The organism is Pigmentiphaga sp. NML080357 (genome assembly GCF_002188465.1).
GTDB lineage: Bacteria > Pseudomonadota > Gammaproteobacteria > Burkholderiales > Burkholderiaceae_B > Pigmentiphaga.
The window spans coordinates 1-111163 of sequence record NZ_NINW01000049.1 but is presented as its reverse complement, the minus strand read 5'-3'; the positions used below and the strand labels follow the sequence as shown (position 1 = coordinate 111163).

Here is a 111163-nt window from a genome sequence, read left to right as displayed (position 1 = left end):
CTGGTATGCGAATCGCCGCATACCACGGTCATGCCGGGCAACGTCGCGCCTTGCTCCGGGCCCACCACATGTTCGATGCCCTGCCGCCGGTCCTGCATGCCGAAGAAGGTCACGCCGTAGGTCCGGGCGTTGTCTTCCAGCGCCGATACCTGGATGCGCGAGAAGGGATCGTCGATGCCGTGCCGCCTGTCGGTAGTGGGCACATTGTGGTCGGCGATCGCCAGACAGGAGTCGGCGCGCCACGGCGATCGGCCGGCCAGCCGCAAACCCTCGAAGGCCTGCGGGCTCGAGACTTCGTTGATCAGGTGGCGGTCGATATAGAGCAGGCTGGTGCCATCCGGTTCGGCGGCGAAGGCGTGCGTGTCCCAGAGCTTGTCGTAGAGTGTGCGTGGCATGCGGTGAACCATCCGTCGTGTCGATGGGCTTGCGCGCGGCAAGCCGTCCGGCCCGCTTCGGGCCGGTTTTTCATGATAGGAGCGGTCCGCCGCGCGTGGGATGACGATTCGAGATGGCTGCCCTCGCCGTTGGGGGCGCCGCTATTGCGTCGTGCGGATGGAATCGGTGCGCGCCATTCGCGGCGGATAGCCGTAGCGCGCCCGGAACTGGCGGCTGAAGTGCGGAATGTCGTTGAAGCCCTGGCGCAGCGCGATTTCGGTGATGGACAAATGATCGAAGCGCGGATCGAGCAACAGCCCGTGGGCGCGCGGGACGCCGACGGCTCCTTCCTGGTCCACCTGCCGGGCACGCTGATGGCGCCGGCGCCCGCCATCGTGGCCGCCACGTTCGGCGTGCGTGATCTCGCCGCCGCGAGAAAGCACGTCGCCGGCGCCGGTTTCACCGTCGTGGACGGACCCGGCCGCTTTATGGTGCCGGCCGAAGAAGCCCTGGGCGTGGTCCACCTGTTCCGGCAGGAATAGGCATCGGCGGAGCAAGGCAGGATTCGCCGACCGAGATGCCTGCCTTGCCCAAATGGCGCTTTATGCGACTACGGGTTCCTCCTAAAGTGCGGCAAAAGGAGCCTTTGCATGGAAGACGCCATTCGTTTCACCGGCCGCATCTTGTACTTGTCGCGCGATCCCGCGTGCATACGCCGCCAGCTTGCCGGCGAGGCAGTCCCGCTCGCCGATGCCGCACCGCTGCGCGACGACGTATCGACCGATGAAATCACGCCGGTCACGACCATGCTGGTCTACGACGAGCGGCTGGGCCGCTATCCCTACGTCGGGCTGAAGGCCGGCGACGAACTTCCCATAGGCGAGGATGCCGTGCGGCAGGGCGGGTTCGAAATCACCGTGGCCGGCAAGCGCTACGGCAAAGGATCCTCGCGCGAGCACAGCCCGCTGGCCGAGCTGTCGGCCGGCATCCGGCTGATCGTGGCCGAGAGCTTCGAGCGCATCTACCAACAGAACTGCGACAACATCGGGATCCTGACCACGACCGACTTCGACGTGCTGCGCCGGATCCAGGCGGGCGAGTCCATTCCCATCGAGCACTTCCTGAAGGGGCGCGATGCGCTGACGCAGGCCATCATCCGCAGCGGCGGGTTGATGGCATACAGCCGGCAGGTGCTGCGCGCCGATACCGAGCCGGCGGCCGTATCCGGCGGCAAGGGCCTGACGCTGGTGGAGAAGATCATCCGCCGCCATCTGCATCCGGACGCGGCGCAGGCCGAGCGCGGCAGCGGGGTCTTCGTCAAGGCCGACTGGCGCTTCAGCCACGATTACTTCACGGGCATGAGCGCCCACCTGATGCATCGCGCCTACGGCAAGCCGGCGCCGCTGCGCGACCCGGACCGCATCGTCGCATTCCACGACCACCTGGTGCTGGCGCCGCAGAGCGTGCCGCACGTGAAGGGCGGATTGCTGCCGCGCGTGGCGACGCTGGTCCAGGGCCATCACGATTTCGTGATGGATTACCCGGTCCGCCATCACGGCCAGTTGCCGGACGGCAGCGGATCGGAAGGCATATGCCACGCGCTCATGACCGAGCGCTATGCCCTGCCCGGCCACGTCGTGGCCGGGACCGATTCGCACACGCCGCATGCCGGGGCGCTCGGCTGTCTGGCGTTCGGCGTCGGCTCGACCGACATGGCCAATAGCTGGACCACCGGCTACGTGCGCTGCAAGATCCCCGAGACCCTGCGGGTGGAAGTCTCGGGCACGCTCGCGCCCGGCGTGACCGCCAAGGACATCGTGCTCGTGCTGTTGCGCTCGGAAGCGGTGCGCAATGGCGAGGCCATCGGCGCGGTGTTCGAGTACGGGGGCGAGGCGGTGCGCGCCATGTCGGTGGACGAGCGCGCCACCCTGACCAACATGGTGGCCGAACTCGGCGGGTTCACCGGCATCGTTGAGCCGGACGAGCAAACGGTCGCTTTCCTGCGGGAGCGTCGGGGCATCGCGTTCGAACTGCAAGACTGGATGAAGAGCGATCCGGATGCGGCGTACCGGCGCGTGATCCACATCGACGGCGCGAGCGTGCGGCCCATGGTGGCCAGGCCCGGCGATCCGGGCAACGGCATGGCGATCGACGAGCTGGCCGAAGCGGTCCAGGTGGACATCGCCTATGGCGGCTCCTGTACCGGCGGCAAGCAGGCCGATTTCGATAGCTACCATGAAGTGCTGAAGTGGGGCCTGGCGCAGGGCTTGCGCATCCCGCCGCATACCCGTTTCTTCCTGCAGTTCGGCACGATGGAGGTCAAGCGTTATTGCGAAGAGCGGGGATACCTTTCCGTTTTCGAGCAGGCCGGCGTGAGCCTGATCATGCCGGGCTGCGGATCGTGCGCCAATTGCGGGCCCGGACAGTCCACCTCCGCCTCGGAGGTGACCATCAGCGCGATCAACCGCAATTTCCCCGGGCGGTCGGGTCCGGGCAGCGTGTGGCTGGCAAGCCCGTATACCGTCGCCGCCAGCGCGCTGGCCGGCCGGATCGTCGATTTCGGGCAGTTGAAAGGCTAGTGCCTGCGGCGGCCCGATAGCCGGCCGCCGTCCTGCCAAGGGCTATTTCTTCATGGCATCCTTGGCCATGCCGTCCTTCGACATGGCGTCCTTGGTCATGCCATCCCCTTTCTTCATGGCATCGTGTTTCATGCCCTCTGCACCCATGGCGTCCTTCTTCATGCCGTCGTGCTTCATCGCGTCCTTGGGCGCCGAAGCCTTGGCCATGCCGTCTTTGGCCATGGCATCCTTGCCCATGGAGTCGGCGGCGTGAACGGCGGCCGCGCCGCAGGCCATGCCCAGGGAAAGAACGATTGCGGTCAGTTTCATCTTGAGTCGCTCCTTGAAGCGGTGGTGGAAAAGGTGCGGGACATCCCGCGCCGGAAAGCGGTTGGTCAGCTGCCGCCGAACCAGTTGTAGCCCTGGTCCTCCCAATACCCTCCGGGATAGGTATTGGTGATGAAGATTGCCCGGATGTGCTTGGGATTCTTGTAGCCAAGCTTGGTCGGCATGCGCAGCTTCATCGGGAAGCCATACTCGCGCGGCAGCGTGCGTCCGTCGTAGGTCAGCGCCAGCAGCGTCTGGGGATGCAAGGCCGTCCGCATGTCGATGCTGGTGTAGTAGTCGTCCGAGCACTTGAAGCCCACGAATCTGGCGGTCGTGTCTGCGCCGATGCGGGCCAGGAAATCGGAAAACCGCACGCCGCCCCAGCGTCCGATGGCGCTCCATCCTTCCACGCAGATGTGCCGCGTGATCTGTTCGGTCTGTGCCAGCGCCCGCAGCTCCGGCAAGCGCCACGGCCGCCTGTCCGCTGCCTGCCCGCCGATTTCCAACCGGTACCCCGACTCATCGATCGCAGGCGCCTCGGTGATGCCGTAGTAGGCATTGAAAGGAAAGGGCCGCGTGATCATGGAGGCCGGATAGGTCGGCGCCAAGGCGTGCGGGTCGAAGATCCGCGCCTGCACTTCGTCGTTGAAGCGGGAAATGGCCGACAGCGCCCGTTCGATTCCGGCGTTGTTCGTCACGTCGCAGCCGGAAAGCATGGCCACGCCGCCCAGGGTCAGCGTCCGCGTCAGGAAGGCGCGCCTCCCGGGGTGTTCGACACGAGCCGACAGCAGTTTGCGGGCTTCCTTCAGGACCAGGCCGGCGTCCTGCCGAGAAAGGCGAGAGCGGTTCTCCATGGAATTCTCCTAGCGGCCGCGGATCATGGCGCGCAGCGTGCCCGGGACCAGGGCGACCATGGCCAGGTGCACGGCCACGAATGCCAGCAGTGCCGCCATGGCCGCGAAATGCACCCGGCGTGCCGTCTCGTAGCCGCCCATCAGTTCGCGAAGCATGCCGAACTGCACCGGCTTCCACAGGGCCAGGCCCGATAGCACCAGCAGCGCGATGTCCAGCACTACGAACAGATAGGCCAGGCGCTGTACCTCGTTGTAGCGGTGCGGATCGTCATGGGTCAGCCGGCCGCGCAGGGCCGCCGCGGCGTCGCGCAGCACGCCGCCCGGGGAGAGCGGAAAGAAGCGGCGCCTCATTCGGCCGGTGGCGAGGTTCAGTACCAGGTAGACTGCGCCATTGAGCGCCAGGAGCCACATGCCGGCGAAATGCCATTGCAGCGCGCCGGCCAGCCAGCCACCCAGCGTAACGGCATCCGGGAACTCGAAATCGAACAAGGGCGAAGCGTTGTAGATGCGCCAGCCGCTCGTGGCCATGACCAGGACCGCGAGCGCGTTCAGCCAATGCGTGATGCGCAGCCAGGAAGGATGGACGGACGGTGCGCGCGCCGAGCGGGTTGCGGCAGTCATGGGGACTCCGTGGCAGGATTGGCGGTATTGTTGGCCGCGAGCCGTACCGGAGTCCTCACGCAAACTTAAAATAAATGTGATAACTGCCGGCGCCGCGTTTGGCGACAATCGCGTCACCGGTTTTTCAAGGCAGGCTCAATGGAACAGGCCAAGCGCGTCCTGATCGTCGAAGACGACGCCCACATCGCCGATCTGCTTCGCATGCATCTGCGCGACGAAGGCTACGCCGTGGAACACGCGGCGGATGGCGACCAGGGCATGCGCATGCTGGCGGAAGAATCCTGGGACGCCCTGGTGCTGGACCTGATGCTGCCGGGGGTGGACGGGCTGGAAATATGCCGGCGCGCGCGAGCCATGGCGCGATATACCCCCATCATCATCACCAGCGCGCGCTCCAGCGAAGTACATCGCATCGTCGGGTTGGAGCTGGGCGCCGACGACTATCTTGCCAAGCCATTTTCGATGCTGGAGCTGGTGGCGCGCGTCAAGGCGCTCTTGCGCCGCGTCGATGCACTGGCGCGCAACGCCCGCATCGAGGCCGGCGTGCTGTTGCTGCACGGGCTCTCGGTCGACCCGGTGGCGCGCGCGGCCACCCTTGGCGACAAGCCCCTCGACCTGACGCCCCGCGAGTTCGATCTGCTGGCCTTCTTCATCCGCCATCCCGACAAAGTCTTTTCCCGGATGGACCTGCTCAACGAAGTGTGGGGCTACCAGCATGACGGCTACGAGCATACCGTCAACACCCACATCAATCGGCTGCGCACGAAGATCGAGGAGAACCCCTCCGATCCCCGGCGCATCCTCACCGTGTGGGGGCGCGGCTACAAATTCGCGTCCGGTTCGCCCGCGGAGCCGGCGCAGCCATGAAGCGGCTGACGCTGACCCAGCGCCTGTCGGCGGTATTCGCCGTGTTGCTGCTTGCCTGCAGCGGCATTTCCCTGCTGGTCCAGATCCATGCCAGCGCCCGCCACGAGCAGGAGGTCGTGCAGCAGTTGTCGAACGGCCTGGCGAGCCATATCGCCGCCACGGCGCAACTCATGGATGCAAGCGGCTGGCGGCCCGATGCCGTGCACGATCTGTTTGACAAGCTCATGGCGGTGAACCCCTCGGTCGAGGTCTATCTCCTCGATACCGGCGGACGCATCGTCGGGCATGCCGCGCCGCCTGGCCGCCTGAAGCGCGATCGCGTCGATCTCGAGCCTGTCCGCCGGCTGGTTGCCGGCGGACGCCTGCCCATTCTTGGCGACGATCCGCGCAGCGCCGATATCCGGAAGGTCTTCAGCGCGGCGCCGGTGCATGTCGGCGGCAAGGAAGCGGGCTTCGTCTATGTCATCCTGCAAGGCGAAGCCCATGACGCGGTCGCCGCCGGCCTGGCTCGCCATTCCGCCTGGCGCATGACGGCGTGGATCGTTGGGCTGGTCGCTTTGCTCGGCCTGGTCATGGGGCTGATCGCCTTCCGGCTCATCACGCGGCCGCTGCGCGCGCTGGCCGGCGCTGTGCGCAACTTCGATGGAACGGGGGAAGTCCCCGCAACGCTGATGACCGCGTCCGCGGCGGACGACCGTGGCGACGAGATCGCCACCCTGCGCGCCGCATTCGTCCAGATGGGCCGCCGTATCGCCGAACAATGGCGGGAGTTGACCCGGCAGGACCAGCAGCGGCGCGACCTGATCGCCAACATATCGCACGACTTGCGTACGCCCCTGACTTCGCTGCACGGCTATCTCGAGACGCTGCGCATCAAGGACGACCTGCTGAGCCCGGCCGAGCGCCATCGCTACCTGGATATCGCGCTGGACCAGAGTCGAAAGGTCGGCGCGCTGGCGCAGGAATTGTTCGAGCTGGCCCGGCTGGAATCCGGCCTGGTGCAACCCGAGCGGGAAGCCTTTGCCCTGCCCGATCTGGTGCAGGATGTCGTGCAGAAATTCGAGCTCGCCGCGGAGGCGCGACGCCAGCAATTGCTTATCGAGATGCCGCCGGCATTGCCGCTGGTCCATGCCGATCTGGCCATGATCGATCGGGTGCTGACCAATCTGCTGGACAACGCGATCCGCCACAACCCGCCCGGCACGCGCATCACGGTACGCCTGGCGGGCGCGCCGGACGGGTTGCGCGTAGACGTCCATGACACCGGAACCGGCATCCCGGAAGCATTGCGGCCCCGGCTATTCAAGCGGATCCCGGCGTTGGGGCGCACCGCACAGGCGGGCGGCGGCCTTGGACTCATCATCGTGCAGCGCATTCTGAAGCTGCACGGAAGCGAGATCCGTCTGGTAGACGAGGGCGAACCTGGAACCGTGTTCCGCTTCTGCCTGGCCGCGGCCTCTTCCTCCGCGGTTTCCGCCTGAGCCGGGCGGCCTGCCCCAGGCGCTGTGAAACCGGCCGTGACGAAAGGCTGGACCCGCGTTCTGCGGAGCCTACAATCCCGGCATGTCCGTCGCCCGCTCTTCCAAGCCCTCCATGGCCACCTCGACCAAGCCCCGATTCCAGTTCCGGCTGCGCGTCTACCGCGATGCCGCCATTGCCATCGGCCCGGGAAAGATCGCGCTGCTGGAAGCCATCCTGCAGACCGGCTCGATTACGGCCGCCGCGCAGCAGATGGGCATGTCCTATCGGCGCGCCTGGCTGCTGGTGGACGAGCTGAACCGCTCGCTGCGCGAGCCCGCGGTCGAGAGCGCCGTGGGCGGCGCGCGCGGCGGCGGAACGATGGTGACCGAGGCGGGCAAGGAAATCATCCGGCGCTACCGCTCCATCGAGGCCACCGCGCAGGCGGCCGCCGCGGAAGATATCGAAGCCATGACCCGGATGCTGGCGCCCTGATACCGCGCCGCATCGAGCGAGCGCGCAATGGCGCTACCGCAGCTTCCGGTTTCGCTGTATTCTTCCGGATATGACGACATCGCTGTTCGAGACGTTCGACGCGTTTCCGCTGATCCTGTCCCTGAAGGTCGCGGCCCTGGCCACGCTGCTGGCCCTGGTTGCCGGCGTCGGGCTCGGATGGCTGTTCGCGCGCAGGCGGTTTCCCGGCAGCGCCGTTGCAGAAGCGCTGTTCATGCTGCCGCTGGTGCTGCCCCCCACCGTCATCGGCTACGCCATCCTGCTGGCCGCCGGGCGGCGCAGTCCGCTGGGCCGGTGGCTGTACGAGAACTTCGACTACACCATCATCTTCAGCTGGCACGGGGCCGTCGTCGCTTCGGCGGTGGTGGCCCTGCCGCTAGTCCTGAAATCGGCCAGCGCCGCGTTCGCCGGCATCGACCGCACGCTCGAAGCCGCCGCCAGCACACTCGGCCAGTCGCGCTGGTCGGTGTTCCTGCGCGTGACGCTGCCCCTGGCCTGGCCCGGCATCCTCGCCGGCACCTTGCTCGCCTTCGCGCGCGCCATGGGCGAATTCGGCGCCTCGCTCATGGTGGCGGGTTCCATCCCCCATCGCACGCAAACGCTTTCCATGGCCATCTACGATGCCACCCAGGCGGGGCAGGACGATCTCGCCCTGCTGCTGGTGCTCATCACTTCGGTGATTTCCATCGCCATCCTCGTGGCCTGCAACCGCTATCTCTCGCTACGCTGAAGGAGCCCCATGCGCCGCGCCCGTCTTGTCGCCCTGCTGCTGGCCCTGTCCTTGCCGCTGCCGGCCCTTGCCGAGGAACTCACCGTGTCGGCGGCGGCGAGCCTCACCAACGCGTTCAAGGACCTCGGCCGGTCGTTCGAGCAACGCCATCCCGGCACGACCGTGCGGCTCAACTTCGCCGCATCCGGCATCCTGCTCCAGCAGATGAGCCAGGGCGCGCCGGTGGACGTCTTCGCCAGCGCCGACCAGGCCACCATGGACCGCGCCGCGTCGCAGAAGCTGATCGACGCCGCGACGCGGCGCGACTTCGCCGCCAACAGCCTGGTCCTGGTCACGCCGCTCCAGGGCGGTCCCGCCATTGCCTCGCTCCAGGACCTGGCCACCGGCGTGGTCAGGCGTATCGCCATCGGCAAGCCGGCGACCGTGCCGGTGGGCAACTACACCCGGCAGGCGCTCGACGCCGCGCGGTTGTGGGCGCAGCTCGAACCCAAGCTCATCCAGGCGGACAGCGTGCGCCAGGTGCTGGACTACGTCAGCCGGGGCGAGGTCGATGCCGGCTTCGTCTACCGCACGGATGCGGCCATCATGCAGGACAAGGTGCGGATCGCGCTGACGGCGGGCGGCCACACGCCGGTGTCCTATCCGGTCGCCGTGCTGGCGGCGAGCAAGCACCAGGCGCTGGCGAAGTCGTTCGTCGAGTTCCTGTTGTCGGCGCCCGGCCAGGAAGTGCTGGGCCGCTACGGATTCGGCAAGCCGTGATCGACGTCGACATAACGCTGACGGTACGCGACGGCGCAAGGCGCTTCGACCTCGCCGCCCGCTTTGCCACCGACGCGCCTTTCGCCGCGCTGTACGGACCGTCGGGCTCGGGCAAGTCGCTCACGCTGCAAGCCATGGCCGGCCTGCTCGCGCCCGCGGCCGGGCACGTCAGGCTCGACGGACGCACCTTGTTCGATGCCGCGCGCGGTATCGACGTGCCGCCGCCGCGCCGCCATATCGGCTATCTGTTCCAGCACTATGCGCTATTCCCGCACTTGTCGGTGCGGCAGAACATCGGCTTTGGCCTGAGCTCATGGCGCCGGCGCCTCGCACCCGCCGACGAACAGCGCGTGCGGGACTTGATGGACCGCTTCGGCCTGGCGGCCCTGGCCGACAGCCGGCCCGCCGCGCTCTCCGGCGGGCAGCAGCAGCGCGTGGCCCTGGCCCGCGCCCTGGCCTGCGAACCACGCGCACTGTTGCTGGACGAACCCTTCGCCGCGTTGAATCCCATGCTGCGCGGCGCGCTGCGCAAGGAGCTGGCCGAGGTCGCGCGGCAATGGAAGATCCCGGTGTTGATGATCACCCACGACATCGACGACGTGATCGAGCTGGCCGAGGTCGCCTTCGTCTACCAGGATGGGCAGATCGTGCGGGAGGTGGACCTGCGCGACGGCAACAGCCGGGATTTCGCCCGCCGCGCCCTGGGCGACGAGACGCCCGCCGACACGCCGATGCGGCGCCAGCTTCGGCATCTCCTGAACGAACAGCTGCCTGCGCGCTGATCGGGCACGCGCGGGGCAAGAGGGCGATGAGGGGTAGAATCGATCGTCGACGAACCCGCGGCGGGTTCGTCCTGCGCCGCTTGCCTTCCACCCTTCATGCATAATTTCGATCGTTCCGCCGCCGTCGGCTTCGGCTTCAATCCGCTGGACCGCCTGTCCGAATCGCGCGGCGATCTCTTGTTCATCCAGGCCCGCCGGGACGATCCCGCCACCCGGTTCATGATCTTCCTCGGCGACGTGCCGCTGCTCGACGTCCGTGGCGCGCAGCCGTGTCCCCTGTTCCCGGCCGAGGCCTGGGACGGGCTGGGCCCCGCCCGGCACGAGATCTTCATGGGCCAGGACGAGAACGGCATGGCGCTGTTCGCCGTTTCGCTCGACGCCGCGCTGGCGGAAACGGCCGGCGCGCAGCCGGGACTCGAACTGGTGGACCTGCGCACCATTGCCACGCGCGGCCTGTTCCCGGCCGACGTGCTCGGCGAACTCGGGGCCGCCAAGGCCATCCTGAGCTGGCACGAGCGGCACCGGCATTGCGCCAATTGCGGCGCGCTCAGCCGGATGTCGTCTGCAGGGTGGCGCCGCGATTGCGATGCCTGCGGGGCGCAGCACTTCCCGCGCGTCGATCCCGTGGTGATCATGCTAGCGGTCGACGGCGACCGTTGCCTGCTGGGGCGGCAGGCCCGCTTCGCGCCCGGGATGTATTCGGCGCTGGCGGGATTCCTCGAACCCGGCGAGACCATCGAAGACGCCGTGCGGCGCGAGATCCGGGAAGAAGCCGGCGTGCCCTGCGCCGAGGTGACGTACTTCGCTTCGCAACCGTGGCCGTTCCCGGCGTCGCTGATGATCGGCTGCTTCGCCCGGGCTTGCGCCACCACGGTCGTGGTCGACCGGAACGAACTCGAGGATGCGCGCTGGTTCAGCCGCGAGGAAGTGCGGCTCATGCTCGACGGCACGCATCCCGACGGTCTTTCCACGCCCAAGCCTTTTGCCATTGCCTACCACCTGATCCGCGCCTTTGCCGACGACGAGTGCCGGCTGGACCGGCCGTAGGCGCCAGCCGTTGACAAGCCGGCGCAGCCGTCTTAAATTGTTTGTGAAATCGTTTTCACGATTTTGAGAAAACGATTTATCCCCTCTACCCCGCGGCAATTTCTTGTGGAGACGCCATGACTACGGTGCTGGACGTCGCCCGGCAGGCCGGCGTATCGCCGGCTACCGTGTCGCGGGTGCTGAACGGCAATACCGCGGTCTCCGTCGACATGCGGGAAAAGGTGCTCGAATGCGCGCGCCAGCTCGGCTATCGGCCCAATCCCATGGCCCAGGGCCTGCGCAAGGGCCAGAGCAATACGGTGGCGCTGCTGGTGGGCGATATCGCGCAGCGGCACTTCGCCGAACTGACCCTGCACGTGCAGTCCGCGCTGGAAGCGATCGACGTCGACCTGCAGTTGTTCAACCTCGGGCATAGCCCGGATCGCCTTACCGAGTTCGTCTGCCGCGCGCCCAGCATGAAACTGCGGGGCGTGGTGCTGGCCGTCTCCGACAAGATCCATCGCGATGTGCTGGGCGCATTGGCCGCCTTGCGCGAACTCGGCCTGACGGTCGTGTCGATCGGGCAGGACCTCACCCGGCACGGCATCGCATCCATCGCCCACGACGAACGCGCGGCCGCACAGCGTGCCGTGACCTATCTCATCGAACAAGGCCGCCGCCGTATCGCGTATATCGGCAACATCAGGAACTCGGCCATCGGCACCGAACGGTTCCGCGGCTACCAGGCGGCCTTGCGTGCGGCCGACGCCTACGACGAGACCCTCGTCTGGGACATGACCTACCGCTATGCCGCCGGCAGGGACGCGGTCCTGCGGGCGCTGGACCGTGGCATCTCGTTCACCGGCATCCAGGCGGGCAGCGACGAAATCGCCATGGGCGCGATGGCCGCGCTGCGCGACCGGGGCCTTGCCGTGCCGCAGGACGTGGCGGTGGTGGGTTTCGGCGACATCGAAATGGGCGCCTATCTGCGTCCGGCCTTGACCACCTTGAGCTCGCACCCCGACGTGGCTGCGCGCCATCTTTGCGAATTCTTCGCCGGCGACGACCCCCCGGTCGAACTGAGGTTGATGCAGCGCACGCTGGTGGAGCGCGACTCCGCCTAATCTCCGGCCATGAAAGGAGCCTTCCTATGCCGGGTCATGCCATCGCTCCTGCTTCACGAACGGCCCCGGCCGCGTTGTCCGGCCCGGCCGACGCGGTAGAACCGGCCGCGCTGCGTTCGCCCGATTTCGTCATGAGTCCGCGGCGGGCTGCCGCCAGCGTGCCGAACGCGCTCAGCTTTCCGCGCGCGACGATGCGCGACGTGGTGCGCGATCGCTATCGCATCGAAAAGCTGCGCTTCGAACTGGATGCCCAGGGGCGGGGCGAAGTGCTGTACCGCATCGCCGGCGCCGGATGGACATTCCACTTCTTCCTGATTTCCGATTTGCTGCCCGAGAAGGCCAAGACCGACCGCAATTTCGCCCAGAGCTGGGATGCGATGGGCGTGTTGTGCCAGGGCGAGTGGACCGCCGCGCGCGAGGCGTTGCTGCGGCGGGAAGTGCCGCGCCAGCGCGCGGGGTTCGCCGACTACGACACCTTGATGTATGCACGCGGCAACCGCAGCGGCCGGGTATTCGATCACGTGGTGGACAGCCTGGCGGCCGGGCGGCAGCCCGATCCCCGGATCCTGGCCCCGGTGGGCTACATCCTGCGGACCACCGCCTTCATCGGCAACGGCCAGCTCGGCACGCGGCCGCTGGCAGGATTCGAACCGGGCCATCCGCTGCGGCGCCCCTATCACGCCCAGTTCTTTTCGGCGTTCGTGCTGCGCGAGTATGTGTTCGACCTGGTCGATCACATGGCCCGCGCCCGGAATGCCGCCGCCGTCCGGCTGGCGCCGTCCATGCGCCGTTACATCGGCCTGGGCAACTCGGCGGCCACCGGCCTGGCTGCGTTCGCGGCCAATCATCCGCATTTCATGCACCAGTGGAACTGGGCGGTCGAACATGCCCTGGCCGTGGCCAAGGCAAGGCCCGTCCGCCCCGGCGATGCGGCCGTCGCCAACTTCGCCGGGCTGCTGGACAAGGCCCGGCGCTATTACCGGGAAGGAGAGAAAGACGGCGACGGCGTCTTTCCGCCTCCGCAGGATCTCGCGGCCGATCTCGCGCGCCTGGATGGCCCCTTGGAAGAATTCCGGTCGCGCGGAACGATAGCGGGCAGGGCCACGCGCACGCCTTGGCTGGCATTGTGCGACTGGTCCTCGCGCCACCTGGGCGCCGAAGCGTGCGAGGTGACGCACGCCCTGGTGCTCGAGCTGTATCCGGACATCATCGACGAACATGCCGGCTGCTTCGAGGCCGATGAACGCTTCGAGATCGACCCCGCGATGTCGGCCGCGCAGTTGCGCAGCCTGGTGGAGCGCGACGATGCCTGGGCGCTGGCCCTGCCGGCCGATGCCGCGGCGGCGCCGTATTTCTGGTATCGCTCGAGCGCCGCTGCGCGCGACGTGCGGCGCGGACTGCGCGGCCGCGCGCCGGAATACGAAGCCGAGACGGCCATGGATACCGTCCTGCTGGTGCGGCGCCTGCACGACCACTTGCGAACGTTGCCGCCCGAGCTGACGGTGGCGCGCATGCTGTGCGAGCGTCCCGACCTGCGCCACGTCGTCGCCCGCGTGCAATCGCTGGCGGGGCGCTGCTATGCCGAGATCCGGCACCAGTGGCTGGCCGAGGATTTCTCGCCCTTCGCGTCGATCCGGCTGCCGTTGACCTTCTATGGCATGGAGAAATTCGAGGCCGCCTACCCCAAGTCGGTGCGCGGCACCTTCATGCAGGGCGCACCCATTGCGGAAGACGTGGCGCGCGGCAGGGACGGCGACTGGCCTTTTCCGCTCATGCCGCGCGACGAAGCCGCCGGCATGGACGAGCTGGCCCCCTTGCCTGCCAGTACCGCTCCCGATCCGGGCAGGCTGGCGGCCCCGCCTGCTTCGCCGGACGATCTCTTGCGCATCGCCCCTGCCGAACTGGCGAGAATGGCGCAGGTGGCGCTGCAAGGACACGGCGTCCCGCTGGGCGTGGCCGAGGACGCGGCGGGGCTGGTGGCCTTTGCGCAAGCATGCGGCGAGCCGGCGGTCGACGCCTTGCTGGACGCCTTGGCGGGGGCAAGCATCGCGCCCGCCGCCGTACGCCGCATCCGGCTGGCGCAAATGCCTTCGGCCGAGCGTCCCTGGCACTGCATCGAGGCCGAAGGCGCGGCGGCCCTCGCCTGCGCGCCGCAGGCGCACGACCTGGCGCTGGCCCAGGCCCTCGCCTGTGGGGTAGGACTGGCCGCGGTGCGCGGGTCGCCCGGCGCCGAGCTGCTGAAGGAATTGGTGTTGCGCGCCGCCAGGCATGGCCTGGTCGGCCTCTTGTCATGGCACGGCGCCGGCACGTCCTGCGCCGCCGGGGGCGACGCGCTGGCGTGTCCCGACGCATCTTGCGCGCGCTTCGCATGGCGGCCGCGGCGCGCCGCGAGCCGCCTGTATCGGCAATTGCTGGGAGGCGCCGATGCGGTCGCCTTCCTGACCGACATGGCGGATCGTGGCCGGCAGGCCGAGGCAATCGCCGCCGCCCTGGCGCCCGCATCGGATCCGCCCGTCTCGGGGCCGGGTTTCGTGCTGGCCTATCTGCGGCCGGCCGATGCCGGCATTCCCGGCCTGGTGTTCGACGCCGCGGCCGGGGGCTGGGCCGTCGATCGGCGCGGCGAGGAGCTCCAGCGCCTGCGCGATCAATGGCCCAGGCGGGGCGTGGCGCTGACCCGCCGCGAATTCGACGCCCTTGCCCGCGCCGGCGGTGCGCTGCTAGTGCCGAAAGAGGAAGAGCATCGCCTTTTGCCCGAGGGCGCCGACCCTCTCAGGACATTCTAAGGAGAGACGTCATGACCGATTTCATCGTCCGGCCCGAAGGCGCGGAATGCCAAGGACGTTCCTACGCCATCGTGGATGGCTTGTCGATGCCGACGCCGGAGCGCAAGTGGTTCGAGGAATGGCGCGCGGGCGGCATAGGGTGCGTCAACACCACCATCGCGGTCTGGGAAAACGCCAGCGAAACCCTGGGCCTCCTGGGCAAGTGGCGCCAGGTGCTCGCCGACAACAGTGACCTGGTCGCGCAGGCGACGTGCGTCGAGGACATCGAAGCGATACGCAAGTCGGGGCGCACCGCCATCGTCTTCGGCTTCCAGAACACCGCGCCGGTGGAACACAACCTCGACCTGTTCGGCACGTTCCGGGATCTCGGTGTCTGCATCATGCAGCTCACCTACAACCTGCAGAACTACATCGGCTGCGGCTACTGGGAGGAAAAGGACACCGGCATCTCGTCGCGCTTCGGACGCCTGGCCATCGAGGAAATGAACAAGGTCGGCATACTCATCGACCTGTCCCATTGCGGCGAGCGGACCACGATCGAAGCCATCGAGCTGTCCGCCGCGCCGGTGGCCATCACCCATGCCAACCCGCGCGAGTACGTGGGCAAGCCGGTCTACGGCATCGGCCGCCTGAAGCAGACCGAGGCGCTGCGCACGCTGGCCCGGCGCGGCGGCGTGATCGGCCTGACGCCCAACCGCAACATGACCCGCCACGGCGCGGCCACGACGCTGGAGCAATTCGTCGACATGGTGGCCTGGACGGTCGACCTGATCGGCGTGGATGCCGTGGCCATCGGTACCGACTACTGCCCGGGTCATCCCCGCTCGGTCCGGACGTGGTGGCGCTACGCCCGGTGGTCGCGCCAGAGCGCGCCCGCCGAGGAGATGCAGATCGCGCCGCACGAGGGCTGGTCGGAATGGGTAAAGACGCCGGCCGGCCTGCCCAACCTCATACCCGGACTGTTGCGGCACGGTTTTTCTCCCGACGAGGTGGCCCGGATGATGGGCGGCAACTGGCTGCGCCTGTTCGGCCAGACCTTCCCGCCCCGTTCCGCCTCGTCGTAGCGTCCGGCGGGCCTCTCGCCGGGAATGTCCATCCTCACCGGAGGAAAGCATGATGAAAGCGTTCACGATGTTCGCGGCCCGCCTCGCGGCGGCAGGCGCCTTGCTGCTGGGCCCCGCGGCGCACGCCGCCGACTACCCGGCCAAGCCGATCACGCTGGTGGTGCCCTTCGCTTCCGGAGGGTTCGTCCACATGGTGGCCTTGATGCTCAGCGAGCACATGGGCCCGCTGCTGGGCCAGCCCGTGGTGGTGCTCAACCAGCCGGGCGCCAACGGCATGCTGGCCGCCGGCGCCGTGGCGCGCGCCGCGCCCGACGGCTACACCCTCCTCCTGCCCACGGCCAGCATCCTCACCATCAACCCCCACCTGTACAAGAACGTGCAATTCGACGCGCGCACGGACTTCGCGCCCATCGGCCAGGTGGTCAACACCTCCAACATCTTCGTGGTCAACCCCGCCAGCGGCATCCGCACGTTCAAGGAACTGGTGGACAAGGCCAGGTCGGCGCCCGATGCGGTGTCCTATGGGTCGTCGGGCACGGGCAGCATCCAGCACATCGCCGGCGAGGCCTTGCAGGAGCAGGCGAAGGTCAAGCTGCTGCACGTGCCCTATAAAGGCATCGGGCCGGCGATCACGGACGTGGCCAGCGGCAATCTCACCACCGTGCTGGCCGATGCGTCGTCCATTCCCTTCATCAAGTCCGGCCGGCTGCGCGCCATCGCGGTCTCGCCCCGGGCCATCGACGAACTGGCCGACGTGCCCGCGCTGGCCGACGCCGCGGCGGCGGCCGGCATTCCCGGCTATGCCGCGCCGGCGCTCTGGTACGGCGTGGTCGCGCCCAAGGGCACCCCGGCTGCAATCGTGGAAAAGCTCAACGCCGCGCTGGCCGCCACGCTGAAGAAGCCCGACGTCCGCGCCAAGCTCCTGGCCGCGGGCGCGATCCCGCCCGAAGACACCGGCAGCGCATTCCTGGCCCGGGCCATCCGTACCGACTACGCGCGCTACGGCGCCCAGATCAAGAGCCTGAACATCAGCATCGAGTGAACCCATGGATATGCATCTGCAAACGTTCTACATAGACGGGACCTGGCAGCCGCCGGCCAGCAAGCGCATCATCGACGTCGTGGACCCGGCCACCGAACAGGTCGTCGCCTCCATCGCCGCCGGCACCGCCGCGGACGTGGACCGGGCGGTGAAGGCCGCGCGCAAGGCGTTCGACGCCTGGTCCGCGTCCGCAGTGCGCGAGCGCATCGACTACCTGAAACGCATCGACGAGGGCTTCGCCCGCCGCAAGGAGGATCTGTGCAAGGCCATGTCGCGCGAAATGGGCGTCCCCATCGCGGCGGCCCGCAACATCCACTTTCCCAGCGGGCCCGCCCATCTTCGCGAAGCCATCAAGGTGCTCGAGCGTTTCGATTTCGACGAGCTGCGCGGTTCGACGCTGGTGGCGCGCGAGGCCATAGGCGTGTGCGGGCTGATCACCCCATGGAACTTTCCCATCAACCAGGTCGTGTGCAAGGTTGCCCCGGCCCTGGCCGCGGGCTGCACCATGGTGCTCAAGCCCAGCGAGATATCCCCGCTGAGCGCGCTGATCATCGCCGAGATCCTGCATGACGCCGGTCTGCCCGCCGGGGTATTCAACCTCGTCAACGGCGACGGGCCCACGGTGGGCCACGCCATTGCCGCCCATCCGGACGTCGACATGGTGTCCTTTACCGGGTCCACCCGCGCGGGCATCGCCGTGGCGCATGCCGCGGCCGATACCGTCAAGCGGGTGGGCCAGGAACTGGGGGGCAAATCCCCCAACCTGATATTGCCGGACGCCGATTTCGAGCGTGCCGTGACGCTCGGCGCGCAGCGCTGTTTCAACAACAGCGGGCAATCCTGCGTGGCGCCCACGCGCATGCTGGTGCCGCGCGAACGCGTGGAGCAAACCGCCGCCATCGCGGCGCGCGTGGCCGATGCGACGCGGGTGGGCGATCCCGGCGACGAAACCGTCGAGCTGGGGCCCGTCGCCAACCGGGTGCAATTCGAGCGCGTGCAGTCGTACATCGCGCGAGGCTTGGACGAAGGTGCGCGCGCCGCGGCGGGCGGGCCGGGGCGGCCGCCCGGCCTGGACCGCGGCTACTTCGTGCGGCCGACGGTATTCGTCGACGTCACGCCGGAGATGTCCATCGCCCGCGAGGAAATCTTCGGTCCCGTGTTGTGCATACTGGGCTACGAGGATGTGGACGACGCGGTCCGCATCGCCAACGATACGCCCTATGGCCTCGCGGCCTACGTGCAATCGACGGACCTCGAGGCCGCGCGCCGGGTCGCCCGGCGGCTGCGTGCCGGCAACGTCCAGATCAACTACCCGCGCGTGGATCGCGGCGCGCCGTTCGGCGGATACAAGCAATCCGGCAACGGGCGCGAATGGGGCGAGTTCGGCTTGCAGGAGTATCTGGAGATCAAGGGGATCCAGGGCTATCAATAGCGGGGCCCGCCGCGCCTTGCTGGCCGGACGGGCTCAGAGCCTTGCGGCCAGCACCAGCACCGCGGCGGCCAGGCCAAGACAGAGCAGTTTCCAGAAAACCAGCGGATTGCGCTCGGCCAGGGGAAGGTTGCGCCGGCCTTGCGCCGCCGGATCCGGATGGCGCAGCGCATAGGCGAATTCCGAGAGCTCCTGGTAGCGCCGCGCGGGGTCCGGGTGCACGGCCTTGGCCAGAACGTCGTCCATCCAGGCCGGGACCGTGCGCGTCTCGTCGAACACCGGGACATAGGCCAGCCGCCGCTGGGCCGCCTTTGTCCGGGTCTTGGCCACGTCCGCGCCGTACGGCAGCTTGCCGGCCAGCATCTGGTAGGCGATCACGCCCAGCGAAAAAATGTCGGACCGGGTCGATCCGCCTTCGCCCAGGAAATATTCGGGCGCGGCATACAGCGCGGCGCCGGGTATCTGCAGCGGGTCGCCGGCCTGGGCGATTTCCGCGATGCCGGCCACTTTGGTCGAGCCGAAATCAATGATCTTCACGGTGCCGTGCGCATCGATGAGGATGTTGTCGGGACGCAGGTCCTGATGGACGATCTCCAGCCGGTGGAAGGCCTGCAGGCCCTTGATCACCTGCTCGACGACGCCGCGCACCTGCTCCAGGTCAGGCCTGGGATGGCGGGCCATCCACTGTGTCAGCGTGATGCCGTCGACGTACTCGCTGGCGGTGTACAGGTAGCGCCGTTCGCGCCTGAGCGGCCACGCCTTGGCGACATGGCGGCTGTCTATGCGGCGCGCGATCCACTCCTCCATCAGCAGGCGTTCGAGATAGGCCGGGTCGTGCCGCAAGTCCAGCGAGGGAATCTTGATGACGAGCCGTCCGCCGGTTTCCGGGTCCTCGGCCAGATAGACGTGGCTGCGGCTGCTGGCATGCAGTTGCGCCGCGATGCGAAAGCCGTCGAACGCCATGCCGGCCTGCAGCAGCGGCGGGCAGGGAAGGCTGCGCGCATGCTGGCGGATCTCGCCGGCTTCAAGAGAGGGCAGCGACTCCACCCGCACGATCTGGACGGTGAGGTTGTCGGCGCTGCCGCGGTCGTAGGCCCGGCGGGCGAGCGCGGCGGCAGCCGCGTCGAGGCCGTCCGGATGGGCGGCGGCGGCCTCGGCGATCTCCCGCGCGCCGACGTGTTCGTAGACGCCGTCGGTCGCCAGCACGAATGTATCGCCCTGCTCGATCCGCTGGGTGTGGTAGTCGATCTCCAGGTGCGCGGAGATTCCCAGCGCCCGCCCCAGATAGCTCTTGTCGCGCGACACCCAGATGCGGTGATCGTCGGTCAGCTGTTCCACGGCGCCGCCGCGCACCCGGTAGATGCGGGTATCGCCCACGTGCAGGATGTGCGCGGTGGTCGATTTCAGGACCATCACGCTCATCGTGCACACGTACCCCTGATCGTTCTCGTGCCGATGCCGGCTCTGCCGCGTCTGGGCGTGCAGCCAGCCGTTCGTGGCGCCCAGCACGCGCTGCGCCGATTTCTTCACCGACCAGGTCTCGGGCGTAGCGTAGTAGTCCTCCAGGAAGCCCGCGACCGCCGTTTCGCTGGCAATGTGGCTGACCTGGCTGCTGCTGATGCCGTCGGCGATCGCGATGGCGACGCCCTTGGCGCCGAGCAGCGGCTCGCCAGGCATGCACAATCCATGGAAGTCCTGGTTGGCCTGCTTGCGTCCGCGGTCCGAGTACTGGCCCACGGCAACCCTGAGCACGCGGGCCGGCATGCCTTGCACGGACGCCTCCACCGCGGGGCGGATCAGTTGAAACTGCGCCTGGGCGCGGTCTTCACGTGGGTGGTGTAGAGCGTCAAGCCGGTCAGCGAGATGCCGCCCACCAGGTTGCCCAGCACCACGGGAATCTCGTTCCAGATGAGGTAGTCCATGATCGAGAAGTTGCCGCCCATGATGAGCGCCGACGGGAACAGGAACATGTTGACCACCGAGTGCTCGAAGCCCATGAAGAAGAACAGCATGATGGGCATCCACATGGCGATGACCTTGCCGCTGACCGAGGTGGAGATCATCGCGCCGACCACGCCCAGCGACACCATCCAGTTGCACAGCACGCCGCGGATGAAGATGGTCAGCATGCCGGCGGCGCCGTATTCCTTGTAGCCGAGCGTGCGGTTCTCGCCGATGTGCGAAATGACCTCGCCCACCTTGCCCGGCGGAACGGAAAAGCCGTAGGTGAAGACGATGGCCATGAGCAGCGCGACGGTGAGCGCGCCCAGGAAATTGCCGACGAACACGACGCCCCAGTGTTTCAGCACCGCGCCGAGCGTCACGCCCGGACGCCGCTCGATAAGGGCCAGCGGGGTCAGCACGAACACGCCGGTCAGCAGGTCGAAGCCCATGAGGTACAGGATGCAGAAGCCGACCGGAAAGAGCGCCGCGCCCAGGATGGCCGACCCCGTCTGGACGGTAATGGTGACCGCGAACACCGCGGCGATGGCCAGGATCGCACCGGCCATGTAGGCACGGATCAGGGCGTCGCGGGTGGCCATGTAGATCTTCGATTCGCCGGCGTCCACCATCTTGGTGACGAACTCGGAAGGGACGATGTAAGACATGATGGGTTCCAGTGGATTGCGGGCCGGCCCAAAACAAAAGGCGCCCTGGACCTCTGCGGTCCGGGCGCCATTGCCTGTGCCTTCGATTGCGCTGTCTGCCGGACTCGGGTCCGGAACCCTGGTCGATGCAATAGCCGTGCCAATGCGGGTGAATCGATGCGGCCCCGGCTGCATGCGAGCGCGCCCGGTCCGGTGCCGGCGACGCATGCCTGGCAAGCGGAAGGCGCACCATCGTGGTTCCTCATGGCGGTGCGCGAGCCGAAGCGGGCGCACCTTCCTAGGGCGCTAGGGTTTTCGGCGGCCGCCTGGTCGAACTCGCCGGCGGCACCATGCCGACCATGGCGGGCATGGCGGTGCGCATCAGCTCGACGAAGACGCGCAGCTTGGCCGGATAGAAGCGGGCGTACGGATAGATCAGGTATACCGGCAGCGGCGTGGCCTGCCATTGCGGCGCGAGATGGACGAGGCGCCCCGCCCGGATGTCGTCCGCGACCACCCAGGCCGACGAAATGCCCGCGCCTACGCCGGCCAGCACCGCGGTGCGCAAGGCGTAGAGGCTGTCGGTGCTGATCCGCGGCCGCACGGGAAAGCGGTGGACGTGGCCGTCCGACATGCGGGTCAGGCCGACCTCGTCGCGGTAATACATGTTCAGCGCCACCCAGGGCAGCGCGCCCAGGGCCTCGGCTTCCTGCGGCGGCGGGCCGTCCCCGAGCAGCGCCGGCGCCGCCACCACGATGCGCGGCACTTCCGCCAGCAGGATGGCGACCACGTCGGGGTCGTCCACCGCCCCGACCTGGATGGCGCAGTCCAGGCCTTCGGCGATGAAGTCGGCGCGCCGGTCCTGCAGCAGCCACTCCACCGAGACGCCCGGGTGGCGGCGCAAATAGTCGGCCAGGGGCGCCACCATCTGGTCCTGGCCGAACGCATGCGGCACCAGCACGCGCAGCGCGCCCCGCGGTTCGTCCTGCGCGCCGCGCAGGTCCGCCTCCATGGCGCGCCAGGTTTCCGTGAGCTCCTTGGCGTGGGCATAGCAACGTTCGCCATCGCCGGTCAGCTTCATGAGATGGGTGGAGCGCTGCAGCAGGCGCAGCCCCAGCATGCGTTCCAGCGCCTGCAGCCGCCGGCTGACAGTGGGCTGGGTGGTCCCCAGCTGAGCCGCCGCCGCCGACAGGCTGCCGGCTTCGACGATGCGCACGAAGGTCTGCATCAGCTCGATGCGATCAGTGGCCTGGGCGATTTCTTTCATACGTACAGCGTATAACAAATCTACGCTCTGGACGTCTACCCCTGGAGGGCTGGCGAATGCAGAATGCATCCCATACTCGAAACCTGGGGTTTTCACTGATGTCTTCCATTCAACTTACGCATGCAAACCAGCGCGAGAACGCCACGGGCCTATCCGGTTCGCTGGTGCTGCTGCTGGCGGCCGGAGCCGGCCTGAGCGTCGCATCCATCTATTACAGCCAGCCCATGCTCGGCCTGTTGGCGGCCGACATGAAAGCGGGCGAAAGCGCCGTGGGGTTCATACCGACGCTCACGCAACTCGGCTACGCGCTCGGCATCCTCCTGCTGGCTCCGCTGGGCGACCGCCACGATCGGCGCCGCATCATCCTGATCAAGTCGACGGTGCTGGCGGTGGCCCTGCTCCTATGCGGGCTGGCCCCGGGCATGGGGTGGCTGCTGGCCGGCAGCCTGGCGGTGGGATTGGCGGCCACCGTGGCGCAGGACATCGTTCCCGCCGCCGCCGCGCTGGCGCCCGACGCCCGGCGCGGCAAAGCCGTGGGCACGGTCATGACCGGCCTGCTGCTGGGCATCCTGCTGTCGCGCGTGGTGAGCGGTTTCGTGGCGGAATACGCGGGCTGGCGCGTCATGTACCTGGGCGCGGCCCTGTCCATCGTCGCCGTGGCCCTGGTCGCCGCGCGCGGCCTGCCCCGCTTCGCCGCGACCGCCCGGCTCGGCTATCGCGCGCTGCTGGCGTCCATGGCGCAGCTGTGGCGCCGCCACGCCTCGCTGCGGCGCGCCGTCTATGCGCAAGGCCTGCTGGCCATCGGTTTCAGCGCATTCTGGTCGACGCTGGCCGTCATGCTGCGCGACCACTTCCACCTGGGCAGCACGGCGGCCGGCGCCTTTGGCCTGGCCGGCGCCGCGGGCGCCCTGGCCGCGCCCTTCGCCGGCCACCTGGCCGACCGCCGCGGCCCCCAAGCCGTGGCTCGGCTGAGCACCGCCGTGGCCGCGCTCTCTTTCGCCAGTCTAGGCCTGCTTTTCGTGCTGCCGCCGCACGCGCAACTGGCGCTGCTCGTCGCCAGCGCCATCGGCTTCGACTTCGGCGTGCAGGCGTCGCTGGTGGCCAGCCAGACTTCCATCTACGGCCTGGAACCCGCGGCACGCAGCCGCCTGAATGCGCTGCTGGTCGCAGGCATGTTCGCCGGCATGGCGGCCGGCGCGGCGCTGGGCAGTTTCGCGTTCGCGCATTGGGGCTGGATGGGCGTGGTGGTGCTGGCGACGGCGGGGGCGCTGGGAGCGTTGGCGGTGCGCATGGGCAAGGACGCGTAGCGCCGCCGCCCGTCAGTTCTCCGGCACGATGTTCTCCTCCCGGATCACTTTGGTCCAGCGCTGTATGTCCTCCGCGACGAAGGCCTGGGCCTGGCCGGGGGTCGTATGCCATGGCGCGGCCGCCTGCTTGCGCAAGGTGCTTACCGCCTCAGGATCTCGCAGTACCGCCGCCACCGTCTCGTTCAGCCTGCGCACGACCGTCGGCGGCAGCCCCTTGGGACCCGCCAGCGCATACCAGGCGCTGACGTCGAACCCGGGCAGCACGGTCTCGGCCACGGTGGGCACGTCGGGCAGGCCCGGGTAGCGGTCGATCGACGTTACCGCGATGGGCTTGACCGAGCCCGCCTGGATCAGGTTCATCGCGTTGCCCGCGAGCGAGGTGAAGACGTAGGGCACTTCGCCACCCATCAGCGCCATGGTGGGCGCGTTGCCGCCCTTGTAGGGGATGTGGGTCAGCTGCAGGTCCAGGCTCGACTGGAACAGGACCGCGGCCAGGTGCATGCCGGTGCCCACCCCGCCGGTGCCGAAGTCGATGCTGCGCGGCCGGGCCTTGGCCTGGGCGACGAGTTCCTGCACGGTGGCCGCCTTGGCGCTGGGACCGGCCAGGATCACGAAGGGGCTGCGGGTGACCATGGATACCAGGGTGAAATCGCCGGCCGGATCGAAGGGCAGCGATTTGTACAGCCCCGGCGCGGCCGAGTGGCCCGAGGCCATGAAGAAGAGCGTGTAGCCGTCGGGCGCCGACTTGGCGACGAAGCTGGCGCCCAGGGTGCCGCCGGCGTTGGCCGGGAAGATGTTCATGCCGCGCGTGTCGACCATGACCAGGTCGGCCTGCTTGCCCGGGGTGATCGAGCCGGTCTTCTTGTCCAGCCCGAAGGCCTTGGCGCCGCCCAGGGTGGCCCAGTGGATGGCGTCGCGCGTCAGCGTGGAATGCTGGGTCTTGGCCGGCCACTTGCCTTCGGCGTAGAGGCTGCGGTTGTCCAGTTCGCGCTGGTGCAGGAAGGCGTGGCGCATGACCCACAGCATGGAGCTGTTGAAATACGGGTCGCAATCGGTGCCCAGGGACGGCGTGGCGCCATGCTTGACCAGCCGCCCGAGCATGGCGGGCTTTTCGTAGTTGAGCATCTCGGTCAGATTGGTCGCCGTGATGGTACAGCCGGCTTCCAGGACCAGCTTGAGCTCGTCGTCGTCGAAGCAGTTGCCGTGGCCGATGTTGTGGTCGGGGCCCAGCAGCCCTGCTTTGGCCAGCCTGGGATAGCCGTCCTCCACCACGCGCTTGCCCTTGCGGCCATAGGTATGCGCGGAGTTGATCAGGCCGTATTCGCGCGCCAGGCGGATGTCGTGCACGGCGACGTCGTATTCGCCCCAGTCCGGCCCGAGGATCGCCATCGCCAGTGTCACGAGCCCGTCGTCCGTGGCGAGCCGGCCGGTACGCAGGCGATGGATTTCCTCGCGCGGGAACGGCAGCTTGTAATAGGGGATCGCGCCTTCGCGCTCGGGGGGCTTGACCGTGCCGCGCGCGAAAACCGCGCGTATTCCCGAGGTTTCCAGGGCATCGATGGCGGCGTCGGTCATTTCGGCGTCGCGCAGGATGTGGCACCAGTCGACGATGGTCGTGGTGCCGTTGCGCAACTGGTTCAGGGCGCCGAGCAGGTTGCCCAGGTAGACGTCGCGCGCGGTGTAGTACGTGGCGAGCTTCTTGTGCAGGTTGGCGTGGTAATCGCGGCTGCCGACCCAGTCCGCGCCGATGCCGCGCAGCTGGTACTCCCAGGTATGGATGTGCGCGTTCACCATGCCCGGCATGACGATGCGGTCCGTCCCGTCCACGATGTCGTCGGCCTGGGCGGCCAGGCCGGGTGCCACGGCGGCGATCTTGTCGCCGTCGACGAGTATGTCGGCGCGGGAGAAGTCGCCCACGGCGGGATCCATGGAAAGAACGGCGGCGTTCCTGATCAGCGTACGGCTCATGTTTCCCCTCGAATGGGATGACAAGGTTCGTCCGGCGGCGGCATCGGGGTGATGGCCCGCCGGGCTGTGGCACAGGACGCGCGCGACTGCGTGAACGAATGTTGACATTTTCGAGATCGGCGATAAACATCGTCGGATCAAAAAATTGCTTTCCAATCCGGAAAAAATATGGACCGGTTCGTGGCGATGTCGGTGTTCCGCAAAGTCGTCGAACACGAGAGCTTCACGCTGGCCGCGCGCCAGCTGGGCATGTCCGTCGGCACGGTCAGCAAATATCTCTCGTGGCTGGAGGTCCACCTGGGCACGTCGCTGCTGGCGCGCACCACGCGCCGGCTGAACGTGACCGAAGCCGGGCGCAACTACTACGTCGAATGCGTGCGGTTGCTGGACGATCTGGATGAGGTGGAGCGTTCGGCCGCGCTGCTGCAGACGCTCCCGCGCGGGCTGTTGAAGGTGCGCGCCCCGGTCTCGCTCGACTACGCCGGCTTCGGCCACATGGTGGGGGAGTTCCTGCGGCAGTTTCCGGCGGTCAAGGTGGAAATGACGCTCAACGACCGCTTCGCCGACCTCGACGAGGAAGGGTTCGACGTGGCGCTGGCCTTGGGGAGCAACCAGAAATACACCCACCATCCCACCCATGCGACACGCGCCATCGCCCGCATGACGCGTACCCTCGCGGCCTCGCCCGCCTATCTGTCGGAGCATCGCGAGCCGTCATCGCCGCCGGAGCTCAAGCAGCACGACTGCCTGGTCTACGACCGCGGTCCCGCGCCGGACGAATGGCATTTCTCGGATGCGAAGACCGAACGCATGGTGCACGTCGGCGGAAGCTTCCGCAGCAACAACAGCCAAGTGCTCAAGGACGCCTTGCTCGAAGGCTGCGGCGTAGGCATGCTGCCCACCTTCATGATCGCCGACGAATTGCGCCGGGGGCGCCTGGTGCCGGTCATGCCCCGCTGGACGCCGGCCTCGCGCACGCTTTATGCGATCTATCCGCGTCCCCGGCATTCCTCGCCCAAGGTGCGCGAGTTCGTGGAGTTCGTAGCGGCGCGATTCGACGACGACGCACGCTGGCGCCTGGACCGTTGACCGGCCTCAGGCGCGCAGGCCGATGACGGCAACCACCCGGGTGAACGGAACCGTGCGGTCGATGGACAACGTCCCTCCGCTGTTGGCGCATACGCGCGAGACCAGCCGCAAGCCGAAGCCGGCGTCGCGCGGGATATCGAAGGGGACCGGAAAGCCGTCGCCGTCGTCCTCGATCGCCATGGTGATCGAGGCGGGACCCGGATGCAGCGAGATGCGCACGTCGCCCTTGCCGTACTTGATGGCATTGGTCACCAGCTCGATCAGCACCGATCCCAGCGAAACAAGCATGCCGGCTTCCAGCTGGAACTCAGCGTCGCAGGTAAACGCCAGAAGCCGCGCGGATCGCGGATCGACCAGGGCGGCTTGCAGCTGCCGCGCCAGTTTCTCGAAGTGCTCCGAGGCATTCGGCGCCCGGGCCGGTTCATGCTGGTAAGCGTGTTCGTGCAGGCGCACCAGGCTTTCTATGCGGCTGACCGCGATACCGAGTTCCCGCCGTACTTCGGCGTTGCCGGACCGACGTGCCTGCACTTGCAGGGCGCTGGAGATGAGGTTCAGGCCGTTGTGCACGCTGTGGTGGAGTTCCCGCAACCGCATCGAATGGAGAGCGGCGTCATCTTCGTCATGGGGGCTCGAGGTCGTGTCCTGGCTGGGTGATGAATCGTCTTTCGGCGGCACGCTCGTCTTCATAAGGTGGCAAAAAGGCCGGCTCGCGCCGGCTGCGGTTTGACACGCGGGCTCGCTGGGGCCGGTCTGTGGCGAACCGTCCTCATGCCCCCGCCTATTTCTTGTTCACTTCGTCGCGCAGCCTGTCCTTGGCCTGGCCGAAATTGCGTTGCACGGTACCCGTGGACTTCTCGATCTTGCCTTCCATCTCGCCGGACCGGTTGCCCGTCAGCTTGCCGGCCGTTTCCTTGACGGTGCCCTTTACTTCCTTGGCCGCGCCCTTGATGCGATCCTTGTCCATGACGGCTCCTCATCGATGTGGTGCCTGCGCTTCCCTTGCCGGAACCCGGAGGGTTAGACGGACTTTATCGCCGAGCACCGGCCCGGGCCAGATGATCGCGTACTAGCGCGCTAGTATTTTCATCCCGAGCCGTTGCCGTTCTGATGCCGCTTGGTGCCGTTGCCCGGTTTCTCGTAGCCCGTCACGCCGCGCTGCCGCGCCCAGACGATGGCATCGCTGCGGCGGTGTACGCCGATCTTGCTGTACAGCGTGGCGATGTGATTGCGTACCGTGTTGGGCGACAGCTGCAACGTCTTCGCGATCTGTTCGTTGTCTTCCCCCTGGCACATGAGTCCCAGCACCTCGTGTTCGCGCGGCGTGAGGTCCGACAGCTGGGGCGAGCCCGCCTGGGCGTCCTGCGGCCGCCGGATCTGCGCGAGCTTCTCGATGACGGTGCGGCTGAACCACGACGCATCCTGCATGACGGCGTCGATGGCGGCCACGAGCTCCTCCTCGCTGCGCTTGCGTTCGGTGATGTCCTGGATCGCCGTCAGGACGCAAGGCTGGCCGTGGATGGACACGGTCTCGGCCGACAGCAGGCAGTCCAGCACTTCGCCGCCGCGGGTGCGCAGGCGGACCTCCTCGTTGCGCAGGCTGCCGCTGACCTCCAGCTTGGCCCGCAGGCGCCTCTGGGTCGCCTCGTCCGCCCAGAGCTTCAGTCGCACCGCATCCTTGGCCAGGATCTCTTCCGCGTCGTAGCCCGTGGTCTCGACGAACGCCTCGTTCACGTCCATCAGCAGGAAGCCCTCCAGAGAGCTGACGGTCATCGGCACCGGCGCCAGCATGAATGCCTTCGAGAAGCGCTCTTCGGTCTGGCGCAGCGCGTCTTCGGCCCGCTTGCGCGGCTCCAGGTCCATGAAGGTGAAGAGCATGCAGGCTTCTTCGCCCACCTCGATCGGCTGGCCCGCGACGATCACGAGCTTGGTCTCGCCGCCGTGCAGTCGCAGCGTGGCCTCCATCTGCGGAATGGTCCTGCCTTCCTGCAGGTGGCGGATCGCCTCCTCGCGCTTGGCGGCTTCGTTCAGGACATCGAGCTCGTAGGCCGAGCGGCCGATGACCTCCTCGCGCGCAAAGCCGGTCATTTCCAGGAACCCCTGGTTGACCTTGACGTAGCGCAGGTCGGAGAGACGGCAGATGATGGCCGGCGCGGGATTGGTGTTGAACGTCCGCTCGAACCGCTCTTCGGCGCCGAAGCGCTCGGTGACGTCCTGGATCACCAATGCCAGGGATTCGGCTTCGTCCGAGGCGTTGGTCAGGATGAGGCCCCGCACCTGGTGCATGCGCCGGAAGGATTCGTCGCGCGGCTTGGTGACTTCGACGACCACGTCGCTGAAACACTCGCCCGCCAGCACGCGCATGATCGGGTACTGCTCGGGCGTGAGCACGTGGTTGTTGCGGTATTTAAGCGCGTACGCCGAAACGTAGTCGCGCGCCGTCTTGCCCAGGCTGGCCAGGTTGCGCGCGCCGTGAATGGCCAGCGCCGTCTCGTTGGCCCAGACGATGGAGGCGTCGGGGTCGATCAGCACGACCCCCTCGGACAGACCGGCGATGATCTGCTGCAACTGCCGGCGATCGACGCGCGGCTTCTCGATGGACTTCTTCATCCGGCGGTTCCGATGACGTGTTGATTCCTATCGCCGGATGATGCTTGCACGCCTCATCTGGGGAGCGGGTCCTTGGCGGGGCAAAGGTCGCGCTGAGTGTATCCCATCGTCATGGCATCCGGGATCGGACAGATGGGCGTAGCCGGGTGAGGCGGTTTTTCGGACGGGAAGGGGGAGCGGCGGGAGAAGCTTGCGGCGGGCACAGGTCTCCGCCCCACTCGTCGACGATATCCTGCAGCATGGCGGAGACCGCCTGGCAGGCGGGGGTGAGCATGCCCGATTTCGGCAGGGCGAGCGTGACATAGCGGCGCAGGTCCGGGTTGACGACGCGCGTGGCCTGCAGCGATCCCTGTTTGAGTTCATGCATGATCGAGTAAGGCCCCAGGATGGCGTACACCGATTGGGTCGCGGCGAGCTCCTTTTGCGCCGTGAGCGAATCGGCCTCGATCGCCGCGCTGAGCGCGAACCCCTTGCTGCGGGCGGTCTCGTCCAGGATGGAACGCCAGTGCGCCGGGCGCCGCGGCAAAACCAGGGGCAGGCCCTGGAGGCGGGCGAAATCGATGGTCGGCGCCTGGGTGAGCGGGTCCCCCGGCCGCGAGACCAGGTAGGTGTGCCCGGTGGCCAGCAGCCGTTCTTCCGAGCTTGCCGGCTTGTGGAAACGGAACAGGATGGCCATGTCGACCAGCCCGGCGTCGAGCAGGGCGTCGAGCTCGCCGCCCTGCCCTTCGCGCACGTTGAGTCGGATCAACGGGTACCGCGCGCGCAGGCGGCCGAACAGCGTGGTCAGGAGGGGATGGGCGGCGGAGGGGAGGATGCCCAGCCGGACCTCTCCCATGGGGACCGAAGAAGTGGAGCGGATCTCGCGGAACAACTGGTCGGTGTCGGCGAGCCAGCTCCGCACGCGCGTGATGATGTGCTCGCCCAACTCGGTGAGGACCACGCCGCGGCCGGTGCGGCGGAACAGCCTGCCGCCGCACTCGCGTTCGAGATTGCCGATCTGGCGGCTGATGTGCGATTGCACCGTCTGGCGCGCCGCCGCGACTTTGGTGAAGCTGCCGGTCTCGGCGACTTCGACGAACAGCTTCAGGTCGGCTTGGTTCATGGCAGCGGCGCGTCGGTAAAGACATCTCTATTTTGGCATGTCTGAAATCTCTGATTCAAGGCTAGGAAGATATCTGCGCCCTTCCTACACTGCGAATCGTCACGACGTCGCGCGATCCGTACGGACATCCGATCAACGGCGCCGGGCCCGCCCCGGCCGCCCGAACTGCGTCCACCACCATGACAGAACCCAACCTGGCGCCAGAGGCCGCGCCCCTGCGCATCGCCGTGGATATCGGCGGCACGTTTACCGACATGGCCGCGTTCGACGAAAGCGCCGGCACCCTGCATTTCGGCAAGGCCCTGTCCACGCACGGCCGCCTGGTCGAAGGCATCCAGCACACGCTGGACGGCGCCGGCATCGACCTGCGCAACGGCTATCTCTTCCTGCATGGCTCGACCATCGCGATCAACACGCTGCTCGAGCGCAACGGCGCCAAGACCGCGCTGCTCATCACCGAAGGGTTTCGCGACATCTACGAGATCGGCCGCGTGAATCGCCCCGATGCCTACAACCTCTTCTTCGCCAAGCACACGCCGCTGGTCAAGCGCTCGCTGCGCTACGAGGTGCAGGAACGGCTGCGCGCCGACGGCAGCATCCACAAGCCGTTGAACGAAGCCCTCGTGCGGGAGGTCGCCCGCGAACTCAAGGCGCAGGGCGTGGAGGCGGCCGCGGTGCTGCTGCTGCATTCCTATCGTCAGCCAGGCCACGAGAAGCGCGTGAAGGAGATCCTGCTGGAGGAATTGCCGCACGCCTTCGTCACCGCTTCGCACGAACTGTCGCAGGAATACCGCGAGTTCGAGCGGGTGTCGACCGCCGTCGCCAACGCCTATGTCGGACCGCGCGTGTCGGCCTACCTGGGACAGCTGGAAACCCACCTGGGCGAGCGCGGCTTCGGCGGCGATTTCTATGCGGTGCAATCCACCGGGGGACTGTTCCCGCTAGAACATGCGCGCCGCGAATGCGTGCGCATGCTGGAGTCCGGGCCTGCAGCGGGCGTCATCGGCGCCCAGGCGATATGCGCGCAGCTCGGGCTGCCCGACGCCATCGCGTTCGACATGGGAGGCACGACGGCCAAGGCCGGCGTGATCAGCGAAGGCCGGCCACTCACCACCGGCAGCGCGCTGATCGGCGGCTACGAAAAGGCCCTGCCCATCCAGATTCCGATGATGGATATTTTCGAAGTGGGCACGGGCGGAGGCAGCATCGCGCGCATCGAACTGGGCAACGCGCTGCGCGTCGGCCCTCAAAGCGCGGGCTCGATGCCCGGGCCGGTCTGCTACGGCCGCGGCGGCACCGAGCCCACCGTGACCGACGCGAATCTCATCCTGGGGCGCCTGGATGCGGAGCATTTCCTGGGCGGCGAGATGCCGCTGGACCTGGAGGGCGCGCGCACGGCCATGCGCGATCGCGTCGCCGCGCCGCTGGGGCTGGAGACGATCGAGGCCGCGGACGGCATCCTGCGCATCGCGGTGACCGCGATGTCCCATGCGGTCAAGGCCGTCACGACCGAACGCGGCCTGGACGCGGGCAGCTTCACCATGGTGGTCTATGGCGGGGCCGGTCCGCTGCATGCCTCGGCCATCGCGCGCGAGCTGGGCATACGGCGCGTGCTCATTCCCTATGCGCCGGGATATTTCTCGGCCTACGGCATGCTGTTCAGCGACCTGCGCTACGACTACGTCCGTTCGGTGTTCCGCCACCTGGAGGACTTGTCGTTCGACGAGATCGAGGCGCTGTACGCATCGATGGAGGAAGAGGGGCGGGCCGCGGTGGCCGCCTCGGCGGTGCGGCCGGACGATATCGTCATCGAGCGCTCGGCCGATATGCGCTACGTGGGCCAGGAACACGCCGTGACCGTGGATCTGCCGCGCGCGTACTTCGAGCGCCGCGACCGCGACGCCATCAAGCGCCACTTCGACGACGTCCATGCCATCCGCTACGGCACCAGCGCGCCGGCCGAGCCGGCCGACATCGTCAGCCTGCGCGTGACTGTGATGGGCGTGATGCGCAAGCCCCCTCGCCATGCCGTGCCGGCCGGCGGCGACGTCCCGCCCGAGGCCGCGCTGCGCACGACCAAGCCGGTGTATTTCCGCACCCACGGCCAGGTGCAGACGCCCGTCTACCGCCGGGACGCCCTGCTGGCGGGCAACCGCATCGCCGGTCCGGCATTGATCGAAGAGCATGCGTCCACGACCGTCGTGCAGCCGGGCGACGAACTGACCGTGGACGACTGCGGCAACCTGCATGTGGCCATCGGGAGCGAACGCTGATGAACGCGCGAGACATGAACCAAGACACGGTCGATCCGGTGACCGTGGAGATCATCCGCAACGGCCTCCTGGCCGTCACCGAAGAAATGAAGACCAACCTGATGAGGACCGCGTACAACCTCATCATCTACGAGGCGCTGGATTTCACCGTCGGCCTGTTCACGCCCGAGGGCGATACGGTATCGATCGGCCTGGGCCTGCCCATGTTCATCCGCGGGATGTCCGAGACCGTCAAGGCCAAGATCCGCCATTTCGGCCTGGAGAACATCCAGCCGGGCGACATCCTCGTCACCAACGACGCCTACGTCACCGGCAGCCACCTGAATCACTTCACCTTCACGATGCCGGTGTTCCACGAGGGCCGCATCGTCGCCTTCACCTGCTGCATGGCGCACTGGCTGGACGTGGGCGGCACGCTGGGCCAGGTCACGACCGACATATTCTCCGAAGGGATACAGATCCCGATCGTCAAGTACCGCCGCGCGGGCGTCGTCAACCAGGACCTGGTCGACATCATCGCGATGAACGTGCGCCTGCCCGAGCGCGCGCTGGGCGACCTGCGCGCCCAGATCACCGCCATCACCACCGGCGAGCGGCGGTTCCTGGAGCTGGTCCAGCGCTACGGCGTCGACGCGGTGCATGCGTCGATCGCGCGGATCATGGACCAGTCCGAGGCGGTCGCGCGCCAGAACACGCTCAGCATTCCGGACGGCACCTACGAGGCCGAGTCCTACATGGACGACGACGGCGTGGACGTGGGCCGGCGCATCCCGATCCGCGTCAAGGTGATCAAGCGGGGCGACGAGATGACCATCGACCTTTCGGACGTGAGCCGGCAGGTGCGCGGGTTCTACAACTCGGGCTTCACCACGGGCATCGCCTGCGCCCAGGTGGCCTTCAAGTGCCTGACCACGCCCACCGACTATCCCGTCAACGACGGGAGCTTCCGCCCATTGAAGGTCGTGATGCCCATGGGCACCGTGATCAGCGCCGAGCGCCCCTTTCCCATGCGGGTCTGGATGACCTTCCCGATGACCGTCATCGACACCATATTCAAGGCGCTTGCGCCCGCCATTCCGGACCGGGTCATCGCCGGCCATCACGCCGACCTGGTGTTCCCCAACATCCACGGCATATCGCCCGAGGACGGCCGCCTGTTCATCGTCGGCATCGGCCCGCTGGGCGGCGGCTGGGGCGCGAAGTCGCGCGAGGACGGCGTGTCGGTCACGGTGTGCATCAACGATGGCGACACGCACAACAGCCCCACCGAGCAACTGGAGGCGAAGTACCCGGTCCTGGTCGAACGCTACGCCATCCGCACCGACAGCGGCGGCGCGGGTACGTATCGCGGCGGACTGGGCGCCGAGATGGTGGTGCAGGCCCTCTCGCCCTTCGCCGTCACCACGCGCATCGATCGCATGCATTGCAAGCCATGGGGGCTGGAAGGCGGCCACGAGGCCGCCGGCAACGGCATCGCCATCCGCAAGCAGGGCGAATGGGACGACAGCATGCCCAACGCCAAGATCTTCAACGTGCGCCTGGAACGGGGCGATGCCTACAAGATGCTGTCGGGCGGCGGCGGCGGTTTCGGCGATCCGCTCGGGCGCGATCCCGAGGCCGTGGCCGATGACGTGCGCGAGGGCTATGTAAGCGTCGAGGCGGCGCGCGACAAGTATGGCGTGGCGCTGACCGCCGCCGGCACGGTGGACGCCGCGGCCACCGCGGCCCTGCGCGAGCGTGCCCGTGCCGGCTGAAGCGGCTGTCCGGCAGGCGGCCGACCTGGGACGCCTGTGGAACGAGCTGGCGCTGCAGCACGTCGCCATGGGCGGCGGCGCCTGCTCCTGCGGGATCGGCGGCGTTGTGGTCCGGCTGCAGGATTTCGAGCGCGACATCGTCGACTACCTGCGCGCCGAGGCCGCCCGGCTGCAGGAGAACGAGGCGCTGGCGCTGCTGGACCGGCACGCCGCGTCCGAGGCTGGCGGCGGGCTGGCGGGCGTGCTGGCGGTCCTGTCCGATCCGGCATCGGCGGTGCCGGACGCCGCCGCCGGATGGCTGCTGGCGCGGCTCTCGCGCACCCTGGCTTCCTTTGCGCGCCTGCACGGCGGCGCGCGGGCGACACAGACCGGAGCGATGCCATGACCACTTTGGACCAGGACGACGGCCGCGTGCCGGTGACGGTCCTGACAGGCTTCCTGGGCAGCGGCAAGACCACGCTGCTCAATCGACTGCTGGCGCTGCCCGCCTTGCGGGACACTGCCGTCATCGTCAACGAGTTCGGCGAGGTCGGGCTCGACCACCATTTGCTCGAGCAGAGCAGCGAAGACATGGTGCTGCTGGCCAACGGCTGCATCTGCTGCACCATCCGCGGCGACCTGGTGGAGGCATTCGGCCGCTTGGACGAGCGCCTTTCGCTCCACGGGCCGGCGCTGCGCCGCGTGGTGATCGAGACCACCGGACTCGCCGATCCCGCGCCCATCCTCCATACGCTGATGAGCGAGCCGGCGGTGACCGCGCGCTATCGCCTCGCGCAGGTGGTGACGACGGTCGATGCCTGCAACGGCGGCGGCACGCTCGATCGCCACGCCGAAGCGGTCAAGCAGGTGGCGGTCGCGGACCGGCTGGTGCTGACCAAGACCGACCTGGTGCCGTCCCGGGCAACGGAAACATTGCTTGCGCGCCTGCGGGGCCTGAATCCCGGCGCGGCCCTTGACCGCGCAAGCCAGGCGCTGGCCGATCCGGTCGCATGGGTGGACGGCACGCGAGGCGGCCCGGCCCGCGACCTGCGGCAATGGCTGCGTGCCGAGGCCTATGAATCGGGCGGGCAGGCGCACCACGCCCATGGGCATGATGATCACGGCGGGAGCGCCGCGTCGGCCCACGAGCACGACGGCCACGACCGCACGCGCCACGGCGAGCACATCCGCGCCTACGTCGTCACCCGCGACACGCCGGTCTCATGGGCCGGCGTGCAGCGCTGGCTGGCGATGCTGGCCAGCCTGTGCGGCCCCGACCTGCTGCGCGTCAAGGGCATTCTCGACGTGGCCGAGCATCCCGGCACGCCGGTCGTCATCCACGGCGTGCAGCACGTCTTCCACCCGCATGCCTTCCTGCCCGCATGGCCCGACGCCGACCGCCGCAGCCGCATCGTGTTCATCACGCGCGACATCGAACGCGACCTGGTCGAGGACACCCTGCGGATCTTCGAGCACCGGTAGTTCCGCTTCCCCCGCAATGACATGATAAGGAGACAGACTTGAAAGCCCTTCTTCGCTACCTTGCCGGCATGCTGGCGTGCGCCGCCGCCATGGCCGCCGGCGCGCAATCCTATCCGCATCGTCCGGTGCGCGTCATCGTTCCCTATCCGCCCGGCGGCACGGTGGACGCCGTCGCGCGTGTATTCGCGGACAGCCTCGGGCAGCAGCTCGGCCAGACCTTCGTGGTCGAGAACCGTGCCGGCGCCAGCGGCTCCATAGGCAGCGAAGCCGTCGCCCGCGCGCCGGCCGACGGCTACACGCTGCTGGTGAACGCGTCCACCTTCGCCGCCAGCCCCCTGCTCCTGAAGAGCCTGCCCTACGACATCAACAAGGACTTCACGCCGATCACCAACCTGGGCGAAGTGCCGCTGCTGGTGACCGCGAACCCCGCCGTGCCCGCCAGGAACCTGCGCGAGTTCATCGACCTCGCGCGCCAGCAGCCCGGCAAGCACTTCTTCGGCGCATCCGCCGCGGGCTCGGCCAGCCACCTGGCGGAGGCCGCCATCAGCTACGAGGCCAAGGCCGACGTTCCCATCGTGCTGTACAAGGGGACCGGGCCGGCGCTGACCGATCTGATGGGAGGCCACATCAGCGCCGTCATCGATGCCGTGCCGTCATCGTTGCCGCCGGTCAAGGCCGGCCGCACCAAGGCGCTGGCCGTCACCAGCGCGCAGCGCCTGCCCGCGCTGCCGGACGTGCCCACGGTGGCCGAGTCGGGACTGCCGGGATTCGAGATGGTGTCGTGGTACGGGCTCTGGGGTCCTGCGAAACTGCCGGCCGACGTGGTCGGCACGTTGCACGAGGCCGTGCGCAAGGCGATCGACTCGCCGCGGGTCAAACAGGTGCTGAGCGAACAATCGTTCGTGGGCAAGGCAACGGCGCCCGAGGCCTTCGCCGCCTACGTGCGCGCCGAGCACGCCAAGTACGCGAAACTGATCAAGGCGGCGAACATTACGATCGAATGAACGCGGAAGAAACTCAGGCGCGAACCACGTTGATCTCCTCCGCGGCCTGCACATTCTCTTCGAAGCTGCGGATCTTCGTCGCCTGGGTCTCGCGCCGCACGATGTCGCCATCGGCCGACAGGAATTCCACAGGGCCATCGACGATGAAGAAAATGACCAGTTCTTCATCGCCCTCGGCGACGAGCGTATCGACCGTGCCCGCCGGTTCGAAGGTGAAGGTTCCCGGCGTCGTGACCACGCCGTCCTCCACGAACCTGCCGCGTCCTTGCAGGTTGAAGCCCTGGACCGCGCCCACGTGGCGGTGGCGCGGAACCGAGGCGCCCGGGGCGAGCTTGACGAGGCTGACCCAGGCTTCGCCGTTGGCCGCGAAGCGCACGGGCTTATACCAGGCGCCCGGTGCCAGGGCGATCCAATCGACAGCGGCCGTGTCGAAGCCAAGAATGCGGGTGGGAAGGGTGGAAGACGTCATTTCATGCTCCTCTCGTTTGTGGTGGAGATCGTGGGTCGCCTGCGGCGACGGTCAGCTTGCGCGCGGCTCGATGCCGCTTCGCAGGTTTCGGAACTCGCGCGCATGCCCGAGCGCGGCGATGCCGACGAGGCGGCCGTCGCTGAAGAAGCCCTCGAGGAAGCCTTCCTCGTCGTCGCGGAGGAGCTTGGACTCCGTGGACGTAAGCGGGCTGCCCGCCAATCGCAGCGTCTTGCCGTACTGGTCGGACCAGAACCAGGGCACCTCGGGCGCGGATAGAGGCGAAAGATCGGCGCGGCCCAGGTCGTGCAGCATGCTTTCGGCGGCGGTGCGGGCCTGGGTGTTCGCGGCCGACCATGATTCGTAGCGGACGGGTCTGGCCTGCCAGCGGCAGGGGACTTCGGCGACGTCTCCCGCGGCGTAGACATGTGGGTCCGAAGTCCTGCCCAGGGCATCGATGACGATGCCCTGCCGGATATGAAGCCCGGCCTCCCGGGCAACGCCGAGGTTCGGCAGGACGCCTATGCCCACGACGACCGCCCCGACCTCGAGCGTCGTGCCGTCGGCCAACCGTGCATGGCTGACTCTCGCGGCCCCCTCGAACGCTGCCACCTGGGCCGCCATCCTGAGCCGCACGCCGTTCTTTTCGTGCATCGCATGAAGGCGCGCCGCCACCGATGCGGGTACCGTACGCTGGCACAGGCGCTCGCCTTGTTCCAGCAGCACGACATCCACGCCGCGCCGGCGCGCCGCCGCGGCCACCTCCAGCCCGATCCAGCTCCCTCCGACAATGAGCAAGGGCCGCCGTGTCGAGACGCAATGGGCGAGGCTATCGGCTATTCGCGCGGCGTCGGCGGAAGTGCGCAGCGTGTGGATGCCTGGAAGATGCGCGCCGGGAACGTTCAAGCGCCGTGCGTCGGCGCCGGTGGCGACGAGCAGCCGGTCGTAGCGAATGTCCTCTTTATCGGTGCGCACCACCCGGCCGGCAAGTTCGATGCCGAGCGCGCGTGTCGACACGAGCACGCGCTCGTTGGGCAGGGTATCCGCGAACAGCGGCCTGGGCGTCTCGACCTCGCCGAGCAGGTACTCCTTGGAAAGGCCGGGGCGGTCGTAGGGTGGAGCCCCTTCGTCCGAGACGAGCACGATCTTGCCGAGGTAGTTCAGTTGCCGCAGCCGAAGCATGGCGGCCGCCCCCGCGTGGCCGCCGCCGAGGATGGCTATCGTCGTGCGTGCCTCATCCACCGCTGCCTCCCTCGGCCCGCGGCAGCAGCACGCTGACCGTGTCCCCTTCGATCTTGACCGGATAGGTCTTCAGGTCGCTGGCCGCGACGGCAAGGCACTTGCCGTCGCGGATGTCGTAGATGGCGCCGTGCAGCGGACATTCGATCGTATGCCCCTCGATGTAGCCGTCCGAGAGATGCGCATAGGCGTGGGTGCAGACGTCGTGTGTCGCATATACCGCGCCTTCGATCTTGTAGAGCGCCACGGGAATCCCCTTGAGCTTCAGGCCCCTGGGCGTTCCCTCGCGCACCGCGTCGAGCGGGCAGGCGGTCTCCCACGTACTGGAATCGTCGACCGTGCTCATGGTTCACCGCGGCAGGACGCGCCAATCATCGTCGATCGACGCCATGCGGCCGCCGGTGGCCGTGATCTGCGAATAGTCGCGCGCCTCGGGCCGGGCGCTCCGCGGGATGTCGCCCGCCTCGAATGCGCGCACTGCCTGCAGGAGCTGGCGGCGGAACCGTACGATGGCCTGGTCGGCCGAGCACAGGTATTCTTCCGAGCGATCCACGATCGGCCCCATGCTGACCTGGGTGACGAAGTCCTCGACCACGATGTCGGTATAGCCGGTGTGATTGCCGTGCTTCATCAGGCGGCGGTTCTGGCCCCAGATCTGGTCGGCCGAATCGACGATGCCGCCGGCCATGGGCCAGGTGTCCGCGCGTTGCGTGCGCTTGATCGAGTCGAGAGGCCTTTCGGTGTTGTAGAAGATGTACCACTGGATGAGATGGGTATCGTCCACGGGCACCGCGATGATCACGGTCCGGTCCTGGCTCTTGCCGGTGTTGATGGGCGGGATCAGCCCGTAGTAGGGCATGATGAACTCCGTCACCCGCGCCACGCATTCGCCGGATGCGCCTTCGCGCAGGGCGGCGGCCCGGAAGCCGTAGGACGTATCCTCGAACTGGTAGCGCACCGCGGTGTTGATGCGCGTGGCCGCCATGTCGGATGCCGAGTTCGACAGGTGGCTCTGGTGCAGGATGGCGATGTGCGACGAGTCGATCGTCGCCTCGACACCCTGGACCCAGTTCGAATTGAGTTCCAGCCCGCATGCGTATGCCTGTTCCGGCGGCAGGTTCATCCATTCGAAATTGGGCGCCGGCGGCGCGTCCCCGGTTCCAAGCCAGACCCAGACCAGGCCCGCGCCTTCGACCGCGGGGTAGCGCTTGACGGGCACGGTTTTCCTGAAGCATTCGGGGTTCGAGACCTCGTTGGGAACCTCGAGCACTTCGCCTGTAATGGAGATCTTCCATCCGTGAAAGATGCAGCGCAGGGCATTGTCTTCGTTCCTGGCCAGGGCGAGCGACACACCGCGGTGCGGACAGCCTTCGTTGAGAAAGCCAACGCGGCCGTCGGTCGAGCGGTAGGCGACGAAGCGGTCGCCGAACAGCTTCACGCGCACGGGCGCGCCGTCCGCTTCCAGGCGCGACGAGAGCACCGCGGGAACCCAATAGAGCTGCCGAAGCATGCGGCCCATGGCGGCGCCGTTCTCGACGCGGGTCAGCAACTCGTTTTCTTCTCGAGTAGTCATACGTCTCCTCACGAATGAGTTGTAGTCGGTAGTTCGGAAATAATCTTCCAGAGAAGATAAAAAGTCAAGGAAGCACATGAATCAATGAAGTAGTGCATGAAATTTTTATTGGGTAAGTTAGGTAAAAATCGTGCTCGACAAACGCGTTGCGCGGCCATCGATGGAATTTGGAAAAGTTTGGTCTGTTTGGTAAGATTCGCCGCATGGAAACCTCGGAACAAATCCCTCCCCGGCTCGACTCGGCTTCCGCGAGGGCGGCGCTGCGAGCCAGCGCCAAGCCCTATTGGGAACTCGTGGAGCCCGGCGTCTACCTTGGCTACTACAAGGGGGCGCGAAGTTCGACGTGGTATGGGCGCAAGTTCGTCGGCAACGGCAAGTACAAGCAGACCCGGCTGGGACGCAGCCACGAATCGGGCAAGCCCTCGCCTCATTCCCTCACCTACGAGCAGGCGCTCAAGGCGCTGGCCGCCTGGCACCGGGGCGTCCTGCCCGCCTCGCAGCGGCCCGGCGCCGAGGGAGCGCTGCATTCGGCCAGCGAGCGGCGCATGGGAGAACTGCGGCCAAGCCGGCTGGATCGCATTTCCGAAAGCTGGGCGGTGGAGCGCCCCGACATCGATTTCTGGCTCGCGGGCTTCTTCCTCCGCATCGAGTATGCGCACGTCCTGCATGAGCAGCGCGTCGGCGCCATAGCAAAGGAGGCAGGAGTCAATGTCGGCGAGCTCCACGTATTGCTTGCCTTGCGGCGCAACGGGTCGGCCAGGGCCATGCGCCCGACCGACCTTTTCCGGCAATTGCTGATTACGTCCGGCGCCATTACGAAGCGGCTGGACAGGCTGAAGGGTGCCGGGCTTATCGAGCGGGTAGCGGCCGAGGACGACCGGCGCTCGGAACTCGTCCGCCTGACCGCGGCCGGGCGGCGCATCGCCGATGCGGCCATCACGCGCATAGGCGCCACGCTCGCCAAGATCGTCGCGGCAAGCGGCGTCTCCCGCGAGGAACTGGAGTCGGTCGATGCGTGCTTTCGCAAATTGATCGCGAAAATGTAGCCGTGTGGCGCCGGCGCTCGCCTTGTCTTGACTATATATCTTTCAAGGAAGATAATTATTTCGAAGAAAAAAGTTGGGCAACTTCGAGTGCCCGGGTATAGGAGACAAGCATGGGCAGCATCCTCGCGCCGGCGCCGAAGCGTCGCCGGCTGCTTCAACTCGCAATGGCGCCCCTGGTCTGTGCCGGGCCCGCATGGGGCCAGCAAGCCGTCCGGCAGTTCAAAGGCGAGATCAGGCTGGGGCAGACCATGCCCTATAGCGGACCGCTGTCCGCGCTCAGTCCCGTAGGCAAGGTGCAGTCCCGCTACTTCACGATGCTCAACGAGGCCGGCGGCGTCAATGGCCGCAGCGTCCGTCTCATTTCGCTGGACGATAATTACAATCCCGCCAAGGCTGTCGAGCAGACTCGCAACCTCGTCGAGCGGGAGCGGGTGCTGGCCATGTTTTCCAGCATGGGCACCGCCCAGAACGCGGCGGTTCAGAAGTACCTGAATAGCCGCAAGATCCCGCAGCTCTTCGTCTATGCGGGCAGCGATCGCTTCGCCGATCCGCAGAACTACCCCTATACCCTGCCTGGCCTGCCGACTTTCTCGCTGGAAGCCTCGGCCTATGCCGAGTACGTCCACCGGGTAAAGCCCGCGGCCAAGGTGGCCGTGCTCTACCAGAACGACGATTTCGGCAAGGAGTATCTTGCCGCCTTCAAAGAGCGTCTCCGGCAACTCGGCAGCAAGGTCGCGGTGGCTGCCGTCGCAGCCTATGAAGTCACCGCGCCGACGATCGAATCGCAGGTCATCAGCCTAGCGGCTTCGAAGGCGGACGTCTTCATGAACGTCACGACGCCGAAGTTCACCATCCAGGCCATACGGAAGGTAAGCGACCTGGGCTGGCAGCCGCTGCACATCCTGCCCATCGCGAGCAACTTCATACCGACGGTCCTGCGCGTGGCGGGGCTGGAGAAGTGCATCGGCCTCGTCTCCTCCACCCCGAGCAAGACGGCGGGCGATCCCGAGTGGGAGGACGACGCCGAATACAGGAAGTGGCTGGCCTTCATGAAGAAGTATTACCCCGAGGGCGACACGACGGAGCAGCTCAACTTCGCGGGCTACAGCATGGCGGTGCTGATGACCGAAGTGCTGCGCCGTTGCGGCGACGATCTGACATCGGCCCGCATCATGAAAGAGGCCACGTCACTGCAGGAGGTGGCGCTGCCTCACCTGATACCCGGCATCACGGTCAGCACGTCCGCCACCAACTACCAGACGATTCGCCAGTTGCGGCTGCAGCGCTTCGACGGCAAGCTCTGGGTACCGCTCGCCTGACTATGACTGCTCAGACTCCAACGCAGGCTGGCGCAAGCCAGCCTCTGCTGGCCGTACGCGACCTGAGCCTGCGCTTCGGCGGCGTGACGGCGCTCGATTCGGTCTCCTTCGACGTCGCCCCGGATTCCATCTGCGGGATCATCGGGCCCAACGGCGCCGGCAAGACCAGTCTCTTCAACTGTCTCAGCAGGATCTACGAGCCCAGCGAAGGCACCATCCGCTTCGCCGGCGCCGACATCACTCGCATGCCCGCGCATCGGGTAGGTTCGGCTGGCATCGCGCGCACGTTCCAGAACGTCGCCCTTTTCGACCGCCTGAGCGTCCGCAAGAACGTCGAGGCGGGCTGCTTCGGCGATTTCGGCGGCCGCTACCTCTCCTCGATCTTCATGACTCGCGCGGCGCGCGAGGACCGCCGCCGGGTAAGCCGGCGTGTCGACGAGCTGATGGCCCAGACCCGTCTCGCGGACCTTGCCGACGAGATCGTGGCCGACCTTCCCTTCGGAACGAGAAAGCGCGTCGAGCTGGCCCGGGCGCTGGCCATGTCGCCTCGGCTCCTCCTGCTCGACGAACCCGCTTGCGGGCTGAACCACGAGGAAGTCGTCGAGCTCGCGAGCTGGATCCGCGAGGTCCGCGACGCGATGCGCGTGTCGGTCCTGCTGATCGAGCATCACATGAACCTGGTGATGCGCGTCTCGGACCAGGTGGTGGTGCTGGAGTTCGGCAAGAAGATCGCGGATGGTACGCCCGAGCTCGTCGCCAGCGACGAGGCCGTCATCTGCGCTTACCTCGGGAGCGGCTCATGAGCGCGCTGCTCAGGGTGTCCGGCTTGCGGGCGGCCTATCGCTCGCATGCGGTGCTGCACGACGTCTCGCTCGAGATCCCGATGGGGGGCGTGACGACGCTGCTGGGGGCAAATGGCGCAGGCAAGACCACATTGCTGCGCGCGATCAGCGGGGCGATGGTGACCTTCAAGGGCAGCATCGAACTGGAGGGCCGCCGTATCGACGGCATGTCGACCGATGCCATCGCACGGCTCGGGGTCGCCCATGTGCCCGACGGCCGAGGCACTTTTCCGGCGCTGACCGTCGAGGAAAACCTGATGGTGGGCGCCATCTCGCGCCGCGACCGCACCGGAGTCCGCGAGGACATGGGCCGCATGTACGAGCTCTTTCCGAAACTGTCCGGATACAGGCGGTCGATGGCCGGCCTGCTCAGCGGAGGCGAGCAGCAAATGCTCGCCATCGCCCGCGCCCTGATGCTCAGGCCGCGGCTGCTCATGCTGGACGAGCCGTCGTTCGGGCTGGCGCCGCTGGTGGTGAAGCAGATTTTCGACATGCTGCGCGAAATCAAGCAGGAGGCCCGGCTCGGCATACTGCTTGTCGAGCAGAACGCCCGCCTCGCGCTCGAGATCGCCGATTCGGCCTGCGTTCTCGAGGTGGGACGCGTAGCGATCGCGGGCGACGCCAATTCATTGCGGGGCGACCCCCGGGTTCGCGCCGCCTACCTTGGACTTCAGCAGGAGTCGACATGAATGAGCTGACTCAGCAAGTGGCCGCGGGTCTGGTCAACGGCTGTCTTTATGCGATGCTGGCGCTGGCGCTCGTAATGATCTATCGCGCGACCAATCACGTGAACTTCGCCCAGGGCGAGATGGCGCTGCTTTCCACCTATGTTGCGGCTGCGCTGATCCACGCCGGACTGCCGTACTGGGTTGCCGCCTTCGCGGCGATCGCCTTCGGGTTCCTCTCGGGAGCGCTCGTGGAACGCGTACTGCTCAGGCCTCTGCACAATGCACCCATCCTGGCCGTAGTGACGGTCTTCATCGCGCTCATGATCACCATCTCGGCCGTCATCGGTCTTGTCTTCGGCCATCACAGCGAGACCTTCCCGAGCCCGTTCGCGGTGCTCGAGGGGCTCGGACAGGGATCCCTCTCGCCGCACGCCATCGGCACCATCGCCGTGACGGTGCTCGTGCTCGCGGGCATGACGGTGTTTTTCAAGACCACGAACCTGGGACTCGCCATGCGGGCTGTGGCCATGCAGCCGTTGTCTAGCGAGCTCTCCGGCATCAACGTGCGCCGCATCCTGATGATGGGTTGGGGGCTCGCGGGCGTCATCGGCGCCATCGCGGGCCTGCTTGCGGCGCCCATCGTCTTTCTGGAACCCCACATGATGAGCGGGATCATGATCTACGGCTTTGCCGCGGCGGTGCTCGGCGGGGTGGACAGTCCCGTCGGGGCCATCGTCGGGGGCCTGGCGATCGGCGTGGGCGAGAACCTGCTCGGCGCCTTCGTGACAGGCAACGAACTGAAGCTGACCATCGCACTGGTCGCCATGTTCTCCATCCTGGTTCTCCGGCCTCAAGGGCTCTTCGGCAGCCGCATCATCCGACGCGTATGAGCACGATCGACACACTTGCGAGACCGTCCGTGCATATCCGACGCCCTCTGGCGGACAGGGTCGACCGGCTGCTCGTTCCCCTGCTCGTGATTGCCGTTGTGATCACGGCCATGGGGCTGCACGGCTACTGGGCATTCAAGGTCTCGACGCTGCTCGTCTTCGCGATCGCGGTGCGCAGCATGCAGCTCCTGGTCGGGGCCAGCGGACAGGTTTCCCTCGGGCACGGCGCGTTCTTCGCCGTCGGCGCCTATACGGCAGGCGTCCTGAGCACCCATGGCTGGGCGCCGGGAGTGGCGACCGTGCCGGTCGCGGCGCTCGTTACCGGACTCGCCGGCTTCCTGTTCGGACTGCCCGCGGTGAGGCTTGCGGGGCCCTACCTGGCGCTGGCAACCTTTGCGCTGGCGCTCGCCTTGCCGCAGTTGCTCAAGCATTCCGCGTTCGAGGGATGGACCGGCGGCGTGAGCGGCCTGAGCCTGGATCCGGCGGAATCCCCGCTGATCTTCATGTCGGCGGATCAGTGGCTTCTTCTCCTGGCGGCCTTATGGTGCGGGCTCATCTTCGTGGCGGCCGACAGGCTGCTGAAAGGCCCATGCGGCCTGGCCTGGATGTCCTTGAGGGACCAGCCTACCGCAGCCACGGCGATGGGCGTCGACGTGCCGAAGTGGAAGGCTGTCGCGTTCGCCGTCAGTTCGGCCATGGTCGGCGCGGCGGGAGCCTTGAGTGCGGCCGTCAGCGGTTTCGTTTCGCCCGACAGCTTCAATGTCTTTCTCTCGCTCTTCCTGCTGGTAGGCGTAGCCATTTCCGGCCCCCGCTACGCGTCCGGAAGCTTCGTGGCGGCTGCGTTCCTCGTATTCGTGCCCGACCTGGCGGAAAGAGTCTCGCAAGAGTGGACCGGCGTCATCTACGGCACCGTGATGCTTGCGTCGGTGTACATCGCCCCGGGCGTTCGCCGGCTACGCATGCGAAGGACGATGGCCCGGCGCAAGATTTGAGCTCATCCAATACAAGAGGAACTGCAAATTGAACGACTCGATCACTCCACGTCCTTTGGACGGCTCCATTGCGCTGGTTACGGGGGGCAGCCGAGGCGTGGGCAAGGGTGTCGCCCTCGCGCTTGGCGAAGCCGGGGCCACCGTCTACGTAACCGGGCGTACCCTCGCGCGCGGCGGTTCCCAATGGCCGGGTTCGCTGGAGGAGACGATCGACGAGATCGAGCGCCGGGGCGGGCGAGCCATAGGTGTCGTGTGCGACCACGCGGACGATGGCAGCGTCAAGCAAGCCATCGATCGCGTGCTCGACGAGCAGGACGGCCGCATCGACGTGCTCGTGAACAATGTCTTCGCCGCTCCTGCCCAGATGCCGGTCAACAAGCCGTTCTGGGAACTCGACGACGATATCTGGGAAATGCTGATGCGCGTGGGCCTGCGCTCCCACTATGTGACGAGCCGCCTGGTGGCACCTCACATGGTCGCCAGGAAACGAGGCCTCATCGTGAATACTTCGTCGGGCGGCGCGGTGCGCTACACCTTCAACGTTCCCTTCGGCGTGCAGAAGGCGGGCGTGAACAAGCTGGCGCTCGACATGGCGCATGACTTGCGGCCCTTCAATGTGGCTTCGGTGGTGATCTGGCCTGGCTTCATCAAGAGCGAGAAGTTCCTCGCCCAGCCGGACCGCGTGCCCGAGGCTCTTGCCAAGCGCATCCTGGAACACGGCGAATCGGCGGAGTTCGCCGGCAGGGCCGTCGCGGCGCTGGCGGCGGACGTGAACGTGATGCAGAAAAGCGGCCAGCTTCTTCTGGTCGCAGAACTTGCGAAGGAATACGGGTTCACCGATGTGGACGGCCGTGTTCCGACCGCGCCGGCGCGCCAGTAGCTTTCTTTGGCAATGCACTGACTGCCGATCCCGGTAAAGCGGCGGGCCACGCCCAAGGGCGGCGGCCGCGCCCTTGGTCCGTAGTTTGATGCAAAAGAATCATAAAATATAGATGTAAAAATACTTGCACATGCAGATTTATTTGTGCCTTAATACGCCATCGAAACCGTGTCGCGATCAATGGCCATGGCTCCCAGCTCGATGCGTTCCCCCAAGCGGAAACCGGTCGATCCAGTAGAAGACGAACTCGACGCCTTCAACGATCGGCGCAGCGAAAAGAAAACCGCCTATCTGCTGCGGCAGGTGTCGGAACGTCTCGCCATCAGCCTGACCGAAGCCTTGCGGCCCTTCAATCAGACGGCCAGCGTGTACCGTGTGCTGATCGCCCTCACGCGTCGCGATCACGCCCGCATGCGCGATCTCATCGAACTGACCTTGATCGAGTCGTCCACCCTCAGCCGCACCATCGGGCGGATGGAAGCCCAAGGACTGGTCACGGTCGAACAGGACGACGACGACGGCCGGGCCGTCATGATCTCCATTACGGAAGCGGGGCGCGACCTTCTCGATGCCATGCTGCCGGCGGTGTCGGCGCAGTACGAATGGTCGGTCCACGACGTTCCGCCCGCCGACCTGGAGGTGCTGCGGACCACCCTCCAGCGCATGCTGCGCAACCTGAAGATTTCGCCCATCAAGTAGTTTCCGAGCAGTCCTTTGGTCGGCCTTGTTTGCCGCACGGCGCAGGCGCGTGGGGCGTTCTCCGGGAGGAGGCGGTCATGGAAGAGCAGGGTTCACCCATCTGGATCGACGGCAAGCTGGTCGACTGGGCCGACGCGTCGGTCCATTTCGTCAGCAACAGCTTCCAGTACGGTTTCGGGGTCTTCGAAGGCATACGCGCCTATGAGGGCGAGCACGGGACGGCGATCTTCCGGCTCCATGCGCACATAGACCGACTCTTCAATTCAGCCAAGATCATCGGGCTGGACATCCCCTACAGCCGTGACGCCATCATCGAGGCCTGCCGCGAAACCGTCGCCGCCAGCGGCCATGCTCAATGCTATCTGCGTCCGGTCGCCTACATCGGCTACGGCGGCATGGGCCTGAACTACAGCGGCTGCCGGGTGAACGTGGGCATCGCCGTCTGGTTCTGGGGCGAGTACCTGGGGCAGGGCAAGCTCGAGCAGGGTACCCGAGTCAAGACCTCGTCCTACACGCGGCATCACGTCAATTCGAACATGTCCAAGGCCAAGGCCTGCGGCAACTACATGCTGTTCCAGATGGCGCGGACCGATGCCTTGCGCGGAGGCTACGATGAAGCGCTGTTGCTCGACGCCCAGGGCCACGTGGCCGAGGGCTCGGTGGAGAACGTCTTCATCGTGCGCGACGGCCAGCTGATCACGCCGCCGCTGACATACATCCTCGACGGCATCACCCGAGATTCCATCATCCAGCTGGCCCGCAGCCAGGGCCTCGTGGTGCGCGAGGAGTTTTTCACGCGCGATTCCATGTACATCGCGGACGAGGCGTTCTTCGTCGGCACCGGGGCGGAAGTCACGCCGGTCGTCGCGCTCGACGACCGGCCCATCGGCAGCGGCACCCCTGGGCCGCTCACCCGGCAGTTGCAATCGCTCTACTTCGATGCGGTCCGCGGCCGCAACGAACGTTTCGGCCACTGGGTCACCCCTGTTTCGCAAGCCCTGGCCTGACGCGCGGATCCGCCATGGCCATGGATTACTCCCAGCCCTATCCGTCGCAACGGTCGCCGGTGCTGGCCCGGCGCGTCGTCTGCGCCTCGCAGCCGTTGGCGGCCCAGGCAGGCCTGCGCATGATGCTGCAAGGAGGCAATGCGGTGGATGCCGCGGTGGCCGCCGCGATCGCCTCCACGGTGGTCGAGCCCACCGCCAACGGCGTGGGCAGCGATGCCTTTGCCGTGGTCTGGGACGGAGCCCGGCTTCACGGCCTGAACGCCAGCGGCCGGGCGCCGGCCATGTGGGACCCGGCGCGTTTCGCCGGTGCGCAGGCCATGCCGCGGCGCGGCTGGGACAGCGTCACCGTTCCCGGCGCGGTCTCGTCCTGGGTTGAGCTGTGCCGTCGATTCGGCAAGCTTCCATTCGAGCAATTGTTCGAACCCGCCGTGGACTACGCCCGGTACGGGTTCGCCGTCAGCCCCATCATCGGGGCCTTGTGGCAGCGGATCGCTCCCAACTACGCGGACCAGCCCGGTTTTGCCGAAGCCTTCCTGCCAGGCGGGCGCGCGCCCGCGCCTGGCGAGATCTTCCGCAATGCGCCGCTGGCTGCCACCCTGGAGGCGATCGCCGCCACCCGAGGCGAGGCGTTGTACCGCGGCGCTCTGGGCGAGGCCCTGGTTGCGCACGCCGCGCGGCATGGCGGCGCCATGACGATGGACGACCTGGCCTCGCACCGGGCGCAGTGGTGCGGAACGCTGTCCCAGCGCATCGCCGACGTCGACGTGCACGAGATCCCGCCGAATACGCAGGGCATCGCCACCCTCATCGCACTGGGCATCCTGGAGCGGCACGACCTGCGCCGCCATGACGTCGACGGCGTCGACGCGCTGCACCTGCAGATCGAGGCCATGAAGCTGGCCTTTGCCGATGTCGAGGCCTTCGTGGGCGATCCCGAGTCCATGGCCATCGATCCGCGCGCGCTGCTGAGCGAGGCGTATCTCGACGCCCGCGCCGCGTTGATCGATCCGCGTCGCGCCGGGGACTTCGGGGCCGGCGCCCCGCGGCAAGGCGGCACCGTCTACCTCGCCGCCGCGGATGCGGACGGCATGATGGTGTCGTTCATCCAATCCAACTACGAAGGCTTCGGGTCCGGCGTCGTGGTGCCTGGCACCGGCATCAGTCTGCAGAACCGGGGGATGGGCTTTTCGCTGCAAGCGGGCCATGCCAACCGGGTAGGGCCGCGCCTGCGCCCGCTGCACACCATTGGGTTCCGGGTCTTCGCCGTGGGCAGCAACGAACAGGCGGCGTCGATATGCGGCATTCGTGTGCATCGCGTGAAGATCGCCGCCTTCGCCATTTGCGGAACCCTTGCGGGCCTGGCGGGATTCCTGCTCGCCGCCCGGCTGCAATCGGGCCAGCCGACCGCCGGCGAATTCTACGAGTTGACGGCGATCGCCGCGGTGGTGCTGGGCGGCGCGGCTCTCAAGGGAGGCGAGGGCAAGCTGTTCAACAGCGTGGTGGGCGTCTTCATCATGGTGCTGCTGGGCAACGTGCTGAACCTCGCCGGCGTCGGTACCTATTGGCAACGTGTCGCCGTGGGCCTGGTCATCGTCGCGGCGGCCGCGGCGGACCAGCTTCGCCACCGTCGATAGCCTTTCACTTCCCCGACTGGCAACGCGCGGCCGGTTTCCGGCTTCGTGAAGTCTTGCGCCTGTCGCGGATCGCGGTCCTTGGTAGCAATGACTTCTCCAGAAAGGAAGAATGATGAGAAAGCTCGCTGTCGTCTCGCTCGCCCTGGCCCTTGCATGCCTGTCGTCCAATCTCGCCGCGCAAGCCAGGCCGGTGACCCTCGGTGTTGCGCTCGCCTCGGATACGAATCCGTTCTATATCCAGGTCAAGCGCGGCATCGACGCCAAGGCAAAGGAACTCGGCTGGAATGTGTCCTACGTGTCGGCCAATGAAGTGGCGGCCACGCAGAACGACGGTATAGGCGACCTGATCGCCAAGCGCGTGGACGCCATCATCGTTTCACCCATCGATTCGGTGGCCGTGGCGCCGTCGTACGATGCGGCGGCCAGGGCGGGAATTCCCATCGTCTCGGTGGTGCGTACCGTGCAGTCGCCCAGCCAGCGCGTGGCGGTGACCGGCAATTTCCAGAAGATCGGGCTCGACACCGGCCGGTGGATGGCCAAGGCGATCGGAGGGGCGGGGAAGGTCGCGATGATCGGCGGCCCGGCCGGCGCGGACCTGTTCCGCAATTTCGGCATGGGATTCAAGGCCGGAATCAGGGAACATAAGGGCGTGTCCGTGGTGTTCGAGAAAGAAGGCCCGCTGACCCGGGAGTTCGGCCTGCGCATGGCCGAGGACATCCTCGTCGCCCATCCGGACATCAGGGGCATCTACTGCGGCAATGACGAACAGGCGCTGGGCGCCGCGCAAGCCGTGGCGGCAGTCGGCAAGCAGGGCGAGATCGTGATTACGGGAAGCAACGCCGTGCCCGCCGCCCTGCGCGCCGTCAAGGCCGGAGCGATCGCAATGACGGTGGACCTGCGGCCCTTCGCCTGGGGCCAGCTGGGCACTTCCACCGTGGCCAGGCTGCTCAATGGCGAATCGCTGCCTGCCGTCGTGGACATTGACTATGCCCTGATCGACAAGACCACCGTGGACCAGGCACTGCAAGGGCCCAAGTAGCTCGGCGACGGCTCCGCCGCGCGTCCGCGCCGGAATTTCCACCAGCAACGAGTCAGACATCATGAACGCACCAGATCTCAACCCATTCAAGCTCACCACCCTGTTCGTGCAGGAACTGGAAATGTGCCGGGTCAAGCCGGGCACCAGGATCGTACTCATCACCGATCTCAAGACCAGCCACGACTACGTGTCGGCCGCGTTCGCCGCGGCCGAGCAACTGGGCGCAAGCATCTACGAAATCAAGATTTCCAGGCCCTTCAACAACAACATGATCGCCAGCCAGGGCGGAGGGGACACCATTGCGGGATTGCCCGAGGTCATCGCTGCCGTCGAAGCCGCGGACCTGGTCCTGGTGTTCCACGTCGCGCTGGGTTCGGACTGGCTGCAGAACGCCAGAAAACGCGGCACCCGATTCCTGCTCATCATCGACGGACCGGACGAGCTGGAGCGGCTGATGTCGCCGCCAGGCCTGAAGGAGGCGGTTACCTACGCCGGCGAGCTGGCCAGGCGCTCGCGCGAGATGGTCGTGACGAGCCCCGCGGGCACCGACTTTCGCGCCCAGCTCGGCAAGCTGGGCACCGTCATCCAATATGGCTATGCGGACGAACCGGGAGTGGTCGATACGTGGGGCGGCGCGCATTTCTCCACGTGGCCCAATCCGGGCGAGTCGGAGGGCACGATCGTCCTGCAGCCGGGCGACTATTGGATATTGCCTTACGTACGTGTCTTCGAGGACGAGGTCAGGCTCACGATCGAAAAGGGCGTGATACGCAAGATCGAGGGGCGCGGCGCCGACCGCCGCATCATGGAGCGCTTCCTGCAGGAGCACCGGCGCGGTCCGCAAGATACCGATCCCTATTGCGTCTCGCATCTGGGCTGGGGGTTGAATCCGAACTCGATCATCGACCAGGTCACGCTGGTGGGCAACCAGATCCACCGCATCGCCAGCCACACCCGGGCCTGGCCCGGCGTCTTCCTGTTCTCGACCGGTCCGGACGATCAGGGCGGCGGCAACAACCGGAACCCCGCCCACCTCGACCTGCCCATGTTCGGTTGCTCGGTGGCCCTCGATGGCCGTACCGTCATCGAGAACGGCCAGATCGTCGATCCACGGATGATCGTCAAGCAGACGGCCCCGTTGAGGGTAGCGGGATAGAAACCCGCGGCGGGCACGCGGCCGCCGGCATGGCGGCCAGTCAGCGGGCCATGTCCGGATCGCGCGTCGCCCGCCGCCGGCCGCGCGGCTTGGGCCGATAGTACAGATTGGCCACGCCGAGCATCTTCGACAGCAGCCGCAGCAGTTGCTGTTTTTCCTTGGCCGTCAGGGGGCTGACGATCTCGTCCTGGATTTCCTCCAGCATCGGTCCCAATTGCTCGAGCAGCGCCAGACCTTCGCTGGAGGCTTCGACGCGCTGGCGCCGGCCGTCGGGCCGGCGGACGATGAGCGAGCGTTGCTCCAATCTGGCCGCCACCTGTCCGGTCGTCGAGGTGTCGAGCCCCACGATGTCGCCCAGCTCGGCCTGGTCGACGCCTGGCCGGATCGAAATGGCCTTGAGCACGACGTACTGGATGGGCGTGAGGTTGAAACGCCGGGTGATAGGCGTGAAGGCGAGCGTGGTCTTCTGCTTGGCGCGCCGGATCAGATGCCCCGGCATGCTGTACATGGCCAGCAGCGGATCGGGCTCGCCGCGCGTAGCGCCGGCGCTGGCCGGCAGTTCGTGGTCGGGGTCGGGCTGCATGGGTTCTCCTCGGCGGCAACGTTACCACAGACCTCGACCGAGTCGGTCTACTTATACGTATACTTATACGTGCACAAATTAAAAAATCAATAAAAAACAGTAGGTTATAAAAATTTAGAATTCATTGTTTGACATCCATTTTCCTTATTCATATAGTGTTCGCATGCTAGAACCCAAGGAATGGAAATGGGCGACACCGCAGTCAAGGAATTGGTCCAGCTGATACCGGAAGGCCTGCCGACAGGCCTGCGCAACTACTGGTATCCGATCCTGCAAACGGAAGAGCTGCCCGCGGACAAGCCCGTCGGGCTGAAGGTGCTGGGCGAGAAACTTGCCGCCTGGCGCGGTGCCGACGGCCGGCCGAACGTCGTGCGCGACCGTTGCCCTCACCGCAGCATCCGCCTGTCGGTCGGCCGCGTCATGGACGGCGACCTGCAGTGCCTGATGCACGGGCTGCGTTTCAACGGCGATGGCCGCTGCACGCTCATCCCGTGGGAGACCGCGCACACGCCCCACCACGACCGGCTGGCCGTGCCCGCCTATCCGGCGCGCGAGCTGGGCGGCTATGTCTGGGCCTATCTGGGCGATCCGGCGCGGTTTCCACCGCCGCCGCTGGAGACTCAGGTGCCCGAGGAATTGCTCAAGCCCGACGAATTCATCTGCTTCCGGCTGCCCACATCCACCTGGAACGCCAACTGGCTGCTGGCCATCGACGGCAGCGACGGCTTCCACGCCGTCGTGCTGCACACGGATTCGCAAGCGGTGCACCGCGCCGAGCGCAAACCGGGCAGCACCGAGGTGCCGCTGGAGGACCGCCGCATCAAGATCATCCGGACCTCGCACGGCGTGCGCGGCGTGTCGGTCGATCTGGAAGGCGAGCCGATCAACCACGGTCACTTCACCGTCGACGTCAGGGGCCAGCGCTTCTGCCTGCCCTGTCTGACGACCAACCCCATCGTGCCGGCGCCGGGTGCCGCGCCGTATGCGTCGCGGCTGTGGCAGTTTCCGCAGGATGCCGAGCACACCACGGTGGTCCGCTTCCTGGCCTGGCGCGCCCGGACCGATGCCGAGCGCGCCGCCGCCACGCGCCTGTTCAACGAGGTGGCGCTGCCGCGGCTGGAGCAGGTCAATGCCGAGGATGCCTTCGCCGCCGAGGCGCAGGGCGACCTGATCGAGGCGCGCTCGCGCGAGTACCTGCTGGCGCCCGACGAGGACGTGATCAAGGTGCGCAGGCTGCTGCGCACGGCCTTCGTGTCGCAGGTCGAGCACGGCGAACGCATCGACAATCCGGCCGGTTCCCTGGCCTATCCCGTCTAGGAGCGCGCATGGCTCGTCGACTCGAAGGCAAGACGGCATTGGTCACCGGTGGCGCGGGCGGCATCGGCCAGGCCATTGCCGCGCTGTTTGCCGATGAAGGCGCGCGCGTGATCCTGGTGGACCGCGACGCCGATGCGCTGGCGGCCGCCGTGGCGCGCCTGGGGGGCGAGCGCGTCGCGGCCGCGGCGTGCGACATCGCCGACGAAGCCCAGGTGGCACGCCTGGGCGATGCCATCCGCGCGGGCGGCGATGCGCTCGACATCCTGGTCAACAATGCGGCCACGCGCGAGTACCACCGCCTGGCCGATGCCGATGCCGCCTCTTGGCAGCGCATCCTGTCGGTCAACATCGTCGGCGCCGGCCTGGTCACCGCGCTCGCCCTGCCCTGGCTGCGCAAGTCAGGGCGCGGCGCGGTGGTCAACATTGCGTCCACCTTCGGCATCTGCGGCCGGGCCGGCATGGGCCAGTACGACGCCACCAAGGCAGCGATGGTCGCGGCCACCCGCGTGCTGGCCATCGAGGAAGCGCGGTACGGCGTACGCGCCAATGCCGTGTGCCCGGGATCGGTGCTGACCGGATTCACCCTGGGCCGCGCCGCCGCGCGCGGCCTGTCCGAGGCCGAATTGAAGGACCGCGGCTTCGTGCCCGCGCCCATCGCCCGCTGGGGCGAACCGGCCGAGATCGCGGCGCCCGTGTTGTGGCTGGCTTCCGACGAGGCCTCGTTCATCACGGGCGCCGTGCTGCCCGTGGATGGCGGGGTGTCGGCCAGCGGTACGCGCGTCGCCTAGCGCGGCGTTCCAACCTTTACTCAGGATGCCCGTATGAAGACCCTTGCCGCACTCCTGCTTTCCTGTGCCGCCTGCCTGCCGGCGACGGCCGCGCATGCGGCCGACGCTGACTATCCGTCGCGGCCCATCACCATCGTCGTTCCCTTCCCGCCCGGCGGCAGTCCCGACATGCTGGCCCGCGTGATCGGCGACAAGCTCGGGCAGCGCCTGGGCCAGACCGTCGTGGTCGAGAACCGCCCCGGCGCGAGCGGCACCATAGGCGCCGCGCACGTTGCCCGCGCGGCGCCCGATGGCCATACCTTGATGATGACGCCCAATACCTTCGTGCTGTCGCCGCTGGTGCTGCCCAAGGGCGTCGTGACCTTCGACGTGCAGGCCGACTTCGCGCCGGTAATACTGCCGGCCAAGACGCTGATGGTGCTGGCGGCGCATCCGCGGCTGGGCGTGAAGAACCTGCCGGAACTGGTTGCCTACGCCAAGGCCCATCCCGGCCTGACCTACACCGGCTCGGCCAATGGCTCGCCCCAGCACGTGGCGGGCGAAATGCTCAAGCAGATGGCGGGCATCGACATGTCATTCGTGTCGTACAAGGGGCTGGCCCCGGCGCTGAACGACACACTGGGCGGACACGTGGACCTGATCTTCGTGCCCTATGGCAACGTCGCGCAGCACGTGAAGGCCGGCTCGCTGGTCGTGCTGGGCGGCCTGGACGAGGAGCGCATGGCGTCGGCGCGCGACATCGTGCCGCTGCGCGAACAAGGCTATCCCCGCATGGTGGTCGGCGTATGGACCGGGCTGTTCGCGCCGCGCGGCACGCCGGCTGCCATCGTCGATAAGCTCAACCGCGAGATCAACGCGATCCTGGCTTTGCCCGACGTCAAGCAAAGGCTGGAAGGCGCCAGCCAGATCCTGGTGGGCGGGCCGCCGGCGACGCTGGCCAAGGTGGTCGAGCGCGACCTGGAAACCTACGCGCCCATCGTCCGCAGCGCCGGCATCACGGCGGACTGAGGCGTCGGCCTCAGGTTTGCAGCATCGACGGCCAGAACATCTCTTCCGGCTCGTACTTGCGCGGCGTCAGGCCCTGCCTGTGGGCGTAGGCCAGCATGCGATCCACTTCGTGGCGGGTCTTGGCGAAACCCCAGGGGTAGATGTCGGGTCCCGCCGCGCGCCGCTCTTCTTCCCATAGCGCGCGATACCACAGCGAGGTGGTGTGGATGCGCGCCCATTCTTCCTGCTTGCGGTAGCAGGCCTGCTTGGACGCCTCCCAGGCGTCGTACAGGCTTTGCGCCACCCACGGATGGGCTTCGAGAATGCTGGTGCGCACCAGCAGCGTATGCATGATGGGAAAGCAGCGCGTGCGGGCGAAATAGGCGCGTTCCTCGGCGCCGTGATCGGGAAAGAGGAAATCGATGTCCGGGTGGACGCCGGGCGCCCACACTTCCGTGGTGATGCCCGCGTCGATGGCGTTCGAGGCCAGCAGGTCGTATTGCGAGGACCCGGGCGGCGCGATCTCCATCTTCAGCCACGACGGCGGCGTCCAGTCCGGCAGCCGCACCGGCTGCCAGGCCACCCAGGTGATGGACGACAGGTCGACGCCGTAGTCTTCTTCCAGGATGCCCTTGGCCCACAGCGCGGCGCTGGTGGCCCAGGTCTGCACGCCCACGCGGCGGCCGTTCAGGTCGGAAGGCTTGGCAATGCCGCTGCGCCGGTTGATATAGATGTACGAGTGCCGGAACATGCGCTTGACGAAGATCGGCAGCGCGGTGAAGCCCAGCGTGCGGCGAGGCAGGTCGGCAATATAGGTGCCGGTGAAGAATTCGGCAACGTCGAACATGCCGCGCGCGCTTTGCGACTGGCGGCTGACGTCGTCGTCGTTGACGGTAATGTCGAGCTCGATGCCCTGCGCACGCACGGTGCCGTCGATCAGGGCCTGGGCGCGATCGTAGGGACCGCAGGTCATGCTGAGTCTCAGGGGCGGTGCGGACAACGGTGGCTCCTTGCGGCGGGGCGCGGTCAGTTTGCGCGGATCTTCAGGTCGGCCGTCAGGCGGCGGTAGCGATCGTCGTCTTCGTGCATCTGCCGGGTCAGTGCCTCGGGCGGTCCGCCTTCCGGCTCGTAGCCGAGCTGGTCCAGCCGGGCACGCGTGGCCGGCTCCTTCAGCACGGCGTTGATGTTCTGGTTGAGCCGGGCGATGACCGGCGCGGGCGTGCCCAGCGGCGCCAGGATGCCGAACCAGGCGGTGGCCTGCACGTCGCGATAGCCAAGCTCGGCCATGGCCGGCACGTCCGGCATCTGCGCCGAGCGCCGGGGCGAGGACGTTGCCAGCGCGCGCAGCAGGCCGTCGCGGAAATACTGGGTATTGCCCGAGGTGGGCATCCATCCCATGTTGACCTGTCCGCCCAGCAGCGCGGTCACCATCTTGGCCACGCCGCCATAAGGGATGTGGGTCAGGGCCAGTCCGGACTCCTTCCTGAACTGCTCGCCCATCACGTTCATCGGCGAGCCGTTGTCGCCCCCTGAGTACGGAAAACCCGGCTCCTTCTTCGCCACGGCGATAAAGTCGTCCACCGTCCTGATGCCGTGCCGGTCCGCGAACTTGCCGTTGACGGCCATGACCATCATGGTCGACACCGGCATCACCACCGGCGCCAGCTCCTTCATGACGTTGACCGTGGCGGCGTTCTGCGCCAGCACGTAGGGCGCGATGACCAGCGTGTTGGGCATCAGGAAGAGCGTGTAGCCGTCGGGCGCTGACCGGGCGGCCTGGCGCGCCGCGATCATGCCGGAGGCGCCGGGCCGGTTCTCGACGATGACGCTCTGGCCCAGGCGCGGCTGCAACCGCTCGGCCAGGAGGCGGGCGAAAGTGTCGACCCCCGCACCGGGGCCCGACGAGACGATCAGGGTCACGGGCCGGGATGGCCAGGCCTCGTCCTGTGCGCGACTGGCCCAAGGCAGCATACAGGCCGCGGCGGCGGCAACGAGGGCAAGACTGCGAAGGCGACGCATGAGGGACCCCTGGGCGATTGCGGACCGGCACGATCCATGAAGAAGGAGAATGAATATATCAACATGAAAATATCAAATCAATAGAATTTATAAGCAGTTGATTATTAAGTGATTAATAATAAGTGTAGTTATACGTGTACTTAAATAAGAGCGAGTCAGGGCGCCGGCACTGGCCGCCTGCCGGATGTCACGTTCCTTTCTTGACACGGTTTCTCTTCTTGTCCCACTATGATCGATAAGCGGTTATTAATAACCGCTAAGCGGATAAAAGAGGAGACTGCCAATGAAACGCCTTTTACGCGGGACCTGGGCCCTGGCCCTGGCCCTGCTCCTGCCCGCCACGTCCCAGCCGGTCGCGGCGGCGCAGCAGGACTATCCGAACCGGCCCATACGCCTCCTGGTGGGCTTCGGCCCCGGCGGCCCCACCGACCTGACCTTCCGCAAGCTGGCGGAACTGGCGGCACGCCATCTGGGCCAGCCCATCATCGTCGAGAACAAGCCGGGGGTGGGCGCGACGCTGGCCGCCTCCACCATGGCGAGACAGGACAAGCCCGACGGCTACACCATTGCCTCGGCCACGGCAGGCATGTTCCGCGTCCCGTACATGCAGAAGGTGGACTGGGACCCCATTCGCGATTTCACCTGGATCGCCGGGCTGGGCGGCTATACCTTCGTGCTGGCGGTGAAGGCCGATTCGCCGTACCGGACGGCGGCCGATCTCGTGCGGTATGCCAAGGCCCATCCGGGCAAGGTTTCCGTGGCGACCGCCGGGGCCGGCACCAGCATGCACCTCTTGACCGAGGCCTTCGCCGCCGCCGCCGGCGCCGAGCTGACCCACGTCGGCTACAAGAGCAGCAGCGAGGCCGCGGTCAGCCTGCTGGGCGGCCAGACGGTGGCGGCGGTGGACGCGGTGGGCAGCCTGCTGCCGCACGTGCAGTCGGGCGCGCTGCGGCTGCTGATGTCGTTCGATGCGGAGCCGACCCCGCTGCTGTCCAACGTTCCCACCGCCCGGAGCCTGGGCTATGACATTGCCAACTCCGCGCCCTATGGATTGATCGGGCCCAAGGGCATGCCGCCCGACGTGGTCGAGAAACTGGCGGCCGCCTTCAAGGCGGCGGTGGACGATCCCGAGTACGCGAAGCTGCTGGAAAGGCTGGGCCAGACCTATTGGTTCAGCCCGCCCGCCGACTACGGCAAGTTCGCCGCCGGCTACTACGTCTCGGAACGCAAGCTGGTAGAACATGCCAAGCTGATGCGCCAGCCTTGACCGCGACGAGGAGAGGGCACCATGAAGATCGTGATCGCGGGCGCGGGCATAGGCGGGCTGACCGCCGCGCTCAGCCTGCATGCGGCGGGCATCCACGACGTGACGGTGTTGGAGGCCGCGCGGCGGATCCAGCAATTGGGCGTGGGCATCAACCTGCCGCCGCACGCCGTGCGCGAACTGGATGAACTGGGGCTGGGCGAGCGGCTGGCGTCGTTCGGCATTCCCACGGCCGAACTGGCCTACGTCGACAGCGCCGGTCAGTTGATCAATGCCGAGGCCCGGGGCCTGGAGGCCGGCTACCGCTGGCCTCAGTATTCGGTGCACCGGGGCAAGCTGCAGGAACTGCTGCTGGCCGCGGTAGTCGAGCGCCTCGGGCCGGAGGCGGTCGTGACGGGCCGGCGCGTGCAAGGCGTGGCCTTTGAGGCCGGGCGCGCGCGCGCCGCGGCGGTGGACCTGGCAGGGGTCACGGTGGACTACGAGGCCGACGTGCTGGTCGGCGCCGACGGCATCCGTTCCGCCGTGCGCGCGGCGCTGCTGGGCGACGGCTCGCCGCTGGCCACCAACGGCTGGACCATGTTCCGCGGGGCGGCGCCGGGGCCGGCTTTCCGCGGCGGCCGTTCGATGGTGATCGTGGGCGACGAGCATCTGCGCTGCGTGGTCTATCCGATCGGTCCGGGCGTGCTGAACTGGCTGATCGTGCGGCCCACCGAGCCGGGCGCCGCGGGCGAGCTCGGCAACTGGAACCGTCCCATCGCCCCCGAGGCCGTTGCCGCCCACGTCGCCCACTGGGACTTCGACTGGCTGGACATCCCGGCGCTGGTGCGCCGGTCGGACGCGGCCTACGAGTATCCGATGGCGGACATCGATCCGCTGCCGCGCTGGACCTTCGGGCCGGCCACGCTGCTGGGCGACGCGGCCCATGCCATGTATCCCTTCGGGTCCAACGGCGCGTCACAGGCCATCATCGACGCGCGGGTCCTGGCTTACCACCTGGCCTCGCAGCCCGGCCGCGACGCCGCGCTGTCGGCCTACGAGCAGGCGCGCCGCGAGGCCGTGGCCGCCGTGCAGCGCGCCAACCGCAGCATGGCGGGCGACGTCATGAAGCGGGTCAGCACGCTGGCGCGCGCCAGCGACCATGTCTCGGCGGCGGCCGAGCTGGCGCGGGTGGAGCAGTCGTATCGGCAGCTCGCGGGCTTCGACGTCGCGACGCTGAACGAGCGGCCGTCGTGGAGCGTGGCGCGGACCTGAATCCGCGTCCGCTTCGCCGCCTACATCGTGGCTGCGCGGATCTGCGAGGCGGTCTGCCGCAGTTCGGCCAGATACAGCTTCACGGCTTCCTCCTGCGTGACCTGGCCCGTCGGCAGGCTGACGTTGATCGCGGCGATGGTGTTGCCCTCCTGGTCGCGCACCGGCACGGCCAGGCCGCAGATGGCTTCGTCCAGTTCGCCGTCTATCCACGCGTAACCCTGCTTGCGCGCCGCCAGGATGCGTTCGCGCAGCGTGTCAGGATCGACCACGGTGGCGCCGGTGAGCCGCTTGAACGCGGCGGTCCGCAGGTACTGTTCGAGCGCCTCGTCCGGCAGCCCGGCCAGCAGGATGCGCCCCATCGACACCGCGTGCGCGGGCAGGCGGCTGCCCAGCGATGGACTCATGGTCAGGATGCGCTTGGAGTGCTGGCGCTGGATGTAGACGATGTGTTCGCCGTCGAGCACCGACAGCGCGCACGACTGCTTGATGCGCGAGCACAGCTCTTCCAGGCTGAGCTGGGCCTGGCGCCAATAGGGCAGGCTGTTCAGGTACGACAGCCCCAGCCGCAGCACGCGCGGCGTCAGCCAGTAGCGCTTGCCGTCGGTCTGCACGAAACCGAGTTCGATCAGGGTCAGCAGGAAGCGCCGCACCGCGGTGCGCGGCAGTTCCACCGCCTCGGCGATTTCCGCCAGGTTCTTCCGATAGGAGCCGTAGCCCATGGCCTCGATCACGGCCAGGCCGCGGGCGAAGGTACGGACGAACGATTCGCTTTCTGGGGTCGCCATGGGTCCTCCACGGCCTTGACAGCGCAGGCCGGAATCCAAATAATGGTCATAGAGCGGATACTTATATCCGCTAAGCGGTCATTCTAGCAGATCCAGGCCGCAGGTCAACACCTCTCAATGGACTTCCATGGCAACCGAGACAAGCTTCGAGACCGATTTCTGGAAAGACGAGCAATTGCGCAAGACCTGGGACGACATCGTCCCCGGCGAACCGCGCAAGACCCTGCCCTACACGCTCACGCTGGAAGCGATCCAGAAATACTGCCGCGTGGTCGGCGACATGCACCCCCTCTACTTCGACGAGGAGTATGCGCGCAAGAGTCCCTACAAGGGCCTGATCGCGCCGCCGGCCATCCATATCCTCCTGATGTTCGCGTGCACGCCCGCCGACGACTGGATGCGCAGTCCCGGCACCGTCAACGCCGGCCAGTCGTGGAGCTACAACCTGCCCGCCCGGCCCGGCGACGTCATCCGGCTCGAGGCGCGCGCGCTCGACAAGTTCATCAAGAAGAACCGACTGTTCGTGGTGCACGACAACGTGTTCTTCAATCAGCGAGACGAAGTCATCTGCTCCGGCCGCGGCTGGACCATCCGCCCATTCTGAGGTCAATCATGAGCAACGCATTCGACACCCTGAAGCCCGGCCTGAAGGTCGAGGGCACGCCCTTTTCCCCCACCCGCGAGACCATCCGCGATTTCTGCGAAGCTTCGCTGGACTACAACCCGCTGCACTGGGACGACGAATACATGAAGGGCAATTTCGGCCGGACCAACTTCGGCGGAATCATCATGCACGGCATGAACAACTTCGGCGTCATCACCAAGATGCTGACCGACTGGCTCTATCCGCTGGGCGGCGTGCAGCGCCGGCTCGAGACGCGCTGGAAGATTCCCGTCAAGCCGGGCGACACCATCACGCCCACCGCCACGGTGTCGGCCGTGCAGGCCACGAAGAAGAGCCGCTGGGCCACGCTGGAGGTGCAGGTGGCGAACCAGCGCGGCGAAATCGTGGCCGCCGGCGAAGCCATGGTGGAGTTCCCCGAAGGACTGGGCGCGGCCTGATCGCCGGCCCGATACGATAACGACAGGAGACGGACATGGCGATGCAAACCCGACGCGCGCTTGTCATGCTGGCCTTCGCGGCGGCGGGAGCGCTTCCCGCCTTCGCCGGCGCCCAGGCTTTTCCCAACCAGCCGGTACGAATCGTCGTGCCGTTTCCTCCCGGCGGGACGACCGACATCCTGGCGCGGCAGCTGGGCGCCGAACTGCAGAAAGTCTGGGGCCAGCCGGTGGTGGTGGAGAACCGCGCCGGCGCCAGCGGCACCATCTTTTCGGAACAGCTCGCGGGCATGCAGCCCGATGGACATACGCTGATGCTGACGGCCACGCATCACGTCATCAATCCGGGCCTGTACAAGAACCTGCGCTACAACACGCGCACGGATTTCACGCCTATTGCACAAGTGGCGGCGGTGCCCAACGTGCTGGTGGTGAACCATGCCTTTCCGCCGCGCACCGTGAAGGAGCTGATCGCCTACGCCAAGCAGCATCCGGGCAAGGTCGACTTCGGTTCGGCGGGAACGGGCGGGGCCAACCACTTGTCCGGCGAACTGTTCAAATCCATGGCCGGCATCGAGATGGTCCACATCCCCTACAAGGGCGCGGCGCCGGCGCTCAACGATCTGCTGGGCGGCCAGATCCCCGTCATGTTCGACTCCGTGCCCGGCGTTTTGCAGCACATCAAGTCCGGGCGCCTGCGTGCGCTCGGCGTCACCTCGCAGAAGCGCTCGCCCGCGCTGCCCGACGTGCCCACCATCGACGAAGCCGGCGTCAAGGGCTTCGAGGCCACGGCATGGTTCGGCCTCTATGGCCCGGGGCGCATGGCGCCCGAACTCGCCCGCAAGTTGTCCGGCGATGTCCTGAAGGCGCTGGCCAGTCCCGCGCTGCGCAAGGAGTTCGCGGCCCAGGGCGCCGAGCCCGGGACCATGAGCCAGCAGGAGTTCGCCGCTTTCGTCGACGCCGAGATCACGAAGTGGTCCAAGGTCATTGCCGACGCCAACATCAAGATCGACTGATCCATCCATGCCATCCGAAACACAAGCGGCCGCCCTGCGCGGCCAGGCCGGCGCCTTGTCGCACATCCGCGTACTCGATCTCTCCCGCATCCTCGCGGGGCCCTGGTGCACCCAGAATCTCGCCGACATGGGGGCCGAAGTCATCAAGGTGGAGCGCCCCGGCACGGGCGACGACACGCGCGCATGGGGCCCGCCCTGGGTGCGCGACGGCGAAGGCGGGGACACGGCCGATTCCACCTACTACGCGGCGGCCAACCGCGGCAAGAAATCCATCACCGTCGACATCGCCAGGGAGGCCGGCCAGGCGCTGGTGCGCGGGCTGGCGGCCAAGAGCGACGTGGTCATCGAGAACTACAAGATCGGCGATCTCAAGCGCTACGGGCTGGACTATGACACGCTGTCGCGCATCAACCCTGGCCTGGTGTATTGCTCGATCACCGGCTACGGACAGGACGGTCCCAGCGCGCACAAGCCCGGCTACGACTTCGTGTTCCAGGCCCTGGGCGGGCTGATGAGCATTACCGGGGAAAACGACGAGCTGCCTGGCGGCGGCCCGCAGAAAGTGGGCATCGCCATCGCCGACGTGATCACGGGCATGTACGCCACCATCGCCATCCTGTCGGCCTTGCAGCACCGGACGGTGTCGGGCCGGGGCCAGTACATCGACATGGCCTTGCTCGACTGCATCGTGGCGCTGGGCGGGAACCAGGTCACGGGCTACTTCGCCAACGGCAAGGTGCCGCATCGCTACGGCAATGCGCATGCCAGTCTCGTCCCCTACCAGGTATTCGCCGTGGCCGACGGCGAGATCGTCGTGGCCGTGGGCAACGACAAGCAGTGGCAGCAGTACTGCGCTGCCATCGAACGGCCGGATCTGGCCGAAGATCCGCGCTGGACGAAAGTGACCGGCCGCATCACCGGCCGCCGCGATCTCGTGCCCGAACTGGCGCGCACCATGCTTACCCGCAAGCGCGACGACTGGATCGCGCGGCTGGAGGCGCATGGCGTGCCCTGCGGCCCGATCAATGACTATGCGCAGGTCTTCCAGGACCCGCAGGTGCGCCACCGCGGGTTGCGGGTGGACATTCCCAAGGCCGACGGCGGCATCGTCTCCACCATCGCGAGCCCGCTGCGCCTGGCGGCCACCCCGCCGGTGTACGACCGTCCGCCGCCCGCGCTGGGCGATTCCACCGACGCCGTGCTGCGGGAGCTTCTGGGCTGCAGCGAAAAAGACATCGCCGCCTACCGCCGCGACGGCATCGTGTGATGCCCGCGTCCCGCCATCCCGCTTTCCGTTGAAGCCATGGACTCCGATACCTCCGCCTCCGCCGCGCCGGCCTCGCCGCTGGCCATCTTCCGCCACCACCTTTCCCGCGGCGAACTGGCCTATCAGTACGACCCGGCCAGCGGCCGGCCCGTGTTCCATCCGCGCGTAATCGGCCCGGGCACCGGCAATGACGACCTGCAATGGCGCGTCAGCGCGGGCAAGGGCACCGTCCATGCCGTCACGGTCATCAGTCCTCGAGGCGAAGCGCCCTACAACGTCGTGCTGGTCGACATGGACGAAGGCTTTCGCCTGATGAGCCGGGTCGAAGGCCTGGCGCCCGAAGAGGTCCGCATCGGACTGCGCGTGCGCATGCAGGTACACCAGCCGCAGGATGGGCAGCCTCCCTATCCGGTCTTTCGCCCGGAGGCCGCATGAATTCCCAAGCATTGAAGCGCGGCGCCTGCGCCATCGTCGGCGTGGCGGAGTCGGACCTGGGCGAAGTCGCGGCCGGGTTGTCGCCGCTGGATCTCATGGGCCAGGCGACTTCCCGCGCCCTGCGCGACTGCGGCCTGACGCTGCGCGACGTCGATGGCGTGTTCGCCACCACCTCGCAAAGCCGCATGCCTACCCTGGCGCTGTGCGAATACCTGGGCATCGCGCCGCGCTACCACGACGGCACGAACATAGGCGGATGCAGCTTCATGTCCATGGTGGCGCACGCGCAGCTGGCGATCCAGGCCGGCCTGTGCGAGGTCGCGCTGATCGCCTATGGCAGCACCCAGCGCAGCGCCGGCCGCAGCAACGTGGCCGCGCCCGACGTCAATCCCTACGAGGCCCCCTACCGGCCCATCTACACCGCCAGCTCGTACGCGCTGGCGGCCTCGCGCCACATGCACCAGTACGGCACCACGCGCGAACAGCTGGCGCAGGTCGCGGTGGCCGCGCGGCAATGGGCCCTGCTCAACCCCGTTGCGTGGGGGAGGACCCCGCTGACCGTGGACGAGGTCCTGGGCGCGCGCATGCTCAGCCATCCCCTGACCGTGCGCGACTGCTGCCTGGTCACAGACGGCGGCGGCGCGCTCATCGTGACCTCGGCCGCACGGGCGGCCACGCTGCGCAAGCCGCCCGCCTACATATTGGGCGTGGGCGAACACCTCAGCCACTACCACATCACCAGCATGCCCGACCTCACGGTCACCGGCGCCGCGCAGTCGGGCGCGGCGGCCTACGCCATGGCCGGCCTCGGGCCGCGCGACATCGACGCGGTCCAGGTCTACGATGCCTTCACCATCACCACGCTGCTGTTCCTGGAAGACCTGGGCTTCTGCCCCAAGGGCGAGGGCGGCCGCTTCGTGGCCGATGGGGCGATTGCGCCGGGCGGCAGCCTGCCCGTCAATACCAACGGCGGCGGGCTCTCGTACTGCCATCCCGGCATGTATGGCGTGTTCGTGCTGATGGAAGCGGTCAGGCAGGTGCGCGGCGAGGCCGGCGAACGGCAGGTGGCCAACTGCGAGACGGCCATCGCGCATGGCAACGGCGGCACGTTGTCGAGCCAGAGCACGGTCATTCTGGGAGGCGCGGCGGCGGCCTGAAGCGGCCGCGATGCGGCAATGGCGGAGCGCCGGTTCCGCCCGGTCGCCGCCTGGTGTTCGCCAGTCCCCCCTGGCGGCTACCAGCGATAGGTGGCGGTGGCTACCACGGAGCGCGCCGGTCCGTAGTAGCAATTGCCGAATCCGCAGTTGGCGATGTAGGTCTTGCCGGCAAGATTGCGCAGGTTCAAGGCCAGGCTCCAGCGGTCGATGTCGTAGCCAAGCATGGCATCGAAGATCGTGACGGCCGGAATCTTCGCGGACGCCGTTTCGTTCTCGCCCCGGGTCGTGCCGGTATAGCGCATGCCCAGGCCCACCTTTACGCCGCTCGCGAAGCGATAGTCGCCCCATATCGACAGCCTGTGGCGGGGCACGGCGGTTGCCTGCTTGCCGATCTCGTCGGGATTGGCGCTGGCCGTGACGATGGCCCGGGGCGTGAAGCTGTAGGAAGCCGTCACGTTCAATTGGGGCGCCAGTGCGGCCGTGGGGGCAATTTTCTCCGGGCGGGCGTGGCAGTGCCGGAGCCGGTAGTCACTTCCAACAACCCGGCGACCACCATTCAACTGGTTGCCGCGGGTGTCGGCGTTTCAGCCGTTCCGCAAACGATGATGCATGCCGAAGAGCGGATTCGCCGCCTGGCCCGCGTGCGCGTTGAAAGCATGCTGCAGGCGGTGCCGACTGCGCTGGTCTATCGCGCGAGCAGCGCGAATCATCAGCATCTGCTGCGGCTCCGGGAAGCGATGGCGGCGACGATGCGGGCCGCTTGACCTGCCCTGTCCTGGCTTTGCCTGGACGACCGGTACGGCATCACAAGCGTTCAAGACGTCCGGCCGGGGATCCGGTGTACTCCGTGGAAGGCCGTCTCTGGCCGAGTCGGCCCTCGCTCCCCGTCTCATGGATGACACACATGCCCATCGGTTTCATCGGACTCGGCATCATGGGCCAGCCCATGGCCCTGAACCTGGCGCGCGCCTCGGTGCCGCTCGTGGTCTGGAACCGCTCGCCGGAGAAGGCCGGTCCCCTGCGGGCGGCCGGTGCGGCGGTGGCCGCCACGCCCGCGGAGGTGTTCGACTGCGCGGACACGGTCATCATGATGCTTGCCACCGAGCAGGCCATCGACGCGGCGCTTGGCCGCGACCCGGGCACGTTCGGTGTCGGCGTGGCGGGCCGCCTGGTCGTCAACATGGGAACCACCTCGCCCGCGTACTCGGCGGCGCTGGATGCCGACATCCGGGCCGCCGGCGGACGCTACCTGGAAGCGCCCGTTTCGGGTTCGCGCAAGCCTGCCGAGGCGGGCGACCTGGTCGCGATGCTGGCCGGCGCGCCCGACGACGTCGAGCGCGTCGCATCGCTGCTGGCGCCGATATGCCGCGAGCGCGTCGCCTGCGGCCAGGTGCCGGCCGCGACGCTCATGAAGCTGGCGGTCAACACCTTCCTGATCGCGATGGTCACGGGCCTGGCCGAGGCCTTTCATTTCGCGCGCGGCCATGGCCTGGACCTGCCGACGCTGGATGCCATCCTGGCAGCCGGTCCCATGTCCAGTAGCGTATCGCGCGTGAAGGGGGCCAAGCTGGTGACGAATGACTTCGAAGCCCAGGCCGCCATTGCCGATGTGCTCAAGAACAGTCGCCTGGTGGCGGAGGCGGCCCGGCGCGGCGGCTTGGCGTCGCCGTTGATCGACGTCTGCCATGCGCTGTATGCCGAGACCGCGGGGCTGGGGCTGGAGCGCGAGGACATGGTGGCGGTGGTGCGGGCCATCGAGGCGAGGACGGCCGGCCGCATCCTGGCGTCGTGACGCTTTGTCCTCAGGCCTGCGCGTTCCGCCACTGCGCCGGCGCCAGGCCATAAGCGCGCTTGAACATCCGGGACATGTGGCTTTGGTCGGCGAATCCCGCTTCGGTGGCCGCCGCGGCAAGCTCCATGCCTCCGCGCAGCAAGGCGCGTACTTTGTCCAGTTGCCGCATGGTACGGAAATGGCTCGGGCTGGTGCCGAATGCCGAGCGGAACTGGCGGGCGAGCGTCCAGCGATCCAGGCCGGCCACCCGCTCCAGTTCCGCTGCCGCGCGCCGCAGCGAGGGATCGGCGGCAATCAGGTCCCGCACCCTCGCCAATGCGGGAAGCGCCAGGGCCGCCGGTGCGGCAGGCGGGATGCCGGCATGCCGCCGCAGCAGGCGCACGACTTCCAGCATCAGGTCCAGGCTGCCGAGCTCGTCCAGTTCCTGGTCGATGTCGGACAGCCCTAGCGCGAAGAGCCTTTGCATGTGCCCGCGGCCGATGACCGGATCGGGCACGAACGGCAGCGGCTGTCCGCCCAGGGCGTCCTGCACCAGTGCCGGATCGATGTAGAGGATGCGATAGTGGAATCCCTCGGCGGTGCCGGCCGCGCCGTCGTGCATTTCGTCGGGATGCAGCACGTGCCCTTCGCCGGCCATGCAATAGCGCTGCGCGCCGCGGTAGCGGAAGGTCTGTACGCCGCGCAAGGTCATGCCGATGGCGTAGGTATCGTGGCGGTGCGGCGCGAAGGCAGGCCCGGCGAAGGCGGCGTCCAGGCGTTCGATGCCGGGAGTGCCGGATCCGCGATGCAACCGGCATGCGGGCAGGCTCTTCCCGGCAGCGGGCGGACGCAGGCCGCGCAAGGTAAGGGATGCGCCCACGCCCGACATGTCCGTTCAGCCCCGCTGGAACCGCTCGAACCGATGCAAGGCTTCGTCGATGGCCGCCTTCCATGCCGGGCGCTGCCGGGCGATCCACGTCCACTTCTGCACCAGCAGCCGGCCGGCCTGGCGATCCATTTTCAGGTCCAGGGCGGCGACGATCTCGTCGCCCACCAGGACCGGCAGCGCGAAGTAGCCCAGTACGCGCTTCTCGGGCGGCACGTAGGCCTCGAACCGGTGTTCGTAGCCGAAGAATCCCTGGAGCCGCTTGCGCTGGATGACCAGCGGATCGAAGGGCGACAGGATATGGGTCATCGTCGAAGGCGCCGCCCGCGCCGCCGTTTCCAGCCGATCCGGTTCGACCCAGTGCTGGGCCTTGGGCTGGCCTTCGATGTGCACCGGCACGAGCCGCTTTTTCCTGGCCATCGCGTCGATCTGCGCACGCACGGCGGGCTTGGCGGCCGGGTTGCCATAGCAGATGGATTCCAGGCTGGCCATGCCCTGGGAGCGCAGCGCGCGTTGCAGCAGATAGCGTGCGAAGCGTTCTTCGCCCAGCGGGCGCGGCCGGCGCTGCCAGCCGAAGTGCCGGCCGGGCAGTTCGTAGGTCTTGAGCATGCCGGTGCGGCGGCTGACCGTCAGGTCGCCGACGAGGAAAGCCAGCCGCAAGGCGCGCCGCGACGGCTTGCGGCTGGCCCACGGATGCGTCTTCTCCACCAGCACCTCGTCGTCGATGTCGCGGATCGAGAGCGGCCCCTCGTCGCGGATGCGGCGCAGCAGCGCGGCGTAGTTCTTCGGATCCACGCTGTCGAACCAGCGGCTGGGATTGGCGCGGTGCTCGTCCATGGCGGCCACGAAGAACTGGTAGTCCGAGGTAGGCACGTAGGCCAAGGCGTGGGTCCAGTATTCGAAGACGTTCTTGTCCTCGGACTGCGCGTGGGCGAGGTCGGCCCGGCGATAGTCCGGGATGCGCGTCTGCAGGATGTGGTGGTGGCAGCGCTCGATCACGTGGATGGTGTCGATCTGCACATAGCCCAGGTGCTCGACGGCGCGCTGCACGGCCTGCGGCCCGCTGCCGAAGGGCGCGGGCTCGTCCAGCTTCTGGGCGCTCAGCCAGATCGAGCGGGCCTGGGACGGCGAGATGGCATAGGACGGCGACGACATGTTTCCCCGGGGATCGTGGTTTCGGCGGGAGGCGGGTCCGCCCGGATCGCTGCGGTGCCGCAGGTGGCGGCGCCGCGGGAGAAACTCTACCTGAAGATGCCGGGCCGGGCGATGAAACGGCCGGGCCCGGTCGATCATGTACCGGACGTCCCGGGCCCGGGCGCTCGCGCCGGAGCCGCCGTGGCGGGCGTCCCCGATCCCTGGTCGAAGATGCGGCGCAGCATGTCGATGGGCACGGGGAAGATGATGGTGGATGACCGGTCGTTGCTGATGTCGTACAGCGTGGAAAGAAAGCGCAGCTGCATGGCTTCGGGTGCGGCCGAAAGCGTCTGGGCCGCTTCGACCAGGCGCTGGGCCGCCTGCTGTTCGCCCTCGGCGTTGATGATGCGGGCGCGCCGGTTGCGCTCGGCCTCGGCCTGGCGCGCAATGGCGCGCACCATGCTTTCGTCGATGTCCACGTGCTTGATCTCGACATTGGCGACCTTGATGCCCCAGTCCTCGGTCTGCCGGTCCAGTATTTCCTGCAGGTCGGCATTGAGCTTGTCGCGCTCGGACAGCATTTCGTCGAGTTCGTGCTTGCCCAGGACCGAACGCAAGGTCGTCTGCGCCAGCTGGCTGGTCGCTTCCATATAGCGCTCGACCTGGATCACCGCCTTGTCCGGATCGACCACGCGGAAATACAGGACCGCGTTCACCTTCACGGACACGTTGTCGCGCGAAATGATGTCCTGGCTCGGGACGTCCAGCACGACGGTGCGCAGATCCACCCGTACCAGTTGCTGGACGAAGGGGATAAGGATGATCAGGCCCGGGCCTTTGACGCCGCTGAAGCGGCCCAGCGTGAACACCACGCCGCGTTCGTACTCGCGCAGGATCCGTATCATCGACAAAAGCACCATCACCACCAGGACGGCGAGGATGACGTAGGGAACGATGGCGATCACCATGGTGCGTGCTCCTTATCCGGCAGTGGGCGCCTGCGCCCGTACGATCAAGGTAAGTCCGTCGCGGCCGGTCACCTCTACGCCGGTGCCGGGCGCCAGCGGCCGGTCGCTGCGCGCCCGCCAGCTTTCTCCGTGGATGCGGACCTGGCCGCTGTCTCCCGACCACGACAACACAGTGCCGCTTTTCCCGATCAGCCCATTGGCGCCGGTGACGACCCGGCGCCTGTGGGCCCGTACCACCGATGCGAGAACCACCGCCAGCAGCAGGCCGCTGGCCGCCGCGGCGGCAATGACGACCGGAAGCGACAATTGGAAGCCGGGAATGTCGCCGTCGAACATGAACAGCGATCCCAGGGCAAAAATGGCGACGCCGCCTATGCCGAGGAGGCCGACCGTAGGGGTCACGGCCTCCGCCGCCATCAGTCCGATGCCAAGGAGTACGAGCCCGATGCCCGCATAGTTGATGGGCAGCAGGTTCAGCGCGAACAAACCGACCACCAGCGCCACGGCGCCCAGTACGCCTGGGAAGACGCTGCCCGGGCTCATCAGCTCGAAGATGATGCCGTAGATGCCGAGCAGCATCAGGATGTAGGCGATATTCGGGTTGGTGATGATCGCCAGGAACCGGGTCCGCCAATTGGGTTCGACCGGTACGACCTCTGCCCCTCGCGTCTCCAGTCCCACTTCCTTGCCGTTGACCTTGACGCGGCGGCCGTCGGCTTGCGCCAGCAGGTCATCGAGGTCCGCCGCCACGAGTTCGATCACATTGCGGTCCCGCGCCTCGCGCGCGGGGATGCTGGCGGACTGGCGCACCGCTTCTTCGGCCCAGTCGGCATTGCGGCCATGCATGTCGGCCAGGCTGCGAATGAATGCCACGGCATCGTTGACGGCCTTGCGGCGCATGGCGTCGGCCGCGCCCGGCTCTTCGGCGGCGGGGACCTTCCCGTGCGCGTCTTTGGTGCCGTTTCCTTCAGGACCCTTTCCGTCCCGCGACGGCGCGTCTTCTCCAGGCGAGCCGCCCATGTTCACCGGCGTGGCGGCACCCGTATTGGTACCGGGCGCCATGGCGGCCAGATGGCTGGCATAGAGCAGGTAGGTGCCCGCGCTGGCGGCCTGCGCGCCGCTGGGCGCGACATAGGCGAGGATGGGAATGGGCGAGGCCAGCATCAGGCGGATGATGTCGCGCATCGAGGTGGCCAGGCCGCCTGGCGTATCGATGCGCAGGACGATGGCGTTCGCCTTGCGCCGGGCCGCGGTCTCGAAACCGTGCTGCAGGTAGCCGGTGGTGGCCGGGCCGATGGCCCCCTGGACATCCAGCAGAATGACGGACCGCGGCGTCGCGGCCGGCTCCTGCGAGGGAGCGGCCATGGAAACGGACAGCAGCATGACGAAGGCCGCCAGAAGCCCCGTCGCCTGCCTCAGGGCTTGCTTGTTCCGCTGGTTGTGGACGTCCTGCACACGCATGGCGTCTCCTTGGCCTGGCGACATGCCGGAACGACGGCTCATTCCCCGCAGGCACTTGTCGAGCATAGGCCCGGCATACGCGAATAGCAATCCGGCCCTCGCCAGCAAGCGGCGTTCCCGGGCGTCCGCTCATGCCAGCCAGGCCGCGATGTACTGCCGCAGGAAATCCGTGAACCGGGCGATGTCCGAGTGTTGTTGTGCGTCGCCCTTCATCGTCGGTGCGGCCGCTCCATGCGACGCGATCGGACACAAATCGCCATACAGCACATCGGGTTTCGTTTCGGTACGGCGCCGAGATCTCGATCCATGGAACCAAGCCGGCGAGGATCGCGGGCTATCATTGCGAACTTCGTCCGGCTTCCCGGCTTCCTCTCATCACAATTAGGAATCGTTCGATGCGTCTTGCTCGTCCCTTCTCGCTATTCTTCCTCGCGCTGTTCGCGCTCGTCCTTGCCGCATGCTCCGGCGGCAAGCCCGAATCCTCGATCGAAGCGTTCTACCGCGCGGCCGAGAAGGGCGACGTCGAAAAAGCCACCGAGCAGATTTCCTTCGCCCAGGTCCCTGCCGCGCAAATGGTGCAGGCCAAGGGCAAGGTCCAGATGATCGTCGGCGAGATGCAGAATCGCATCAAGGCCAACGACGGCCTGGACAAGATCCAGGTGGAGGAGTCCACCGTCGACGAAGCCGGCAAGACCGCGCAGGTGCGCGTCAAGATCAAGTACAAGAACGGCAAGGACCAGGGCCAGACGCACAAGCTGGTCAATGAAGACGGCCACTGGAAGATCTTGCTGAAGTGACGAGCCATGCCCTGGCCTTGCGGTGCTGCGCGCTCGTCCTGGCGCTGCTGGCCGGCGCGCTGCGGGCGGAGGGCCTCCCCGTGCTGCCGCCCGGCGCGCGGGCCGGAGACCTGATCTTCCGCGAAGGGACCGAGGCGGTCAGCGCCGCGGTCATGGCCATCGACCGCGGCGCTTTCAGCCATGTCGGCATGCTGGTGGGCGAAGCGGGGCGGTGGCAGGTGGTGCATGCCACGCCGTCCGAAGTGCGCGGCCGGCCCGACGGCGTCGTGCTGGACCCACTGGCGTTTTTCCTCGACCCCGCGCGGTCGAAGCGCCACGCGATCTATCACATCGAAGCCGGCGATGGACAGCGGCGCAGAGCCGTCGAGCATGCGCTAGCCATGCAGGGGCGCCCGTTCCGCATCGCCGATCCGGCGGGGACCTACTGCACGGAGCTGGTATGGAAGGCCTGGAAGGATGCCGGGCTGGACCTGGACGTGCAGTTCACCGCGCTGGCGTTGCCGCTGCTGCCGGGCCGCTATCTGCTGCCGAGCGACCTGCTTGCGTCGCCGCGGCTCAGGCCGCTGGCCCCGGCCGCGCCGCCAGACCGCCCGGGGCTCCTGCGGACTCACGCCGGGCAGTAGGCTTCATGTGACGCCTTGTGCGTGGCTGCCCGTTTTCCTATTGCGCGCGCGGTTTCGAAAAGCGCGGACAGGTCCGTCCCGTTGGTTCCGGCCAGCAACTCGGACGTCACGACGGGGGCGCCGCAGTAGTCGAAGATGCCGTGGTCGATCTGCGTCCTCATCGCGCCGAAGTAGCCATGCCGCGCATAGGTGCGCAGGTCCGCGCCGCCAATCGCCGCAAGGTGGATGGGCAAGTGCTGCAGCTTTTTCTCCACCGTCGCCGTGCCGGGGTTTTCTTCATAAGCCCAGCCATTGGCGAAGACGCGATCTACCCATCCCTTGAGCAGGCCCGGCATCGACCACCAATAGACGGGGTAGGCCAGCACCAGCGCGTCGGCCCGGTCTATGCGCGCCTGTTCGGCCGCGACGTCGGCCGGCAGCGGCACCTCGCGCCGATACGCGGCCAGGTCGTGAGCGGTGAACCGCGGATCGAAGCCTTCGGCCGCGAGATCGGCAAGCTCGGCGCTGTGCCCGGGACCGGCCTGGGCGACGCCGGCCGCGATCTCGGCGGCGATCGCATGGGTGAGCGAAGACGGATCGGGATGCGAGATGACGATGAGTACATGCATGGGACGCTCCTTGGCGCAGCGCCAGGGCGCCGCTATATACCTTTGGTAGGTTACCAAAGGTAGGCTACTATTGGTACATTAGCCATGTCAACCCTATGGAGTCCGCGGGCGATGACCCAAGCCCCTTCTCGCCGCCGTCTTTCCCGCGACGAACGCTACCAGCAGCTGGTGGATGCCGCCTGGCAACTGGTGGGTGAAGAAGGCACCGAGGCGCTGACCCTCGGCCGGCTGGCCGAACGGTCGGGGGTGACCAAGCCTGTCGTGTACGACCACTTCGGCACCCGCCTGGGATTGCTGGCCGCCCTCTTCAAGGCCTTCGACGCGCGACAGAACGCCCTCATGGACGAGGCATTGCAAACCTGCGCGCCCACCCTGGAAGCCGTCGCCGGCGTGATCGCCTCGTCATACGTGGAGTGCGTACTGCGACAGGGGCGGGAAATCCCGGGCATCATCGCCGCGCTGGCCGGATCCCCGGAGCTCGAGGCGATCAAGCGAGAGCACGAAATCGCCTTCACCGAGAAATGCCGCCGCGCGCTTCTGCCCTACGCCCCGGGGCGCAGGATCGCGCCGGCGGGTTTGTGGGGAATGCTGGGAGCCGCCAATGGGCTTTCGTATGCCGCGGCGCAGGGGCAGATATCGGCCAGGCAGGCGGAAGACGAATTGCGGGCGATGATAGTCGCGATGGTCGAGCGCGGCGGAAAGGCGGGACGCGGTGGAGGCTGAGGAAGCGCCTCTCAGCGCCAATGCCCGCACAACTCGTCGATCAAGCCGCGCAGCCAGCGGTGCAGCGGAGTGGCTGGACCTGCACAACCTGCTCGGCATCGTCACGGGCGCCTGGGTGCTGACCGTCGGGGTCACCGGCTTCGTCAATTCGCTGCATGATCCCATCGCCGCCCAGGTCCGCGTGGGCTTCATGGCCCTGACCGCGAGCTATCGCGACGCGCCGCCCCCCGAGCGCCTGGGCTCGATCGACGCGGCCATCGCCCGGGTCCGCCAGGCCGCGCCCGACATGGCGCTGGTGTCGGTCTGGTTTCCCGGCACGCGCTTCAGCACGCCGCACCACTACGCCGTCTTCACGCGCGGCAACACGCCCATCACGTCGCGCATGCTCAGTGCGGCGCTGATCGACGCCGAGACCGGCCGGATGATCCCCGTGCCCGACAACCCCTGGTACATCGATGCGCTGTTCGTCTCCCAGCCCCTGCATTTCGGCGACTACGGGGGGCTGCCGATGAAGATCCTGTGGGCCGTGCTCGACGTGATCGCCATCATCGTGCTGGGCAGCGGCCTCTACCTGTGGCTGGGACGGTCGCGCGGCGCCGGGGCGCCGCGCAGCGAGCGCAGGCAAGCCGGCGCCGGGGCGTTGCAGGACCTGGACTTGAGTACGAACCTGGGCCGCGTGCAGACCGGGGAATCGCAATCCTCGTGGAAGATCTTCCGCATTCCCGCGTGGCTGGCCGTGGCCAGCGCCGTGGGACTGGCCTCGGCGCTGCTGGGCGATGGCGGCTGGGACGCGCTGTCGTGGGGAATGCTGGGAATACCGCTGGCGGTGATCGCCTGGGCGGTCGGGCGCCGGCGGGGCTAGCCGCCGGCGGCCTGCTCACAGGCCCAGCTCGCGCCGGGGCAGGATGCGGTCGATCAAGCCCCACTCCAAGGCTTCCTCGGCCGTCATGTAGCGATCCCGGTCCAGCGTGCGCTCGACCTCCTCGTACGAGCGCCCGCAATGCTCGGCATAGAGCTTGGTGATGCGCCGCTTCGTCTTCTGCATTTCCTCGGCGTGGATGAGGATATCCGACGCCTGGCCCTGGAAACCCCCCAGGGGCTGGTGGACGTGGATGCTTGCATTGGGCAGGGCGGCGCGGTGTCCCGGTTCGCCGGCCATCAGCAGGAAAGAGCCCATCGACCGCGCGGTGCCCATGCAAAGCGTGTGCACCGCCGGCTTGATGTACCGCATGGTGTCGTACATGGCCAGGCCGCTGGTGATCACGCCGCCGGGCGAGTTGATGTACAGATGGATCGGCTTGTCGGGGTTCTCGGCTTCCAGGAAGAGCAGTTGCGCGCAGACCAGCGACGAAACCGCGTCATTGACCTCGCCCGTCAGGAAGATGATCCGTTCGCGCAACAGGCGGGAATAAATGTCGAAAGACCGTTCTCCCCGGCTGGATTGCTCGACCACCATGGGGACGAGTTGCATCGTGTCGTGCATGAGGGCTGTCCTTGGGTTTCCGATGGATGCGTCATGCGGCATCACGCCGCGAGCATGACCGCGAAGCACGCGTCGTTCGCCGCTGCCGGCGGTTTTCCGGACAGCCGCTCGTCCGTCAGGCTGTGCACGATGCGCAAGACCGTGCGCCCTTCGTCGATGGGACGGACGGTGAACGTCACGGTGCTTTCCAGGAAAGGCGGCTCGTCCTCCCGGATCCGGTAGCGCACCTCCTCCCCCGGTACGGACGAGACCGGCTCGGGCTGCGCCAGGGCCCCGGAAGGCAGCCATCGCTCGCGCAGCTCCGGGATGTTGAGGGCCCGCCAGACCTTTTCCGGCGGAGCGTCCAGCTCGTACTCGAACTCCAGGCTGCCGGCCGCATCGCCGGTTTCGATATCGCTCATTGGTCCATGTCCTTCAGCAAGGCCTTCAGGGCGTCGACGCGCGCAGGCCAGTAATTGCGGTACTTCGCCAGCCACCGGATCAGCAGCGCCAGGCCGTCGGGATCCACTTCGTAGTTCACGAAGCGGCCCTGGCGCTCTTCGCGCACCAGTCCGGCGCCGCGCAGCACCGCCAGGTGCTGCGACATGGCGGACTGGCTGATGGCCATGCCCTCGCGCAGCGCGGAGGCGTTCATGCGGCCCATGGCCAGCTTCTCGAAGATCGCGCGTCGCGTGGGATCGGCGAGCGCCTTGAAGATTGCGTTTTCCAGCATGTCGACATATTAGCCGATACTAATGTGTCGAGCAAGATCGCCGAGATTCGCGAGTCAGGTCCGCCCGGACGTACCGCCCTGCCCGCCGGCCAGGGCGGTACGCAGAAACCGGTCCAGCGCATTGCCGAACGCCCGCCGATCCGCCTGGCTGAACGCCGCCGGCCCGCCGGTTGCCACGCCGCTGGACCGGAGTTCCTCCAGCATGTCCCGCATGGCCAGGCGCTCCCCTATCGTCGCCTCGGTGTAGCGTTCGCCGCGCGGGTTCAGGACCGCGGCGCCCTTCTTGAGCACCTCGGCGGCCAGGGGAATGTCGCCCGTGATCACCAGATCGCCCTTTGCCGCCTGTTCGGCGATGTAGGCATCGGCCACGTCGAAGCCGCGCGGCACCTGCACCGCGTTCACCCAGCGCGACGGCGGCGTGCGCAGCATCTGGTTGGCGACCAGCGTCACGGGCACCTCGCAGCGATCGGCGGCGCGGAACAGGATGTCCTTGACGACGGCGGGGCAGGCGTCGGCGTCTACCCAGATGCGAAGGGAGGTGAGGGAGGGGGTCATTGGCTTTATTTCCCGATGCAGAACCGCGAAAAAATCACCCCCAGCAAATCGTCGCTGCTGAACTCCCCGGTAATCGACGTCAACGCCTCGTGCGACAGCCTCAGTTCTTCCGCGAACAAATCCAGCACCCGGTCGCTTTGCGCCGCGTGTTCCGCCGCCAGCTCCAGGTGATTCGCGGTCGCCAGCAATGCGTGGATATGCCGCTCGCGCGCCAGGTAGGGCGATTCCGCCGAGGGATTCCATCCCGCGATGGCCAGCAGCTCGCGCTTCAAGTCATCCAGGCCCTGCCCCGTCTTGGCCGATACGTGCAGCCGCTTGGCGCCCGCGGCCTGGGGCTGCTCCACGTGGCCGCCCTCGACCAGGTCCATCTTGTTGACGACTTCCAGCACCGGCGTGCGCGGCGGCAGCCGGGAGGTGATGGCGGCATCGAGCTCGGGCCCCGGCCGGGTCGCATCGATCAGGTGCACGATGACGTCGGCCTTGCCGATCTCGGCCCAGGTGCGCTCGATGCCGATGCGCTCCACCGCATCCTCGGTCTCGCGCAGGCCGGCGGTATCGACCACGTGCAGCGGCACGCCGTCGATGTCGATCTGCTGCACCACCTTGTCGCGCGTGGTGCCCGCGATGGGCGTGACGATGGCGGCATCGAAGCCGGCCAGCGCATTGAGCAGGCTGGATTTGCCGACGTTGGGCTGGCCGGCCAGCACCACGTGCAGCCCTTCGCGCAGGATGGCGCCCTGCCGCGCCTGGGACAGCAGCCGGGCCAGGTCGGCCTGGATCGCGGCCAGGGTTTCGCGGGCCTGGTACTTTTCCAGGAACTCGATTTCTTCCTCGGGAAAGTCCAGCGTCGCCTCGACCAGCATGCGCAGGTGCACGATGCGGTCGGCCAGGCCATGGACCTCCGACGAGAAGGCCCCCGTCATCGAGGCCGCCGCGCTGCGGGCCGCGGCTTCCGACGAGGCGTCGATCAGGTCGGCCACGGCCTCGGCCTGGGCCAGGTCCATGCGGTCGTTCAGGAAGGCGCGGCGCGTGAATTCCCCCGGCTGGGCCAGGCGCATGCCCATCTCCGCGCCCGCCTGCAGGCAGCGCGCGAGCAGCCGCCGCAGCACCACCGGGCCGCCATGCCCCTGCAATTCGAGCACGTGTTCGCCGGTATAGGAATGCGGCGCCGGAAAGGACAGCGCGATGCCTTCATCGATGATGCCGCCGTCGGCATCGCGGAAAGGCAGGTAGTGCGCATGCCGAGGAACCAGGGTGCGGCCGAGCAAGGCCTGCATCAACGCATCCAGCGGCTGGCGCGCCGAGACACGGACGACCCCGATCCCGCCGCGTCCGGCGGCCGTGGCAACGGCGGCGATGGGGTCCTGGTCGGAGATCTTCGTGGACATGCGTGGGAAGCGGTCCTGGCAGGGGTTACCCGCACTGTAAAACAAAAACAAAAGGCCGCTCCGGTTGCCCGAAACGGCCGTGGGGGAAGCCTACCCCGCGCGGCAGGAGGATCCGCGGTGCCCTGGATCTAGTACGGCTTTCTTGGATAGTGGCACGGTTGCTACCGCTGGCAGCCAGCGAAGCACAGGTGCCCCGCCCCAAGATAACGGTACCAGACCCAGGATGCGGTGGATCCGGCGCCGCCGGTCCACTCGCATCCCCCTCTTGAGGGGGACGCGCGCAGCGCGGAGGGGGTGGGCCTACTTCGTCGCCTGCCTGGTAACCACCCATTGCTGGGCGATCGACAGGACGTTGTTCACCACCCAGTACAGCACCAGGCCCGCGGGGAAGAAGAACATCATGCCGCCGAACACCAGGGGCATGATCATCATGACCTTGGCCTGCACGGGATCGGGCGGCGTGGGGTTGAGCTTCATCTGCAGGAACATGGTGGCCATCATCAGCGCCGGCAGGATGAACCACGGATCGGGCGAGGCCAGGTCGTGCACCCACAGGATCCACGGCGCGTTGCGCATTTCCACGCTGGCCAGCAGCACCCAGTACAGCGCGATGAACACGGGCACCTGCACGATCATCGGCAGGCAGCCGCCGATCGGGTTGATCTTCTCGGTGCGGTACAGCTCCATCATCGCCATGTTGAGCTTCTGGCGGTCGTCGCCGAACTTCTCCTTGAGCGCCTGCATGCGCGGGGCGACCTTCTTCATCCGCGCCATCGACTTGTAGCCGGCGGCCGACAGCGGGAAGAACACCGCCTTGATGATGACGGTCAGCGCGACGATGGTCCAGCCCCAGTTGCCCAGCATTTTGTGCAGCCAGGTCATCAGCAGGAACAGCGGCTTGGCGATGATGGTCAGCCAGCCGTAGTCCACCACCAGGTCCAGGCCCTGGGCCACGGCTGCCATGGCGGACTGGTCCTGCGGGCCGATCCACAGCTTGGCGTCCACGGTGTTGCCCGTTCCGGGGGCCAGCGTGCCGACCGGCTCGATGGCGCGCACGGCGTACAGGTTGGCGCCGACCTTGGACATGTCGTAGGTGCGGGCCACGCCTTCGGGCGGCACCCACGCCACGGCGAAGTAGTGCTGGATCATGCCCAGCCAGCCGTCGTTGGCCGACTTGGTGAACGAGGCCTTGCCCTTTTCGATGTCGGAGAAGCTGACCTTCTGGAACTTGCCTTCGGCCGTGTAGACCGCGGGGCCGGTGAAGGTGCTGTAGAAGTGGCTTTCGCCGGGCGGCTTGTTGCCGTCGCGGGTCAGCTGGAAATAGAGCGAGGGCGAGACCGGCTCGGTACCCACGTTCGCCAGGTTGTGGCGCACGTCGATGGCGTACTGGCCCTTGTGCAGCGTGTAGGTCTTGGTGACCTTGACGCCCGCGCTTTCGGCCTCGAACGAGATCTCCAGCTTGTCCCCGTTCAGCTCGCGCGCCGGCGTGGTGACGCGGAAGGGCGTGCGGTGCGTGGGGTACGAAGCGCCGTTGGGCGCGCCGATGACGCCGCTCTGCGCCAGGTAGACGCGCTGGGCGGAATCGTCCAGCAGCACGGTCGGGCGGTCGCGGTCTTCGATGTCGGCGTGCTTGAGCAGCTCGGCCTTGACGATCTGGGCGCCCACGGTATCGAAGGTCAGGCGCAGCACGTCGGTGGTGACGACGACTTTCTCGGCGGGGGCCGCCTGCTGGGCTTGCTGGGCCTGCGGAGCGCTGCCGGGAACGGCGTCGGTGCCTGCGGCGGGCGCGCCGGCCGGCGCGGCCGTCGGTACGCCCGCCTGGTCAGGCGGATTCTGCGGAGCCTGGGTGGTCGCCGTCTTGGCCGGCGTGGAGCCGAACATCGAGGGATGTCCGTTGTACTTCTGCCAGCCATCCCACAAGAAAAGCAGGGAGAGCGAGAAGATCATCCAGAGGATGGTGCGTTGCATGTCCATGGACGGATAGTTCCAGTCGTCGTCGCGGCAAAGTCCGCTAGTGTAGCTGAGGCTTCCCCCTACGCGCTGACGCGCAAGGAAGGCCCACCCCCTGGCGGCCTGCGGCCGCTCCCCCTCAAAGGGGGCGATGCGAGCGGACTGGCGGAGCCAGATCCGCCGCATCCTGGGTCTAAAGGAGTAGGGGCAGTGGGTTCTGTTTGATTCTCCATATGGGCAGGATATCTGCCATTTCACTCCCTACCGTTCAGACCGCATCCAAAACGCCAGTCGTCGCCAGCCTGGTTTTACCCCGGGGCACAGCGGATCGGGCTTTGCCGGTCCGTCGGTGCCGCCCCCTGGGGGGCGCGCGTCAGCGCGTAGGGGGGGGACCATGTCCAGTCCGCCGTTTGCATAGGGGTGGCAGCGGCAGATGCGGCGCAATCCCAGATAGGTGCCGACGGCGGGGCCGTGGCGGTCGATGGCTTCCATGGCGTAGGCGGAACACGTCGGGGTGAAGCGGCAGGACTGGCCGATCCAGGGGCTCAGGAAATACCGGTAGAAACGGATGGGCCAGATCAGCAGGCGGCGCGGCAGGGTCGAGCCGGCCGGCAGCGGGTTGCTATGGTTTTCCGTCACGATGGGCCCCTGTTGCGGGAAACCGTCCCGCTTGCGACCGCCTTCCGGATCCGGAGGCGGGCTGCCCGGTGTGCCGTCCGCCTAGGCGGGCCGGTGGTCGTGCGCCTTGATCGCGCGGGCCAGGTGGCTGTCGATTTCCTGCCGGGCCTGGCGCTTGAGCGAAGTCAGCGAACATTGAGGAATGCGGGCATGCAATCTCAAGACATAATCGCCGGCCGGCAGTTCCGCGCGCCGCAGCCGGAAGGCTTCGCGCGCCACGCGTTTCAGGGCGGCGCGGCTGACCGAGAGCGGGGCGAAGCGCTTGCCTACCACCAGGCCCAGCCGGGGCTGGGCCGAAGGCGCCACGCTCAAAACAAAAAGCGCCCCTTTCGCAAGGCGGCGCCCTTTCAGCGCAGGGGCGAATTCCGCCGGACTGCGCAACCGCGCGGTGCCGGGAAACGACGCGCGCAGGTTCAACGGTGTAACGCTACGACGCCGGCTGCCCCGCCGGCGGAACCGGCCGGAACGACGGCCGGCACGGCCGTCAGATGGCCAGGCGCTTGCGGCCCTTGGCGCGGCGGGCGTTGATGACGGCGCGGCCGCCACGGGTCTTCATGCGCACGCGGAAACCGTGGGTGCGCTTGCGACGGGTGACGGAAGGTTGATAGGTACGTTTCATGACGGTTCCTGCTGAGTTCCGGTATGGGTATGAAAGCCGCCCCGGAAGCTTGCGCAATCCCGGCCTGCCCGTAAGCCCGGCGCAGCCGGCACCTGTCCTTGTAAAAAGGACTGCGCGCGCATGCCCGGCATGTATCAGAGCGGAAAGACTGCCAACCCAGGGTCTTGGATCAGTCCGAATTTCGTCCTGAAATTCGGAAAGCCCTCCATACTGTCAAATAAATTCAATGTTGTCAATCAGTTAGCGCTACCCAGCGGATGGGTTTCCCTGTCGCGCCTGTGGATAACTCGCGCCCGGAGGAGTAGAATTGGTGGTTTCGGGACCGGCCTATAGAACATCCTCTGCACCCCCTGTCCTGTGTGGGTGCACCGGTCTTTTTTAGCGAGATTCATGGAAGATTTTTGGCAAAACTGCGCCCGGACGCTGGAGCAGGAACTCACTCCTCAGCAATACAGCGCCTGGATACGCCCCCTTGTACCGCTTGCCTTCGACGAGGCTGAATCGGTGCTTCGGGTCGCGGCGCCCAATCGTTTCAAGCTGGACTGGGTGCGCAGCAATTTTTCCGGCCGTATCGAATCTCTCGCGGCGCAGTGGTTCCAGCGCCCGGTGCAGGTGAAGTTCGAACTGGATGCGCCGCGCATGGCCGTGCCATTGCGTCCGCCCGCCCCGCCGGCGGCGCCGGCCGACAACGGCAATGGCCACGGCGCCAACGGGCATGCCGCACCGCGTCCGTCCGCGCAGATTCCCCCTGGCTTTCCCGGCGACCCGGTCTCCACCGCGCAGTCGGCCGCCGCCCGAGCGGCCCAGAAGGCGTCCGAGTCGCCCCGTCCCGCCCCGCGTGCCCCCAAGGCCGAGGCGAGCGAGGCCACCGGCATCTACGAGCGCTCGCGGCTGAACGTCGAGCTCACGTTCGAGAATTTCGTCACCGGCAAGGCCAACCAGCTGGCCCGCGCCGCCGCCCTCCAGGTGGCCGAGAACCCCGGCACCTCGTACAACCCGCTGTTCCTCTACGGCGGCGTGGGGCTGGGCAAGACCCACCTGATCCATGCCATCGGCAATTCCATGATGGCCGAGAACGCCGCCGCCCGCGTGCGCTACATCCACGCCGAGCAGTTCGTGTCGGACGTGGTCAAATCCTACCAGCGCAAGGCCTTCGACGATTTCAAGCGCTACTACCATTCGCTCGACCTGCTGCTGATCGACGACATCCAGTTTTTCTCGGGCAAAAACCGCACGCAGGAAGAATTCTTCTATGCCTTCGAGGCCCTGGTGGCGCTGCGCAAGCAGATCATCATCACCAGCGACACCTATCCGAAGGAACTGTCCGGCATCGACGACCGGCTCATCTCCCGCTTCGATTCGGGCCTGACCTGCGCGATCGAGCCGCCCGAGCTGGAAATGCGGGTGGCCATCCTGCTGAAGAAGGCGGAAACCGAGGGCGTGCACCTGCCCGAAGAGGTGGCCTTCTTCATCGCCAAGCACCTGCGCAGCAACGTGCGCGAGCTCGAAGGCGCGTTGCGCAAGGTCCTGGCCTATGCCAAGTTCCACGGCCGGTCTATTACCGTGGACGTGTGCAAGGACGCCCTGAAGGACCTGCTGTCGGTGTCCAACGGCCAGATCACGGTCGAGAACATCCAGAAGACCGTCGCCGACTTCTACAAGATCAAGGTCGCGGACATGTACTCCAAGCGGCGGCCGGCCAACATCGCCTTGCCGCGCCAGATTGCCATGTACCTGGCCAAGGAGCTCACCCAGAAGAGCCTGCCCGAGATCGGCGAGCTCTTCGGCGGACGCGACCACACCACGGTGCTGCACGCGGTGCGCAAGATCTCCGAATCGCGCGCCAAGCAGGCCGAGCTGAATCATTCGCTGCACGTGCTCGAGCAAACCTTGAAAGGATGACGAACCGACGACGAATTTCAGCCGGGACCTGTGCATTGGATTGTGGACAAGCCTTGGGGCATTTCCGGACAACTCGACGCCTTTTTTTTCGATCGAAGGTTGTTCATGGTTATGCGATATGCTCCACCCGGTTCTCCACCATCCAAAAAACTGGACAAGTTCTTGATTTATAATGTTTTTTTGAAGAAGTTCCAGTTATTCACAGGGTCCTATTAACTACCAACCCAAAGAAGGATTGGATATGCAATTGGTCAAAGCCTCACGCGACGCGTTGCTCAAGCCGCTCGCGACCGTTTCAGGCATCGTGGAACGGCGGCACACCCTGCCCATCCTCGCCAACATCCTGTTGCGCAAGGAAGGCAACCGCGTGTCGTTCGTTTCTACCGACATCGAGGTTCAGATCACCACCCATGCCGATTTCGGCGTGGGTGATGCGTCTGAATCCACCACGGTGGCAGCTCGCAAACTGCTCGACATCCTGCGCGCCCTTCCCGATACCGGCGACGTGGCCTTGTCGCTGGCCAACAAGAAGCTGTCGGTCCAGTCCGGCAAGAGCCGCTTCGCGCTGCAGACCCTGGCGGCCGAAGAGTTCCCGACCGTGGCGCAGCCCGCTTCGTGGAACGCCTCGCTCACGATGACGCAGAAGTCGTTCAAGCACCTCCTGAACATGGTCCATTTCGCGATGGCCCAGCAGGACATCCGCTACTACCTGAACGGCATGCTGCTGGTCCTGGACGGCAACAACGTGCGCTGCGTGGCCACCGACGGCCACCGCCTGGCCTATTGCGCGGTCGCCATCGACGCGGACGCGCCCAAGCAGGAAGTCATCGTTCCGCGCAAGACCGTGCTGGAACTGCTGCGCCTGCTGGAGGACAGCGAAGATCCCATCGAGATCTCGGTCGCGGCCAACCAGATCAAGTTCGTGTTCGGCGACGTGGAGCTGATCTCCAAGCTGGTCGAAGGCAAGTTCCCCGATTACCAGCGGGTCATCCCGCAGGGCTATACCAAGCATTTCCCGATAGCCCGCGAAGCGTTGCAGCGCAGCCTGCAGCGCGCGGCCATCCTGACCACCGACAAGTTCAAGGGTGTGCGGATGCAGATGGCCGATCACGTGCTCAAGATTTCCGCCAGCAACGCGGAGCAGGAAGAGGCCCAGGAAGAACTCGAGATCGACTTCGGTTTCGACCCCCTGGACATCGGCTTCAACGTGAGCTACCTGCTCGACGTGCTGGGCAACCTGAAGGCGGAAACGGTGCAGTGGAGCGTGGGCGATGCCAACTCCTCGGCGCTGATCACCCTGCCCGACAACGCGGACTTCAAATATGTCGTGATGCCGATGAGGATTTGACCCCCCCTACGCGCAAGGGAAGCCCACCCCCTCGCGCTGCGCGCGCCCCCTCGAGGGGGGCGGCCGTAGGCCGCAAGGGGGTGGGCCCTTCAACGCTTTAGTTTTTCCTGCAGGGCGGTGGTATGCGCCCGCGCAGAGTGGATGGTTGCAAACTTATGGTCGAACAGAACACCGCGCCCGATACGGGCGAGATCGATACTAGCCTCGCTGCCAATACGGTGGTGGACGCCCCCGTGTCCGCGTCGTCGGACTCCTACGGCGCCGACTCCATCAAGATGCTGAAGGGGCTGGAGGCCGTGCGCAAGCGGCCGGGCATGTACATCGGCGATACGTCCGATGGGACAGGCCTGCACCACATGGTGTTCGAGGTGGTCGACAATGCCATCGACGAAGCGCTGGCGGGCTATTGCGACGAGATCGTCGTCACCATACACACCGATAATTCCATTTCGGTGACAGACAACGGACGCGGGATTCCCACCGACGTGCACAAGGACGACGAGTTCCAGCGCAGCGCCGCGGAAATCGTCATGACCGAACTGCACGCCGGCGGCAAGTTCGACCAGAACTCGTACAAGGTCTCGGGCGGCCTGCACGGCGTGGGCGTGTCCTGCGTGAACGCGCTGTCCGAGTGGCTGAAGCTCAGCATCCGCCGCAACGGCGAGCTGCACCAGATGGAATTCCGCCGCGGCGAGCGGGTCGAGCCCCTGAAGGTGACGGGCAAGACCGACAAGCGCGGCACCAAGGTGCAGTTCCTGGCCGATACGCTCATCTTCTCCAACGTCGAATACCACTACGAAGTCCTGTCCAAGCGGCTGCGCGAGCTCTCGTTCCTGAACAACGGCGTGCGCATCAAGCTGGTGGACGAGCGCCAGGGCAAGGAAGAGGATTTCGCCTTCAGCGGCGGGGTCAAGGGCTTCGTCGAATACATCAACCGTTCCAAGACGGTGCTGCATTCCAACGTGTTCGCCGTCGCCACCGAGTCGTCCGCCGGCGGCGTGCCGGTGGGCGTGGAAGTGGCCCTGCAGTGGAACGACAGCTACACCGAAAACGTGCTGTGCTTCACCAACAACATCCCTCAGCGCGACGGCGGCACGCACCTGACCGGCCTGCGCGCGGCGATGACGCGGGTGATCAACAAGTACATCGACGAGAACGAGCTGGCCAAGAAGGCCAAGGTGGAAACCACCGGCGACGACATGCGCGAAGGCCTGACCTGCGTGCTGTCGGTGAAGGTGCCCGAGCCCAAGTTCAGCAGCCAGACCAAGGACAAGCTGGTCTCCAGCGAAGTGCGTCCCGCCGTGGAAGACGCCGTTGCCCGTAGCCTGGAAACCTGGCTGCTCGAGAACCCCAACGACGCCAAGGCCCTGTGCGGCAAGATCGTCGAGGCCGCCCGTGCCCGCGAAGCGGCGCGCAAGGCCCGCGAAATGACGCGCCGCAAGGGTGTGCTGGAAGGCGCCGGCCTGCCCGGCAAGCTGGCCGATTGCCAGGAAAAGGACCCGTCCAAGTCCGAGCTCTACATCGTGGAGGGCGACTCGGCCGGCGGTTCGGCCAAGCAGGGCCGCGACCGCAAGTTCCAGGCCATCCTGCCGTTGCGCGGCAAGGTGCTGAACGTCGAGAAAGCCCGTTTCGACAAGCTCATCAGCAGCGAGCAGATCACCACCCTGATCACCGCGCTGGGCACCAGCATCGGTCCCGACTTCAACATCGACAAGCTGCGCTACCACCGCATCATCATCATGACCGACGCGGACGTGGACGGCGCCCACATCCGCACGCTGCTGCTGACGCTGTTCTACCGTCAGATGCCGCAGCTGATCGAGCACGGCTACATCTACATCGCCCAACCGCCGCTGTTCAAGGTCAAGGTCGGCCGCGAGGAGCGCTACCTGAAGGACGAGGCCGAGGAAACGGCCTTCATGCTGGATCTCGCGCTCAAGGACGCCAAGCTCTATCCCACGGCCGACGCCGAGCCCATTACCGGCGAACCGCTGAAGGAACTGGCCCGCCAGTACAACCTGGTCGACGCCGTGATCGAGCGGCTGTCGCGCATCATGGACGTCGCCACCCTGTCGGCCATCGTGCAAGGCCTGGAGATCGATCTTTCCAGCCAGGACCAGGCCGAACTGTCGCGCCAGCGCCTGCAGGCCGAACTGGAAGACCCCGCGATGCCGGGCGTGGTGCATGCGAAGGTGGCGATCGACGAGGAAACTCAGCAGCCCAGGCTGGAGATCCACCGCAATCACCACGGCAACATACGCGTCACCGTGATCGACCAGGCCTTCATCAACGGCCCCGACTACAGCGTGCTGCGCAACGGCGCCAAGACCTTCCAGGGCCTGATCGGCACCGGTGCCAAGGTGGAACGCGGCGAAGGCGACAAGCGCCGGGACCTGGCCGTGGCCGACTTCCGCGAAGCCATCCAGTGGATGCGCGCCGAAGCGGAACGGTCGATCTCCAAGCAGCGCTACAAGGGTCTGGGCGAGATGAATCCCGGCCAGTTGTGGGAAACGACCATGGATCCTTCCGTGCGCCGCCTGCTGCGCGTGCAGATCGAGGACGCCATCTCGGCGGACGAGATCTTCACCACGCTGATGGGGGATCACGTCGAGCCGCGGCGGGCGTTCATCGAGACGCACGCGTTGATGGCGGGGAATATCGACGTCTGAGGGCGGCGGACCCGGGCGCCAGGATGTTCAGTTTGGCGCCCGGGCGTCGTCCATGCCGCGCAGCAATTCCTCCAGCGTGGCGCGCGCCGCCTCCCCTGCGGGACTCAACGGCCGCGCGGTACTCCACACGATGCTGACGCCGCGCTGGATGGCCGGTTCCGCAATCGGGATGAAGGCGATGCCGTCCACCACGGCCGGGACCGGGCCGATGCGGGGCCGGATCGTATAAAGGTCCCCGTGCCGCATCAGCGCGGTGATCAAATGGCTGGAACTGGCGTTCAGCACGGGACGCACTTCGCGCCCTATGCCTGCCGCGGCGCTATCGACCAGCCGTCGCAGCCGGTTCGGCGCAATGGACAAGGCCAGCGGATACGACAACGCATCCCCCAGCGGCATGGACGCGGGCAGCGCCGGGAAACCGTCCGCCGGACCGCAGAAGCAGAACACCTGCCGTCCGCATTCGACCGCATGCAGGCTCGTGTCCGAACTGCCTTCGGGCAGCACGCCGATGTCGGCCTCGTTGCCCGCCATCCATTTCGTGATGGCGTGGCTGTCTCCTTCCAGCAGCGTCAACCGCACCAGCGGATGGCGGTCGCGCATGGCGCCGAACAGGACGGGCCCGAGCTGGTCGGCCAGCGAGGTGGGAATGGCCACGGCCAGGTCGCCGGCCGGTTCCGTGGCGACGCGCGCCATGGCCGCTTCCGCCTCGGCCACGTCGCGGAAGATGCGCCGCGCATGGGCAATGAGCTGTTCCCCCGCATTCGTGGGCTGCACGCCGCTGGACGAGCGTTCCAGCAGCGGCGTGCCCAGCGATTCCTCCAGCAGCCGGATCTGCCGCCCTACCGCGGGCTGGGCGCGCAGCAGGCGGGCGGCCGCGCGATTGATGCTGCCTTCTTCCACCACCACCAGGAACGCGCGCAGATGATCGAGATTGAGTGCCACGCAGCGTCTCCAGGCTCGGCCGCTATCCATTTTTTTTAGAAAAGCTCTAAAGGAATTGTACTTCCGCGCCCCCGCTGCGCTGATTAGACTGCCCGGCAATCCGGGGTATGTCAGGCCGCGGCGGGAGGAGAAATGACACAACATACCGATGCGGGCCGGCGCCGCGTCCTGGCCACGGCCGCACGATCCGCCGCGGTGGCCGGGCTGATGCCGGCTTGCGCGCTGGCCCAGTCTTATCCCTCGCGCCCGATCCGCCTGCTGGTACCGGTCAGCGCCGGCGGCGGCACTGACATGATCGCCCGCGTCGTGGCGGACCAGTTGTCGCGAGGCATGAGGCAGCCGTGGGTGGTCGAGAACCAGGGCGGGGCGGGCGGGCAGATCGCGAGCCAGGCGACGGCTCGCGCCGAGCCCGACGGCTACAACCTGATGATCGGTTACGTCAGCACGCACGGCACCCTGCCCGCGGTGCGCAAGGTACCCTATGATCCGGTGGGCGATTTCACGCACATCGCGATGATAGGCGGCGCGCCCAACGTGCTGGTCGCCCAGTCCGCCGGCCCCGCCAGTTCCCTGCCCTATACCGGCCAGATGCCGGGCTGGACCCATCGACTGCGCGATGCCGGCGTGGACGTCACGTCCATCGGCAAGCTGCACTTTCGCAACGAGACCGACGATACCGGCTTCACCCGCCAGATCCTGCCCATGCACGTGGTGAACGGCGTGGGTGACCTGCTGGGGGCGGTGCGCGATCCGCTGCCAGTGCGGCACAAGACCCGCGCGCTGGCCGAGGAGATAGGCATCGGCGAAAGCAGCTACACCCGGTACGACCGGGCCATCGCGCAGGCATCGACGCAATGGATACGCGAGCATGCCCAGGATGACGGCTGGGTCCTGTTCGCCTCGTTCGTGGCGCCCCATTTCCCGCTCATCGCCCCGGAAGAATTCGCATCGGGCTATCGGCTGGCCGACATCCCCCTGCCCAAGCTGGCGCGGGCCGCCGACCGCGCGGACCATCCCTGGATCGCCGCGCTGCGGACCTGTTTTCCGCACGACAGCTTCTTCGACGACGAACTGCGGCGCCGCGCCCTGTTGAGCTACGGCGGCCTGTGTTCCTTCATGGACTGGCACTTCGCCCAGATCTGCCGGGCCATCGACGAGTCCGGGCTGGCCGACGAGGCGCTCGTCATCTACACCAGCGATCATGGCGACAACATGGGCGCGCGGGCCTTGTGGGGCAAGTCCACGCTGTACGAGGAAGCGGCGCGCGTGCCCATGCTGCTGCGCGCGCCGGGCCACGCCACGCGCAAGGTGGTCGGCACGCACGTTTCCCTGGTGGACGTGGGCGCGACCCTGCTGGCATGGATGGGGATCCAGGCGCCCGTCGACCTGCCGGGGCGCTCCCTGGTCGAACTGGCGCAGGCGCCGGACGACCCGGCCCGGCCGGTCTTCTCCGAATACCATGCGGCGGGCGCGGTCACCGGCGCCTACATGCTGCGGCAGGACCGGTGGAAGCTGATCTATTACGTGGACATGGCTCCCCAGTTGTTCGACCTGGTCGCGGATCCCGAGGAGCGAACCGATCTCGTGCCGGGAGGGCGGCACGCGCATGTCGTGGATGATCTGATCGCCTCGCTGCGGCGGATCGTCGATCCCGAGGCGCAGGACCGTGTCGCAAAGGCCGACCAGCACGCGCTGATCGAAGCCCATGGCGGCCGCGAGGCCGTGGTGCGGCGCGGCGGGTTCGGCGCCACGCCGGCGCCGGGCGTGGAGGCGAAGTTCGCGTAGCAGCCGGGACTCGTGGATTGGATCGCCATCCTGGATAATCCATCCAGAAGCCGGGGACTTATCCGCCCCGGCCGGCTGCCCTATGCTGAAGCTCCCGAGTGAGGCCACCATGCGTACCCTGATCATCATCGCAATCGGACTGATCCTGGCCATCGCGCTAATGCGTCTGGTCCCCGCGCCCCATCGCACCTGGGCCGCGGGACTTTTCACGCTGGCCTGGCTGGCGGCGTGCGCATGGAATTTGCGCGTCGGATTGTCCCACGGCTATACGCTGGCCGAGGAACTCCCCATCCATGCGGCGCTCTTCGGCATCCCGGCGCTGGTGGCCTGGGGACTCTGGTGGTGGGCGCGGCGCGGATGACCGCCTCTTCGGGCAAGCATCCCCTCGGCCCGGCCCGGGACGTCGTCCGCTTCTGGCGCGACGCGGGCATGGCCGGCTGGTTCGGGCAATCGCCTGCGTTCGACCGCGCTTTCCGGGAACGCTTCCTGGACTTGCATGAAGCCGCGGCGCGCGGCGAATGCGACGACTGGGCGGCTACGGCCGAAGGCGCGCTGGCGCTGCTGATCCTGCTGGACCAGTTCCCGCGCAACGCTTTCCGCGGCACGGCCCGGATGTACGGCACCGATGCGCAGGCCCGGCGGATTGCGCGCCTGGCGGTCGACCGGGGCCTGGACGGCCAGGTCGAATCCGCGCTGCGGCTGTTCTTCTATCTGCCGTTCGCCCATTCGGAAGACCTGGCGGACCAGCGTCTGTCGGTCCGCCTGAATCGGCGGCTTGGCCATCCCTGGGTCGACCATGCGCAGGGGCATGCCGACATCATCGAACGGTTCGGCCGCTTTCCGCATCGCAATCCCCTGCTGGGGCGGCGCATGACGCCGCAGGAACAGGCGTTTCTCGACCAGGGCGGATTCGCCGGCTGACCGCCCCCGCTCGCTACCGGACGTCTCCCGTTGGGGCGGTGGCGGCCGTCTATTCCGGCCTGATGCCCGCCGCCTCGACGACCGGCTTCCACTTGGCCGTCTCCGCCTTGATGCGGGCGGCAAACATGTCGGGCATCTCGCCCAGCGGCGTGATGCCGGCGTTCTCGAGCTGCGCGCGGAAGGCGGGCTCGTTGATCATCTTGCGGCCTTCTTCGGCCAGTTTGGCGATCACGTCCCTGGGTATGCCGGCGGGGCCCATCAGTCCGTTCCAGGTGTCGACCTCGTGGCCCGGGTAGGTTTCCGCGATGGTGGGCACCGAAGGCAGCTGCGGCAGGCGTTTGTCGCTGGAGACCGCCAGCAGCGTGAGTTTCTCGGGCGTCTTGGCGTAGGACATGACTTCCGAGACGCTGGCGCTGTACATGTCGATCTGTCCGGCCAGCACGTCGGCCAAGGCCGGCGCGCCGCCCCGGTAGGGAACCGTGGTGGCGGTCACGCCGACGCGGCTGAGGAACAGCAGCGCCGACAGGTGCGTGAGCGTGCCGTTGCCGCCATGGCCCACGTTCAGCTTGCCGGGGTTGGCCTTGGCATAGTTGACGAGGTCCGTCACGGTGCGGAAGTTGCGCTGCGGATTGACCGCCAGTATGAAGGGATTGCCGCCCACGTTGATGATGGGGACGAGATCGCGGATCGGGTCGTAGCGGATCTTGTTGGTCATGGGGGCGGTGACGATCTGCGTCATGGTCGCCATGAACAGCGTGTGGCCGTCGGACTGGGCGCGCGCGACATACTCTGCCGCGATGGTGCCGGCCGCGCCGCCCTTGTTGTCGACGATGAAAGGCTTGCCGAAGGCCTTGCCCATGCGCTCGGCCATCATGCGCGCCATCATGTCGGTGTTGCCGCCGGGGGCGAACGGCACCACGATGGTGACCGGCCGGCTGGGCCAGGCGTCGGCGGCCAGGGCGGCGGTGGGACCTGCTGCGATCGCGACCGCCGCGAGGCACGGGAAGATGCGGCGCAGCCATTGCGGGAGGGGGGTCATGGTGTTGTCTCCTTCATCGGTTGTCATTGTCGTCGTGGAGCAGGCCGCCGTTCGGCGCGAGCGAGGCCGGCGGCCGGAAAGCGGGCGCGAAAAGGGCCTCCCGCGTGCGCGAATGCGCCGCGGCGATGCCGATGGAAAGCGTCGCTTTCCGCGCCGGGTGCGTATGTTCCGGGCTGAGGGGCCGAAGCTGCCGGCGCCCGGGCTCAGTCTTTTTTCTCTGTGTCCTTCTTGCCTTCCTTGGCCGCCAGCACCGCCGCCGGCGGCTGGACGACGAAATGGGCGAGGCGGTGCCGGTCGAACGATTCGAGGTTGCGTTCCCAGGTCTGCGGCTGGTGGTTTGCGTCGCGCGGAATCTGATCCATGTCGGTGTAGATCTCGACGTTGTTGCCGTCCGGGTCCTTGAACACCAGGAACCAGTTCGCGCCCGGGCCGTGCTGGCCGATGCCGCGCTCGATGGTCACGCCCAGCTGGCGGGCCACATCCACGGCGCGCCGCATTTCGTCGACCGAATCGACGTAGTACGAGAAATGCTCGAGGCCGGGGCGCGTATAGCGCGGCAGGTCATCGCGGTCGGGCGCATTCTCGGGTATGCGCGACAGCGCCAGGTCGTGGTGGTCTTCGCCCGCCCGCAGGAAGACCATCTGGTCGCCGATGCGATCGGAAACGCGCAACCCCATGACTTCGGTATAGAAGCGCGTTGAGGCCTCGAGGTCGCGCACCATCAGCACCAGATGCCCGAGCTTGCGCGTACGGATGGGAACGACCGGTTGCTGGTCAGCGGATGTCACGTTTGCCTCCTTGCGGGCCCGCGGCCCGGCGGCATGGTAGTGGGCCGGATAGCGGCATGGCGCCTTACCGGGTTTCCTGCACGACGGTGTTCTCGATCGTGCCGATGTTCTCGATGCGCGCCACCATGGCGTCCCCCGGTTTCAGGTAGACCCCGCGTCCCATGCCCACCCCGTCGGGCGTGCCGGTGGCGATCATGTCGCCGGGATGCAGCGTGAGGATGCGCGACAGGTAGGCGATCTGCTCGGCCACCGAGAAGATCATTTCCGCGGTGCTGCCGTCCTGCATGGTCTCGCCGTTGACGGCCAGCGTCATGCGCAGGTCCTGCGGATCGGCGATGCAGCCGGCGGGTACCAGCCATGGCCCCATGGGGCCGAAGGTGTCGAAGCTCTTGCCGCGGAACCAGTCGTGCGTGAACGGGTAGTCGGTGCGGCGGTTGAGGTCGCGCGCGCTGATGTCGTTGAAGACCGTATAGGCGGCGACGGCCGAGAGCGCGTCGTCCACCTGCACGTGGCGGCAGGTCTTGCCGATGACCACGCCCAATTCCACTTCCCAGTCGAGCCGGCTGGTCTCGGACGGCATCCGGACGTTTTCGCCGGTGGCGACCACGCTGGTCTCGGCCTTCATGAAGATGTAGGGCTGGCTTTCGCTGCGCGCCGCCAGCTTCGTGCCCATCTCGTCGGCGTGTTCATAGAAATTGGAAGCCGTCGCGAAGATACGGCGGGGCTGGTAGGGGACCGCATAGGTGGCGCCTTCCACCGCGGCGAGTTGGCCGCTCGCGGCGAGCCGGGCGGCGCGATCGGCCATCCTGGCGATCACCGGGCCGCTGTCGGCCCAATCCGCGATGAGCGCGCCGATGCCCCCCGCCACGCGGGCCGGGTCCATGCCGCAGGCCCTTGCCAGCTGCGCCAGGTCGTACAGGGTGTCGTTGACCACCAGGCCAGGGTGCTTGCTGCCGCCGCGCTGATAAGTCGCCAGACCGTGCCAGTTCACGGGATCTCCTCGTTGCTGTCTATGTTTTGAATCCGGATGGAATGGGGCGAGCGTCGCGTCGCGCCCCGCGATTTGTGAATACTCTAAAAGTAATGTGTATACACGTCAATATGTTTTAGATAATTTCTTTGCGTTGTGTGTCCCAATGAGCGGTAATGTTCATGGGAAAGGGGGCGGCGCGTATAATCCGCATGCGCTCGTTCGCCTACCTATAAGGAAGTTTTCGTGACCACCATTGCCGCTCGGATCAGCCAGTCGCTGGCTGACGAGATCATCGCGGGCACCCTCGCCCCCGGCGAGAAGCTCGAGGAGCCCTCGCTGGCCGAACGTTTCCAGGTGTCGCGCACGCCCGTGCGGGAAGCGCTGCGGCTGCTCAATGCGCGCGGGCTGATCGAACTGGTGCCGCGCCGCGGCGGCGTGGTGGCCAATGTCAGCGCCGAGCAGCTCGCCGACATGCTGGAGGCGCTGTGCGAGCTGGAATCCCTTTGCTGCCGCATCGCCACCCAGCGCATGAGCGCCATGCAGCGCCGCCAGCTCGAACTGCTGCATGAAGAGGCGCAGCAGGTGGCCGAGCGCGGCGACGCCGAAACCTATCTCAAGCTCAACGCCCGTTTCCACCAGCTCATTTGCCAGGGCACGCAGAACCAGACCCTGGTGGCCCAGGTGGAAAACCTGCGCGACCGCCTGGCGCCGGTGCGCGCCGCGCAAAGCGGGGTCGAGCGCCGGTTCGAGACCTCCCATCGCGAGCACGACAAGATCGTGGAGGCCGTGCTGGCCGGGCAGCCCGAGGAGGCTTATCTCGCCATGCGCAGCCACACCACGCGCCTGACGTTGCATGTGATGGAGCAGATCGAGGCCCAGCGGGCGCGGGCCCGGGGATAGCGGGGCTTCCTACGCGCCGAGGCGGCGGGGTGCTATACAAGAGCATCCGCCGGAAGGCCAACCTGCGGTTCACGGATTCAGCGTACGGGTGCCGCGGTGCAATGGCTCAACTCGATTTGTTGCCGGGTTCGTGTACTCTCTCCGAGAACGTGGCATTGCCGCAATTCGGGCATTTGGGAATCGTATGCCCGGATGTGACGTGTACCGTCTGCCGGCAACGCTCGCAGCGGAAGTCACCGGTTTTCTGTGCCTTTTCGCCTGCATGAGCGGCCATGATGCTCTCCCGTGTCCCTGATTGCGCGTCGTCGGCGGCAAGGAGCATTCCCGCAGTTGCCCGATGCCTGCGCGAAAGCCACCGCCGATCGTGAATCCAGGACAGTCGTCCCTTTCTACGGAACAACGCCAGCATGCAACTGACCGAAGCCATACGCTCAGCCTTCACGCCGCAGCAAGTCCTGCGCGCGTCCATCAACGTCGGCAATCCCATTCTCGCCAGCCGCGACGATGAACGCGGCGCACGCGGGGTGTCGGTGGACCTGGCGGGCGAACTGGCCCGTCGATTGGGCGTGCGGCTCGAACTGGTGGTCTTCCCCTCGGCCGGCGAGTCGGTCGAGGCCGTGGCCGCCGAGAAGGCGGACATCGGCTTTTTCGCCATCGACCCCAAGCGTGGCGAGCATATCGCGTTCACCGAGCCTTACGTCGTCATCGAAGGCGCCTACCTGGTGCGCGACGGCTCGGCCATCGCCGAGCATGCCGACGTGGACCGGCCCGGCGTCCGGGTGACCGTGGGCAAGGGCAGCGCCTATGACCTCTACCTGAGCCGCAGCCTGCAGCATGCGCGCATCGAGCGGGCGCCGACCTCGCCGGCGGTCGTCGAGGTCTTCCTGGAAAGCGGGGCCGACGTCGCCGCCGGCGTGCGCCAGCAACTCGAGGCCGATGCCGCGAGATTGGGCGGCCTGCACTTGCTGCCCGGGCATTTCATGCTGATCCGCCAGGCCATGGGCCTGCCCAAGTCGCGCGGGGAAGCGGCGAGCGCCTATCTGCGCGCCTTCGTCGAGGAAATGAAGACCTCCGGCTTCGTCGAGCAGGCCCTGGCGCGCCACGGGGTCGGAGGCGTGGCGGTGCCTCGGGGCGGCGCGGCAGGCTGAAGTCCGGGCGCCGTATCGCGGCTAACGAGAGAGGCGCCCCCGCCCGGCCAGGCTGCGCTCTATTCTTCTTTTTCTTTCCTCCAGCGCCTTGACCAGCGCCGGTACGCGCTCGGGCCGTATGCGGTCCTGCACCGCGCTCAGGCTCAGCGCGGCGGCGGGAGCGCCGCGCGCATCCCGCACGAGCACGGCCAGCCCGCGCACGCCGGCCATGACCAGCCCGTCGCTCAAGGCGTAGCCGTCGTCGCGCGCGCGCGCAACGGCCTGGCGCAGCGTGGCTTCCGGCACATTGGGATAAGACCGCAGGGGTTCGCGTATCGATTCGAAGACCAGCTCGGCTTCGTCCTCGGGCATGGCGGCGATCATGATGATGCCGCCCGCGCCCACGCCCAGCGGGCGGCGGGTGCCGACATCCACGGTGAAGGCCTTGATCGGATAGGGCCCCATCTTGCGCTCGATGCAGACGGTGTCGTAGCCGGAGCGGACCGCCAGGAAGGCGGTGTCGCCGGTCTCGTCGGCCAGCGCCTGCATCTCGGGGCCGCACAGCTGGCGCAGGTCGGCGCGGCCGCTCGACACGGACCATCCCAGCACCGCCATTTCCATGCCCAGGCGATAGCGGCGGCTGTCGTCGTCCTGCTCGACCAGGCCGTGCTGCAGCAGCGAACCGAGGAGGCGATGGACGGTCGGCTTGGACAGGCCGGAGGCGTTCTGGAGATCGATCAGGCGCAGGCCGGATTCCCCGGCCGACGCCAAGAGGCGCAGTATCGCGACGGCCCGGTCTACGGTCTGCGCGCCGCTGGTGTCGGGACGGTTCATGGCGCGCATCGTAGCACGCGAGCCCAGGGTCATTCGCCGTCGAGCTTGATGCCGGTCTGGCGCACGATGCCGCTGTACAGCTCGACCTGCTGTTTCCAGAACGCGGCCAGTTCGGCCGGCGTGGAGCCGACGGCCTCGGATCCGGCATCCTTGAAGCGCTGGCGCGATTGCGGATCCTTGGCGGCGGCGGACACCGCGGCGGCGAGGCGGTCCACGATGGGTTGCGGCGTGGCGGCGGGAGCGTAGATGGCGACCCAGAACGGGAACGCGTAGCCGGGCACGGCCTCGGCCACCGTGGGCACGTCGGGCAGCATGGGAGAGCGCTCGGTGGTGGTCACGCCCAAGGCGCGTACCCGCCCTTCGTGGATGTTGCCGATCTGCGGCGGCACGCCGTCCAGCATCATGTGAATGCGTCCGCCCAGCAGGTCCTGCATGGCGGCGGCCGTGCCCTTGTAAGGCACGTGCTGCATGCTGACGCCCGCCAGGGTCTTGAAGAGCTCGGAGGCGAGGTGGATCGCCGTGCCGTTGCCCGACGAACCATAATTGTATTTATCGGGATTCTTCTTGAGCAGCGCCACGAACTCCTTCATGTTGCGGGCCGGCACCTTGGGATTGACGACCATGACCAGCGGGAACTGCGCCACGAGGGACACCGGCGCGAAATCCTTGACGGGGTCGAAGCCCAGCCGGTCCTTGCCCAGCAGGCCCGTGGCGACGGCCGAGGAAGAGTTGAAGATGAGCGTGTAGCCGTCGGGCGCCGCGTTGGCGACGGTCTTGGCCGCAATGGCGCCGCCGGCCCCGGCCATGTTTTCCACCACCACCTGCTGCTTGAGGTCTTCGCTCATTTTCACGGCGGCAATGCGGGCGAGCTGATCGATGCCGCCGCCGGGGGAGAACGGCACCAGCAGCCGGATGGAGCGCGTGGGATAGGTGTCGGCGGCGTGGGCCGGCAGGCAGGCGACGGCCGCCATGGCAAGGGCGGCCGCATAGCGGGCGAGATGGTTGAACATTCGTGTCTCCGTTGCGGACCTGTCGCGGCCCGCGTCATGTGATGGGTTTCAGGGCTTGCCGGACAGGTCGAGGCCGCGCGCGTCGTCGATGAGGTGCGCCAGCCGGTCGCGGAAAAAGGGCGCGGGCTTCAGGATCCGGCACTCCTGCGCCAGCATCAGCGGCCTGGCCTTGGCCAGGAAGGCCTTCCAGGCTTCGTCGGCGAATAGCGCCTCGCGGCAGTCCATGCGCTGCTGCAGGTTGCGGTAGCCCCATAGCGTGACGGTCTGGTTCAGGGCGCCGATCTCGCTCACGTAATAGCCCAGCAGCGCGGGCAGGTGGCGCATCTGCGCCGCCATGCCCTCCTTCCGGTAAAGCGCGACGAAAGCATCGAGGTTGCCCGGGTGGTAGGTATAGAGGCGTTGTTCGACGATCATGGCGTGTCCCGTTGGTCCTGGCTGAACTTGTAGACGTGGGTGCGCTTGGCCAGCTCGGGGATGGGCATGCCGCCCTGGATGTCCTGGTAGCGGCGCGCCTCGCCGGCGCTGATTTCCTGCGCGCGCTTGAGCACCGTCTCGACCGCTTCGCGCGGAATGAAGCAGATGGCGCCTTCGTCGGCCACCACCAGGTCGCCCGGCCGCACCTGCACGCCGCGGATGTGCACGATGCCGTTGATGGCGACGGTTTCCAGCCGCCACTTGCCGGTGATGGAGCTGACGCCTCGCGACCAGATCGGGAAGCCTTGCGAGCGGGACTGCTCCACGTCGCGGATGCCGCCGTCGACGATGGCGCCCGCCTCGCCCTGGCGCTTGGCGATGGCGGCCGACAACCCGCCCATATTGGAGATGCCGGCCACCCCTTCGATGACGAGCACGTCGCCGGGCTCGGCCAGGTTGTGGGCTTCGATCTCGGCCATCTTCGAGATGCGGTCCTTGGCGCCCTTGTAGGCGTCATCGCGCTGTTCGACGTTGCGCAGCGTCAGCGCCGGCCCGGCGATGCGCTGTCCGGGCAGGGTCGGCGGCAAGTCGCAGCCGGGCACCACGCCGCACAGGCCGAGTTCGTCCATGGCGTCCGACACGGTGCCGGTCAGGTCGTCCAGCGCCAGGAAACCGTCGACGATGGATTGCGGATAGCGCGGGATGTCGAGATCGCCGAATACGGCGGCGGGCAGCTTGCCCAGGGGAGTCTTGCTGGTCATGGTGAGTCCTTGGTTTTTCAGGCGGCGGCGGGCATGCCCGCCATGACGGTGCGGAACAGGCGCAGGAAGTTGTCGCGGGCGATCGCTTCGATGTCCCGGCGCGACAGGCCGATGTCTTGCAGGCCGGCCAGCATGTCCTGCTGGGCCTCCAGGCCGTCGATGGGATAGCGCCACGGCCAGGTTCCATAGACTTCGGGCTTGCGCATGAACTCCTGGTAGCGTTCCGGCGGCTGGTCGGTGATGAAATCCGAACCGATGCCGACGTGGGCCACGCCGATGCGGTCGACGGCATACCGGATGTGCGCCACCACGTCCTGCACGCCCGGGGTTTCGCCCGGCATGCGCACGAGCGGAGGCAGGTAGGTAATGCCCAGGACACCGCCGTTGGCCTTGAGCGCATCGAGCAGGGCGTCGCTCTTGTTGCGGGCGTTCGGGCACAGCGCGTAGGCGTTGGCATGGGTCACCGCCACCGGGTGCTTCGAGGCCGCCAGGACGTCCAGTCCGCTGCGGTCGCCCACGTGCGAAAGATCGATCACGATGCCCAGTTCGTTCAGCACGGCGACCAATTCGCGTCCGAGCGAGGACAGGCCGGCATCGGCCGGCTCCGCGCAGCCGTCGGCATACAGGTTGCGGATGTTGTGCGCGACCTGGATCACCCGTACGCCCAGCGCGTGGAAGAGTTCCATCTGCTGCAGGTCGCGCTCCACGCCCGGCACGTTCTGGTAGCCCAGCACGATGCCGAGCTTGCCCGCGCGCCTGGCGCGGTCGAAGTCGTCCGCGTCCTCCACGGTCTGCACCAGGCTCGACAAGGTGCGCAGGTGGGCGCGGTAGGCGGCCAGCTCATTCAACGAATGGCGCAGGTCGGGCACGGGATTGATGCCGCGGTAATTGTTCAGGGTGATGTGGACGGCTTCCACGCCATGGGCGAGGCAAGACTCGGCGTAGGCGGCGGTCATGCGCGCGCCGTTCAACAGGTCGAATACCTTGATCATGTTCGACTATTTTCCTCGTGACGTAGGTCCGGAATATGGACCTAATGAGCCGAGAATTTTCTTTCCTGTGTGCGACTGTGTCGATGGTAAAGGTCCGATATACGGACTGTTTGTGCGAAATGGCGTTTTGGCCGCGCCCGGCGGCGGGAACGGCAGTTGCTGGCCCGGTGCGGGTCGCCGTGGCCGGCCCGCAAGGATGCGGGCCATCGCGACCCGGTTTTCTGGAGATGCTCATGTCCCGTCCTCCTCTCGACACCCCCGTCGGCGCACCCCCGGCACAGCAGACCGCCATGTTCCTGTCCATGAAAGTGGACCTTGTCGTGAACGGCGTGCGCCATGAATTGCGGCTCGACCCGCGCACCACGCTGCTCGATTGCCTGCGGGAACATCTTGGCCTCACCGGCACCAAGAAGGGTTGCGACCATGGCCAGTGCGGGGCCTGTACCGTCCACCTGGACGGACGGCGGGTCAATGCGTGCCTGGTGCTGGCGGCCACGCTCGATGGGCGGGAAGTGACGACGGTGGAAGGGTTGGCCCGCGACGGCCAGCTGCATCCGGTCCAGGCGGCCTTCCTGGAGCAGGACGCCTACCAGTGCGGCTACTGCACCGCCGGGCAGATCATGTCGGCCGCGGCGCTGCTGTCCGAGCCCTGTGGCGAGTCCGATGCCGAGGTGAAGGAATGCATGAGCGGCAATATCTGCCGCTGCGGCGCCTACAAGAACATCGTGGCGGCGGTGCAGCAGGCGCGCCGCCGCCCGGCGTAGGAGGCAAGCCATGGAAATGTTCCAGTTGCGGCGGGCCGACGACGTGGCCCAGGCGGTGAACGCCGCCGCCTATGCGGAGGATCGCCAGGGCGCACCGGTCCGTTTCCTGGCCGGCGGCACGACCTTGATCGACCTCATGAAGCTCGACGTGGAGCGTCCTGGCATGGTGGTGGACATTAACCGTCTGCCGCTGGACCGGATCGAGCCCACGCCGGAAGGCGGCGTGCGCATCGGCGCGACGGTCCGCAACGCGGACCTGGCCCACGACCCGGTCATTCGCGAGCGCTATCCCGTGTTGTCGCAAGCCTTGCTCTCGGGCGCCTCGGCACAATTGCGGAATATGGCGACGACGGGCGGCAATCTTCTGCAGCGGACCCGCTGCGTCTATTTCCGCGACGTGGCCATGCCCTGCAACAAGCGGGAACCCGGGTCGGGGTGTCCGGCCATCGGCGGCTACAACCGCAACCTGGCCGTGCTCGGCACCAGCGACGCCTGTATCGCAAGTAATCCCTCCGATATGAACGTGGCGCTGATGGCGCTGGGCGCCGCTATCGAGATCCAGGGCGCCGATGGCGCCCGCACGGTCGGTATCGACGATTTTTTCCTCCTGCCGGGCGATACGCCGCAGCGCGAGACGGTGCTTGCACCGGGCGAGCTCATCACCCACGTGACGTTGCCGCCCTTGCCCGCAGGCACGCGGTCGCATTACCTGAAGCTGCGCGACCGCGCCTCGTATGAGTTCGCGCTCGCCTCGGCGGCGGTGGTCGTCACCATGGCCAACGGGAGCATCAGGACGGCACGCGTGGCCATGGGCGGAATCGGCACGCGGCCCTGGCGGGTGCCGTCGGCCGAGTTGCTGCTGGCAGGCGGAGCCCCTTCGGCCGCGGTGTTCGAGGCCGCCGCGCGAGAGTTGCTGCGCGATGCGCGGCCGCAAAGCGAAAACGCCTTCAAGATCGAGCTGGCCCGGCGTTGCCTGGTCCATGCCTTGAATACCGTCACTGCGACGGACTAGCGGAGAGCGACGATGACGACGACCGCGCATCCCGATACCCCCATCGGCCGGGACTACACGCGAGTGGAAGGACCGCTCAAGGTGACCGGCCGCGCCCAGTATGCGGCGGATCACCGGTTCCCCGGCATGCTGTACGCCGTACCCGTCGGCGCGACGGTAGGCAAGGGCCGCATCCGCGGCATCGAGGCCGGCGTCGCCCGCGGCATGCCGGGCGTGCACAAGGTCTACACCCGCGAGAACATCGGGCGCTTTCCGCGGGTGGACGAGAAAACGGCGAAGCTCGACGAGTACCGGCCGCCGATGGAAGACGACGTGATCCGCTACTACGGACAGTACGTCGCGGTAGTCGTGGCCGATACGCTCGAGCAGGCCATCGCCGCGGCCACCGCGGTGTACGTGGACTACGACGAGCAGGTGCCCGACGTATCCATGGACCTGGTGCCCGACGAAGAGCCTGCCGTGGAGTCCGAGCGGGGCGATGCCCAGGGCGAGTTCGATCGCGCCGCGATCCGGATAGACCATACCTACACCACGCCGCCCGAGACCAACAACCCGCTGGAGCTGCACGCCACCGTGGCGGTATACGACGAAGCACAGGGCTTCACGCTATATGAGAGCTCCCAGGGTGTCGTGAACCACAAGGCTGCCATGGTGCGGATGCTGGAGGTGCCGGAAGACCGCGTACGCATCATTACCGAACACGTCGGCTCGGGTTTCGGCAGCAAGCTGTGGCCCTGGGGACACTCAGTGCTTGCCGCCGCGGCCGCGCGCGACCTGGGGCGGCCGGTGAAACTGGTGCTGAGCCGCCGCATGATGTTCCACAACGTCGGGCACCGATCCAATACCCGGCAGCGCGTACGGTTGTCCGCGACCAAGGACGGCAGGCTGACCTCGTTGCAGCACGACTACCTCTTTCACGTGGCGAGGGAGGAATACCACAAGGAGAATTGCGGCGAAGCGACCGCCTTCCTGTACAGCACGCCCAACCTGCGCGTGACCTACGGCTCGGCCCGGCGCGACATCGCGCCGACCACGTCCATGCGCGGGCCGGGCGCCGTGCCGGGGCTGTACGCGATCGAGTCGGCCATGGACGAGCTGGCCATCGAGCTGGGCCTCGATCCCGTCGAACTGCGATTGCGCAACGAGCCCGAGCGCGACGAAGGGGCCAACCTGCCATTCTCGTCGCGTCATCTGCGCGAGTGCCTGCTGCAGGGGGCCGAGCGTTTCGGGTGGGCGCGGCGCGATCCGCGCATCGGGTCCATGCGGCGCGACGGACTCATACTGGGCTGGGGGATGGCCGCCTGTTCGTGGATGGCGATGAGACTGAAGGCGCAAGCCCAAGTGGAGTTGCGTGCCGACGGCACCGTGCGCGTGGCCAGCGCTACGCAGGACATCGGCACCGGCACCTACACGGTAGTCGCGCAGATGGCGGCGTTCGTGCTGGGCGTGCCGCTCGATCGCATCGAGGTCGCGCTCGGCGATACCACCCTGCCGCCGGGGCCGACGTCCGGAGGGTCCATGGCCACCGGATCGCTGGTACCGGCCGTGCTCGCCGCCGCGCGCGATGCCGTCGGCCGGCTTGCCGATTGCGCGGTCCGCGCCGGGCTGCTCGAGGCGGAGCCGCCCGGGGGCTGGCGCGTGACAGACGGACGCCTTCATGGCGCAGACCGGCCGCCTTCTTCGGGCGTGCCTTTCGAGCAGGCGCTGCGGACCGCCGGGCTCGACCGCATCGCCGGCCAGGGAAGCGCCGAAGGCAGCGAAGCCGATCCCGCGTTCAAGCGCCATTCCAATCACTCCTTCGGCGCGCATTTCGTCGAAGTGACCTGGGAGCCCGCCATTGCCCGCCTGCGCCTGTCGCGCGTGGCGACCGTCATCGATGCCGGCCGGATCATCAATCCGCGCACCGGACGCAACCAGATCGAGGGTGCCATCGTGATGGGGCTGGGCATGGGGTTGCTGGAGGAAACCTCGTACGACCGGCGCAACGGGGCGCCCGTCAACAACAATCTCGCGGACTACATGGTCGCCACCAACGCAGACGCGCCGGAGATCGACGTGCATTTCGTCGAGTACCCGGACACGGTTCTCAACGAACTCGGCGCGCGTGGCATAGGCGAGATCGGCCTGGCAGGCGTGGCGGCGGCGATCACCTCGGCGGTTCACCATGCCACCGGCGTGCGGGTGCGCGACCTGCCGGTGAAGATCGAGGACTTGCTGGCGTCAGGGGCGGCGGGCTGAGCCGTTGCGGCTTGCCGCCCTGGTCCTGGCGCCTGGCGAAGGCCGCGGGCCGCCGCGGAAGAGATCCACGATCGCCTCGCGCAGCCAGGCGTTGCCCGGCTCCTGATCGTGCCGCTTGTGCCAGTACACCATTACGTCATAGCCCGGCATCTGTACCGGCGGCGCGAAGTGGCACAGCCCCCAGCGCCGCGCCACCGACAGCGCGAGGTTGCGCGGCATGATGGCAATGACGTCGGTATCGGCCACCAGCTCGGCGATGGCCAGGAAGTGCGTCACCCGCGCCACCACCTGGCCGCTCATGCCGTTGGCGACCAGCATGCGGTCGATGAGCACGGAGTGATTGGTGCCGGCCACGTTCGGGACGACGTGGCGGGCCCGCTTGAACTCGGCCAGGCTCAGCGTGCCGCGTGGCACCGTGGACGGCCGCGCGACGCATGCATAGACGTCCGAGAACAGGATCTGGCTGCGTACGCCGGCGATGTCGGGATTGATGGCGCCCAGCGCGAGATCGATGCTGCCCTTGGACAGCTCCTGGGCCAGTTCTTCGGGGCTGGCGCTGGTGGCGACGGTTTCCACGCACAGGTGCGGCGCATGGTGCTGCAGATGGCGGATCAGCCTGGGCAGGAAGGTGTGCTCGCCGATGTCGGTCATGGCCAGCCGGAATACCCGGCGCGCGGTCTCGGGCACGAACGAGCCCTTCTCCAGCGTCTGGGCGAGGATCTGCAGGGCCTGCGAGACCGGACCCACGAGTTCGTCGGCGAAAGGCGTGGGCTCGACGCCCTTGGCCAGCCGGACGAAAAGCGGATCCCCGTACATGTCGCGCAGGCGGGCCAGCGCATGGCTCATGGCGGGCTGGCTCAAGCCCAGCGCCTTGCCCGCGGCCGTGAGGTTGCGCGTGCGGTAGATGGCATCGAACAGGTCCAGCAGATTCAGGTCCAGCTTGCGCGACAGCGGCTTGTCCATGCCTAAGACATTCTTACAAAGAATGATTGAGATTCAATCATTTCATTTTACATATATCTGGCCCAAACCTAAGATTCGCCCCACATCGAGTGGAGCGAGACGATGAAAGAACCGATATCCGCCAGTCGGCCCGGTTTCGCCGGGTATGTGCTGGACGACGAGAGCAGTGGCCGCTTCCTGGTCGACCGCGAGATCTACAAGGATCCGGCGCTTTTCGAAGCCGAGATGGCGCGTATCTTCGAAGGCGGCTGGGTCTACCTGTGCCACGAGAGCGAATTGGCGCAGCCTGGCGACTACGTGACGCGCTACATGGGCCGCCAGCCGGTGGTCGTGAACCGTCGCAAGGACGGCAGCATTGGCGCATTCGCTAATGCCTGTTCGCACCGCGGAACGGTCGTGGCGCCTTTGCGCAAGGGTTCGGCCAAGAGCTTCACCTGCCGCTTCCACGGCTGGACCTACAACGAAGCCGGCCGCTGCATCAAGATCAAGAACCAGGAGACCGGCGCCTATCCCGAAGGCGAGAACCTGCGCGAGACCGTCGGCCTGAAAGCGGTACCCCGCGTGGAAAGCTACCGCGGCTTCGTGTTCGGCAGCCTGCGCGCGGACGTGGACGGCCTGGCGGCGCATCTCGGGCCGGCCAGGGCCTGGATCGACCTGATGGTGGATCAATCGCCGGAGGGACTGGAAATCGTCGAGGGCGATTCGACCTACGTCATCCGGGGCAACTGGAAGATGGGCGGCGAGAACGGCGTCGACGGCTACCACGTCAGCACCGTTCACCGCGTGTTCGCGGCCACCATGGCAATGCGCGAAGAAGCGCGCGGCGACGCCGGCACCCAGAAGACCGAGGCCGGCCGCATCGTGGGCAGGGTCGAGTCCGGCACCGCGGACTTCGGCAACGGCCATATCGGCATCTGGGCCAGGCGCTCATCGCCGCAGGCGGCGCCGTTGTACGAGGCGCGCGAGCGCCTGCTGCGCGAATTCGACGAGCGCAGGGTGGACTGGATGGTCGGCATGGGGCGCAACCTCTATCTCTTCCCCAACATGCTGCTGTTCGACCAGCCCTCCACGCAGATCCGCATCCTGCGGCCGCTTTCGGCGGACCGCACGGAAGTGCGCATCCAGTGCATCGCACCGCGTGGCGAAAGTGCGCAGGCGCGCGCCTCCCGCCTGCGCAAGTTCGTGGATTTCTACCTGCCGACGGGCATGGCCACCTCGGACGACATCGCCGCGCTGGAAGACACGGCCATCGGCGGCGAGGCCAGACTCAGCCGCTGGAACGACTACAGCCGCGGCGCGGCCGCCACCGTGCCGGGCAATCAATGCCGCTCGCTGCTGGACATCGGCTGCGAGGCAGTCGCGGCTTCCGACAATTGGGACCACGAGGTGTTCTACCAGGGCTACTACCGGCACTGGCTGCGGATGATGAACGGGGAGCAGCGCTGATGGGCATCGATACCGACCTGTACGCGCAGGTGTGCACCCTGCTGGCCAAGGAAGCCCTGTACCTGGACGAGAAGAACTGGGACGCCTGGCTGGAACTGTTCGCCCCGGACGTGGAGTACTTCGTTCCCGCCTGGATATCCGAGGACGCGCTGACCACCGATCCAAGCACGCAGCTGTGCCTGATGCACATGGATTCCCGGCTGGGCCTGGAGGAACGTGTCTTTCGCATCCGCAGCCGCGATTCTTTCGCATCCCTGCCGCTGGACCGGACTTCGCACCAGACGAGCAACGTCCTGATTACCGGACTGGCCGGCGACGAGGTCGAGGTGAGCGCATCCTGGCTGGTCCATTGCGTGGGGCCGCGCGGCGACGCCACCCGGGGCGGCCGTTATTACTACACCCTGCGGCGCATGGCGGGGGAGCTGAAGATCGCGCGCAAGCACATCGTGATGATCGACGAGAAGATCGAAGGCACCGTCGACGTCTATCACATATAGGTGGCCGGGATCATGCATGTCATTACCGCAATCTTCGAGGATGGGCGGTCGGTCCGGTTCCCGGGCAGGCCCGGGGAGGTCGTCTACCAGTCCGCCTATCGCGCCTCGGTACGGCTGGCCCACGATTGCCTGGAAGGCGCGTGCGGCGAATGCAAGGCCTGGTGTACGGAGGGAGAGTTCGACCTGGACGACTACAGCGACGAGGCGCTGTCGTCCGAAGAGCGGCGGGAAGGGCAGACGCTGCTGTGCAAGATGGTGCCTCGCTCGTCCTGCGTGGTGGAACTTCCCTATCCCTCGGATTTCGATGCGGGGCGCGGGCCGGCGACCATCGAGGCACGGCTGGCGGACATCGAACGGGTTTCGTCGACCATCGTGCGGACACGGTTCGAGGTGGCGGAGCCCCTGGATTTCCTGCCCGGGCAATACACGAACCTGTCGGTGCCGGGCGGCGGCGTATCCCGGGCCTATTCGTTCGCGAATCTGCCGGGCGAGGCTTCGCTGGAGTTCTTCCACAAGCTGGTGCCGGAAGGAGCCATGAGCAGCTACCTGGCTGGCCGCGCCCGCGTTGGCGACGCGCTGGCGATGACGCCGCCTTCGGGCCATTTCTACCTGCGAGACAGCGGCCGCCCGCTGCTGATGATCGCGGGCGGCACGGGGCTCGCGCCCTTCCTTGCCATGCTGCGCCGCCTGGCCCGCACGCCGGCGCCCGCGCGCCCCATGCGGCTGCTGATCGGCGCCAATGCGGCGTCGGAGTTCTTCGCCGATGCGCAATTGGCGGAGCTGGCCCAGGCCCTGCCGCTGGAAGTGGAACGGATCGCCGCTTCAAGCGAGGGATGGGCAGGCGCCACGGGGTACGTCACCCGGTTGCTGCGCGACGCCATGCTGGCGGACATGCCCGACGTCTACCTATGCGGTCCGCCCGGAATGATCGAATCCTGCGTCGAGTGGCTGGCCGGCCGCGACGTGGACCGCCGCCGGATCCGGGCCGAGAAATTCCTTCCCTCGGCCTGAACCGGGGGAAAGCGAGCCGCCCGGGCTTCGCCGAGCCGGGCGGCTGGACCACAAGTGACCGCAGTGTCACGCACATACGGAGACACCCATGACCAAGCCTGTTCTGCCCGCCTGTATCAGACGCGCCGCCTGTCTTCTCCTGGCCGGCAGCCTGCTGTTCCTCCACGCCGGGGCCGGCGCGAAAGAAGAGGCGTGGCCCGCCAAGCCGATACGCATCGTCGTGGCATTCGCGCCGGGCGGCCTGATCGACATCATCGCCCGGACCTTCCAGCCGCGCCTGAACGAGATATTCGGCCAGCCGGTCATCATCGAGAACCGTCCCGCGGCGGGCGGGACGGTGGCCGAAGGCGCGGTGGCCCGGGCTGTCATTTTCAGAAGACGACTGCACCAATTGACGGGGCGTAACGCCAGATGTGCAGGCGACTCCTGACAACGCAATATCAGAAGTCATCTGCACCAATCTCGACTATGCTCAATACTCGTGTGCACCAAAGCGAGGTGTGAGCATGGCGTCAGACACATCATTGATTGCCGAGCAAGGCGTGGCCACCCTGCCCGATGCGGCTTGGGCGCAGGCCCGGCAACGGGCGGAAATCATCGGGCCGCTGGCAGCGCTTGATGTGGTCGGGCATGAAGCCGCCGATGCCGCTGCTCACGCGCTTGGCCTGTCCAGGCGGCAGGTGTATGTCCTAATCCGCCGTGCCCGGCAAGGTGCTGGGCTTGTGACGGACCTGGCTCGCAGCCGATCCGGCGGCGGAAAAGGCAAGGGACGCTTGCCGGAATCAGTTGAGCGCATCATCCGCGAGTTGCTGCAAAAGCGCTTCCTGACCAAGCAGAAGCGTAGCCTGGCAGCGTTCCACCGCGAGGTCGCGCAGGCTTGCAAAGCGCAAAAGCTGCGGGCGCCGGCGCGCAACACCGTGGCTCTGCGGATCGCCGGCCTCGATCCGCTCAAGGCCACTCGCCGCCGGGAAGGTCAGGATGCGTCCCGCAGCCTGCAAGGTGTCGGTGGTGAGCCTCCCGCCGTGACCGCGCCACTGGAACAAGTGCAGATTGATCACACGGTCATCGACCTGATCGTGGTGGACGAGCGCGACCGGCAACCGATTGGCCGTCCGTATCTGACCATCGCCATCGACGTGTTTACCCGCTGCGTGCTCGGCATGGTCGTCACGCTGGAAGCGCCGTCATCTGTTTCGGTCGGCCTGTGCCTTGTGCATGTCGCCTGCGACAAGCGTCCCTGGCTGGAGGGTCTGAACATAGAAATGGAGTGGCCGATGAGCGGCAAGCCCAGGCTGCTCTACCTGGACAACGCGGCCGAGTTCAAGAGCGAAGCGCTACGCCGAGGCTGCGAGCAGCATGGCATCCGGCTTGACTATCGCCCGCTCGGGCAGCCGCACTACGGCGGCATCGTGGAACGGATCATCGGCACGGCGATGCAGATGATCCACGACGAATTGCCAGGGACGACCTTCTCCAACCCTGACCAGCGCGGCGACTACGATTCCGAAAACAAGGCCGCCCTGACGCTGCGTGAGCTGGAGCGCTGGCTCACATTGGCGGTCGGCACCTACCACGGCTCCGTGCACAACGGCCTGCTCCAGCCGCCGGCAGCGCGCTGGGCCGAAGCTATCGCGCGGACCGGCGTGCCAACCGTCATCACTCGCACCACGGCTTTTCTGGTCGATTTTCTGCCCATCATCCGCCGCACGCTGACCCGCACCGGCTTCGTCATCGACCACATCCATTACTACGCCGATGCGCTCAAGCCGTGGATAGCTCGGCGCGACCGCTTGCCTGCGTTCCTGATCCGGCGCGACCCGCGCGACATCAGCCGCATTTGGGTGCTGGAGCCGGAGGGGCAGCACTATCTGGAAATTCCATACCGCACCTTGTCGCACCCGGCTGTCACCCTCTGGGAACAACGACAGGCGCTGGCGAAATTGCGGCAGCAAGGGCGCGAACAGGTGGATGAGTCGGCGCTGTTTGGGGTCGTCTCAGAAAACGGAAAAAATCGTACGCTAAGACCCGGAGAGCGGACGTAGCGGCCTGAACTTCCCCGCGCCGATCTTGGCGCTGCTACGCCAGAGGTAATCGCCGGTCAGGTTGATGTGTTCCCAGCCGAGTGGCGACAGGTACTGCAACAGGCCGTCATCGACGGCTTGACCGTGGCCGCGCAGGGCGTTCGCCGCCCGCTCCAGATAGACCGTGTTCCACAATACGATGGCCGCCGTTACTAGGGCGTGTTCACACTATCTAAGCCCATCAACGATGAGCGCGAAATTGATGAAGGCAATGAACATCACATCCAGCTTGTCGAATCGCGAGAATATGCGCCGGAAGCCTTTGAGGCGCCGGAACAGT

General features: G+C 67.1%; 112 protein-coding genes and 3 pseudogenes (1 of these 115 cut by a window edge). 66 read left to right on the top strand and 49 right to left on the bottom strand.

What is annotated here, in order from left to right; genetic code table 11:
- Nucleotides 1-395: the start of a 3-isopropylmalate dehydratase large subunit gene (gene leuC / locus CDO44_RS22975; protein ID WP_087783079.1), read on the bottom strand. 1006 nt of this gene lie to the left of the window's left edge; only the first 395 of its 1401 coding nucleotides appear in the window; it begins with the start codon at nt 393-395; its stop codon lies off the left edge, out of view.
- Nucleotides 396-536: 141 nt separating this feature from the next.
- The gene (locus CDO44_RS27725; protein WP_158213397.1) at nt 537-665 is read right to left on the bottom strand and encodes a helix-turn-helix domain-containing protein; all 129 of its coding nucleotides are present in this window, start codon (nt 663-665) and stop codon (nt 537-539) included.
- On the opposite strand from CDO44_RS27725, the gene CDO44_RS27720 reads away from it, so the two are divergent.
- On the top strand, nt 666-917 hold the full coding sequence (locus CDO44_RS27720) for a hypothetical protein (RefSeq protein ID WP_158213396.1): 252 nt from the start codon (nt 666-668) through the stop codon (nt 915-917).
- Nucleotides 918-1025: 108 nt separating this feature from the next.
- Nucleotides 1026-2954, top strand: a complete 1929-nt coding sequence (locus CDO44_RS22965) for an aconitase family protein (protein ID WP_087782575.1) — start codon at nt 1026-1028, stop codon at nt 2952-2954.
- Between the two features lie 42 nt (nt 2955-2996).
- Here the strand turns inward: CDO44_RS22965 and CDO44_RS22960 are convergent, their stop codons facing one another.
- The 3 genes from CDO44_RS22960 to CDO44_RS22950 all read right to left on the bottom strand — a co-directional run bounded on the left by CDO44_RS22960 (nt 2997) and on the right by CDO44_RS22950 (nt 4735).
- Nucleotides 2997-3263 carry a pentapeptide MXKDX repeat protein gene (locus CDO44_RS22960; RefSeq protein ID WP_087782574.1) on the bottom strand — a complete coding sequence of 89 codons (267 nt, stop codon included), beginning with the start codon at nt 3261-3263 and terminating at the stop codon, nt 2997-2999.
- 65 nt (nt 3264-3328) lie between these two features.
- A complete protein-coding gene (locus CDO44_RS22955; RefSeq protein WP_087782573.1) occupies nt 3329-4114 on the bottom strand; it encodes a molybdopterin-dependent oxidoreductase in 786 nt (261 codons plus the stop codon).
- A gap of 9 nt (nt 4115-4123) precedes the next feature.
- A complete protein-coding gene (locus CDO44_RS22950) occupies nt 4124-4735 on the bottom strand; it encodes a cytochrome b/b6 domain-containing protein (RefSeq protein WP_087782572.1) in 612 nt (203 codons plus the stop codon).
- A gap of 138 nt (nt 4736-4873) precedes the next feature.
- Between CDO44_RS22950 and CDO44_RS22945 the strand changes: the two genes are divergently transcribed.
- The 12 genes from CDO44_RS22945 to CDO44_RS22890 all read left to right on the top strand — a co-directional run bounded on the left by CDO44_RS22945 (nt 4874) and on the right by CDO44_RS22890 (nt 18315).
- Nucleotides 4874-5602: a response regulator transcription factor gene (locus CDO44_RS22945; RefSeq protein WP_087782571.1), complete on the top strand. Its 729-nt coding sequence runs from the start codon at nt 4874-4876 to the stop codon at nt 5600-5602.
- Nucleotides 5599-7083 carry a HAMP domain-containing sensor histidine kinase gene (locus CDO44_RS22940; RefSeq protein WP_087782570.1) on the top strand — a complete coding sequence of 495 codons (1485 nt, stop codon included), beginning with the start codon at nt 5599-5601 and terminating at the stop codon, nt 7081-7083. Before CDO44_RS22945 ends, CDO44_RS22940 begins: the two co-directional genes overlap by 4 nt.
- A gap of 82 nt (nt 7084-7165) precedes the next feature.
- On the top strand, nt 7166-7555 hold the full coding sequence (locus tag CDO44_RS22935) for a winged helix-turn-helix domain-containing protein (RefSeq protein ID WP_233146320.1): 390 nt from the start codon (nt 7166-7168) through the stop codon (nt 7553-7555).
- A gap of 70 nt (nt 7556-7625) precedes the next feature.
- On the top strand, nt 7626-8303 hold the full coding sequence (gene modB / locus CDO44_RS22930; RefSeq protein ID WP_087782569.1) for a molybdate ABC transporter permease subunit: 678 nt from the start codon (nt 7626-7628) through the stop codon (nt 8301-8303).
- 9 nt (nt 8304-8312) lie between these two features.
- On the top strand, nt 8313-9062 hold the full coding sequence (gene modA / locus CDO44_RS22925; RefSeq protein ID WP_087782568.1) for a molybdate ABC transporter substrate-binding protein: 750 nt from the start codon (nt 8313-8315) through the stop codon (nt 9060-9062).
- Nucleotides 9059-9844, top strand: a complete 786-nt coding sequence (locus CDO44_RS22920; protein ID WP_087782567.1) for an ABC transporter ATP-binding protein — start codon at nt 9059-9061, stop codon at nt 9842-9844. The genes modA and CDO44_RS22920 overlap by 4 nt, the downstream gene beginning before the upstream one ends.
- 96 nt (nt 9845-9940) lie before the next feature.
- Nucleotides 9941-10891 carry an NAD(+) diphosphatase gene (gene nudC, locus CDO44_RS22915; protein ID WP_087782566.1) on the top strand — a complete coding sequence of 317 codons (951 nt, stop codon included), beginning with the start codon at nt 9941-9943 and terminating at the stop codon, nt 10889-10891.
- Nucleotides 10892-11007: 116 nt separating this feature from the next.
- On the top strand, nt 11008-11994 hold the full coding sequence (locus tag CDO44_RS22910) for a LacI family DNA-binding transcriptional regulator (RefSeq protein WP_087782565.1): 987 nt from the start codon (nt 11008-11010) through the stop codon (nt 11992-11994).
- Between the two features lie 26 nt (nt 11995-12020).
- Nucleotides 12021-14777 (top strand): hypothetical protein, encoded by a 2757-nt coding sequence (locus CDO44_RS22905; protein WP_144389574.1) that lies wholly within the window; start codon nt 12021-12023, stop codon nt 14775-14777.
- An 11-nt stretch (nt 14778-14788) separates the two neighbouring features.
- Nucleotides 14789-15841 (top strand): membrane dipeptidase, encoded by a 1053-nt coding sequence (locus CDO44_RS22900; protein WP_198951426.1) that lies wholly within the window; start codon nt 14789-14791, stop codon nt 15839-15841.
- 49 nt (nt 15842-15890) lie between these two features.
- Nucleotides 15891-16883 (top strand): tripartite tricarboxylate transporter substrate binding protein, encoded by a 993-nt coding sequence (locus CDO44_RS22895; RefSeq protein ID WP_087782563.1) that lies wholly within the window; start codon nt 15891-15893, stop codon nt 16881-16883.
- Nucleotides 16884-16893: 10 nt separating this feature from the next.
- A complete protein-coding gene (locus tag CDO44_RS22890; protein WP_087783076.1) occupies nt 16894-18315 on the top strand; it encodes an aldehyde dehydrogenase family protein in 1422 nt (473 codons plus the stop codon).
- 33 nt (nt 18316-18348) lie between these two features.
- Here the strand turns inward: CDO44_RS22890 and CDO44_RS22885 are convergent, their stop codons facing one another.
- From CDO44_RS22885 to CDO44_RS22875, 3 genes are all read right to left on the bottom strand, one after another.
- Nucleotides 18349-20076 carry a bifunctional protein-serine/threonine kinase/phosphatase gene (locus tag CDO44_RS22885; protein ID WP_087783075.1) on the bottom strand — a complete coding sequence of 576 codons (1728 nt, stop codon included), beginning with the start codon at nt 20074-20076 and terminating at the stop codon, nt 18349-18351.
- Nucleotides 20077-20108: 32 nt separating this feature from the next.
- A complete protein-coding gene (locus CDO44_RS22880) occupies nt 20109-20921 on the bottom strand; it encodes a formate/nitrite transporter family protein (protein ID WP_087782562.1) in 813 nt (270 codons plus the stop codon).
- 277 nt (nt 20922-21198) lie between these two features.
- Nucleotides 21199-22167: a LysR family transcriptional regulator gene (locus tag CDO44_RS22875; protein ID WP_087782561.1), complete on the bottom strand. Its 969-nt coding sequence runs from the start codon at nt 22165-22167 to the stop codon at nt 21199-21201.
- A gap of 98 nt (nt 22168-22265) precedes the next feature.
- Here CDO44_RS22875 and CDO44_RS22870 point away from each other — a divergent pair, with 98 nt between their 5' ends.
- Complete coding sequence (locus CDO44_RS22870) at nt 22266-23474, top strand: MFS transporter (RefSeq protein WP_087782560.1); 1209 nt, start codon at nt 22266-22268, stop codon at nt 23472-23474.
- A 12-nt stretch (nt 23475-23486) separates the two neighbouring features.
- Here the strand turns inward: CDO44_RS22870 and CDO44_RS22865 are convergent, their stop codons facing one another.
- Nucleotides 23487-25442: a tripartite tricarboxylate transporter substrate-binding protein gene (locus CDO44_RS22865; RefSeq protein WP_158213395.1), complete on the bottom strand. Its 1956-nt coding sequence runs from the start codon at nt 25440-25442 to the stop codon at nt 23487-23489.
- 168 nt (nt 25443-25610) lie between these two features.
- Between CDO44_RS22865 and CDO44_RS22860 the strand changes: the two genes are divergently transcribed.
- Nucleotides 25611-26531, top strand: a complete 921-nt coding sequence (locus tag CDO44_RS22860) for a LysR family transcriptional regulator (protein WP_087782558.1) — start codon at nt 25611-25613, stop codon at nt 26529-26531.
- Nucleotides 26532-26537: 6 nt separating this feature from the next.
- On the opposite strand, the gene CDO44_RS22855 is transcribed toward CDO44_RS22860, so the two are convergent.
- The 4 genes from CDO44_RS22855 to CDO44_RS22840 form a co-directional block, all read right to left on the bottom strand.
- Complete coding sequence (locus tag CDO44_RS22855; protein WP_158213394.1) at nt 26538-27206, bottom strand: sensor histidine kinase; 669 nt, start codon at nt 27204-27206, stop codon at nt 26538-26540.
- Nucleotides 27207-27309: 103 nt separating this feature from the next.
- Complete coding sequence (locus CDO44_RS22850; protein WP_087782556.1) at nt 27310-27495, bottom strand: CsbD family protein; 186 nt, start codon at nt 27493-27495, stop codon at nt 27310-27312.
- Between the two features lie 119 nt (nt 27496-27614).
- Complete coding sequence (locus CDO44_RS22845; RefSeq protein ID WP_087782555.1) at nt 27615-29138, bottom strand: helix-turn-helix transcriptional regulator; 1524 nt, start codon at nt 29136-29138, stop codon at nt 27615-27617.
- 109 nt (nt 29139-29247) lie between these two features.
- Nucleotides 29248-30240 (bottom strand): LysR family transcriptional regulator, encoded by a 993-nt coding sequence (locus tag CDO44_RS22840; protein ID WP_087782554.1) that lies wholly within the window; start codon nt 30238-30240, stop codon nt 29248-29250.
- Between the two features lie 179 nt (nt 30241-30419).
- Here CDO44_RS22840 and CDO44_RS22835 point away from each other — a divergent pair, with 179 nt between their 5' ends.
- Genes CDO44_RS22835 through CDO44_RS22815 form a run of 5 tightly spaced genes read left to right on the top strand, consistent with a single transcriptional unit; the run spans nt 30420 to nt 36732 of the window.
- A complete protein-coding gene (locus CDO44_RS22835) occupies nt 30420-32513 on the top strand; it encodes a hydantoinase/oxoprolinase family protein (RefSeq protein ID WP_087782553.1) in 2094 nt (697 codons plus the stop codon).
- 14 nt (nt 32514-32527) lie between these two features.
- A complete protein-coding gene (locus CDO44_RS22830; RefSeq protein ID WP_087783074.1) occupies nt 32528-34267 on the top strand; it encodes a hydantoinase B/oxoprolinase family protein in 1740 nt (579 codons plus the stop codon).
- Complete coding sequence (locus CDO44_RS22825; RefSeq protein ID WP_233146319.1) at nt 34257-34652, top strand: hypothetical protein; 396 nt, start codon at nt 34257-34259, stop codon at nt 34650-34652. The genes CDO44_RS22830 and CDO44_RS22825 overlap by 11 nt, the downstream gene beginning before the upstream one ends.
- On the top strand, nt 34649-35728 hold the full coding sequence (locus CDO44_RS22820; RefSeq protein WP_087782552.1) for a GTP-binding protein: 1080 nt from the start codon (nt 34649-34651) through the stop codon (nt 35726-35728). The genes CDO44_RS22825 and CDO44_RS22820 overlap by 4 nt, the downstream gene beginning before the upstream one ends.
- A 38-nt stretch (nt 35729-35766) precedes the next feature.
- Nucleotides 35767-36732: a tripartite tricarboxylate transporter substrate binding protein gene (locus tag CDO44_RS22815; protein ID WP_233146318.1), complete on the top strand. Its 966-nt coding sequence runs from the start codon at nt 35767-35769 to the stop codon at nt 36730-36732.
- 13 nt (nt 36733-36745) lie between these two features.
- On the opposite strand, the gene CDO44_RS22810 is transcribed toward CDO44_RS22815, so the two are convergent.
- Genes CDO44_RS22810 through CDO44_RS22795 form a run of 4 tightly spaced genes read right to left on the bottom strand, consistent with a single transcriptional unit; the run spans nt 36746 to nt 40010 of the window.
- Nucleotides 36746-37201, bottom strand: coding sequence for a 2,4'-dihydroxyacetophenone dioxygenase family protein (locus CDO44_RS22810; protein ID WP_087782551.1), 456 nt, complete (start codon nt 37199-37201; stop codon nt 36746-36748).
- Between the two features lie 51 nt (nt 37202-37252).
- Nucleotides 37253-38440, bottom strand: coding sequence for an NAD(P)/FAD-dependent oxidoreductase (locus CDO44_RS22805; protein ID WP_087782550.1), 1188 nt, complete (start codon nt 38438-38440; stop codon nt 37253-37255).
- Nucleotides 38433-38783, bottom strand: coding sequence for a non-heme iron oxygenase ferredoxin subunit (locus CDO44_RS22800; RefSeq protein ID WP_087782549.1), 351 nt, complete (start codon nt 38781-38783; stop codon nt 38433-38435). Before CDO44_RS22800 ends, CDO44_RS22805 begins: the two co-directional genes overlap by 8 nt.
- Nucleotides 38784-38786: 3 nt before the next feature.
- Complete coding sequence (locus CDO44_RS22795) at nt 38787-40010, bottom strand: Rieske 2Fe-2S domain-containing protein (RefSeq protein WP_087782548.1); 1224 nt, start codon at nt 40008-40010, stop codon at nt 38787-38789.
- A gap of 203 nt (nt 40011-40213) precedes the next feature.
- On the opposite strand from CDO44_RS22795, the gene CDO44_RS22790 reads away from it, so the two are divergent.
- The 12 genes from CDO44_RS22790 (at nt 40214) to CDO44_RS22735 (ending at nt 52182) form a co-directional block, all read left to right on the top strand.
- Nucleotides 40214-41056, top strand: a complete 843-nt coding sequence (locus tag CDO44_RS22790; protein ID WP_087782547.1) for a MarR family winged helix-turn-helix transcriptional regulator — start codon at nt 40214-40216, stop codon at nt 41054-41056.
- A 110-nt stretch (nt 41057-41166) separates the two neighbouring features.
- The gene (locus CDO44_RS22785) at nt 41167-42375 is read left to right on the top strand and encodes an ABC transporter substrate-binding protein (RefSeq protein WP_233146317.1); all 1209 of its coding nucleotides are present in this window, start codon (nt 41167-41169) and stop codon (nt 42373-42375) included.
- Between the two features lie 2 nt (nt 42376-42377).
- Nucleotides 42378-43178, top strand: coding sequence for an ABC transporter ATP-binding protein (locus CDO44_RS22780; RefSeq protein WP_087782546.1), 801 nt, complete (start codon nt 42378-42380; stop codon nt 43176-43178).
- Nucleotides 43175-43906, top strand: coding sequence for an ABC transporter ATP-binding protein (locus CDO44_RS22775; RefSeq protein ID WP_087782545.1), 732 nt, complete (start codon nt 43175-43177; stop codon nt 43904-43906). The genes CDO44_RS22780 and CDO44_RS22775 overlap by 4 nt, the downstream gene beginning before the upstream one ends.
- Nucleotides 43903-44775: a branched-chain amino acid ABC transporter permease gene (locus tag CDO44_RS22770; protein WP_087782544.1), complete on the top strand. Its 873-nt coding sequence runs from the start codon at nt 43903-43905 to the stop codon at nt 44773-44775. Before CDO44_RS22775 ends, CDO44_RS22770 begins: the two co-directional genes overlap by 4 nt.
- Before the next feature lie 29 nt (nt 44776-44804).
- Nucleotides 44805-45767: a branched-chain amino acid ABC transporter permease gene (locus CDO44_RS22765; RefSeq protein ID WP_233146316.1), complete on the top strand. Its 963-nt coding sequence runs from the start codon at nt 44805-44807 to the stop codon at nt 45765-45767.
- A 28-nt stretch (nt 45768-45795) separates the two neighbouring features.
- Nucleotides 45796-46647, top strand: coding sequence for an SDR family NAD(P)-dependent oxidoreductase (locus CDO44_RS22760; protein WP_087782542.1), 852 nt, complete (start codon nt 45796-45798; stop codon nt 46645-46647).
- Nucleotides 46648-46848: 201 nt separating this feature from the next.
- Nucleotides 46849-47346: a MarR family winged helix-turn-helix transcriptional regulator gene (locus CDO44_RS22755; protein WP_158213393.1), complete on the top strand. Its 498-nt coding sequence runs from the start codon at nt 46849-46851 to the stop codon at nt 47344-47346.
- 77 nt (nt 47347-47423) lie between these two features.
- On the top strand, nt 47424-48353 hold the full coding sequence (locus tag CDO44_RS22750; protein WP_087782540.1) for a branched-chain amino acid transaminase: 930 nt from the start codon (nt 47424-47426) through the stop codon (nt 48351-48353).
- Nucleotides 48354-48367: 14 nt separating this feature from the next.
- On the top strand, nt 48368-49987 hold the full coding sequence (locus tag CDO44_RS22745; protein WP_087782539.1) for a gamma-glutamyltransferase: 1620 nt from the start codon (nt 48368-48370) through the stop codon (nt 49985-49987).
- Nucleotides 49988-50099: 112 nt separating this feature from the next.
- The gene (locus CDO44_RS22740; protein ID WP_158213392.1) at nt 50100-51026 is read left to right on the top strand and encodes a substrate-binding domain-containing protein; all 927 of its coding nucleotides are present in this window, start codon (nt 50100-50102) and stop codon (nt 51024-51026) included.
- Between the two features lie 61 nt (nt 51027-51087).
- On the top strand, nt 51088-52182 hold the full coding sequence (locus tag CDO44_RS22735; protein WP_087782537.1) for a hypothetical protein: 1095 nt from the start codon (nt 51088-51090) through the stop codon (nt 52180-52182).
- Nucleotides 52183-52222: 40 nt separating this feature from the next.
- On the opposite strand, the gene CDO44_RS22730 is transcribed toward CDO44_RS22735, so the two are convergent.
- Nucleotides 52223-52765 carry a MarR family winged helix-turn-helix transcriptional regulator gene (locus CDO44_RS22730; RefSeq protein WP_087782536.1) on the bottom strand — a complete coding sequence of 181 codons (543 nt, stop codon included), beginning with the start codon at nt 52763-52765 and terminating at the stop codon, nt 52223-52225.
- A gap of 186 nt (nt 52766-52951) precedes the next feature.
- On the opposite strand from CDO44_RS22730, the gene CDO44_RS22725 reads away from it, so the two are divergent.
- From CDO44_RS22725 to CDO44_RS22715, 3 genes are read left to right on the top strand one after another with little or no spacing between them, the layout of a single operon-like run.
- Nucleotides 52952-54082, top strand: a complete 1131-nt coding sequence (locus CDO44_RS22725; RefSeq protein WP_158213391.1) for a Rieske 2Fe-2S domain-containing protein — start codon at nt 52952-52954, stop codon at nt 54080-54082.
- A gap of 8 nt (nt 54083-54090) precedes the next feature.
- Complete coding sequence (locus tag CDO44_RS22720) at nt 54091-54870, top strand: SDR family NAD(P)-dependent oxidoreductase (protein WP_087782534.1); 780 nt, start codon at nt 54091-54093, stop codon at nt 54868-54870.
- A gap of 33 nt (nt 54871-54903) precedes the next feature.
- The gene (locus tag CDO44_RS22715) at nt 54904-55878 is read left to right on the top strand and encodes a tripartite tricarboxylate transporter substrate binding protein (protein WP_087782533.1); all 975 of its coding nucleotides are present in this window, start codon (nt 54904-54906) and stop codon (nt 55876-55878) included.
- 10 nt (nt 55879-55888) lie between these two features.
- On the opposite strand, the gene CDO44_RS22710 is transcribed toward CDO44_RS22715, so the two are convergent.
- Both CDO44_RS22710 and CDO44_RS22705 read right to left on the bottom strand, forming a co-directional pair.
- Complete coding sequence (locus tag CDO44_RS22710; protein ID WP_087782532.1) at nt 55889-56830, bottom strand: hypothetical protein; 942 nt, start codon at nt 56828-56830, stop codon at nt 55889-55891.
- A 53-nt stretch (nt 56831-56883) separates the two neighbouring features.
- Nucleotides 56884-57876, bottom strand: coding sequence for a tripartite tricarboxylate transporter substrate binding protein (locus tag CDO44_RS22705; protein WP_087782531.1), 993 nt, complete (start codon nt 57874-57876; stop codon nt 56884-56886).
- 283 nt (nt 57877-58159) lie between these two features.
- Between CDO44_RS22705 and CDO44_RS22700 the strand changes: the two genes are divergently transcribed.
- The gene (locus tag CDO44_RS22700) at nt 58160-59143 is read left to right on the top strand and encodes a tripartite tricarboxylate transporter substrate binding protein (RefSeq protein ID WP_087782530.1); all 984 of its coding nucleotides are present in this window, start codon (nt 58160-58162) and stop codon (nt 59141-59143) included.
- 21 nt (nt 59144-59164) lie between these two features.
- Complete coding sequence (locus tag CDO44_RS22695) at nt 59165-60391, top strand: FAD-dependent monooxygenase (RefSeq protein WP_087782529.1); 1227 nt, start codon at nt 59165-59167, stop codon at nt 60389-60391.
- A 20-nt stretch (nt 60392-60411) separates the two neighbouring features.
- Here the strand turns inward: CDO44_RS22695 and CDO44_RS22690 are convergent, their stop codons facing one another.
- Nucleotides 60412-61176, bottom strand: a complete 765-nt coding sequence (locus CDO44_RS22690) for an IclR family transcriptional regulator C-terminal domain-containing protein (RefSeq protein ID WP_087782528.1) — start codon at nt 61174-61176, stop codon at nt 60412-60414.
- Between the two features lie 127 nt (nt 61177-61303).
- On the opposite strand from CDO44_RS22690, the gene CDO44_RS22685 reads away from it, so the two are divergent.
- From CDO44_RS22685 to CDO44_RS22660, 6 genes are read left to right on the top strand one after another with little or no spacing between them, the layout of a single operon-like run.
- Nucleotides 61304-61780, top strand: coding sequence for a MaoC family dehydratase (locus tag CDO44_RS22685; protein ID WP_087782527.1), 477 nt, complete (start codon nt 61304-61306; stop codon nt 61778-61780).
- An 8-nt stretch (nt 61781-61788) separates the two neighbouring features.
- Nucleotides 61789-62238 carry a MaoC family dehydratase gene (locus CDO44_RS22680; protein WP_087782526.1) on the top strand — a complete coding sequence of 150 codons (450 nt, stop codon included), beginning with the start codon at nt 61789-61791 and terminating at the stop codon, nt 62236-62238.
- A 41-nt stretch (nt 62239-62279) separates the two neighbouring features.
- Entirely contained in the window at nt 62280-63251 is a 972-nt protein-coding gene (locus tag CDO44_RS22675; protein WP_087783070.1) for a tripartite tricarboxylate transporter substrate binding protein, read from the top strand.
- Nucleotides 63252-63258: 7 nt separating this feature from the next.
- On the top strand, nt 63259-64518 hold the full coding sequence (locus CDO44_RS22670; RefSeq protein ID WP_087782525.1) for a CaiB/BaiF CoA-transferase family protein: 1260 nt from the start codon (nt 63259-63261) through the stop codon (nt 64516-64518).
- 36 nt (nt 64519-64554) lie between these two features.
- On the top strand, nt 64555-64953 hold the full coding sequence (locus tag CDO44_RS22665) for a Zn-ribbon domain-containing OB-fold protein (RefSeq protein ID WP_087782524.1): 399 nt from the start codon (nt 64555-64557) through the stop codon (nt 64951-64953).
- The gene (locus tag CDO44_RS22660; RefSeq protein ID WP_087782523.1) at nt 64950-66110 is read left to right on the top strand and encodes an acetyl-CoA acetyltransferase; all 1161 of its coding nucleotides are present in this window, start codon (nt 64950-64952) and stop codon (nt 66108-66110) included. The genes CDO44_RS22665 and CDO44_RS22660 overlap by 4 nt, the downstream gene beginning before the upstream one ends.
- A gap of 77 nt (nt 66111-66187) precedes the next feature.
- Here the strand turns inward: CDO44_RS22660 and CDO44_RS22655 are convergent, their stop codons facing one another.
- A complete protein-coding gene (locus CDO44_RS22655; RefSeq protein ID WP_233146356.1) occupies nt 66188-66565 on the bottom strand; it encodes a TonB-dependent receptor domain-containing protein in 378 nt (125 codons plus the stop codon).
- Nucleotides 66566-66622: 57 nt separating this feature from the next.
- Here CDO44_RS22655 and CDO44_RS27890 point away from each other — a divergent pair, with 57 nt between their 5' ends.
- Nucleotides 66623-66874: a LysR substrate-binding domain-containing protein gene (locus CDO44_RS27890; protein ID WP_198951452.1), complete on the top strand. Its 252-nt coding sequence runs from the start codon at nt 66623-66625 to the stop codon at nt 66872-66874.
- A gap of 140 nt (nt 66875-67014) precedes the next feature.
- The gene (locus tag CDO44_RS22650; protein ID WP_087782521.1) at nt 67015-67902 is read left to right on the top strand and encodes an NAD(P)-dependent oxidoreductase; all 888 of its coding nucleotides are present in this window, start codon (nt 67015-67017) and stop codon (nt 67900-67902) included.
- Nucleotides 67903-67912: 10 nt separating this feature from the next.
- On the opposite strand, the gene CDO44_RS22645 is transcribed toward CDO44_RS22650, so the two are convergent.
- The 4 genes from CDO44_RS22645 to CDO44_RS22630 all read right to left on the bottom strand — a co-directional run bounded on the left by CDO44_RS22645 (nt 67913) and on the right by CDO44_RS22630 (nt 72330).
- On the bottom strand, nt 67913-68692 hold the full coding sequence (locus CDO44_RS22645; RefSeq protein ID WP_369824712.1) for an AraC family transcriptional regulator: 780 nt from the start codon (nt 68690-68692) through the stop codon (nt 67913-67915).
- Between the two features lie 84 nt (nt 68693-68776).
- Nucleotides 68777-69922: a winged helix-turn-helix domain-containing protein gene (locus CDO44_RS22640; protein ID WP_087782519.1), complete on the bottom strand. Its 1146-nt coding sequence runs from the start codon at nt 69920-69922 to the stop codon at nt 68777-68779.
- A 134-nt stretch (nt 69923-70056) separates the two neighbouring features.
- Nucleotides 70057-70821 carry a slipin family protein gene (locus tag CDO44_RS22635; RefSeq protein ID WP_369824711.1) on the bottom strand — a complete coding sequence of 255 codons (765 nt, stop codon included), beginning with the start codon at nt 70819-70821 and terminating at the stop codon, nt 70057-70059.
- Nucleotides 70822-70881: 60 nt separating this feature from the next.
- Nucleotides 70882-72330 (bottom strand): nodulation protein NfeD, encoded by a 1449-nt coding sequence (locus tag CDO44_RS22630; RefSeq protein ID WP_087782517.1) that lies wholly within the window; start codon nt 72328-72330, stop codon nt 70882-70884.
- 395 nt (nt 72331-72725) lie between these two features.
- Here CDO44_RS22630 and CDO44_RS22625 point away from each other — a divergent pair, with 395 nt between their 5' ends.
- Together CDO44_RS22625 and CDO44_RS22620 are read left to right on the top strand one after the other, a co-directional pair.
- Nucleotides 72726-73127, top strand: coding sequence for a DUF4878 domain-containing protein (locus CDO44_RS22625; RefSeq protein ID WP_087782516.1), 402 nt, complete (start codon nt 72726-72728; stop codon nt 73125-73127).
- Nucleotides 73124-73750, top strand: a complete 627-nt coding sequence (locus tag CDO44_RS22620) for a YiiX/YebB-like N1pC/P60 family cysteine hydrolase (protein ID WP_233146315.1) — start codon at nt 73124-73126, stop codon at nt 73748-73750. Before CDO44_RS22625 ends, CDO44_RS22620 begins: the two co-directional genes overlap by 4 nt.
- Here CDO44_RS22620 and CDO44_RS22615 read toward each other — a convergent pair.
- The gene (locus tag CDO44_RS22615; RefSeq protein WP_087782514.1) at nt 73735-74358 is read right to left on the bottom strand and encodes an NAD(P)H-dependent oxidoreductase; all 624 of its coding nucleotides are present in this window, start codon (nt 74356-74358) and stop codon (nt 73735-73737) included. The two genes, CDO44_RS22620 and CDO44_RS22615, sit on opposite strands and share 16 nt — an antisense overlap.
- A 111-nt stretch (nt 74359-74469) precedes the next feature.
- On the opposite strand from CDO44_RS22615, the gene CDO44_RS22610 reads away from it, so the two are divergent.
- Both CDO44_RS22610 and CDO44_RS22605 read left to right on the top strand, forming a co-directional pair.
- Nucleotides 74470-75081 carry a TetR/AcrR family transcriptional regulator gene (locus CDO44_RS22610; RefSeq protein ID WP_233146314.1) on the top strand — a complete coding sequence of 204 codons (612 nt, stop codon included), beginning with the start codon at nt 74470-74472 and terminating at the stop codon, nt 75079-75081.
- The gene (locus CDO44_RS22605; protein ID WP_087782512.1) at nt 75071-75943 is read left to right on the top strand and encodes a PepSY domain-containing protein; all 873 of its coding nucleotides are present in this window, start codon (nt 75071-75073) and stop codon (nt 75941-75943) included. Before CDO44_RS22610 ends, CDO44_RS22605 begins: the two co-directional genes overlap by 11 nt.
- 15 nt (nt 75944-75958) lie before the next feature.
- Here CDO44_RS22605 and CDO44_RS22600 read toward each other — a convergent pair whose 3' ends face one another.
- The 9 genes from CDO44_RS22600 to rpmH all read right to left on the bottom strand — a co-directional run bounded on the left by CDO44_RS22600 (nt 75959) and on the right by rpmH (nt 82466).
- Entirely contained in the window at nt 75959-76564 is a 606-nt protein-coding gene (locus tag CDO44_RS22600) for an ATP-dependent Clp protease proteolytic subunit (protein ID WP_087782511.1), read from the bottom strand.
- Nucleotides 76565-76605: 41 nt separating this feature from the next.
- Nucleotides 76606-76965 (bottom strand): SRPBCC domain-containing protein, encoded by a 360-nt coding sequence (locus CDO44_RS22595; protein ID WP_087782510.1) that lies wholly within the window; start codon nt 76963-76965, stop codon nt 76606-76608.
- Entirely contained in the window at nt 76962-77276 is a 315-nt protein-coding gene (locus CDO44_RS22590) for a helix-turn-helix transcriptional regulator (protein ID WP_087782509.1), read from the bottom strand. The genes CDO44_RS22595 and CDO44_RS22590 overlap by 4 nt, the downstream gene beginning before the upstream one ends.
- 54 nt (nt 77277-77330) lie before the next feature.
- Nucleotides 77331-77831 (bottom strand): YaiI/YqxD family protein, encoded by a 501-nt coding sequence (locus tag CDO44_RS22585; RefSeq protein WP_087782508.1) that lies wholly within the window; start codon nt 77829-77831, stop codon nt 77331-77333.
- 5 nt (nt 77832-77836) lie between these two features.
- Entirely contained in the window at nt 77837-79207 is a 1371-nt protein-coding gene (gene mnmE / locus CDO44_RS22580) for a tRNA uridine-5-carboxymethylaminomethyl(34) synthesis GTPase MnmE (RefSeq protein WP_087783069.1), read from the bottom strand.
- Between the two features lie 312 nt (nt 79208-79519).
- The gene (gene yidC, locus CDO44_RS22575) at nt 79520-81193 is read right to left on the bottom strand and encodes a membrane protein insertase YidC (RefSeq protein ID WP_087782507.1); all 1674 of its coding nucleotides are present in this window, start codon (nt 81191-81193) and stop codon (nt 79520-79522) included.
- Nucleotides 81194-81430: 237 nt separating this feature from the next.
- The gene (yidD, locus tag CDO44_RS22570) at nt 81431-81766 is read right to left on the bottom strand and encodes a membrane protein insertion efficiency factor YidD (protein ID WP_087783068.1); all 336 of its coding nucleotides are present in this window, start codon (nt 81764-81766) and stop codon (nt 81431-81433) included.
- A gap of 123 nt (nt 81767-81889) precedes the next feature.
- Complete coding sequence (locus tag CDO44_RS22565) at nt 81890-82258, bottom strand: ribonuclease P protein component (protein WP_087783067.1); 369 nt, start codon at nt 82256-82258, stop codon at nt 81890-81892.
- 73 nt (nt 82259-82331) lie between these two features.
- Nucleotides 82332-82466: a 50S ribosomal protein L34 gene (gene rpmH, locus CDO44_RS22560; RefSeq protein ID WP_008650850.1), complete on the bottom strand. Its 135-nt coding sequence runs from the start codon at nt 82464-82466 to the stop codon at nt 82332-82334.
- Between the two features lie 390 nt (nt 82467-82856).
- On the opposite strand from rpmH, the gene dnaA reads away from it, so the two are divergent.
- The 3 genes from dnaA (at nt 82857) to gyrB (ending at nt 88385) form a co-directional block, all read left to right on the top strand.
- Nucleotides 82857-84368 (top strand): chromosomal replication initiator protein DnaA, encoded by a 1512-nt coding sequence (dnaA, locus tag CDO44_RS22555; protein ID WP_087782506.1) that lies wholly within the window; start codon nt 82857-82859, stop codon nt 84366-84368.
- Nucleotides 84369-84609: 241 nt separating this feature from the next.
- The gene (gene dnaN, locus CDO44_RS22550; RefSeq protein ID WP_087782505.1) at nt 84610-85716 is read left to right on the top strand and encodes a DNA polymerase III subunit beta; all 1107 of its coding nucleotides are present in this window, start codon (nt 84610-84612) and stop codon (nt 85714-85716) included.
- Between the two features lie 275 nt (nt 85717-85991).
- Nucleotides 85992-88385: a DNA topoisomerase (ATP-hydrolyzing) subunit B gene (gene gyrB, locus CDO44_RS22545; RefSeq protein ID WP_233146353.1), complete on the top strand. Its 2394-nt coding sequence runs from the start codon at nt 85992-85994 to the stop codon at nt 88383-88385.
- 27 nt (nt 88386-88412) lie between these two features.
- Here gyrB and CDO44_RS22540 read toward each other — a convergent pair whose 3' ends face one another.
- Nucleotides 88413-89327 (bottom strand): LysR family transcriptional regulator, encoded by a 915-nt coding sequence (locus tag CDO44_RS22540; RefSeq protein WP_158213389.1) that lies wholly within the window; start codon nt 89325-89327, stop codon nt 88413-88415.
- A gap of 132 nt (nt 89328-89459) precedes the next feature.
- Here CDO44_RS22540 and CDO44_RS22535 point away from each other — a divergent pair, with 132 nt between their 5' ends.
- The 3 genes from CDO44_RS22535 (at nt 89460) to CDO44_RS22525 (ending at nt 92033) form a co-directional block, all read left to right on the top strand.
- Entirely contained in the window at nt 89460-91112 is a 1653-nt protein-coding gene (locus CDO44_RS22535) for a tripartite tricarboxylate transporter substrate-binding protein (RefSeq protein WP_087782502.1), read from the top strand.
- A gap of 109 nt (nt 91113-91221) precedes the next feature.
- Complete coding sequence (locus CDO44_RS22530) at nt 91222-91473, top strand: hypothetical protein (protein ID WP_087782501.1); 252 nt, start codon at nt 91222-91224, stop codon at nt 91471-91473.
- Nucleotides 91470-92033 (top strand): DUF924 family protein, encoded by a 564-nt coding sequence (locus CDO44_RS22525; RefSeq protein ID WP_087783066.1) that lies wholly within the window; start codon nt 91470-91472, stop codon nt 92031-92033. The genes CDO44_RS22530 and CDO44_RS22525 overlap by 4 nt, the downstream gene beginning before the upstream one ends.
- Nucleotides 92034-92082: 49 nt before the next feature.
- Here CDO44_RS22525 and CDO44_RS22520 read toward each other — a convergent pair whose 3' ends face one another.
- The 3 genes from CDO44_RS22520 to CDO44_RS22510 form a co-directional block, all read right to left on the bottom strand.
- On the bottom strand, nt 92083-93072 hold the full coding sequence (locus CDO44_RS22520; protein ID WP_087782500.1) for a tripartite tricarboxylate transporter substrate binding protein: 990 nt from the start codon (nt 93070-93072) through the stop codon (nt 92083-92085).
- Nucleotides 93073-93275: 203 nt separating this feature from the next.
- Complete coding sequence (locus CDO44_RS22515; RefSeq protein ID WP_255407815.1) at nt 93276-93860, bottom strand: VOC family protein; 585 nt, start codon at nt 93858-93860, stop codon at nt 93276-93278.
- Nucleotides 93861-93924: 64 nt separating this feature from the next.
- On the bottom strand, nt 93925-94851 hold the full coding sequence (locus CDO44_RS22510; protein ID WP_087782499.1) for a fumarylacetoacetate hydrolase family protein: 927 nt from the start codon (nt 94849-94851) through the stop codon (nt 93925-93927).
- Nucleotides 94852-95076: 225 nt separating this feature from the next.
- Between CDO44_RS22510 and CDO44_RS22505 the strand changes: the two genes are divergently transcribed.
- A complete protein-coding gene (locus CDO44_RS22505; protein WP_087782498.1) occupies nt 95077-95733 on the top strand; it encodes a GntR family transcriptional regulator in 657 nt (218 codons plus the stop codon).
- A 106-nt stretch (nt 95734-95839) separates the two neighbouring features.
- Here CDO44_RS22505 and CDO44_RS22500 read toward each other — a convergent pair whose 3' ends face one another.
- Nucleotides 95840-96007 (bottom strand): alpha helical protein, encoded by a 168-nt coding sequence (locus CDO44_RS22500; protein WP_087783064.1) that lies wholly within the window; start codon nt 96005-96007, stop codon nt 95840-95842.
- 133 nt (nt 96008-96140) lie between these two features.
- On the opposite strand from CDO44_RS22500, the gene CDO44_RS22495 reads away from it, so the two are divergent.
- Nucleotides 96141-96881: an ABC transporter substrate-binding protein gene (locus CDO44_RS22495; protein ID WP_087782497.1), complete on the top strand. Its 741-nt coding sequence runs from the start codon at nt 96141-96143 to the stop codon at nt 96879-96881.
- Nucleotides 96882-96902: 21 nt separating this feature from the next.
- On the opposite strand, the gene CDO44_RS22490 is transcribed toward CDO44_RS22495, so the two are convergent.
- From CDO44_RS22490 to CDO44_RS22470, 5 genes are read right to left on the bottom strand one after another with little or no spacing between them, the layout of a single operon-like run.
- Complete coding sequence (locus tag CDO44_RS22490) at nt 96903-97694, bottom strand: IclR family transcriptional regulator (protein WP_158213388.1); 792 nt, start codon at nt 97692-97694, stop codon at nt 96903-96905.
- A 29-nt stretch (nt 97695-97723) separates the two neighbouring features.
- Nucleotides 97724-98704, bottom strand: coding sequence for a tripartite tricarboxylate transporter substrate binding protein (locus CDO44_RS22485; RefSeq protein WP_087782495.1), 981 nt, complete (start codon nt 98702-98704; stop codon nt 97724-97726).
- 48 nt (nt 98705-98752) lie between these two features.
- Nucleotides 98753-99118: an NIPSNAP family protein gene (locus CDO44_RS22480; protein WP_087782494.1), complete on the bottom strand. Its 366-nt coding sequence runs from the start codon at nt 99116-99118 to the stop codon at nt 98753-98755.
- Complete coding sequence (locus CDO44_RS22475; RefSeq protein ID WP_087782493.1) at nt 99115-99879, bottom strand: RraA family protein; 765 nt, start codon at nt 99877-99879, stop codon at nt 99115-99117. The genes CDO44_RS22480 and CDO44_RS22475 overlap by 4 nt, the downstream gene beginning before the upstream one ends.
- Before the next feature lie 17 nt (nt 99880-99896).
- The gene (locus CDO44_RS22470) at nt 99897-100871 is read right to left on the bottom strand and encodes a dipeptidase (protein ID WP_087782492.1); all 975 of its coding nucleotides are present in this window, start codon (nt 100869-100871) and stop codon (nt 99897-99899) included.
- A gap of 233 nt (nt 100872-101104) precedes the next feature.
- Here CDO44_RS22470 and CDO44_RS22465 point away from each other — a divergent pair, with 233 nt between their 5' ends.
- Genes CDO44_RS22465 through CDO44_RS22455 form a run of 3 tightly spaced genes read left to right on the top strand, consistent with a single transcriptional unit; the run spans nt 101105 to nt 104885 of the window.
- On the top strand, nt 101105-101635 hold the full coding sequence (locus tag CDO44_RS22465; RefSeq protein WP_369824704.1) for a (2Fe-2S)-binding protein: 531 nt from the start codon (nt 101105-101107) through the stop codon (nt 101633-101635).
- Nucleotides 101636-101645: 10 nt separating this feature from the next.
- The gene (locus tag CDO44_RS22460) at nt 101646-102647 is read left to right on the top strand and encodes a xanthine dehydrogenase family protein subunit M (protein WP_087782490.1); all 1002 of its coding nucleotides are present in this window, start codon (nt 101646-101648) and stop codon (nt 102645-102647) included.
- A gap of 12 nt (nt 102648-102659) precedes the next feature.
- On the top strand, nt 102660-104885 hold the full coding sequence (locus CDO44_RS22455; RefSeq protein WP_087782489.1) for a xanthine dehydrogenase family protein molybdopterin-binding subunit: 2226 nt from the start codon (nt 102660-102662) through the stop codon (nt 104883-104885).
- Here the strand turns inward: CDO44_RS22455 and CDO44_RS22450 are convergent.
- Entirely contained in the window at nt 104868-105848 is a 981-nt protein-coding gene (locus tag CDO44_RS22450; protein ID WP_087782488.1) for a LysR family transcriptional regulator, read from the bottom strand. The two genes, CDO44_RS22455 and CDO44_RS22450, sit on opposite strands and share 18 nt — an antisense overlap.
- 102 nt (nt 105849-105950) lie before the next feature.
- On the opposite strand from CDO44_RS22450, the gene CDO44_RS22445 reads away from it, so the two are divergent.
- The 5 genes and pseudogenes from CDO44_RS22445 to CDO44_RS22425 all read left to right on the top strand — a co-directional run.
- The gene (locus CDO44_RS22445; RefSeq protein ID WP_087782487.1) at nt 105951-107294 is read left to right on the top strand and encodes a Rieske 2Fe-2S domain-containing protein; all 1344 of its coding nucleotides are present in this window, start codon (nt 105951-105953) and stop codon (nt 107292-107294) included.
- Nucleotides 107294-107791 (top strand): aromatic-ring-hydroxylating dioxygenase subunit beta, encoded by a 498-nt coding sequence (locus CDO44_RS22440; protein WP_158213387.1) that lies wholly within the window; start codon nt 107294-107296, stop codon nt 107789-107791. The genes CDO44_RS22445 and CDO44_RS22440 overlap by 1 nt, the downstream gene beginning before the upstream one ends.
- A gap of 12 nt (nt 107792-107803) precedes the next feature.
- Nucleotides 107804-108802 carry a 2Fe-2S iron-sulfur cluster binding domain-containing protein gene (locus CDO44_RS22435; RefSeq protein WP_144389572.1) on the top strand — a complete coding sequence of 333 codons (999 nt, stop codon included), beginning with the start codon at nt 107804-107806 and terminating at the stop codon, nt 108800-108802.
- A gap of 88 nt (nt 108803-108890) precedes the next feature.
- Nucleotides 108891-109232 carry a tripartite tricarboxylate transporter substrate-binding protein gene (locus tag CDO44_RS22430; protein ID WP_087782484.1) on the top strand — a complete coding sequence of 114 codons (342 nt, stop codon included), beginning with the start codon at nt 108891-108893 and terminating at the stop codon, nt 109230-109232.
- A gap of 76 nt (nt 109233-109308) precedes the next feature.
- Nucleotides 109309-110802, top strand: a pseudogene (locus CDO44_RS22425) (DDE-type integrase/transposase/recombinase); the annotation flags it as partial.
- A gap of 18 nt (nt 110803-110820) precedes the next feature.
- Here CDO44_RS22425 and CDO44_RS22420 read toward each other — a convergent pair.
- Both CDO44_RS22420 and CDO44_RS22415 read right to left on the bottom strand, forming a co-directional pair.
- Nucleotides 110821-111039: pseudogene (locus CDO44_RS22420) on the bottom strand (Tn3 family transposase); the annotation flags it as partial.
- A 12-nt stretch (nt 111040-111051) separates the two neighbouring features.
- Nucleotides 111052-111163, bottom strand: a pseudogene (locus tag CDO44_RS22415) (IS5/IS1182 family transposase); the annotation flags it as partial.

Bases quoted from the DNA above. Each gene is read 5' to 3' on its own strand.
- CDO44_RS22820 (WP_087782552.1), top strand. From the start codon at position 34,649: ATGACCACTTTGGACCAGGACGACGGCCGCGTGCCGGTGACGGTCCTG.
- CDO44_RS22585 (WP_087782508.1), bottom strand. From the start codon at position 77,831: ATGACCCCCTCCCTCACCTCCCTTCGCATCTGGGTAGACGCCGACGCC.
- CDO44_RS22650 (WP_087782521.1), top strand. From the start codon at position 67,015: ATGCCCATCGGTTTCATCGGACTCGGCATCATGGGCCAGCCCATGGCC.
- CDO44_RS22935 (WP_233146320.1), top strand. From the start codon at position 7,166: ATGTCCGTCGCCCGCTCTTCCAAGCCCTCCATGGCCACCTCGACCAAG.
- dnaN (WP_087782505.1), top strand. From the start codon at position 84,610: ATGCAATTGGTCAAAGCCTCACGCGACGCGTTGCTCAAGCCGCTCGCG.
- CDO44_RS22640 (WP_087782519.1), bottom strand. From the start codon at position 69,922: ATGTCGTCGCCGTCCTATGCCATCTCGCCGTCCCAGGCCCGCTCGATC.
- CDO44_RS22480 (WP_087782494.1), bottom strand. From the start codon at position 99,118: ATGATCGTCGAACAACGCCTCTATACCTACCACCCGGGCAACCTCGAT.
- CDO44_RS22700 (WP_087782530.1), top strand. From the start codon at position 58,160: ATGAAACGCCTTTTACGCGGGACCTGGGCCCTGGCCCTGGCCCTGCTC.
- dnaA (WP_087782506.1), top strand. From the start codon at position 82,857: ATGGAAGATTTTTGGCAAAACTGCGCCCGGACGCTGGAGCAGGAACTC.
- CDO44_RS22495 (WP_087782497.1), top strand. From the start codon at position 96,141: ATGCAACTGACCGAAGCCATACGCTCAGCCTTCACGCCGCAGCAAGTC.
- CDO44_RS22895 (WP_087782563.1), top strand. From the start codon at position 15,891: ATGATGAAAGCGTTCACGATGTTCGCGGCCCGCCTCGCGGCGGCAGGC.
- CDO44_RS22780 (WP_087782546.1), top strand. From the start codon at position 42,378: ATGACTGCTCAGACTCCAACGCAGGCTGGCGCAAGCCAGCCTCTGCTG.
- CDO44_RS22730 (WP_087782536.1), bottom strand. From the start codon at position 52,765: ATGCAGCCCGACCCCGACCACGAACTGCCGGCCAGCGCCGGCGCTACG.
- CDO44_RS22840 (WP_087782554.1), bottom strand. From the start codon at position 30,240: ATGAACCAAGCCGACCTGAAGCTGTTCGTCGAAGTCGCCGAGACCGGC.
- CDO44_RS22940 (WP_087782570.1), top strand. From the start codon at position 5,599: ATGAAGCGGCTGACGCTGACCCAGCGCCTGTCGGCGGTATTCGCCGTG.
- CDO44_RS22465 (WP_369824704.1), top strand. From the start codon at position 101,105: ATGTCCCGTCCTCCTCTCGACACCCCCGTCGGCGCACCCCCGGCACAG.
- CDO44_RS22615 (WP_087782514.1), bottom strand. From the start codon at position 74,358: ATGCATGTACTCATCGTCATCTCGCATCCCGATCCGTCTTCGCTCACC.
- CDO44_RS22735 (WP_087782537.1), top strand. From the start codon at position 51,088: ATGAACGCACCAGATCTCAACCCATTCAAGCTCACCACCCTGTTCGTG.
- CDO44_RS22955 (WP_087782573.1), bottom strand. From the start codon at position 4,114: ATGGAGAACCGCTCTCGCCTTTCTCGGCAGGACGCCGGCCTGGTCCTG.
- modA (WP_087782568.1), top strand. From the start codon at position 8,313: ATGCGCCGCGCCCGTCTTGTCGCCCTGCTGCTGGCCCTGTCCTTGCCG.
- CDO44_RS22635 (WP_369824711.1), bottom strand. From the start codon at position 70,821: ATGGTGCTTTTGTCGATGATACGGATCCTGCGCGAGTACGAACGCGGC.
- CDO44_RS22450 (WP_087782488.1), bottom strand. From the start codon at position 105,848: ATGGACAAGCCGCTGTCGCGCAAGCTGGACCTGAATCTGCTGGACCTG.
- CDO44_RS22890 (WP_087783076.1), top strand. From the start codon at position 16,894: ATGCATCTGCAAACGTTCTACATAGACGGGACCTGGCAGCCGCCGGCC.
- nudC (WP_087782566.1), top strand. From the start codon at position 9,941: ATGCATAATTTCGATCGTTCCGCCGCCGTCGGCTTCGGCTTCAATCCG.
- CDO44_RS22950 (WP_087782572.1), bottom strand. From the start codon at position 4,735: ATGACTGCCGCAACCCGCTCGGCGCGCGCACCGTCCGTCCATCCTTCC.
- CDO44_RS22750 (WP_087782540.1), top strand. From the start codon at position 47,424: ATGGAAGAGCAGGGTTCACCCATCTGGATCGACGGCAAGCTGGTCGAC.
- CDO44_RS22910 (WP_087782565.1), top strand. From the start codon at position 11,008: ATGACTACGGTGCTGGACGTCGCCCGGCAGGCCGGCGTATCGCCGGCT.
- CDO44_RS22965 (WP_087782575.1), top strand. From the start codon at position 1,026: ATGGAAGACGCCATTCGTTTCACCGGCCGCATCTTGTACTTGTCGCGC.
- CDO44_RS22885 (WP_087783075.1), bottom strand. From the start codon at position 20,076: ATGCCGGCCCGCGTGCTCAGGGTTGCCGTGGGCCAGTACTCGGACCGC.
- CDO44_RS22945 (WP_087782571.1), top strand. From the start codon at position 4,874: ATGGAACAGGCCAAGCGCGTCCTGATCGTCGAAGACGACGCCCACATC.
- CDO44_RS22830 (WP_087783074.1), top strand. From the start codon at position 32,528: ATGAACCAAGACACGGTCGATCCGGTGACCGTGGAGATCATCCGCAAC.
- yidC (WP_087782507.1), bottom strand. From the start codon at position 81,193: ATGGACATGCAACGCACCATCCTCTGGATGATCTTCTCGCTCTCCCTG.
- CDO44_RS22800 (WP_087782549.1), bottom strand. From the start codon at position 38,783: ATGAGCACGGTCGACGATTCCAGTACGTGGGAGACCGCCTGCCCGCTC.
- CDO44_RS22535 (WP_087782502.1), top strand. From the start codon at position 89,460: ATGACACAACATACCGATGCGGGCCGGCGCCGCGTCCTGGCCACGGCC.
- CDO44_RS22775 (WP_087782545.1), top strand. From the start codon at position 43,175: ATGAGCGCGCTGCTCAGGGTGTCCGGCTTGCGGGCGGCCTATCGCTCG.
- CDO44_RS22810 (WP_087782551.1), bottom strand. From the start codon at position 37,201: ATGACGTCTTCCACCCTTCCCACCCGCATTCTTGGCTTCGACACGGCC.
- CDO44_RS22455 (WP_087782489.1), top strand. From the start codon at position 102,660: ATGACGACGACCGCGCATCCCGATACCCCCATCGGCCGGGACTACACG.
- CDO44_RS22850 (WP_087782556.1), bottom strand. From the start codon at position 27,495: ATGGACAAGGATCGCATCAAGGGCGCGGCCAAGGAAGTAAAGGGCACC.
- CDO44_RS22660 (WP_087782523.1), top strand. From the start codon at position 64,950: ATGAATTCCCAAGCATTGAAGCGCGGCGCCTGCGCCATCGTCGGCGTG.
- CDO44_RS22710 (WP_087782532.1), bottom strand. From the start codon at position 56,830: ATGACCTGCGGTCCCTACGATCGCGCCCAGGCCCTGATCGACGGCACC.
- CDO44_RS22670 (WP_087782525.1), top strand. From the start codon at position 63,259: ATGCCATCCGAAACACAAGCGGCCGCCCTGCGCGGCCAGGCCGGCGCC.
- CDO44_RS22490 (WP_158213388.1), bottom strand. From the start codon at position 97,694: ATGAACCGTCCCGACACCAGCGGCGCGCAGACCGTAGACCGGGCCGTC.
- CDO44_RS27720 (WP_158213396.1), top strand. From the start codon at position 666: ATGATCGAAGCGCGGATCGAGCAACAGCCCGTGGGCGCGCGGGACGCC.
- CDO44_RS22675 (WP_087783070.1), top strand. From the start codon at position 62,280: ATGCAAACCCGACGCGCGCTTGTCATGCTGGCCTTCGCGGCGGCGGGA.
- CDO44_RS22865 (WP_158213395.1), bottom strand. From the start codon at position 25,442: ATGAGCCGTACGCTGATCAGGAACGCCGCCGTTCTTTCCATGGATCCC.
- CDO44_RS22835 (WP_087782553.1), top strand. From the start codon at position 30,420: ATGACAGAACCCAACCTGGCGCCAGAGGCCGCGCCCCTGCGCATCGCC.
- CDO44_RS22440 (WP_158213387.1), top strand. From the start codon at position 107,294: ATGGGCATCGATACCGACCTGTACGCGCAGGTGTGCACCCTGCTGGCC.
- CDO44_RS22595 (WP_087782510.1), bottom strand. From the start codon at position 76,965: ATGAGCGATATCGAAACCGGCGATGCGGCCGGCAGCCTGGAGTTCGAG.
- CDO44_RS22430 (WP_087782484.1), top strand. From the start codon at position 108,891: ATGACCAAGCCTGTTCTGCCCGCCTGTATCAGACGCGCCGCCTGTCTT.
- gyrB (WP_233146353.1), top strand. From the start codon at position 85,992: ATGCTGAAGGGGCTGGAGGCCGTGCGCAAGCGGCCGGGCATGTACATC.
- CDO44_RS22905 (WP_144389574.1), top strand. From the start codon at position 12,021: ATGCCGGGTCATGCCATCGCTCCTGCTTCACGAACGGCCCCGGCCGCG.
- CDO44_RS22470 (WP_087782492.1), bottom strand. From the start codon at position 100,871: ATGATCAAGGTATTCGACCTGTTGAACGGCGCGCGCATGACCGCCGCC.
- CDO44_RS22435 (WP_144389572.1), top strand. From the start codon at position 107,804: ATGCATGTCATTACCGCAATCTTCGAGGATGGGCGGTCGGTCCGGTTC.
- CDO44_RS22610 (WP_233146314.1), top strand. From the start codon at position 74,470: ATGACCCAAGCCCCTTCTCGCCGCCGTCTTTCCCGCGACGAACGCTAC.
- rpmH (WP_008650850.1), bottom strand. From the start codon at position 82,466: ATGAAACGTACCTATCAACCTTCCGTCACCCGTCGCAAGCGCACCCAC.
- CDO44_RS22845 (WP_087782555.1), bottom strand. From the start codon at position 29,138: ATGAAGAAGTCCATCGAGAAGCCGCGCGTCGATCGCCGGCAGTTGCAG.
- CDO44_RS22680 (WP_087782526.1), top strand. From the start codon at position 61,789: ATGAGCAACGCATTCGACACCCTGAAGCCCGGCCTGAAGGTCGAGGGC.
- CDO44_RS22740 (WP_158213392.1), top strand. From the start codon at position 50,100: ATGAGAAAGCTCGCTGTCGTCTCGCTCGCCCTGGCCCTTGCATGCCTG.
- CDO44_RS22530 (WP_087782501.1), top strand. From the start codon at position 91,222: ATGCGTACCCTGATCATCATCGCAATCGGACTGATCCTGGCCATCGCG.
- CDO44_RS22630 (WP_087782517.1), bottom strand. From the start codon at position 72,330: ATGCGTGTGCAGGACGTCCACAACCAGCGGAACAAGCAAGCCCTGAGG.
- CDO44_RS22960 (WP_087782574.1), bottom strand. From the start codon at position 3,263: ATGAAACTGACCGCAATCGTTCTTTCCCTGGGCATGGCCTGCGGCGCG.
- CDO44_RS22755 (WP_158213393.1), top strand. From the start codon at position 46,849: ATGCGTTCCCCCAAGCGGAAACCGGTCGATCCAGTAGAAGACGAACTC.
- CDO44_RS22785 (WP_233146317.1), top strand. From the start codon at position 41,167: ATGGGCAGCATCCTCGCGCCGGCGCCGAAGCGTCGCCGGCTGCTTCAA.
- CDO44_RS22720 (WP_087782534.1), top strand. From the start codon at position 54,091: ATGGCTCGTCGACTCGAAGGCAAGACGGCATTGGTCACCGGTGGCGCG.
- CDO44_RS22685 (WP_087782527.1), top strand. From the start codon at position 61,304: ATGGCAACCGAGACAAGCTTCGAGACCGATTTCTGGAAAGACGAGCAA.
- CDO44_RS22500 (WP_087783064.1), bottom strand. From the start codon at position 96,007: ATGGCCGCTCATGCAGGCGAAAAGGCACAGAAAACCGGTGACTTCCGC.
- CDO44_RS22725 (WP_158213391.1), top strand. From the start codon at position 52,952: ATGGGCGACACCGCAGTCAAGGAATTGGTCCAGCTGATACCGGAAGGC.
- CDO44_RS22600 (WP_087782511.1), bottom strand. From the start codon at position 76,564: ATGCACGACACGATGCAACTCGTCCCCATGGTGGTCGAGCAATCCAGC.
- CDO44_RS22880 (WP_087782562.1), bottom strand. From the start codon at position 20,921: ATGTCTTACATCGTCCCTTCCGAGTTCGTCACCAAGATGGTGGACGCC.
- CDO44_RS22475 (WP_087782493.1), bottom strand. From the start codon at position 99,879: ATGACCAGCAAGACTCCCCTGGGCAAGCTGCCCGCCGCCGTATTCGGC.
- CDO44_RS22625 (WP_087782516.1), top strand. From the start codon at position 72,726: ATGCGTCTTGCTCGTCCCTTCTCGCTATTCTTCCTCGCGCTGTTCGCG.
- CDO44_RS22705 (WP_087782531.1), bottom strand. From the start codon at position 57,876: ATGCGTCGCCTTCGCAGTCTTGCCCTCGTTGCCGCCGCCGCGGCCTGT.
- CDO44_RS22485 (WP_087782495.1), bottom strand. From the start codon at position 98,704: ATGTTCAACCATCTCGCCCGCTATGCGGCCGCCCTTGCCATGGCGGCC.
- CDO44_RS22690 (WP_087782528.1), bottom strand. From the start codon at position 61,176: ATGGCGACCCCAGAAAGCGAATCGTTCGTCCGTACCTTCGCCCGCGGC.
- CDO44_RS22795 (WP_087782548.1), bottom strand. From the start codon at position 40,010: ATGACTACTCGAGAAGAAAACGAGTTGCTGACCCGCGTCGAGAACGGC.
- modB (WP_087782569.1), top strand. From the start codon at position 7,626: ATGACGACATCGCTGTTCGAGACGTTCGACGCGTTTCCGCTGATCCTG.
- CDO44_RS22745 (WP_087782539.1), top strand. From the start codon at position 48,368: ATGGCCATGGATTACTCCCAGCCCTATCCGTCGCAACGGTCGCCGGTG.
- CDO44_RS22520 (WP_087782500.1), bottom strand. From the start codon at position 93,072: ATGACCCCCCTCCCGCAATGGCTGCGCCGCATCTTCCCGTGCCTCGCG.
- CDO44_RS22525 (WP_087783066.1), top strand. From the start codon at position 91,470: ATGACCGCCTCTTCGGGCAAGCATCCCCTCGGCCCGGCCCGGGACGTC.
- CDO44_RS22875 (WP_087782561.1), bottom strand. From the start codon at position 22,167: ATGAAAGAAATCGCCCAGGCCACTGATCGCATCGAGCTGATGCAGACC.
- CDO44_RS22860 (WP_087782558.1), top strand. From the start codon at position 25,611: ATGGACCGGTTCGTGGCGATGTCGGTGTTCCGCAAAGTCGTCGAACAC.
- CDO44_RS22590 (WP_087782509.1), bottom strand. From the start codon at position 77,276: ATGCTGGAAAACGCAATCTTCAAGGCGCTCGCCGATCCCACGCGACGC.
- CDO44_RS22790 (WP_087782547.1), top strand. From the start codon at position 40,214: ATGGAAACCTCGGAACAAATCCCTCCCCGGCTCGACTCGGCTTCCGCG.
- CDO44_RS22870 (WP_087782560.1), top strand. From the start codon at position 22,266: ATGTCTTCCATTCAACTTACGCATGCAAACCAGCGCGAGAACGCCACG.
- CDO44_RS22715 (WP_087782533.1), top strand. From the start codon at position 54,904: ATGAAGACCCTTGCCGCACTCCTGCTTTCCTGTGCCGCCTGCCTGCCG.
- CDO44_RS22445 (WP_087782487.1), top strand. From the start codon at position 105,951: ATGAAAGAACCGATATCCGCCAGTCGGCCCGGTTTCGCCGGGTATGTG.
- CDO44_RS22770 (WP_087782544.1), top strand. From the start codon at position 43,903: ATGAATGAGCTGACTCAGCAAGTGGCCGCGGGTCTGGTCAACGGCTGT.
- CDO44_RS22900 (WP_198951426.1), top strand. From the start codon at position 14,789: ATGACCGATTTCATCGTCCGGCCCGAAGGCGCGGAATGCCAAGGACGT.
- CDO44_RS22665 (WP_087782524.1), top strand. From the start codon at position 64,555: ATGGACTCCGATACCTCCGCCTCCGCCGCGCCGGCCTCGCCGCTGGCC.
- CDO44_RS22695 (WP_087782529.1), top strand. From the start codon at position 59,165: ATGAAGATCGTGATCGCGGGCGCGGGCATAGGCGGGCTGACCGCCGCG.
- CDO44_RS22460 (WP_087782490.1), top strand. From the start codon at position 101,646: ATGGAAATGTTCCAGTTGCGGCGGGCCGACGACGTGGCCCAGGCGGTG.